104 protein-coding genes, 2 tRNA genes and 1 pseudogene (1 of these 107 running past the window's edge) are annotated in these 115,343 nt (G+C 34.0%); 74 read left to right on the top strand and 33 right to left on the bottom strand.

Annotation, left to right across the window (positions count from 1 at the left end):
• The 19 genes from ACFFVB_RS00535 to ACFFVB_RS00445 form a co-directional block, all read left to right on the top strand.
• Positions 1-327 carry the 3' portion of a bifunctional alpha/beta hydrolase/OsmC family protein gene (locus tag ACFFVB_RS00535; RefSeq protein ID WP_382380078.1) on the top strand. Its footprint begins 891 nt before the window's first position, so the window shows 327 of its 1,218 coding nt (coding positions 892-1,218); its start codon lies off the left edge, out of view; it ends in the stop codon at positions 325-327.
• 109 nt (positions 328-436) lie between these two features.
• The gene (locus ACFFVB_RS00530) at positions 437-1,393 is read left to right on the top strand and encodes an aldo/keto reductase (protein WP_382380076.1); all 957 of its coding nucleotides are present in this window, start codon (positions 437-439) and stop codon (positions 1,391-1,393) included.
• A 110-nt stretch (positions 1,394-1,503) separates the two neighbouring features.
• A complete protein-coding gene (locus ACFFVB_RS00525) occupies positions 1,504-1,872 on the top strand; it encodes a YtxH domain-containing protein (RefSeq protein WP_382380074.1) in 369 nt (122 codons plus the stop codon).
• Between the two features lie 23 nt (positions 1,873-1,895).
• On the top strand, positions 1,896-2,330 hold the full coding sequence (locus tag ACFFVB_RS00520; RefSeq protein WP_382380072.1) for a hemerythrin domain-containing protein: 435 nt from the start codon (positions 1,896-1,898) through the stop codon (positions 2,328-2,330).
• 249 nt (positions 2,331-2,579) lie between these two features.
• Positions 2,580-3,134 carry a porin family protein gene (locus ACFFVB_RS00515; protein WP_446685088.1) on the top strand — a complete coding sequence of 185 codons (555 nt, stop codon included), beginning with the start codon at positions 2,580-2,582 and terminating at the stop codon, positions 3,132-3,134.
• A 188-nt stretch (positions 3,135-3,322) separates the two neighbouring features.
• The gene (locus tag ACFFVB_RS00510) at positions 3,323-4,198 is read left to right on the top strand and encodes an acyl-CoA thioesterase (RefSeq protein WP_382380068.1); all 876 of its coding nucleotides are present in this window, start codon (positions 3,323-3,325) and stop codon (positions 4,196-4,198) included.
• Positions 4,199-4,201: 3 nt separating this feature from the next.
• Positions 4,202-4,891, top strand: coding sequence for a glycerophosphodiester phosphodiesterase (locus tag ACFFVB_RS00505; RefSeq protein ID WP_382380066.1), 690 nt, complete (start codon positions 4,202-4,204; stop codon positions 4,889-4,891).
• A complete protein-coding gene (locus tag ACFFVB_RS00500) occupies positions 4,888-6,105 on the top strand; it encodes a BaiN/RdsA family NAD(P)/FAD-dependent oxidoreductase (protein ID WP_382380064.1) in 1,218 nt (405 codons plus the stop codon). The genes ACFFVB_RS00505 and ACFFVB_RS00500 overlap by 4 nt, the downstream gene beginning before the upstream one ends.
• Positions 6,102-6,638, top strand: a complete 537-nt coding sequence (locus ACFFVB_RS00495) for a DUF1697 domain-containing protein (RefSeq protein ID WP_382380062.1) — start codon at positions 6,102-6,104, stop codon at positions 6,636-6,638. The genes ACFFVB_RS00500 and ACFFVB_RS00495 overlap by 4 nt, the downstream gene beginning before the upstream one ends.
• Before the next feature lie 4 nt (positions 6,639-6,642).
• Positions 6,643-7,728, top strand: coding sequence for a diphosphomevalonate decarboxylase (locus ACFFVB_RS00490; RefSeq protein ID WP_382380060.1), 1,086 nt, complete (start codon positions 6,643-6,645; stop codon positions 7,726-7,728).
• A 71-nt stretch (positions 7,729-7,799) separates the two neighbouring features.
• Complete coding sequence (locus tag ACFFVB_RS00485) at positions 7,800-8,153, top strand: four helix bundle protein (protein WP_382380058.1); 354 nt, start codon at positions 7,800-7,802, stop codon at positions 8,151-8,153.
• A 30-nt stretch (positions 8,154-8,183) separates the two neighbouring features.
• Positions 8,184-9,113, top strand: a complete 930-nt coding sequence (locus tag ACFFVB_RS00480; RefSeq protein ID WP_382380056.1) for a mevalonate kinase family protein — start codon at positions 8,184-8,186, stop codon at positions 9,111-9,113.
• Between the two features lie 46 nt (positions 9,114-9,159).
• The gene (locus ACFFVB_RS00475) at positions 9,160-10,065 is read left to right on the top strand and encodes a geranylgeranylglycerol-phosphate geranylgeranyltransferase (RefSeq protein ID WP_382380054.1); all 906 of its coding nucleotides are present in this window, start codon (positions 9,160-9,162) and stop codon (positions 10,063-10,065) included.
• 66 nt (positions 10,066-10,131) lie between these two features.
• Positions 10,132-10,989: a pseudouridine synthase gene (locus ACFFVB_RS00470; RefSeq protein ID WP_382380052.1), complete on the top strand. Its 858-nt coding sequence runs from the start codon at positions 10,132-10,134 to the stop codon at positions 10,987-10,989.
• A 343-nt stretch (positions 10,990-11,332) separates the two neighbouring features.
• On the top strand, positions 11,333-12,733 hold the full coding sequence (locus ACFFVB_RS00465; protein WP_382380050.1) for an arginine decarboxylase: 1,401 nt from the start codon (positions 11,333-11,335) through the stop codon (positions 12,731-12,733).
• On the top strand, positions 12,723-13,661 hold the full coding sequence (speB, locus tag ACFFVB_RS00460; protein ID WP_382380048.1) for an agmatinase: 939 nt from the start codon (positions 12,723-12,725) through the stop codon (positions 13,659-13,661). The genes ACFFVB_RS00465 and speB overlap by 11 nt, the downstream gene beginning before the upstream one ends.
• The gene (locus tag ACFFVB_RS00455; RefSeq protein WP_382380046.1) at positions 13,651-14,625 is read left to right on the top strand and encodes a deoxyhypusine synthase family protein; all 975 of its coding nucleotides are present in this window, start codon (positions 13,651-13,653) and stop codon (positions 14,623-14,625) included. The genes speB and ACFFVB_RS00455 overlap by 11 nt, the downstream gene beginning before the upstream one ends.
• Before the next feature lie 15 nt (positions 14,626-14,640).
• On the top strand, positions 14,641-14,961 hold the full coding sequence (locus ACFFVB_RS00450) for a hypothetical protein (RefSeq protein WP_382380044.1): 321 nt from the start codon (positions 14,641-14,643) through the stop codon (positions 14,959-14,961).
• A 24-nt stretch (positions 14,962-14,985) separates the two neighbouring features.
• Positions 14,986-15,213, top strand: coding sequence for a hypothetical protein (locus ACFFVB_RS00445; protein WP_382380042.1), 228 nt, complete (start codon positions 14,986-14,988; stop codon positions 15,211-15,213).
• 222 nt (positions 15,214-15,435) lie between these two features.
• Here the strand turns inward: ACFFVB_RS00445 and ACFFVB_RS00440 are convergent, their stop codons facing one another.
• Positions 15,436-16,788: an MptA/MptB family glycosyltransferase gene (locus tag ACFFVB_RS00440; protein ID WP_382380040.1), complete on the bottom strand. Its 1,353-nt coding sequence runs from the start codon at positions 16,786-16,788 to the stop codon at positions 15,436-15,438.
• Positions 16,789-16,963: 175 nt separating this feature from the next.
• Between ACFFVB_RS00440 and mce the strand changes: the two genes are divergently transcribed.
• From mce to scpA, 8 genes are all read left to right on the top strand, one after another.
• Positions 16,964-17,374, top strand: a complete 411-nt coding sequence (gene mce, locus ACFFVB_RS00435; RefSeq protein WP_382380038.1) for a methylmalonyl-CoA epimerase — start codon at positions 16,964-16,966, stop codon at positions 17,372-17,374.
• Positions 17,375-17,396: 22 nt separating this feature from the next.
• The gene (locus tag ACFFVB_RS00430; protein WP_382380036.1) at positions 17,397-18,956 is read left to right on the top strand and encodes an acyl-CoA carboxylase subunit beta; all 1,560 of its coding nucleotides are present in this window, start codon (positions 17,397-17,399) and stop codon (positions 18,954-18,956) included.
• 2 nt (positions 18,957-18,958) lie between these two features.
• A complete protein-coding gene (locus ACFFVB_RS00425; RefSeq protein ID WP_382380034.1) occupies positions 18,959-19,342 on the top strand; it encodes an OadG family protein in 384 nt (127 codons plus the stop codon).
• Positions 19,343-19,383: 41 nt separating this feature from the next.
• Entirely contained in the window at positions 19,384-19,815 is a 432-nt protein-coding gene (locus tag ACFFVB_RS00420; RefSeq protein ID WP_382380032.1) for a biotin/lipoyl-containing protein, read from the top strand.
• A 62-nt stretch (positions 19,816-19,877) separates the two neighbouring features.
• Entirely contained in the window at positions 19,878-21,194 is a 1,317-nt protein-coding gene (locus tag ACFFVB_RS00415; protein WP_382380030.1) for a sodium ion-translocating decarboxylase subunit beta, read from the top strand.
• Between the two features lie 48 nt (positions 21,195-21,242).
• Entirely contained in the window at positions 21,243-22,529 is a 1,287-nt protein-coding gene (locus ACFFVB_RS00410) for an acetyl-CoA hydrolase/transferase family protein (RefSeq protein ID WP_382380028.1), read from the top strand.
• 20 nt (positions 22,530-22,549) lie between these two features.
• Complete coding sequence (locus ACFFVB_RS00405) at positions 22,550-24,358, top strand: methylmalonyl-CoA mutase family protein (protein WP_382380026.1); 1,809 nt, start codon at positions 22,550-22,552, stop codon at positions 24,356-24,358.
• A gap of 78 nt (positions 24,359-24,436) precedes the next feature.
• Entirely contained in the window at positions 24,437-26,575 is a 2,139-nt protein-coding gene (gene scpA, locus ACFFVB_RS00400; RefSeq protein WP_382380024.1) for a methylmalonyl-CoA mutase, read from the top strand.
• A 102-nt stretch (positions 26,576-26,677) separates the two neighbouring features.
• Here scpA and ACFFVB_RS00395 read toward each other — a convergent pair whose 3' ends face one another.
• Entirely contained in the window at positions 26,678-28,792 is a 2,115-nt protein-coding gene (locus ACFFVB_RS00395) for a polysaccharide lyase family 8 super-sandwich domain-containing protein (protein ID WP_382380022.1), read from the bottom strand.
• The gene (locus ACFFVB_RS00390) at positions 28,770-29,090 is read right to left on the bottom strand and encodes a P-loop NTPase family protein (RefSeq protein WP_382380020.1); all 321 of its coding nucleotides are present in this window, start codon (positions 29,088-29,090) and stop codon (positions 28,770-28,772) included. Before ACFFVB_RS00390 ends, ACFFVB_RS00395 begins: the two co-directional genes overlap by 23 nt.
• Here ACFFVB_RS00390 and ACFFVB_RS00385 point away from each other — a divergent pair.
• A pseudogene (locus ACFFVB_RS00385) lies at positions 29,035-29,541 on the top strand (SDR family NAD(P)-dependent oxidoreductase); the annotation flags it as partial. The gene ACFFVB_RS00390 and the pseudogene ACFFVB_RS00385 sit on opposite strands and share 56 nt — an antisense overlap.
• Positions 29,542-29,787: 246 nt before the next feature.
• Here the strand turns inward: ACFFVB_RS00385 and ACFFVB_RS00380 are convergent.
• From ACFFVB_RS00380 to ACFFVB_RS00315, 14 genes are all read right to left on the bottom strand, one after another.
• Entirely contained in the window at positions 29,788-30,981 is a 1,194-nt protein-coding gene (locus tag ACFFVB_RS00380; protein ID WP_382380018.1) for a porin family protein, read from the bottom strand.
• A gap of 74 nt (positions 30,982-31,055) precedes the next feature.
• Complete coding sequence (gene meaB / locus ACFFVB_RS00375; RefSeq protein ID WP_382380016.1) at positions 31,056-32,060, bottom strand: methylmalonyl Co-A mutase-associated GTPase MeaB; 1,005 nt, start codon at positions 32,058-32,060, stop codon at positions 31,056-31,058.
• A gap of 214 nt (positions 32,061-32,274) precedes the next feature.
• Complete coding sequence (locus tag ACFFVB_RS00370) at positions 32,275-33,765, bottom strand: cellulose synthase family protein (RefSeq protein WP_382380014.1); 1,491 nt, start codon at positions 33,763-33,765, stop codon at positions 32,275-32,277.
• On the bottom strand, positions 33,762-34,454 hold the full coding sequence (locus ACFFVB_RS00365) for a glycosyltransferase family 2 protein (RefSeq protein WP_382380012.1): 693 nt from the start codon (positions 34,452-34,454) through the stop codon (positions 33,762-33,764). Before ACFFVB_RS00365 ends, ACFFVB_RS00370 begins: the two co-directional genes overlap by 4 nt.
• Positions 34,455-34,618: 164 nt before the next feature.
• Complete coding sequence (locus ACFFVB_RS00360; protein WP_382380010.1) at positions 34,619-36,157, bottom strand: carboxypeptidase-like regulatory domain-containing protein; 1,539 nt, start codon at positions 36,155-36,157, stop codon at positions 34,619-34,621.
• A 73-nt stretch (positions 36,158-36,230) separates the two neighbouring features.
• Entirely contained in the window at positions 36,231-36,935 is a 705-nt protein-coding gene (locus ACFFVB_RS00355; protein ID WP_382380008.1) for a TIGR04283 family arsenosugar biosynthesis glycosyltransferase, read from the bottom strand.
• A complete protein-coding gene (locus ACFFVB_RS00350) occupies positions 36,928-37,626 on the bottom strand; it encodes a DUF547 domain-containing protein (protein WP_382380006.1) in 699 nt (232 codons plus the stop codon). The genes ACFFVB_RS00355 and ACFFVB_RS00350 overlap by 8 nt, the downstream gene beginning before the upstream one ends.
• Complete coding sequence (locus tag ACFFVB_RS00345; RefSeq protein WP_382380004.1) at positions 37,619-38,509, bottom strand: sterol desaturase family protein; 891 nt, start codon at positions 38,507-38,509, stop codon at positions 37,619-37,621. Before ACFFVB_RS00345 ends, ACFFVB_RS00350 begins: the two co-directional genes overlap by 8 nt.
• A gap of 80 nt (positions 38,510-38,589) precedes the next feature.
• Positions 38,590-39,402: a purine-nucleoside phosphorylase gene (locus tag ACFFVB_RS00340; protein ID WP_382380002.1), complete on the bottom strand. Its 813-nt coding sequence runs from the start codon at positions 39,400-39,402 to the stop codon at positions 38,590-38,592.
• On the bottom strand, positions 39,399-40,073 hold the full coding sequence (locus ACFFVB_RS00335; protein ID WP_382380000.1) for a TIGR04282 family arsenosugar biosynthesis glycosyltransferase: 675 nt from the start codon (positions 40,071-40,073) through the stop codon (positions 39,399-39,401). Before ACFFVB_RS00335 ends, ACFFVB_RS00340 begins: the two co-directional genes overlap by 4 nt.
• A gap of 131 nt (positions 40,074-40,204) precedes the next feature.
• Entirely contained in the window at positions 40,205-41,050 is an 846-nt protein-coding gene (locus tag ACFFVB_RS00330) for a metallophosphoesterase family protein (RefSeq protein WP_382379998.1), read from the bottom strand.
• Positions 41,035-42,369 carry a sodium:solute symporter gene (locus ACFFVB_RS00325; protein WP_382379996.1) on the bottom strand — a complete coding sequence of 445 codons (1,335 nt, stop codon included), beginning with the start codon at positions 42,367-42,369 and terminating at the stop codon, positions 41,035-41,037. The genes ACFFVB_RS00330 and ACFFVB_RS00325 overlap by 16 nt, the downstream gene beginning before the upstream one ends.
• A 22-nt stretch (positions 42,370-42,391) precedes the next feature.
• On the bottom strand, positions 42,392-43,447 hold the full coding sequence (arsS, locus tag ACFFVB_RS00320; protein ID WP_382379994.1) for an arsenosugar biosynthesis radical SAM (seleno)protein ArsS: 1,056 nt from the start codon (positions 43,445-43,447) through the stop codon (positions 42,392-42,394).
• Positions 43,448-43,501: 54 nt separating this feature from the next.
• A complete protein-coding gene (locus tag ACFFVB_RS00315; RefSeq protein ID WP_382379992.1) occupies positions 43,502-43,837 on the bottom strand; it encodes an arsenosugar biosynthesis-associated peroxidase-like protein in 336 nt (111 codons plus the stop codon).
• Positions 43,838-43,961: 124 nt separating this feature from the next.
• On the opposite strand from ACFFVB_RS00315, the gene ACFFVB_RS00310 reads away from it, so the two are divergent.
• From ACFFVB_RS00310 to ACFFVB_RS00300, 3 genes are all read left to right on the top strand, one after another.
• On the top strand, positions 43,962-45,203 hold the full coding sequence (locus ACFFVB_RS00310; protein WP_382379990.1) for a cation:proton antiporter: 1,242 nt from the start codon (positions 43,962-43,964) through the stop codon (positions 45,201-45,203).
• A gap of 193 nt (positions 45,204-45,396) precedes the next feature.
• Positions 45,397-46,308 (top strand): mechanosensitive ion channel family protein, encoded by a 912-nt coding sequence (locus tag ACFFVB_RS00305; protein WP_382379988.1) that lies wholly within the window; start codon positions 45,397-45,399, stop codon positions 46,306-46,308.
• 4 nt (positions 46,309-46,312) lie between these two features.
• Entirely contained in the window at positions 46,313-46,954 is a 642-nt protein-coding gene (locus ACFFVB_RS00300) for a hypothetical protein (protein WP_382379986.1), read from the top strand.
• A 3-nt stretch (positions 46,955-46,957) separates the two neighbouring features.
• Here ACFFVB_RS00300 and ACFFVB_RS00295 read toward each other — a convergent pair whose 3' ends face one another.
• Together ACFFVB_RS00295 and ACFFVB_RS00290 are read right to left on the bottom strand one after the other, a co-directional pair.
• Positions 46,958-48,478, bottom strand: a complete 1,521-nt coding sequence (locus ACFFVB_RS00295; protein WP_382379984.1) for a GH3 family acyl-acid amido synthetase — start codon at positions 48,476-48,478, stop codon at positions 46,958-46,960.
• Positions 48,479-49,039: 561 nt separating this feature from the next.
• A tRNA-Phe gene (locus ACFFVB_RS00290) sits at positions 49,040-49,115 on the bottom strand.
• A gap of 99 nt (positions 49,116-49,214) precedes the next feature.
• Here ACFFVB_RS00290 and ACFFVB_RS00285 point away from each other — a divergent pair.
• The 7 genes from ACFFVB_RS00285 to ACFFVB_RS00255 all read left to right on the top strand — a co-directional run bounded on the left by ACFFVB_RS00285 (position 49,215) and on the right by ACFFVB_RS00255 (position 56,958).
• Positions 49,215-49,946 carry a type III pantothenate kinase gene (locus ACFFVB_RS00285; RefSeq protein WP_382379982.1) on the top strand — a complete coding sequence of 244 codons (732 nt, stop codon included), beginning with the start codon at positions 49,215-49,217 and terminating at the stop codon, positions 49,944-49,946.
• On the top strand, positions 49,943-51,259 hold the full coding sequence (gene bamG / locus ACFFVB_RS00280) for a BamG family beta-barrel-assembly machinery protein (protein ID WP_382379980.1): 1,317 nt from the start codon (positions 49,943-49,945) through the stop codon (positions 51,257-51,259). The genes ACFFVB_RS00285 and bamG overlap by 4 nt, the downstream gene beginning before the upstream one ends.
• 28 nt (positions 51,260-51,287) lie before the next feature.
• A complete protein-coding gene (locus ACFFVB_RS00275) occupies positions 51,288-52,664 on the top strand; it encodes a hypothetical protein (protein ID WP_382379978.1) in 1,377 nt (458 codons plus the stop codon).
• A 31-nt stretch (positions 52,665-52,695) separates the two neighbouring features.
• The gene (gene lptC, locus ACFFVB_RS00270; RefSeq protein WP_382379976.1) at positions 52,696-53,205 is read left to right on the top strand and encodes an LPS export ABC transporter periplasmic protein LptC; all 510 of its coding nucleotides are present in this window, start codon (positions 52,696-52,698) and stop codon (positions 53,203-53,205) included.
• Positions 53,206-53,239: 34 nt separating this feature from the next.
• Positions 53,240-53,428 carry a hypothetical protein gene (locus ACFFVB_RS00265; RefSeq protein ID WP_382379974.1) on the top strand — a complete coding sequence of 63 codons (189 nt, stop codon included), beginning with the start codon at positions 53,240-53,242 and terminating at the stop codon, positions 53,426-53,428.
• Positions 53,429-53,437: 9 nt separating this feature from the next.
• On the top strand, positions 53,438-54,727 hold the full coding sequence (locus ACFFVB_RS00260) for a hemolysin family protein (RefSeq protein WP_382379972.1): 1,290 nt from the start codon (positions 53,438-53,440) through the stop codon (positions 54,725-54,727).
• Between the two features lie 107 nt (positions 54,728-54,834).
• Complete coding sequence (locus tag ACFFVB_RS00255) at positions 54,835-56,958, top strand: peptidylprolyl isomerase (protein WP_382379970.1); 2,124 nt, start codon at positions 54,835-54,837, stop codon at positions 56,956-56,958.
• A gap of 58 nt (positions 56,959-57,016) precedes the next feature.
• Here the strand turns inward: ACFFVB_RS00255 and ACFFVB_RS00250 are convergent, their stop codons facing one another.
• The gene (locus ACFFVB_RS00250; RefSeq protein WP_382379968.1) at positions 57,017-57,922 is read right to left on the bottom strand and encodes a GYDIA family GHMP kinase; all 906 of its coding nucleotides are present in this window, start codon (positions 57,920-57,922) and stop codon (positions 57,017-57,019) included.
• The gene (locus ACFFVB_RS00245; RefSeq protein WP_382379966.1) at positions 57,922-59,238 is read right to left on the bottom strand and encodes a hydroxymethylglutaryl-CoA reductase, degradative; all 1,317 of its coding nucleotides are present in this window, start codon (positions 59,236-59,238) and stop codon (positions 57,922-57,924) included. The genes ACFFVB_RS00250 and ACFFVB_RS00245 overlap by 1 nt, the downstream gene beginning before the upstream one ends.
• A gap of 172 nt (positions 59,239-59,410) precedes the next feature.
• Between ACFFVB_RS00245 and ACFFVB_RS00240 the strand changes: the two genes are divergently transcribed.
• The 4 genes from ACFFVB_RS00240 (at position 59,411) to ACFFVB_RS00225 (ending at position 65,293) form a co-directional block, all read left to right on the top strand.
• Positions 59,411-61,597, top strand: coding sequence for a S9 family peptidase (locus ACFFVB_RS00240; protein ID WP_382379964.1), 2,187 nt, complete (start codon positions 59,411-59,413; stop codon positions 61,595-61,597).
• 40 nt (positions 61,598-61,637) lie between these two features.
• Positions 61,638-63,014, top strand: coding sequence for a peptide MFS transporter (locus ACFFVB_RS00235; RefSeq protein ID WP_382379962.1), 1,377 nt, complete (start codon positions 61,638-61,640; stop codon positions 63,012-63,014).
• A gap of 43 nt (positions 63,015-63,057) precedes the next feature.
• Positions 63,058-64,632, top strand: coding sequence for a peptide MFS transporter (locus ACFFVB_RS00230; protein WP_382379960.1), 1,575 nt, complete (start codon positions 63,058-63,060; stop codon positions 64,630-64,632).
• 145 nt (positions 64,633-64,777) lie between these two features.
• Entirely contained in the window at positions 64,778-65,293 is a 516-nt protein-coding gene (locus ACFFVB_RS00225) for a thioredoxin family protein (RefSeq protein ID WP_382379958.1), read from the top strand.
• Between the two features lie 9 nt (positions 65,294-65,302).
• Here ACFFVB_RS00225 and ACFFVB_RS00220 read toward each other — a convergent pair whose 3' ends face one another.
• The 5 genes from ACFFVB_RS00220 to surE all read right to left on the bottom strand — a co-directional run bounded on the left by ACFFVB_RS00220 (position 65,303) and on the right by surE (position 70,086).
• Complete coding sequence (locus ACFFVB_RS00220; protein ID WP_382379956.1) at positions 65,303-67,255, bottom strand: ComEC/Rec2 family competence protein; 1,953 nt, start codon at positions 67,253-67,255, stop codon at positions 65,303-65,305.
• 91 nt (positions 67,256-67,346) lie between these two features.
• Positions 67,347-67,913 (bottom strand): C40 family peptidase, encoded by a 567-nt coding sequence (locus ACFFVB_RS00215; protein ID WP_382379954.1) that lies wholly within the window; start codon positions 67,911-67,913, stop codon positions 67,347-67,349.
• Position 67,914: 1 nt separating this feature from the next.
• Positions 67,915-69,033, bottom strand: a complete 1,119-nt coding sequence (gene lpxB / locus ACFFVB_RS00210) for a lipid-A-disaccharide synthase (RefSeq protein ID WP_382379953.1) — start codon at positions 69,031-69,033, stop codon at positions 67,915-67,917.
• The gene (locus tag ACFFVB_RS00205) at positions 69,033-69,317 is read right to left on the bottom strand and encodes a hypothetical protein (protein ID WP_382379951.1); all 285 of its coding nucleotides are present in this window, start codon (positions 69,315-69,317) and stop codon (positions 69,033-69,035) included. The genes lpxB and ACFFVB_RS00205 overlap by 1 nt, the downstream gene beginning before the upstream one ends.
• Positions 69,310-70,086: a 5'/3'-nucleotidase SurE gene (gene surE / locus ACFFVB_RS00200; RefSeq protein ID WP_382379949.1), complete on the bottom strand. Its 777-nt coding sequence runs from the start codon at positions 70,084-70,086 to the stop codon at positions 69,310-69,312. Before surE ends, ACFFVB_RS00205 begins: the two co-directional genes overlap by 8 nt.
• 156 nt (positions 70,087-70,242) lie before the next feature.
• On the opposite strand from surE, the gene ACFFVB_RS00195 reads away from it, so the two are divergent.
• Positions 70,243-72,423, top strand: coding sequence for a carboxy terminal-processing peptidase (locus tag ACFFVB_RS00195; protein ID WP_382379947.1), 2,181 nt, complete (start codon positions 70,243-70,245; stop codon positions 72,421-72,423).
• Positions 72,424-72,426: 3 nt separating this feature from the next.
• The gene (locus ACFFVB_RS00190; protein ID WP_382379945.1) at positions 72,427-73,521 is read left to right on the top strand and encodes an ABC transporter permease; all 1,095 of its coding nucleotides are present in this window, start codon (positions 72,427-72,429) and stop codon (positions 73,519-73,521) included.
• Here ACFFVB_RS00190 and yihA read toward each other — a convergent pair.
• Together yihA and ACFFVB_RS00180 are read right to left on the bottom strand one after the other, a co-directional pair.
• On the bottom strand, positions 73,518-74,123 hold the full coding sequence (gene yihA, locus ACFFVB_RS00185) for a ribosome biogenesis GTP-binding protein YihA/YsxC (RefSeq protein WP_382379943.1): 606 nt from the start codon (positions 74,121-74,123) through the stop codon (positions 73,518-73,520). The two genes, ACFFVB_RS00190 and yihA, sit on opposite strands and share 4 nt — an antisense overlap.
• Positions 74,124-74,135: 12 nt before the next feature.
• On the bottom strand, positions 74,136-74,900 hold the full coding sequence (locus tag ACFFVB_RS00180) for an alpha/beta fold hydrolase (RefSeq protein WP_382379941.1): 765 nt from the start codon (positions 74,898-74,900) through the stop codon (positions 74,136-74,138).
• 295 nt (positions 74,901-75,195) lie between these two features.
• Between ACFFVB_RS00180 and mraZ the strand changes: the two genes are divergently transcribed.
• The 15 genes from mraZ (at position 75,196) to ACFFVB_RS00105 (ending at position 91,379) form a co-directional block, all read left to right on the top strand.
• Positions 75,196-75,666, top strand: coding sequence for a division/cell wall cluster transcriptional repressor MraZ (gene mraZ / locus ACFFVB_RS00175; RefSeq protein WP_382379939.1), 471 nt, complete (start codon positions 75,196-75,198; stop codon positions 75,664-75,666).
• Positions 75,653-76,549 carry a 16S rRNA (cytosine(1402)-N(4))-methyltransferase RsmH gene (gene rsmH / locus ACFFVB_RS00170; RefSeq protein WP_382379937.1) on the top strand — a complete coding sequence of 299 codons (897 nt, stop codon included), beginning with the start codon at positions 75,653-75,655 and terminating at the stop codon, positions 76,547-76,549. Before mraZ ends, rsmH begins: the two co-directional genes overlap by 14 nt.
• A complete protein-coding gene (locus tag ACFFVB_RS00165; RefSeq protein WP_382379935.1) occupies positions 76,546-76,863 on the top strand; it encodes an FtsL-like putative cell division protein in 318 nt (105 codons plus the stop codon). Before rsmH ends, ACFFVB_RS00165 begins: the two co-directional genes overlap by 4 nt.
• Before the next feature lie 63 nt (positions 76,864-76,926).
• Positions 76,927-78,879, top strand: a complete 1,953-nt coding sequence (locus ACFFVB_RS00160; RefSeq protein ID WP_382381164.1) for a PASTA domain-containing penicillin-binding protein — start codon at positions 76,927-76,929, stop codon at positions 78,877-78,879.
• A complete protein-coding gene (locus ACFFVB_RS00155) occupies positions 78,876-80,339 on the top strand; it encodes a UDP-N-acetylmuramoyl-L-alanyl-D-glutamate--2,6-diaminopimelate ligase (protein WP_382379933.1) in 1,464 nt (487 codons plus the stop codon). The genes ACFFVB_RS00160 and ACFFVB_RS00155 overlap by 4 nt, the downstream gene beginning before the upstream one ends.
• Position 80,340: 1 nt before the next feature.
• Positions 80,341-81,582, top strand: a complete 1,242-nt coding sequence (mraY, locus tag ACFFVB_RS00150) for a phospho-N-acetylmuramoyl-pentapeptide-transferase (RefSeq protein WP_382379931.1) — start codon at positions 80,341-80,343, stop codon at positions 81,580-81,582.
• A 1-nt stretch (position 81,583) separates the two neighbouring features.
• The gene (gene murD, locus ACFFVB_RS00145) at positions 81,584-82,915 is read left to right on the top strand and encodes a UDP-N-acetylmuramoyl-L-alanine--D-glutamate ligase (protein WP_382379929.1); all 1,332 of its coding nucleotides are present in this window, start codon (positions 81,584-81,586) and stop codon (positions 82,913-82,915) included.
• Entirely contained in the window at positions 82,915-84,114 is a 1,200-nt protein-coding gene (locus ACFFVB_RS00140) for an FtsW/RodA/SpoVE family cell cycle protein (RefSeq protein ID WP_382379927.1), read from the top strand. Before murD ends, ACFFVB_RS00140 begins: the two co-directional genes overlap by 1 nt.
• Positions 84,114-85,211, top strand: coding sequence for an undecaprenyldiphospho-muramoylpentapeptide beta-N-acetylglucosaminyltransferase (gene murG, locus ACFFVB_RS00135; RefSeq protein WP_382379925.1), 1,098 nt, complete (start codon positions 84,114-84,116; stop codon positions 85,209-85,211). The genes ACFFVB_RS00140 and murG overlap by 1 nt, the downstream gene beginning before the upstream one ends.
• Positions 85,212-86,564 carry a UDP-N-acetylmuramate--L-alanine ligase gene (gene murC / locus ACFFVB_RS00130; RefSeq protein WP_382379923.1) on the top strand — a complete coding sequence of 451 codons (1,353 nt, stop codon included), beginning with the start codon at positions 85,212-85,214 and terminating at the stop codon, positions 86,562-86,564.
• Positions 86,554-87,279 (top strand): cell division protein FtsQ/DivIB, encoded by a 726-nt coding sequence (locus tag ACFFVB_RS00125; RefSeq protein ID WP_382379921.1) that lies wholly within the window; start codon positions 86,554-86,556, stop codon positions 87,277-87,279. The genes murC and ACFFVB_RS00125 overlap by 11 nt, the downstream gene beginning before the upstream one ends.
• A 3-nt stretch (positions 87,280-87,282) precedes the next feature.
• The gene (ftsA, locus tag ACFFVB_RS00120) at positions 87,283-88,635 is read left to right on the top strand and encodes a cell division protein FtsA (protein WP_382379919.1); all 1,353 of its coding nucleotides are present in this window, start codon (positions 87,283-87,285) and stop codon (positions 88,633-88,635) included.
• 91 nt (positions 88,636-88,726) lie between these two features.
• Positions 88,727-90,715, top strand: a complete 1,989-nt coding sequence (ftsZ, locus tag ACFFVB_RS00115; RefSeq protein ID WP_382379917.1) for a cell division protein FtsZ — start codon at positions 88,727-88,729, stop codon at positions 90,713-90,715.
• 97 nt (positions 90,716-90,812) lie between these two features.
• A complete protein-coding gene (locus ACFFVB_RS00110) occupies positions 90,813-91,262 on the top strand; it encodes a GatB/YqeY domain-containing protein (RefSeq protein WP_382379915.1) in 450 nt (149 codons plus the stop codon).
• Positions 91,263-91,305: 43 nt separating this feature from the next.
• Positions 91,306-91,379: transfer RNA gene (locus ACFFVB_RS00105), tRNA-Arg, on the top strand.
• Between the two features lie 209 nt (positions 91,380-91,588).
• Here ACFFVB_RS00105 and ACFFVB_RS00100 read toward each other — a convergent pair.
• Complete coding sequence (locus ACFFVB_RS00100) at positions 91,589-92,761, bottom strand: WG repeat-containing protein (protein ID WP_382379913.1); 1,173 nt, start codon at positions 92,759-92,761, stop codon at positions 91,589-91,591.
• Between the two features lie 234 nt (positions 92,762-92,995).
• Here ACFFVB_RS00100 and ACFFVB_RS00095 point away from each other — a divergent pair, with 234 nt between their 5' ends.
• The 3 genes from ACFFVB_RS00095 to ACFFVB_RS00085 all read left to right on the top strand — a co-directional run bounded on the left by ACFFVB_RS00095 (position 92,996) and on the right by ACFFVB_RS00085 (position 98,355).
• Positions 92,996-93,700, top strand: coding sequence for a thioredoxin domain-containing protein (locus tag ACFFVB_RS00095; protein ID WP_382379911.1), 705 nt, complete (start codon positions 92,996-92,998; stop codon positions 93,698-93,700).
• Positions 93,701-93,957: 257 nt separating this feature from the next.
• Entirely contained in the window at positions 93,958-96,297 is a 2,340-nt protein-coding gene (locus ACFFVB_RS00090) for an alpha-L-rhamnosidase-related protein (protein WP_382379909.1), read from the top strand.
• 72 nt (positions 96,298-96,369) lie between these two features.
• Positions 96,370-98,355, top strand: coding sequence for a glycoside hydrolase family 97 protein (locus tag ACFFVB_RS00085; protein ID WP_382379907.1), 1,986 nt, complete (start codon positions 96,370-96,372; stop codon positions 98,353-98,355).
• 60 nt (positions 98,356-98,415) lie between these two features.
• On the opposite strand, the gene ACFFVB_RS00080 is transcribed toward ACFFVB_RS00085, so the two are convergent.
• From ACFFVB_RS00080 to ACFFVB_RS00065, 4 genes are all read right to left on the bottom strand, one after another.
• Positions 98,416-99,486 carry a nucleotidyltransferase family protein gene (locus ACFFVB_RS00080; RefSeq protein WP_382379905.1) on the bottom strand — a complete coding sequence of 357 codons (1,071 nt, stop codon included), beginning with the start codon at positions 99,484-99,486 and terminating at the stop codon, positions 98,416-98,418.
• A gap of 9 nt (positions 99,487-99,495) precedes the next feature.
• Entirely contained in the window at positions 99,496-100,626 is a 1,131-nt protein-coding gene (locus tag ACFFVB_RS00075; protein WP_382379903.1) for a phosphoenolpyruvate carboxykinase (ATP), read from the bottom strand.
• A gap of 7 nt (positions 100,627-100,633) precedes the next feature.
• Positions 100,634-100,876 (bottom strand): hypothetical protein, encoded by a 243-nt coding sequence (locus ACFFVB_RS00070; protein WP_382379901.1) that lies wholly within the window; start codon positions 100,874-100,876, stop codon positions 100,634-100,636.
• Positions 100,877-100,962: 86 nt separating this feature from the next.
• On the bottom strand, positions 100,963-102,705 hold the full coding sequence (locus ACFFVB_RS00065) for a DUF8693 domain-containing protein (protein WP_382379899.1): 1,743 nt from the start codon (positions 102,703-102,705) through the stop codon (positions 100,963-100,965).
• A gap of 561 nt (positions 102,706-103,266) precedes the next feature.
• On the opposite strand from ACFFVB_RS00065, the gene ACFFVB_RS00060 reads away from it, so the two are divergent.
• The 12 genes from ACFFVB_RS00060 to ACFFVB_RS00005 all read left to right on the top strand — a co-directional run.
• Positions 103,267-103,785: an ArsR family transcriptional regulator gene (locus ACFFVB_RS00060; protein ID WP_382379897.1), complete on the top strand. Its 519-nt coding sequence runs from the start codon at positions 103,267-103,269 to the stop codon at positions 103,783-103,785.
• Complete coding sequence (locus tag ACFFVB_RS00055; protein ID WP_382379895.1) at positions 103,785-104,255, top strand: UpxY family transcription antiterminator; 471 nt, start codon at positions 103,785-103,787, stop codon at positions 104,253-104,255. The genes ACFFVB_RS00060 and ACFFVB_RS00055 overlap by 1 nt, the downstream gene beginning before the upstream one ends.
• A gap of 128 nt (positions 104,256-104,383) precedes the next feature.
• On the top strand, positions 104,384-105,502 hold the full coding sequence (gmd, locus tag ACFFVB_RS00050; RefSeq protein ID WP_382379893.1) for a GDP-mannose 4,6-dehydratase: 1,119 nt from the start codon (positions 104,384-104,386) through the stop codon (positions 105,500-105,502).
• Between the two features lie 26 nt (positions 105,503-105,528).
• Entirely contained in the window at positions 105,529-106,485 is a 957-nt protein-coding gene (locus ACFFVB_RS00045) for a GDP-L-fucose synthase family protein (protein WP_382379891.1), read from the top strand.
• A gap of 7 nt (positions 106,486-106,492) precedes the next feature.
• Positions 106,493-107,884: a UDP-glucose 6-dehydrogenase gene (locus ACFFVB_RS00040; RefSeq protein WP_382379889.1), complete on the top strand. Its 1,392-nt coding sequence runs from the start codon at positions 106,493-106,495 to the stop codon at positions 107,882-107,884.
• Position 107,885: 1 nt separating this feature from the next.
• Positions 107,886-108,908, top strand: a complete 1,023-nt coding sequence (locus ACFFVB_RS00035) for an NAD-dependent epimerase/dehydratase family protein (RefSeq protein ID WP_382379887.1) — start codon at positions 107,886-107,888, stop codon at positions 108,906-108,908.
• 4 nt (positions 108,909-108,912) lie between these two features.
• Positions 108,913-109,776, top strand: coding sequence for an ABC transporter permease (locus ACFFVB_RS00030; RefSeq protein WP_382379885.1), 864 nt, complete (start codon positions 108,913-108,915; stop codon positions 109,774-109,776).
• Positions 109,777-109,796: 20 nt separating this feature from the next.
• The gene (locus ACFFVB_RS00025; RefSeq protein ID WP_382379883.1) at positions 109,797-111,065 is read left to right on the top strand and encodes an ABC transporter ATP-binding protein; all 1,269 of its coding nucleotides are present in this window, start codon (positions 109,797-109,799) and stop codon (positions 111,063-111,065) included.
• A complete protein-coding gene (locus ACFFVB_RS00020) occupies positions 111,062-112,150 on the top strand; it encodes a nitroreductase family protein (protein ID WP_382379881.1) in 1,089 nt (362 codons plus the stop codon). The genes ACFFVB_RS00025 and ACFFVB_RS00020 overlap by 4 nt, the downstream gene beginning before the upstream one ends.
• 61 nt (positions 112,151-112,211) lie before the next feature.
• Entirely contained in the window at positions 112,212-113,348 is a 1,137-nt protein-coding gene (locus ACFFVB_RS00015) for a polysaccharide pyruvyl transferase family protein (RefSeq protein ID WP_382379879.1), read from the top strand.
• Positions 113,349-113,381: 33 nt separating this feature from the next.
• Positions 113,382-114,593 carry a glycosyltransferase gene (locus ACFFVB_RS00010; protein ID WP_382379877.1) on the top strand — a complete coding sequence of 404 codons (1,212 nt, stop codon included), beginning with the start codon at positions 113,382-113,384 and terminating at the stop codon, positions 114,591-114,593.
• A 336-nt stretch (positions 114,594-114,929) separates the two neighbouring features.
• Positions 114,930-115,343 (top strand): ABC transporter ATP-binding protein (locus ACFFVB_RS00005; protein ID WP_382379875.1); only part of this gene is annotated, 414 nt, incomplete at its 3' end.

Raw genomic sequence — 115,343 nt, 5'->3', positions numbered from 1 at the left:
GGTGGAGATGATTTCGGACCATCGCCATACGAATATTTAAATGCGGCTTTAGCAGCTTGTACTGCGATGACATTGAAATTATATGCGCAACGTAAAAAATGGGACTTACAAGAAGTGTTTGTGTATATCACATATTCGAAAAAACATAGCGACGATCTTAATTTAGATTTAGAGAAGCCTGCACAAATAGATCACTTAAAGAAGACTTTAAAATTCGTTGGAAATCTAGACGATAAACAGAAAGCACGTTTAAAAGAAATAGCGTCTAAATGTCCGGTGCATAAAACACTAATTACAGATACAATTATCGAAACAGAAGTGCTATAAATCTGATTTGGATACTATAAACAACTTTTTTTAGACATTAAAATCTAATACAAGAACGCTTCTATATTCTAATTCTAGTTTAGTAATTTAGACAAAAATTATAATTGCTATGTCAAAACAAACCCAAATCGGATTAGGACTAGCGGCTATTGGTCGCCCGGAATACATCAACATTAAAAAAGAAGAAATATCGCAATCGGAAGCGGTGTTTAAAGCAAATGCGATGCATGTTTTAGACGATGCATATCGGTTTGGAGTTCGGTATTTCGATGTCGCTCCATCTTACGGAAAAGGCGAGCAGTTTTTAATTGATTGGCATAAGTTAAGACAGTATCCCGATGTGAATTTAAGTACCAAATGGGGCTATACGTACATGGCGAATTGGGAGTTGGGATACAGTGGTAAACATGAAATAAAAGAGCATTCACTTTCAAAACTGCAGGAACAATGGGAAGTGTCTCAAGTGCTTTTACCAGAGTTGAAAATATATCAAGTCCATTCAGCAACTTTAGACAGTGGTATTTTTACGAATACAGAGGCGCTTCAGGAATTATATGAAATTAAAAAGAAAACAGGTATGCAGATTGGCGTATCTACAAGTGGCGCAAATCAGGTAGAAATTATAGAAACGGCTTTAAAAGTTCAGGTAGAAGGCGAGTCGTTGTTTACTAGTTTTCAAGTCACTTATAATATATTCGAACAATCAACATTTAAAATATTAAATCAATTATTAGGCGATAATAAGACCGTCATTATTAAAGAAGCGTTGGCGAATGGCCGTGTGTTCGAGAATGGTGATTTTCCGAATTATTCGGATGCCTATACGTATTTTAATCTCCTTGCAAAACAATATAATGTAGGTATAGATGCTATTGCCATTCGGTTTATAATAGATAGTCTAGAGCCTCAAGTGGTGTTAAGCGGGGCATTAACAAGTATACAACTTCAAGACAATTTAAAAGCATTGTCATTTCGGTTAACCGAAGCAGAACGTCATCAACTTCAAATATTTGCAACAGAATCAGAATCGTATTGGGTAGAACGAAGTGCTTTGGCTTGGCGATAAACGTATTTCAATTTTAATCCCGTTAATTTTAAAACGAATAGAGTTAATTAGAGCTCTGCTATCAACCTAACTTTGTAGTATTAAGTTTAACCATTAAACAATTTAAAACTATGAACAATTCAGGAAATACAATTTTAGGTATTATAGCAGGAACCGCTTTAGGAGCAGCAATGGGAATATTATTTGCTCCTGAAAAAGGTAGTAAAACTCGTAAAATAATTTCTAAAGAAGCAGAACTTAGAAAAAATAAAATAGCAGAACAAGCTACAGAATTTGCAGATACAGTGGCTAAGAAAGTCAATGTTAAAAAAGGAACTTTAGAAGAACAAATCGAAAGTATTCTTGCAGATTCAAGTCATAAGTCTGATGAGGTAATCGATGCTTTAGAAAAGAAATTAGAAGTATTAAAAACGAAAAATAGGCATTTTAGAAAAGACGTTAAAACTAACGGATCTTCTAAAACGACTGCTACAGTTTAATTATAACTTTTAATTTTTTAGATATGACTATTTTTGAAGCGATACGACACGATCATGATATTCAGCGTGAATTACTCGATAAATTAGTACAGTCTTCGGGCGATACTAAAAATAGAGACGAGTTGTTTAAAGCGGTGCGAAAAGAACTGGAAGTACATGCAAATGCAGAGGAGCGCCACTTTTATAAACCTTTAATTTCTACAGATATGATGCAAGAGCATTCCAGACATGGTATTGCCGAACATCATGAAATCGATGAGTTAATCGAAGAACTTGAAGACACGGAATACGATTCGTCGGCTTGGCTTAAAATAGCTAAAAAATTAAAACATAAAGTAGAACATCATTTGGAGGACGAAGAGCATACGTTTTTTCAATTGGCAGGGAAAACCTTGTCGGAAAAACAGAAAACGGAGTTGGCTTCAGATTATGAAACATACATGAAAAAGAATAGGTGATTTCAGGTTGGTTAGTAACTTATTCTAACACCAAATCGGTATTGATTTACTCGATTTGGTGTTTTTTTGTGTTTAAAAAATAAATGGTTTACGACATTAGTAATGTATATAGTTATTCACTAAATGAAATTTAAAGATCTGTATGACTTGTTGTTAAAAACGGTTAAAAAGGTTAATTATAATACAAAATGATGATTCTGAAATAAGAAAAAGTATTCTTTTGTGTCAAATAATTAAACAATCAACATGATGAAAAAAATTTTACTATTCACTTTAATTTCAGTTTTAGGGTATACACATGTAAGTGCACAAGACATTCTGTTTGGAGCAAAAGCTGGACTTAATTTTGCTTCCGTATTTGGCGATAATACCGACGATTATGAGACCGTAACGGCATTTAACTATGGTGTTATGGCCGAAATTCCGATTTCAGATTCTTTTTCTTTTCAACCTGAAGTGTTGTATTCCGGTCAAGGGTATAGCTTTGGCGACAATACTGTAGCTTTAAATTATTTGAATGTGCCGTTACTGGCGAAATATTATGTTGTTAAAGGTTTTAGTTTAGAGGCAGGTCCGCAAGTAGGATTCTTGCTTAATACTAATGATGACGGTTTGGGGATAGAAGACGATTTTGATACCGTAGATTTTGGTATTAATTTAGGTCTAGGTTACAAACTGGATAACGGTCTTAATTTTAGCGCACGATACAATATTGGATTAACCGATATAGATGACATTGAAGGATTTAGTGGAACAAATAAAAATGGCGTTTTTCAAGTTTCAATTGGGTACTTCTTTTTCTAAAATACAATATATTTTTTGTCTTAAAACTCAAGTTAATCGCTTGAGTTTTTTTGTTTAAAGACCTTACGTATTATTAAATTTGAAGGCTAGAGTCGCATCAAAAGTTTTTCATTTCTCATAAAAACAGATTAAAGTGATACTTTCAAAAATCATTTTAATAATTTTGAATTTCATAAACCCTATTTTGTATGAAGTCAGCAAACGAGTTATTAGAGCTTTTGGATTTAAAAACGATAGACCCTTCTCATTTCGAGGGAATCAGTAAAACGATAGGGAGTCCACATGTTTTTGGAGGTCAAGTACTGGCTCAATCTGTTAATGCGGCTTATAAAACAATAACAAACGGACGCATTTTACATTCGCTTCATGCTTATTTTCTAGAAGCAGGAGATTTAAATGTACCGATAGTTTTTGAGGTAAATGAGGTTCGAGATGGCGGTAGTTTTTCTACGCGTCGTGTGTTAGCGAGCCAGAATGGGAAAGCAATTTTTATTTTAGCAGCCTCTTTTCATAAAGAAGAAGAAGGTCCCGATCATCAAATAGAGATGAATACGAGCCTAAAACAACCTGAAGCGTTGCTAAGCTGGACAGAAATGTTAGCTAGATATGGCAGTGTTTTACCAAAGATTACCAAGCATTTTTTAGAAATAGAGCGCCCTATAGAGTTTAAACCTGTGGAGGTAATCAATCCGTTAAAACAGGAAAATTTACCACCCTATTCTAATATTTGGTTCAAGCTTAAAACCCCACTTCAGAATGCCGATTTGGCAACGAAACAACAAATATTAACCTATATTTCCGATTATAATATATTAGCGGCTGCCTTATTACCGCATGCGAGTAAAGCTCATTTTGGAAACACCCAAATGGCAAGTTTAGACCATTCGATGTGGTTTTTTAGGGATTTCGATTACGACGACTGGATGTTGTATTCTATAGAAACTCCAAATGCAACGCGTGCACGTGGTTTTGCTAAAGGAAATATTTTTTCTAGAGACGGAAAACTTATTGCTTGTGTGGCCCAAGAAGGTTTAATGCGACCAATGGTTAAAAAATCTGAGTAGTAAATGAAATCCAATTGTTTAGTTATGGGACATCGCGGAGCCAAAGCCTATATCGCAGAGAACACATTGGAATCCATCCAAAAAGCATTAGATTTTAATGTCGATGGAATAGAGATCGATGTGCACTGTTGTGCGACTGGGGAATTGGTGGTGTTTCATGATTTTACTTTAGATCGGATGACTAATGGTGAAGGTGAATTAGCGAAACATTCACTTTTAGAATTAAAGACATTAAAAGTCGATGGTAAATATGCTATCCCAACTTTAGATGAGGTTTTAAATCTTATAGATGGAAAATGCATTTTAAATATTGAATTAAAAGGAAAATCTACAGCAGCAGCAACATGTAAAATCATTCAATATTATATTGAAAATAGCGGTTGGCAGTATTCCGATTTTTTGGTGTCTAGTTTTCAGCATCATGAATTAGAGGCTGTTTTTAAAATAGATAAAAAAGTACCAATAGGCGTGTTAACTAAGGCAAATGTAGTTGAAGCTATAGAGTTTGCAGAAACGGTAAAGGCAAAGGCTATTCATCCAGGTTCTGCAATTGTAACTCGCGACAATGTTAAGCTTGCTCAGAGTAAAGGATATGCAGTAAATGTGTGGACGGTTAACGATGAAGCGACTATTAATCGAATGAAAGATTATGGTGTAAATGCCATTATTTCTGATAATCCAGATCTTGTATGAAAGAGTATAATGTGATTGTCGTAGGAGGAGGAGCTGCAGGGTTCTTTGCCGCGATAAATATTGCAGAACAAAATCCGCAATTTAAAGTGGTCATTTTAGAACGTGGAAAAGATGTTCTAGGAAAGGTTAAAGTATCTGGTGGCGGGCGCTGTAATGTGACGCATGCCGAGTTTGTTCCGCAGGAATTAGTGAAGTATTATCCAAGAGGAGAAAAGGAATTACTAGGGCCATTTCATCAGTTTATGACGGGTGATACCATGGCTTGGTTTGAAGAACGTGGCGTAGAATTAAAAATTGAAGACGATGGGAGAATGTTCCCTGCTTCCGATTCTTCGCAAACAATAATCGATTGCTTTCTTTTTGAAGCTAAAAAACATAAGGTTGATTTTTTAACCAATCAGAGTGTAAAAACAATTTCAAAAATTGAAAATGCTTGGGAAATTGAAACCAACCATGATCATTTTAAAGCGGAACAACTGCTAGTAGCTACAGGAAGCAGTCCGAAAATCTGGAACCTTTTAGAAAGTTTAGGACATACCATTTCTCAGCCCGTACCGTCTTTATTTACCTTCAATATAAAAGATAATCGTCTAAAAGATATTCCTGGTGTCGTAGCTCAGAATGTTGAGGTTAAAGTTTTAGGGACAGATTTATATTCTGAAGGACCTTTGCTAGTGACGCATTGGGGTTTGAGTGCGCCAGCGATTTTAAAGTTATCGGCTTTTGGAGCATTAGAATTGGCAAAACGTGATTATAAATTTGATGTAGAAGTTAATTTTGTAAAGCAATCTACTGTAGCTGTTTTGGACCATTTAAAACAAGTAAAATTAGATTCGGCTAAGAAAACGGTGTTTAAATTTCCGCAATTCGATTTGCCAAAACGCTTATGGCAACAATTGGTTTTAGCTTCAGAAATGACCGAAGATAGCCGTTGGGGAGATATTAATAAAAATCAGTTGGAGGGTTTAGCAAATCAATTAACGCAAGCTGTTTTTAATGTTGATGGTAAAAGCACGTTTAAAGAAGAATTTGTAACTGCAGGAGGTGTTGATTTAAAGGAAATCAATTTTAAAACTTTTGAAAGTAAACTACATAAAAACCTGTATTTGGCAGGAGAAGTAATTAATATAGATGCTGTTACCGGCGGATTTAACTTTCAGAATGCCTGGACAGGAGCATATATTGTGGCTAAAGCAATTTCTAATAGGGCATGATAACATACATTGCGTTATTACGTGGAATAAATGTTTCGGGACAGAAAAAAGTACCGATGGCAGATTTGCGAACTCTAATGTGCGATTTAGGTTTCGAAAATGTGAAAACGTATATACAAAGTGGTAATGTGGTGTTTCAGACTTCAGAGGAAAATCTCTCAGAATTAGAAACCCAGATTTCAGAATCCATTTTTAAAATCTTTGGGTTTAAAGTGTCTATTTTGGTTAAAAGTCGGTCGCAATTTCAGGAGATATTTGATTCTAATCCGTTTTCAGAAGTACAAAAACCTACAAGTTATTTCACGCTTTTAAATGAAATTCCAAAACAAGACGGCGTTAAAGCGGTTTCTAAAGAAACGTATACAGATGAAAGGTTTGTAATTACAGATTCTTGTGTGTATTTCTATTCGGAACACGGCTACGGAAAGGCAAAATGCAATAACAATTTTTTCGAACGTAAATTAAAAGTTTCGGCGACCACAAGAAATTTTAAAACAATGCAGAAGTTGTTATCTTTGTGCTCAGATTTATAATGTCATGACCGAACAACAATTTATTCCTCAAGCCTATTCTAAGACAATAACAGACGGCGTAGTGTCTTGGGAGTCACCAAGTAATATTGCACTTATAAAATATTGGGGAAAAAAGAAGGATCAAATTCCTGAAAATCCATCGATTAGTTTTACCTTAAATGCTTGTAAAACAACCACAGTTTTATCGTATTCTAAAAAAGAAACGTCGTCAGATTTCGATTTTGAAGTCTATTTAGATGGTGAGCATAAACCTGATTTTCAGCCAAAAATTAAAACGTTTTTCGAACGTGTTGTTGTGTATTTACCATTTTTAAAGGATTATGCTTTTAAAATAGAAACCTCGAATACCTTTCCGCACAGTTCTGGAATTGCCTCGTCTGCTTCAGGAATGAGTGCGTTGGCATTATGTTTAATGAGTTTAGAGAAAGCGCTTGATCCAGAGATGAATTCAGTGTTTTTCAATCAGAAAGCATCATTTTTATCACGATTAGGTTCGGGGTCTGCATGTAGAAGTATTGAAGGCGATTTAATTGTTTGGGGCGAAAATGAAACGGTAGAAGGAAGTTCAGATGTATTTGGTGTGAAGTATCCGTATGCAGTTCATGAGAATTTCAAAAATTATCAGGACACGATTCTTTTAGTCGATAAAGGTGAAAAGCAAGTGAGTAGTACCGTTGGTCATAATTTAATGCACGGCCATCCGTTTGCAGAGCAACGTTTTGCGCAAGCTCATGAAAACTTAGCAAATCTGAAACCTATTTTAGAATCGGGAGATTTAGATGCGTTTATCGCACTTATAGAAAGTGAAGCCTTGACATTGCATGCGATGATGATGACGAGTATGCCGTATTTTATATTGATGAAACCAAATACGTTGGAAGTTATTAATAAGATTTGGGCATTCAGAAAAGAAACCGGGTTGCATATTGGATTTACTTTAGATGCCGGTGCAAATGTGCATGTATTATACCCTAAATCAGAAGCCGAAGTCATTCTAAAATTTATAAAAACAGAATTAGCGGTACATTGCCAAAATAGACAATTTATTTGTGATGAAATAGGTTTTGGAGCGAAACAACTTCCTAATTAGTAATGAATAAATAAAAATTAAGAGTTGATAATACGTAATTAAAAGTGTAAATTATGCTTTAATTACCTGTTATGAAACAAAATATTGTTAAGAATAAGAGTTTTGTTTTTGCTGTTGAAATTGTAAGTCTTTATAAAAATTTGACAACGAATAAGAAAGAATTTGTTATGTCGAAACAGCTTCTAAGGTCAGGGACTTCGATTGGAGCTAATATTAGAGAAGCTGAATTTGCGCAAAGTAAAGCTGATTTTATACATAAATTATCAATTGCATTAAAAGAGGCAAATGAAACAGATTACTGGCTAGACTTGTTGTTTGCTGCGAATTATCTGTCTAAAAATGAATTTGATAGCTATAAATTAAAATCTCAGGAAATGTTACGATTATTAATTAGTATTGTGAAATCATCTAAAAATAATTGTTAACTTTGCACTGTTAATTTTTAATTGAAATACGTGAAAGGACCTTTATTTTATTCTAAGATTTTACTTTTTGGCGAATATGGTATCATAAAAGATAGCAAGGGATTGTCTATTCCTTATAACTTTTATAATGGCGCATTAAAAATGTCAGATATTCCGTCTGAAATCACTTTAAAATCTAACGAAAGTTTAAAGCGTTACGCCACCTATTTGGGTACTATTAGTGCCGATTTAGTGGTGTTCGATTTAAAAACGCTAAACGAGGATATTGAGGCGGGCATGTATTTCGATTCATCTATTCCTCAAGGATACGGTGTTGGAAGTAGTGGGGCACTAGTGGCTGCGCTTTACGATAAGTATGCACAGGATAAAATTACTGTTCTTGAAAATCTAACGCGAGAAAAGCTTTTAAAATTGAAAACCATTTTCTCTGAAATGGAATCTTTCTTTCATGGAAAATCTTCAGGTTTAGATCCTTTAAATAGTTACTTGAGTATTCCGATTTTAATCAATTCTAAAGATAATATTGAAGCTGCAGGTATTCCTTCGCAAAAAAGTGATGGAAAAGGTGCTGTGTTTTTAATAGATAGTGGTATTGTTGGAGAAACTGCTCCGATGGTTCATATTTTTATGGAAAACATGAAGCAAGAAGGTTTTAGAAATATGATTAAAAACCAGTTTGTAAAACATACAGACGCTTGTGTAGACGATTTTTTAAAGGGAGATATGAAATCTTTGTTTAAAAATACAAAGCAATTATCGAAAGTAGTTTTAAATCATTTTAAACCAATGATTCCTCAGCAGTTTCACGATTTATGGAAAAAAGGTTTAGAGACTAACGATTATTACTTGAAGCTTTGTGGCTCTGGTGGTGGTGGTTATATTCTTGGTTTTGCCGAAGATTTTGAAAAAGCAAAACAAGCACTTCACGGTCATAAACTAGAAGTAGTATATAATTTCTAGTCGGCATTACAGTCGTTTTTAATTTCCATCTTTTTAATTTGTAGCTATGTTCTCTAGAAAACATAAACATATATTATTGAAATTTTTCAGTATGTTTTCTGTGGTCAGGGGATATAATGTGCTTATGGTTGTTGTCGCGCAGTATGTTACGGCAGTTTATATTTTGGCGCACGAAAAACCTGTTAGGGAAGTGGTTTTGGATCTTAATTTATTCATGCTGGTTTTAGCATCATCTGCAACGATAGCAGGTGGTTACATTATTAATAATTTCTACGATTCAGAAAAAGATTTAATCAATCGCCCTCATAAATCTATGTTAGATCGCTTAATTAGTCAAAATGTAAAACTCTCTTTTTATTTTGTTCTTAATTTGCTTGCTGTTATCATGGCCAGCTATGTGTCGTTTAAAGCGGTTATCTTTTTTGCATTATATATTTTCGCAATTTGGTTTTATTCCCATAAACTAAAAAAGTTACCATTTATTGGGAACTTAGCATCTGCGGTGTTAACCATCACTCCGTTTTTTGCTATTTTTATGTATTATCAGAATTTTGAGCATGTTATTTTTGTACATGCTATCTATCTGTTTTTAATAATCTCAATGCGAGAACTAATTAAAGATCTGGAGAATATTCCGGGAGATTTGGCTCAGGGTTATAAGACAATTCCTATTGTTTATGGAGATAAGTACTCTAAAATAATGCTAACAGTTTTAGTTTTGTTAACGTCTGTCCCTTCGTATTTTTTGCTAACGAAGTACGAAATTGGTCATATGTACTATTTCTTTTATTTTACAATGTTTTTATTAGCTATGGTTCTCGTATTATTATGGAATTCGAGCTCTAAAAAACACTATCTAATTCTACATAATATTTTAAAATTTATTATTTTTTCGGGTGTATTTAGCGTCCTTCTAATTGATACAGATTTGGTGTTAAACCGACTTTTTTAAAAGGATTTGTATAAAAATAAAAAATCGTAAATTTAGTATATCTTTGCACAAATTAAATATAGCACAATGAATAAGCAAAAAGGCAGCAATAATAAAGGAAAAGCTTCAGGACGTGGAACAGGTAATTCACGTAACACAAGCTATGCAAGAGGAAATGCGCCTATTAAAAAACAGGTTGTTACAGATAAGCCTAAGTCTGCACCTAAAAATTCGAATCCGGGGGAAATCCGTTTAAATAAATATATTGCCAATTCTGGTATTTGCTCACGTCGTGACGCCGATATGCATATCTCTACAGGTTTAGTATCTGTAAACGGAAAGGTGGTTGTCGAAATGGGGTATAAAGTAAAGCTAGAAGACGAAGTTCGTTTTGATGGTGCTCGTGTAAATCCAGAAAAGAAAGCATACGTATTGCTTAATAAGCCAAAAGGTTTTGCAACAACAACTAGTGAAGGTAAAGGACGTACAGTAATGGATTTAGTAGCTAATGCGACCTCTTCTAAAATAAAACCGATAGGACGTTTAGGAAGAAATTCTTTAGGTTTAATTTTATTTACTAACGATGAAGATATCGCAAGTAAGTTTACAAACTCTAAAAATGGAGTGCCTAGATTATTTCATATAGAACTTGATAAAAACCTAAAACACGAAGATTTTACTAAAATTAGAGAAGGTTTTAAGGTAGAAGGTAAACTTGTAGCAGTAGAAGAAATAAGTTTTATTGACAAAGGTTCTAAAAAGGAAATCGGATTAAAAGTTAAAAATACAGGAAGCACAATTATTAGAACGATCTTCGATTATTTAAAATATGATATCGTAAAGATTGATTGTGTTAGTATCGGACAACTTACTAAAAAAGATATTCCTCGCGGACACTGGAAGCACTTAACAGAACAAGAGATTGTGAATCTTAAAATGCTGTAAATCAGAATTTAAAAGTTTTTAAAAAAAATCGGAAAAAATCTTTTTTTTCCGATTTTTTATAGCACATTTGTACAAGCTATTAGCTGAACATAATGAAAATTGTTTGTGTGTTCGGGCTTTTGAAAATTAGGAAGTCATATTCAAAAGCCGCTTATAGGATAAGCAACCGAATTTTAGAGCTAACTTCCGCATACTCCATAATTAAAAGCCAACATGTCTTTGGCTTTATTCCTACAACCCAAAGTCAAATACAAATTTGATAGATAATTAATATCATTAATTTTTCTACACAGATTATACTGTGTATCTTAATATTTTATTTTAATTATTATATCAAATTACCATGAATACTAAATACATTGATTTAATAAATCAATCCTTTTATTTCCCTCAAGAAGAATTTAAATTAGAAGATAAAACACTTCAATTTCACGATATAGATTTAATGGAATTGGTTGAAGAATATGGTGCGCCTTTAAAATTCACCTATTTACCTCAAATTTCAAATAATATTTCTCGTGCTAAAGGATGGTTCGCAAGAGCTATTGAAAAGAACGAATATAAAGGGACATATAGCTATTGCTATTGCACAAAAAGTTCTCATTTTAAACATGTTTTACATGAAGCTTTAAAGAACGACATTCATATAGAAACTTCTTCGGCTTTCGATATTGATATTGTTGAAAATTTAAAGAGAGATGGGAAAATTACGGACGAAACGTATGTCATTAGTAACGGCTTTAAACGTGCGCAATATGTTACTAATATTGCACGATTAATTAATAACGGCCATAAAAATGCAATTCCGGTTATTGATAATTACGAAGAGATCGATTTATTATCTCAAGAAATTAAAGGTAAGTTTAATGTTGGGATTCGTATCGCTTCGGAAGAAGAACCAAAATTCGAATTTTATACTTCTCGATTAGGAATAGGGTATAAGAATATTGTGCCTTTCTATAACCGTCAGATTAAAGATAATCCGAAAGTTGAGCTTAAAATGCTTCACTTTTTTATAAATACAGGAATTCGTGATAACGCCTATTACTGGAACGAATTAGTTAAATGTTTAAAAGTGTACACATCTCTAAAAAAGATATGTCCATCTTTAGATAGTTTAAATATTGGTGGCGGATTTCCGATTAAAAATTCATTAGCTTTCGATTTTGATTACGAATATATGGTTGATGAAATCTTAAATCAAATCAAAATGGTTTGTGAAGAAGAGGAAGTCGATGTTCCTAATATTTTTACAGAATTTGGTAGCTTTACAGTAGGTGAAAGTGGTGGTGCTATATATGAGGTGTTATACCAAAAGCAACAAAACGATCGTGAAAAGTGGAACATGATCAATTCATCTTTCATTACGACATTGCCAGATACATGGGCGATTAATAAACGTTTTATTATGTTGCCAATTAACCGTTGGCACGAAAGTTATGAACGCGTGTTATTAGGAGGTTTAACCTGCGATAGCGACGATTATTACAACAGTGAGCAGCATATGAATGCGATTTACTTGCCAAAGTATAATAAGGATAAACCATTATATATCGGATTCTTTAATACAGGAGCATATCAAGAAACTATTGGTGGATTTGGAGGTTTACAACACTGTTTAATTCCGACACCAAAGCATATTTTAATAGATAAAGATGCGGATGGAAACATCACTAAAAAATTATTTGTAGAACAACAAAAAAGTGAAGACTTACTTAAAATATTAGGTTACAATGAGCAATAAAACATATGCTGGAATTCCTGAAGATTATGCAAAATTAGAAACGTCTAAAATTGTTTTAATTCCAGTGCCTTATGATGGGACAAGTACATGGCAGAAAGGAGCAGATAAAGGGCCAGAGGCTTTTTTGAATGCTTCAGAAAACATGGAAACTTACGATATTGAAACCCAAACCGAAGTATACCAACAAGGTGTGTTTTTGGCAGATCCTGTTCTAGAGAACAGTAGCCCAGAAGCTATGGTTGATGCGGTTCATAAAATCACTAAAAAATATATTAAAAAGAATAAGTTTGTTACGCTTTTTGGAGGAGAACATTCTATTTCTATAGGTTCAATTAGAGCTTTTAATGAGTGTTTTAATAATTTAACAGTGTTGCATATCGATGCGCATGCCGATTTACGTAAAACCTATCATGGTTCAGCTTGTAACCATGCGTGTGCCGTTTACGAAGCGAGTCAAACCACAAATTTAATTCAAGTTGGAATTCGTTCTATGGATATCATAGAGACAACCGTAATGGATAAGGATAAAACCTATTTCGCGCACGAGTTGGCAAATAACGAATTTTGGATGGATAGTGCTATAGATCAAATGACAGATAATGTATTTATCACATTCGATTTAGATGCTTTAGATCCATCAATTTTGCCAAGTACAGGAACTCCAGAGCCAGGCGGATTGTTTTGGTACGAAACCTTAGATTTTTTAAAGAAAGTCTTTGAAGAGAAAAATGTAGTAGGATTCGATATTGTAGAACTTTGTCCAAATGCGACAGAGAAATCTTCAGATTTCTTAGCAGCAAAGTTGTATTATAAGATGTTGAGTTATAAATTTATGGGTGAAAATATAGATGATGACTACGACAATACATTCGAAAGTAAAAAAGAAAAAAATAACACATCAAAATTTATAGACAGCGATGAGTACTAAAGGAGCTATTTCAAATTTTATAGAAAAATATTATTTACACTTTAACTCGGCGGCCCTAGTAGATGCCGCTAAAGGGTATGAAGATCAATTAAACAAAGGTGCTAAAATGTTAGTGTCCTTAGCAGGTGCAATGAGTACTGCCGAAATTGGTAAAATCTTTGCAGAAATGATTCGTCAAGATAAGGTGCAAATCATTTCTTGTACAGGAGCTAACTTAGAAGAAGATATCATGAATTTGGTAGCGCACTCACACTACAAGCGTGTGCCAAATTATCGTGATTTAACACCTCAGGACGAATGGGCTTTGTTAGAAAAAGGACTTAACCGTGTAACAGATACGTGTATTCCAGAAGAAGAAGCTTTTAGACGTTTACAAGAGCATATCTTTAAAATATGGCAAGAAGCAGAAGCTAAGGGAGAACGTTATTTACCACATGAGTATATGTATAAAATGTTATTGTCTGGTGTGTTAGAAGAGTACTACGAGATCGATTTAAAAGATTCTTGGATGTATGCAGCAGCAGAGAAAAACCTACCTATTATCTGCCCGGGATGGGAAGATAGTACAATGGGAAACATTTTTGCAAGTTATGTGCTTAAAGGCGAGTTAAAAGCAAGTACCATGAAATCGGGAATTGAGTATATGACATTCCTTGCAGAATGGTATACAGCCAATTCTGAAAACGGTATTGGTTTCTTCCAAATCGGAGGCGGAATTGCCGGAGATTTCCCTATTTGTGTTGTACCAATGTTATACCAAGATATGGAGCGTCCAGAGACACCATTCTGGAGTTATTTCTGTCAGATTTCAGATTCTACAACGAGTTATGGTTCGTATTCTGGAGCAGTACCAAATGAGAAAATAACATGGGGAAAATTAGATATTGATACCCCTAAATTTATTATTGAAAGTGATGCAACTATTGTTGCTCCGCTAATTTTCGCCTATTTATTAGATATGTAATCCCTTTTATAAAAAATGAAACGAGTAATTGTAGACTACCAAAAGCTAAATGAAGATATTCTAAATCTTCTAGTAGAAAAATTTCCTGATGGTTATGATGATGCAGATATAATATCCTTTAAAAACGCAAAAAATGAAACTGTCGAGGCTGTTGAAGTTAAAACAGAAGATACCATTTACTTGGTTAAAGTAGGTGTCCGTTTAGCTCAAGCCATGGAAAACTATATTGAAGAAGATATTGAAGACGATGAGGATGTAGATTTCGAGGAAGTGAAGATAGAAGATGCCGATGCAGAAGCTATTGAAGAAGAGGATGAAGACGATGATAATGATTAACAAAATATAATAAAACACATTAAAATGAAGGTTGCTGTTTTTCAGTCTTATATAGACGGATTGTACACATTTATGTTTGAAAACGGGGAGGATATGATTTTCGATGAGATTCACCCACGAGCTTTAAAACAATTCGATTTAAAGCATGACGAAAGTTATATCGATCAAACTTTTAAAATAACATTTGTTGAAGTCGCAGATGCAAACGACGATGTTATTTATAGAATAGATAGTTTAAAGCTCGTTCAGTAAACGAATTTTTAGACTACTAATATATTTTAAGGTGTGCTTTTTTATCAAAAGTAACGCTAAAGATTTCTTGTCTTAAAACCTAAGAAAATAACAGCCAAAAAGGGTTAAATAATTGAAAGATTATTTAACCCTTTTTTTTATTTAATCAGTACCCATATAATGACTTCGACTTCTGTCTAGAAAGAAATAGTATTCTAATTTAGTAGGATCCGTTTCTGTTCTTTATTCCTCAATCTGTTTTCTTCCAATCTGCTTTTTCAATATCACTTCATAGATAAAAGCGCCATAAACGAAAATGTATTCTAAACCAATAATCCACAGGTTTTCCTTATTATCGGCACTGGCATAGGCGAGATAACTAAGAATAAGGGTGGCACTCCAAACTAATGGATATTTATATCCCGAAAACACAGCTAAAATAACCAAAAGACTTATGTACCAAGGATGGACTGTCGTGGTTGTAAAATAATATACAGATAGTATTAAAAGCATATTAAATAAGAGGTTTTTCAGGTCTTTTAAAGGAGATCTGTATGTGGTAATCGCAATGTAGAGTATTACCAATAGTGCCATAATAGGGCCAAGTATTTTTATTTCGTTATTACCTGTAAAGGCATAGCCAATTCCTTTTACTATGTTAAAAATACTGGAATTAAATTCGAAATTTTTAAACCAAAGCCCAACGGTTCCAGCATAGTTTGTTATAAATTCTGAACTAATAAAAGGAAGGAATAGCGCGATGTTTATAAGTCCTACAATGGCACAAAACAAGAACCCTTTCTTTAGTTTTAAATATTTAAAAACTAGAGGAAGAAAAATAAGAGGGATAAGTTTTGTGGCAACCGATAAGGAAAAGGCAACCGCTGCCCATTGCCATTTTAGCTTTTGTAGCAAGTATAAACTCATCACTAAAAAGCAAATCATGACCCCTTCAAAATGTAAATTTCCAGTGAGTTCTATTATGATAAACGGATTTAAAATATACCAATAAATATAGGATACAGGGAGGTTTAAGTTTTTTAATAGTTTTCTTCCGAAGAAAAAGGTTCCAAAATCTGCGGCAATAATGAGTAAACGCATCACGATTACCGAACCTAAAATCGAATGATTTGAAAATACGGCAGCCAAATAATAGCAAAACTGACTTACAGGCGGGTAATTGGTAAAATGAGAAGCACTGAGTGGTCCCATTTTATTATATAAGATTTGGGCCTCAGGTACAGGGGAAATTCCTTGCGTTAAAAAGGAGTCTGGTGTATATAAATAAGGATTAAAACCTTCAAAAATCATTCGGCCGTCCCAAATAAAGCGATAAAAATCTTGGGATAAATTTGGTATGGCCATTAAGAAAACGAATCGGACTAATATGGAAAGAATAAATAACGGACTATTATTTTCGTTATTTAACTGCACAATTTTGACGCTCAGAAAGCACAATACGGCATAAAGACTAATTAATTTAAAATATTCTGTGCGCTCTAAATCATAACCAAAAGCAGCATATAAACAGATTAAACTAAGGAAAAGTGATATTCTAATTATTTGCGTTTTATTAACAGAATAATTTATAGTCATAATAAAAATGTAATCGATTTAATTTTCTGAATAACAGTTAAATGTGTAATTTATAACGTTTGAAATTACGGCCTTGATTTGCCTGTTTTACATGACAACTATCATGAATTATATTCAGTTTTAGACGTAATTTCGTAAGGTACCTTATTAATTAATCGTAATAAACAATAAAAAAATGAATATTTCACATATTGAGCATATCGGAATTGCAGTTGAGAGTTTAGAAGAGTCAATAAAATACTACGAAGGTGTATTGGGGTTAAAATGCTATTCGATTGAGGAGGTTGCCGACCAAAAAGTTAAAACTGCTTTTTTTATGGTAGGTCAAACTAAGATTGAACTGTTAGAAAGTACATCACCCGATGGTCCAATAGGAAAATTCATTGCTAAAAAAGGACAAGGTATGCATCACATAGCATTTGCTGTAAACGACTCTACAGAGGCTTTAAAACAGGCAGAAGAACGTGGTGTCACATTAATCGATAAAACGTCCAGAAAAGGCGCAGAGGGCTTGAATATAGGTTTTCTTCACCCAAAATCTACTCAAGGCGTACTTACAGAACTTTGTTCAAAAGAAAAATCATAATACACAAACAAAACCCGTACTAATGGCAAATCAAGAAAAAATTAACGAGCTCATTGAAAAAAGAGCGAAAGCAAAATTGGGTGGTGGTGAAAAGCGTATCGATTCCCAGCATGCTAAAGGAAAACTAACAGCTCGCGAGAGAATAGATATTTTATTGGATGATAATAGTTTTGAAGAATTCGACATGTTTGTTACACACAGAACAAAATCTTTCGGATTAGATAAACAAATTTATTTATCGGATGGTGTAGTTACAGGACACGGAACTATAGACGGGAGAATCGTATATGTATTCTCACAAGATTTTACTGTATTTGGTGGTTCGCTTTCTGAAACCTATGCCTTAAAGATTTGTAAAATTATGGATATGGCCATGAAAATTGGTGTACCTGTAATCGGACTTAATGATAGTGGAGGAGCACGTATACAAGAAGGTGTGAGATCGCTTGCTGGTTATGCCGAAATTTTCCAAAGAAATATAATGGCTTCAGGTGTTATTCCTCAAATTTCTTCAATTTTAGGACCATGTGCTGGTGGAGCGGTGTATTCTCCTGCGCTAACAGATTTTACAATCATGACAGACCAAACCAGTTATATGTTTGTAACCGGTCCAAAAGTCGTGAAGTCAGTCACAGGAGAAGATGTTACTACAGAACAATTAGGAGGTGCTAAAATCCATTCTACAAAATCTGGAGTGTCACATTTCTTAGCAGAAAACGACGAAGAAAACTTAATGCTAGTTAGAAAGTTACTTAGCTATTTACCTTCAAATAATTTAGAAGAGCCGCCTATAGTGCCGTGTACAGATCCTATAGATCGCTTAGACGATGCGTTAAATGATATTATTCCAGAAAATGCAAATCAGCCTTACGATATTGTAGATGTGATTTCAATTCTTACCGATGGCGGAGAGTTCACGGAGGTACACAGAGATTACGCTAGAAATATAGTTGTAGGTTTTGCTAGATTTAATGGACGTTCTGTTGGTATTGTTGCCAATCAACCTAAATTTTATGCCGGTGTATTAGATTGTGAAGCTTCAAGAAAAGCAGCACGTTTTGTGCGTTTCTGTGATGCTTTTAATATCCCAATTGTAACTTTAGTAGATGTTCCAGGATTCTTACCAGGAACAGGTCAAGAATATGCGGGTATTATTCTACATGGTGCAAAATTATTATTCGCTTATGGAGAAGCTACAGTGCCTAAAGTTACAATCACACTTCGTAAATCTTACGGTGGTGCACACGATGTAATGAGCTGTAAACAATTGCGAGGCGATTTAAACTACGCATGGCCAACTGCAGAAATTGCGGTTATGGGAGCAAAAGGAGCTGTCGAAGTTCTTGAAGGGTCTAATATTAGAAAAATTGAAGATGCCGACGAGAAACAACACTACATCGAAGAGAAAGAACATGAGTATAATACCAAGTTTGCCAATCCTTATGTAGCCGCTAAATACGGATTTATAGATGATGTAATCGAGCCAAGAAATACAAGATTTAGAATTGTAAGAGCATTAGAATTATTAGCGAATAAGAAAGAGGTGAACCCACCTAAGAAACATTCAAATATCCCACTATAATTATGACAAATTTATTGGCAGTAATAGAAGTTACACAGCAGGTAGAAGTCGACCAAATTGAAGAAGGTTATATTATTTTAGTCACAGGATTATTCATTGTATTTACGGGTTTAATTCTCCTTACATTAATCTTCAAGTATGCGTTGCCTTTAATGTTATACGTATATAAATTGATATCCAAGGGACCTGATAAAAAGATTTCAGAAATTTCAGCTGTGGCAAGCGAAGATTTTACTGGGGAAATTGCAGCAGCTATTTCGACTGCAATTCACCTTCATTTAAATGAACAGCATGATCACGAAAATGCTGTATTAACCATAAAACAAGCTCGAAAAATGTACTCGCCTTGGAGTTCCAAATTATACGGCGTTTATAATAAACGGTAGTTAAGGGTTAATTTTTTTGAACATTTAAAGTAACATATACAATGAAAAAATTCACATTCAATATAAATGATAATAGCTATAGTGTTAGAATTGTCTCGCAAGAAAAGAATACTATAGACTTAGAAGTTAACGGAACCTCTTACACTGTTGAGATGGAACAAGAACTAAAAACCGTTAAAACACCAACACTAGTGCGTACGGCATCAAAAGCCGCTTTAGAGCCTGTTAAAATGAAGACTCCAGCTGCCACGGCCGCAGGTAAAGTTACAATCACAGCACCAATTCCAGGCATTGTATTAAGCATACATGTAAAAGTTGGAGATACAGTTAAAGAAGGCGATTTATTACTTGTTCTTGAAGCTATGAAAATGGAAAACAATATTACTTCAGAAAAATCTGGAGTAGTAACAGCTGTTACAGTTGGCGTTGGACAACAAGTTTTACAAAGTGAAGTAATGATAGAATTAGAATAGGCATGTATCTATAATACGTTTCTAATTTCTGAAGGTATTAAGATGTCCAAAAACACAAGAAAATGAAAAAAGTAATATTAATATTTGGAGTGCTATCATTGCTAGTTTTTATCAGACCTGCCTTAGGGTTTAGTTTTAGCTCGGCGACCGATACGACTACAACTTCGGTAACGACTCAAGAAACCTCGGAAAGAAGTTTTGTTTCTGAAGCGCTGGGAGGAATCAAGCAATTTTATCAATACTCGGGTTTTGCTAATGCGGCTGGTGGAAATATAATCATGATAATTATTGGTATCGTGTTTATATATCTCGGCATTAAATTCGATTACGAACCCTTGCTTCTAATCCCAATTGGGGCGGGTGTTATTATAGGAAATATACCCTTTATGGCGGGGAATCAAACCGGTATTTACGAGACGGGTTCGGTATTAAATTACCTATACTTTGGGGTTGTAAAAGGTATATATCCGCCTTTAATCTTTTTAGGTATTGGAGCGATGACGGATTTCTCATCTCTTATTGCAAATCCGAAACTGATGCTTTTAGGTGGTGCTGCTCAAATTGGAGTATTTGCTACATTTCTAGGAGCACTTTACCTAGGTTTTAATTTGCCAGAAGCAGGTGCAATTGGGATTATTGGAGGAGCAGATGGACCAACAGCGATATTCTTATCGTCTAAATTAGCGAATGGGATTAATATACTTCCCGACGGTACAACGGTTAAAAACTTAATCGGACCAATAGCTATTGCGGCCTATTCTTATATGGCATTGGTGCCGGTAATTCAGCCGCCGATCATGAAATTGCTTACCTCTAAAAAAGAGCGTTTAATTAGAATGAAACCTCCAAGAGCCGTTTCTCAAAAGGAAAAAATGATTTTCCCTGTTGTGGCTTTATTGTTAACCACGTTTATTTCTCCAAGTGCATTACCATTATTAGGGATGTTATTCTTTGGTAACTTATTAAAAGAGTCTGGAAGAACAGAACGTTTAGCAGATACAGCGCGTACAAAATTAATAGACATTGTAACCATCCTTTTAGGGGTTACGGTTGGAGCATCTACGCAAGCAGATATCTTTATCACTAAAGATTCATTATTAATTTTCGGATTGGGAGCGATATCATTTGTTATCGCAACAATGGGAGGTTTATTATTTGCCAAATTCATGAACTTGTTCTTAAAAGGAGATAATAAAATTAACCCTTTAATTGGTGCTGCAGGTGTATCGGCTGTGCCAGATAGCGCACGTGTTGTACATGCCGAAGGTTTAAAAGCAGATCCTCATAATTACTTACTAATGCACGCTATGGCACCAAATGTCGCTGGTGTTATTGGTTCGGCGATTGCCGCAGGTATTATATTAAGTTTCTTTTCATAACGCTTTATAAAAACATGTAATCGTAATGTAATTTTAAAAATTAACGTCATGAGCATACCAAATAGAATGTCTGCAGCAGATGCAGTGAAATTAATTAAATCAGGAGATAGAGTCTTAATTCAAGGAGGGTCGGCGACGCCTCAAACGCTTATAAAAGCAATGGTAGCCAGAGCTCCAGAATTAAGAGGTGTAAATATTGTGCATTTACATACAGAAGGAGAATGTGGTTATGTCGCACCAGAATTAAGTGAGAGTTTTTCGACAAGTGCTTTCTTTATTGGAGGAAATATTAGAAAAATGATTGGAGTTACAGCCGATTATATTCCTGTGTTCTTAAGCGATATTCCAAGCCTTTTCCGTGAAGGGTATATGAAATTAGATGTCGTTTTAGTGAATGTGTCTCCTCCAGATAAACATGGATTTTGTTCATTGGGTGTCTCTGTAGATATTATTATTTCTGGTATTGAGAAGGCTAAAACTATAATTGCACAGATTAATCCTAAAATGCCAAGAACCTTTGGTGATGCTATTGTAAATATAAATGATTTTGCAGCTTGTGTTGAAGTTGATGAAGACCTTCACGAAATGGAATTTGTAGCACCTTCTGAAGAAGAAAAGGCCATTGGTAAAAATGTAGCAGGTATCATTGAAGATGGAGCTACACTTCAGATGGGAATTGGAGGAATTCCAAACGCGGTATTAACCTATTTAAATAATCATAAAAATTTAGGAATTCATACTGAGATGTTCTCCGAAGGAATCGTAGATTTAGTGGAAAAAGGTATTGTAAATGGTTCTCAGAAAAAAGTGAATCCTTATAAAATTGTATCTGGATTTGCAATGGGAACAAAACGTTTATACGATTTTATGGACGATAATCCAGAAATTGAAATGTTGGATATTGCCTATGTAAACGATACCTCCGTGATTCGTCAGAATCCGAAAGTAACCGCTATTAATTCAGCGATAGAAATCGATATTACTGGCCAAGTTTGTGCCGATTCAATCGGAATACGAATGTTGTCTGGTGTTGGCGGACAAATGGACTTTATGCGTGGAGCTGCTTTATCGGAAGGAGGGAAACCTATTATTGCAATAAATTCTAAAACCTTAAAAGGGGTTTCTAAAATTGTTCCAACATTAAGAGTGGGAGCAGGTGTTGTTACCACTAGAGCACATGCCAGATATGTAGTTACAGAATATGGAGTTGCCGAATTTTTCGGAAAAACCTTAAAGGAACGTGCAAATGCCTTAAGAGACATAGCGCATCCTGATTATAGAGAAGAATTAGATAAAGCTATTTTTGAAAGATTCGGAAGTAGTATCATGATTTAATCACACTAAATACGAATAGTATGACTACTAAAAATAATACACTTTTTTCCGATTTTAAACCTGTGACTAAAGACGCATGGTTGGAAAAAGTTAATATAGATTTAAAAGGTGGAGATTTTAACAGACGATTAGTTTGGAAGAACCTAAACGGTATTGATATTCAGCCTTTATATAATACTGAAGACGCTATAGATTATCTTAAAAACACGGGAGAAAATGCGCAAGCATTAGTAAACTATAGAAGTGTTGTGGTAACGACAGCAGAAAGCGGAAACGCTTTGGCTTTAAAAGCAGTTGTAGAAGGTATAAATGGTTTGGTTTTTCAAATCAAATCAAAGGTGTCTGCTTCAGCATTATTAAAAGGGCTTGATTTAAACACCATTACGGTCTCTTTTGTCTTATCTGAAAACACTTTAGAATTTACAACGGATTTCTTTTCATATGCTGAAAAGAATGTGACGCATAAAAGCAACTTAAAAGGTTATTTCGATCTTGGCGTTATTTTAAATTACGTCACTACAGGATCTTTAGGTGCTAATATATTTGAAACCTTAGCTAAAGTAACTGCTCTAGGAACAGGGTTTTCAAATTTTAAAACAGTGACCATTTCAGGAACTGTATTTTTAGATTCAGGAGCAAATCAAGTTCAAGAAGTTGCGTATACTTTAAATGCATTAGTTTACGTTATTGAAGAATTAGACACTCAAAACATTTCGGCAGAAACCGTTTTTAATAGCTTACACATTCAGTTGGCCATCGGCTCTGAGTACTTCGTTGAAATGAGTAAATACAGAGCGTTAAATAGTTTGGTACATAAAGTGGCCGATTCTTACGGCGTGTCTAGTTTTAAATTTGCGCTTACTGCCAAAACATCTATTTGGACAAAATCTGTGACCGATGCACATGCTAATATGCTACGTTCTACAACAGAAGCGATGTCAGCTATTTTAGGAAATGTGGATGGTATTTTAGTCGACGCTTATGATAAAGAATTTAAAGATCCTTCGGATTTTTCAAGTCGAATTTCTGGAAATATTACAACTATATTAAAAGAAGAATCTTACTTCGGAAAGGTAGCAAATCCTGTAGATGGTTCTTATTACGTTGAAGAAGTGAGTACGCAAGTCGCGACAAAAGCCCTAGAATTATTTAAAGCGATTGAAACGGATGGTGGATTCTTTAAAGCATTTGAAGCTGAAAAAATTCAACAACAAATTGCTGAAATTCGCCAAACAAAAATAAAATTAATTAGTCAAAGACGGTTACCAATGGTTGGGGTCAATAAATATCCAAACCTCATGGAAAAATTAGATCCTAAGGTGTTATTTACTGGTGGACAAGCGAATTCTAAAGTGCTAACACCAAGACGAGCGTCTTTAGAAATTGAAGCCTTGCGTAAAGTTTCTGAAGATATTGTAGTTGAAGCTGGTAAACGTCCAGTTGTAGAGCTTGCTAGTTTTGGAAACTTAACGATGCGTAAAGCAAGAGCCGCATTTGCATACGATTTTATCGGAGTTAGTGGTTTCGAAGTTTTACAAGAAAAAAGTTACGAGAGTGCAGAACAAGCTGCAGAGGCAAGTGCGAAATCAGCGTCGCATGTGGTTGTTATTTGTAGTTCAGATCCAGATTACGACGAGCATGCTCTAGCATATGTGAAAACATTTAGAGCGTTAAATAGTGAAAAGGTGCTTTTATTGGCGGGTCATCCTGTAGCGATTTTAGACGATCTAACTAAAGCAGGTTTAGACGACTGTATTCATATGAAATCGGATGTGATTCATACCATTTCTGGGATTCAGAATAAGATTCAGAAGCATATTAAAAAGTAGAGGTGTGACATTGTAAACACTTCTACGTTGAGGTTTTTACAATAGCATGTGACCATTGAATAACAAAAAAAGAAACACATGAAACCAGATTTTTCAAATATAACATTAGATACAGCTTCAAAGCAAGAAGCGGTACCTTCAGATAATACGACCATTTGGAATACTCCAGAAGGTATTCCTGTTAAAACACATTTTTCAAAAGAAGATCTTGCAGATGCAGAACATTTACAATTTACTTCTGGTTTACCTCCGTTTACAAGAGGGCCTTATAGTGCGATGTACGCCTTAAGACCTTGGACTATTCGTCAGTATGCAGGTTTTTCTACAGCAGAAGAATCTAATGCGTTTTACAGACGTAATCTTGCGGCAGGACAAAAAGGGTTGTCTGTTGCATTCGATTTAGCGACACACCGTGGGTATGATTCCGATCACCCAAGAGTAACAGGTGATGTTGGTAAAGCAGGTGTAGCAATAGATTCTATATTGGATATGGAAATTTTATTCGACCAAATTCCGTTAGATAAAATGTCTGTATCTATGACTATGAACGGCGCTGTACTGCCAATTATGGCGTTCTATATTGCCGCTGCGAAAAAACAAGGTGTGGCCTTAGACCAATTAAGTGGAACCATACAAAACGATATTTTAAAGGAATTTATGGTACGTAATACGTATATATATCCGCCATTGCCATCTATGAAAATTATTGGTGATATTTTCGAATATACCACTAATAACATGCCTAAGTTTAACTCTATTTCTATTAGTGGTTACCACATGCAGGAAGCAGGTGCAACTGCCGATATTGAGTTGGCATACACGTTAGCCGATGGGATGGAATACATAAGAACAGGTTTAGCATCAGGATTAAAAATTGATGAATTTGCTCCTAGACTTTCCTTTTTCTGGGCAGTTGGAATGAACCATTTTATGGAAATTGCTAAAATGCGTGCGGCACGGATGCTTTGGGCAAAAATTATAAAACAATTCAATCCTAAGAATCCAAAATCTATGGCTTTGCGTACGCATAGTCAGACATCAGGTTGGAGTTTAAGTGAGCAAGATCCTTATAATAACGTGGCAAGAACATGTATAGAAGCCATGGCTGCGACTTTAGGAGGAACGCAATCTTTGCATACCAATGCGTTGGATGAAGCGATTGCATTACCAACAGATTTTTCTGCTAGAATCGCGCGTAATACTCAGATTTATATTCAAGATGAAACCCAAATGACTAAGGCAGTCGATCCTTGGGCTGGGTCTTATTATGTGGAGTATTTGACTCAAGAAATTGCTAAAAAAGCGTGGACACTTATTGAAGAAGTTGAAGAACTTGGAGGTATGGCGAAAGCTATTGAAACAGGAGTGCCTAAAATGCGTATTGAAGAAGCTTCGGCAAGAAAACAAGCGCGTTTAGATTCTGGTCAGGATATTTTAGTGGGTGTGAATAAATTTAGAACCGACGAAAAATCGACTATGGAGATTCTTGAAGTTGATAATACAGCGGTTAGAGATTCTCAAATAGCACGTTTAAATAAACTTAAAGCAAATAGAAATCAAGCTGTAGTTGATAAAAATATACAAGCATTAACAGATTGTGCCGAAACGGGTAAAGGTAATTTATTAGAATTGGCTGTAGAGGCTGCAGAAAACTTTGCCACTTTAGGTGAAATTTCTGATGCTTTAGAGGTGCATTTTGGCCGACATAAAGCAGATACTAAATTAATTAGTGGCGTTTATAGTAAAGAAGTAAGCGATGATTCAACATTTGCAGCGGCTTTAAAATTAGCAGATCAGTTTGCTGAGATTGAAGGGCGTCGTCCGCGTGTTATGGTAGCTAAAATGGGACAAGATGGTCATGATAGAGGTGCGAAAGTTGTCGCGTCTAGTTTTGCCGATTTAGGATTCGATGTCGATATGGGACCATTATTTCAAACACCAGAAGAAGTTGCAAAACAAGCTATTGAAAACGATGTGCATTTTGTAGGCGCTTCAAGTTTGGCTGCAGGTCACAAAACACTAATTCCGCAATTAATAGAAGAACTTGCTAGATTAGGCAGACCAGATATTATGGTATTTGCTGGAGGTGTAATTCCGGAGCAAGATTATCAATTCTTATTAGATCATAAAGTAGCCGCTATTTTTGGTCCTGGTACTGTAATTTCAAAATCTGCGATAACCATATTAGAGAAATATTTAGAACACGAAGAAGCTTAGTGATAAGTATTGATTTGTTGAAAAACCCCGTTGCTGATGTGTGTCAGTAATGGGGTTTTGTGTTTTATTGATTGTGGTTAAGAGGATTGATAATGAGATACATTATTTCTCTTCTAAAATGACCGTCTGCGTTGTGCCTTTTTCATACATGCTTTCTGGAGTTAAAATATCGAATAGTGTAGTATCTCCATCTATTTTAGAATCCAATTGGTTATGAAGAACATATTTTCCGGAAATTTCAAAAGACAATTTATTTAATTGTTGAGTGGGATCTACTGCTTCAATTAACCATCCGTTTTTATGTTTGTTTAAACTTAATATACAAGGTGATTTTATTTTTAATATTTGATTAGAACCAATTTTAATTTCACAAGCTTCAAAAGCACTGACACTAATTGTTTGACCTTGGTTAAAACGTATTGCATGTACTTTGTTAGTATGAGCTATAATTTGTCCTAATTCTTCTTCGATTACCTTGTTAACTTCGTTTTCTGAGATGCCGACCACGCTTACATAAGCATATTTTTCATTTGTAGGTTGTATGCCATGATTCACTTCCAAATTAAAAACGGCTTTAGAAATAAGACTATCGGTATGCCATGTTAATATTTTTTTCCAGCTACCAGTTTGAACCTCCTGCTTAACATTAAATTGGTGTTTGTCTAAACTTATGTACGCAATACTATCGTGCCAAACGGATGTGATTTGTTCATCGTTTTTATTTACAATAACGTCTCCATGCTTTAGACTTTGATTCACGGTTGTAATCACATTAAAGGTTCTGTTTGTGGAGATTCCAGATCCTAATGAATAAATTTTATTGTCTATAAAAAAGTATGATTTGTTTGCCTGAAGGCTATCTCTTCGGTATTTAAATGCGGTAATACTAACCTTTTTTCCTTTTAACCCTCCGGTAAAATAGGAGTTGTTTTTATAACCATCCCATGTTAATACGGGAAGGTTTGCGGTATCTTGAACTGTAGTTGTTCCTGGTAATTTTTTCCAATTCCAAATGGGATAAATTTCTTGGTATTCGTTTCCTGTTCTGTAAATTAAATTAGTACCGTCGCCTAAGTAATAACCTTGCTGATTTTCTCCATTTCCAGCTTCTGCACCGATAACGCGTTGAGACGACATTCTAACTGCCGATAAAAAATTATCTGTACGGTATAAACTATAATCAGAATTACGAAAATGAACATACTCCTTAGGTGCATGTTTTGGGTTGTTGTGCGTATCGAAAATATTAAACTTTCTCTCTAAGCTTTGATACAGGTCACCCTTAGATTTCGGTCCGCGATATCTTTTGCCATCTACTAGTTCTGGGAAAATTTGCCGACCAGTTGCTAATATTTCGTAGTTGCCTTTGTACACTACTTTTTGCTGACCTTCGAACATGAGATTGCGCATTAAATCAACTTGTTGTGTTGAGAATGCAATATCTGTATCATTGAAAATAAACATCCATTTAATAATGTCTTCGGCAAAATGTAAACCATAGTTTCCAAATTGGGGCTGAGGGCCATGTTGATGAAAAGAATAATCGGGCTGAATCCCTTCTTCGTATGGCGCAGATGGAACCAAAACCGATTTAATAGTATTTGCAGCAGTGCGTATTAAGGTGTCATTTGCTCTTAATAATTCACGCATAAAAACATTTCCGCTAAGCCACGTTTTATTCTGCCCGGTCATGTATATTTTGGATTTATCCATGATTTTTAGCGACTTTGTCATCGTGGAATCTGGAATAATAGACTCGCAGATTATAAGAGTCGGGCCAATGTTTTGAGGAATACCAATTTCTGAATGCCACCAGTTATCACTATAGAAATTATTATAACTCCAAAAATTTAAGGCACCAACTATAGAAGCAGCCATTTTATCTGACTTATAATACTTACTGTTTACGTTTTCAAAAGCAACAGCTAAAGTTGTTAATCTTGTAAGGTGTTGTTTTGGTGTCCAATTACTTCTGCGGTGTAAATTGTAATCGATATCGGTAAAAGAGTAATCTGTAGACATACTATTAAGTAGTAATTCTACTTCGGTATCACTAACGTTTTCAAGTAAATAAAAGTCTTTTAAATTTTGTTTGAGTTTATCTAAGTCGGTGGCAAAAATAGATTGATTACACAAAAAGAGGATAACAATTACGATACAATGATAAGGTCTCATAGAAAAGGTTTCTTTTAAATCACCTGATTTCTTTAAAAGCATCCATAATATATTGGGCTGCTTTTACCGGTGATACTTGTGAAGATACAACATCATGTTCTAAAGAAGACAGTTTGCTTTTAATTTCCGGAGAACCGTAGAAAAGGTGTTTTAATTCTTCGTTGATGTTGTTGTACATCCACTTAATTTTTTGATGATTTCTGTTTTTGGTGAAGTAGCCATTTTGGTCTACAAGTTCTTTATATTTTAGAACCTGCTCCCAAACACTGTCAATTCCTGTGTTTTTAGTAGAAGATGCAGGTGGGGTAAAAGGTAAATCTAAATTTGAAGAAATGACCAATGAATTTTACAGATTTGTAATGGCTTTAAACCTTGATTCAGTATTTTTTGCATCAAGAGCTGCAATACCTTTCCTTAAAAAAGGAGAAAATTCGTCAATTATTAATTATACATCAAATGCTGCTTGGAATGCTGGTGGTCCAGGTGCTGGAGTTTATGCCACATCTAAAGGAGGAGTTCATGCAATTACAAGAGCATTAGCAAAAGATTTAGCTGAATATGGTATTAGAGTAAATGCGGTGTCTCCTGGTACTATTGATACTCCATTTCACGCACAAATTAAAGCAACAAAACCTGAGGTTTTTGCGTCTTGGGCAAATAGTATTTTATTAAAAAGAATAGGTAAACCAGAAGAAGTTGCTTCAGTTGTTTCTTTCTTAGCAAGTAAAGATGCTTCTTTTATAACTGCAGAAACTATTCAAATTGGTGGAGGGCAAGCCTTAGGTATATAGTTTAATAGTAGAGGTTTATAGAACAATATTACCAATATTTATTAGATTATAAAGGTGTTGCAATTTTTGGTCTTGGTACCGTAATTTTAAAATGAGAGATTTCTAAATTATAGAAATATTTAGTACATGTAGTGAATTAGTTTTATGTATTGATTTGCCGAAAAACCCCAATACTTGATATGCGTCAGTAATGGGGTTTTTTATGTGTTTAAAGATAATTTATCTAAGAGTTAAATGAAGTTTGATTTAAAATAGGGTATATCCTAATATTATAGATACTGTATTATAATTAGACTCCCAACTTCTGTAATTTGAAAGGACATCATTACCGGTAAGATACCTTAATTCTAGACTATATAGGTCATTATACTTATAGCCCATACCAAAACCATATCTCGATCCAGATTTAAAATCTAAAGAATTATACTCTGTATATTTTATTTCAGAATTAAAGCTAAAATCAAGGGCAAAAGAACCATTTATAAATAATTTAGATGTATCGTTTAAGAAGATATAGTGTCTTATTCCAATAGGTATTTCAATTGATTCGTAGTTTACAGAGATAAGGTCATCGTTTATGTTTGTCTTTTCGGCATTAAAATACTGATAAGTAGGCTCTATAGTTAATGCCCATTTGTTTTTATTAAAAGGCATAATAAATTCGGCTTCTAATCCAAATCTAAAACCTATTTCATTTTTAAAATCGAGGTTTCTACTACTAGCTCCTGAAGGATTATTAGTTGAAAAAGAAGATATATTTATACCTGGTCTGATACTTAAATTGAATAAAACTTTATTATCATTTTGTTCAAAATTTTGAAATTCAGTGCCATTACATTCGTTGTATTTTTTGAAAATATTTATTAAATCGGATTTTTTATAGTCAACCTTTTCAATATAATTACTTGAAATGGCATCACATTTTAAATCAACTAACAGTTGCTGTCTAAATCTATAATAAGTTCCAATAGTATTGTCTGATGTTTTATACCTCTTATAAATAAGTTGTTCAATAATAGTATTGTTGGTATTGTAAAAATAACGTTTTAAGTTCCCGTCTTCGTAACTATACAGGTTTGCTTTTCCCTCTATAATCACTTTTAAAAATAATTCTTCTTCGTTAAAGATAGGATTTCTCACATCAGATAAATCGCTTGTAATATCACTAGATCTATCAATATTTACAGTTTGTCTAATGTATTTAGATATATTGTCTATTCCGAATTCTTTTACGGTTCTGATAGTTACATTTTTTTCTTCTGAGTTTTCTGAAAGTTTATATTCAAATTGAGTAGGGTTGTTTTTCCAATCATAATTTTTAATTAAACACTCCGTTTTTTTGTTAGAGTTATCTATAAAATAACCTTTTTCGAATGAGATTTGTGAATAAGAATGAATGCTTAGAATTGTAATTAGAATGCAAAGTAATTGTTTTTTCATAGGTTTTGGTTAAGTTGATTAATAATGTTTAATAGCTATTAAATAATATGCAAGTATAGAGTTAGGGGCTATTTTTACATGCTTTTTTTAAAATCTTCCATAATATATTGTGCTGCTTTTACAGGAGATACTTGTGAAGATACAACATCATGCTCTAAAGAAGAAAGTTTGTTTTTAATTTCCGGAGAACCGTAGAAAAGGTGTTTTAATTCTTCATTGATGTTGTTATACATCCACTTAATTTTTTGATGATTTCTGTTTTTGGTGAAGTAGCCATTTTGGTCTACAAGTTCTTTATATTTTAGAACCTGCTCCCAAACAGCATCAATTCCGGTGTTTTTAGTAGAAGATGCTTTAGTGACTACCGGTGTCCAACCAGAATCCGGTTGAGGGAAAATATGTAAAGCGTTTTGATACTGCAAACGTGCCATTTCACTGTTCTTAATATTGTCGCCATCGGCTTTATTAATAACCACCATGTCGGCCATTTCCATAATTCCTTTTTTGATGCCTTGTAATTCGTCTCCAGCTCCGGATAACATTAAGAGTAAGAAGAAATCGGTCATACCATGAACAGCAGTTTCCGATTGTCCGACACCTACAGTTTCAACCAAAATAACGTCGTATCCTGACGCTTCGCAGAGTAGCATAGATTCTCCTGTTTTATTGGCAACGCCTCCAAGAGTTTCTCCCGTTGAAGACGGACGGATATAAGCATTTTCGTTGTTGCTTAATTCTTCCATTCGCGTTTTATCGCCAAGGATACTTCCTTTAGAGCGCTGACTACTTGGGTCTATGGATAAGATCGCAACTTTATGGTTTAAAGTGGTTAGGTATTTACCAAATGCTTCTATAAAAGTGCTTTTTCCAACACCAGGAACACCTGTAATTCCTATACGGATAGAATTTCCTGAGTGTGGTAGTATCGCTTGAATGATCTCTTTCGCGAGTATTTTATCACTTTCTAAATTACTTTCTACGATGGTAATGGCACGAGAAAGAATAACCCGGCTGCCTTGTAAAACTCCATCTATATATTCTTGAGCTGATAGTCTGTTTTTGCGTTTATATACCTTCATCTTATCCCTGTAATTTAATAACTAAACTGTATGTTATCGTAGTCTTACAAAGATACTTATAACCATAAAAAATCACGATAATTAGACCATTGTTTTTTATATGAATGGTGTAATTATCGTGATTTTTGCGTTAGTGATTGCAGTGGAAATCCTTTTGCTTTTTTGCAAAAGATTGAAAAGGAAAGCGCGACCCTTGGGGAACGCCCAAATACATTTAAGCCTTAGAAGTTACCGACTTTACAAAGACATAACCGAAACCTAAAAATAACATCAGGTGAAAAGGGAATAATCCGAAATCTCCACCTTGATCTCCTACCACAAATGCGCTGTACATTCCGAATGCAAAATACAGTGTAAGTATACCTTCGAAAATGACATTTATAGAGATGTTTTTCTTAATGTATTTATTGTCTTTCCAACCGTTTTTTAGATTGCCTATATTAAATTTTGGTGTACGAACAAATTCACTTCGTTTGCCAGCGTGTCCTTCCAGAACAGCAATAGAATTATGTAGTGAAAAGCCCATGGCTACTGTGAAGAATGTAAAAAACATTCCGATGTATTTAATGAAGTTTTTAACACCTCCACCGTAAATATTCTTGTACATAAACCAATAGCATATAAAGAAAATAACACTACTTACCACAAAGAAACTCATCACGTAGAAGTACGGCTTTAAATGCGCATATTCATTTTTTATATAGAGCATTGGAATACTTAAAACGGCTACTATAAAGACGTTTAAAAACATGGTACTGTTTAGTAAATGTAATACGCCGTGAAGCTTTGTTTTTCCGGAAATATTATCGGATTTTAAAACTTTCCAAACCATTTTTCTGAAGTTTTCGGCACCTCCTTTATTCCAACGAAATTGTTGAGATCGGGCAGCACTAATAACTACAGGAAGTTCTGCAGGTGTTTCAACATCTTCTAGGTATTTAAATTTCCAATTTTTAAGTTGAGCGCGGTAACTTAAATCTAGATCTTCGGTAAGCGTATCGCCTTCCCAATTTCCTGCATCGAGAATACATACTTTACGCCAAACACCAGCGGTACCATTAAAATTTATAAAATGACCTTTGCTATTTCTTCCCACTTGTTCTAAAGTAAAATGGGCATCTAAAGCAAATGCTTGAATTCTTGTAAGTAATGAATATTCGCGGTTTATATGTCCCCAACGGGTTTGAACGACACCAATATTACGGTCTTTAAAATAAGGTAACGTACGTAGTAGCCAATCTGATTCCGGTAAAAAGTCGGCATCGAAAATGGCGATGAATTCCCCTTTTGCAATTTCTAATCCTGCTTTTAAGGCTCCAGCTTTATAGCCGCTACGGTCTGTTCTCGTAATATGTGTAATATCTAGACCTGTTGCTTTTAATTTCTCGACATGCGCACGAGTTGTTTCTACGGTTTCGTCTGTAGAATCGTCTAATACTTGAATTTCCAATTTATGTTTCGGATAAGTCATTGTCGCGATATTCTCTAACAAACGATCCATAACGTACATTTCGTTGTAAACCGGCAATTGAATGGTAACCGTTGGAAGCTCATTTTCCTTAGAAATGTCTAAAGGAGGCAAATGTGTATCTTTCTTGTGTGCAGAAAGATAATTTAATAATAGGTTTAACTGTGCCAAAGCATACATGAAAATTAATGCTAAAGATGTTGAGTATATGGCAATTATAATAATTTCTAATATCATTTTTTTATACTATATTTAAAAATCCAATAGAGGATTTTTATGCCTGCAAATATAGCACCTTTTATTGTGCCTGAAACTTTTGATACGCCAATTCTGTTACGATATTTTACAGGGATTTCTCGATAGGATAAATTTTGCTTTAAAACTTTTAATTGCATCTCTACAGTCCAGCCATATGTTTTGTCTATCATATTGAGGTTTAGTAGTTTATTGTATTTAATGGCTCGAAATGGACCTAAATCTGTAAAAGTTGACTTGAAAAATAAGCGCATTAAAGAAGTTGCTAACCAGTTTCCAAACTCTTGTGGCACTGTCATAGATCCTGATTCACGTAAACGTTTTACGCGTGAACCGACCACAAAATCGATATTATCTTCCAGAATAGGAGCTATAAGTTCTGTTAGTTGTTCTGGATAATCGCTGTAATCGCCATCTAAAAAAACAATAATATCGGGTTTCACATCCTGTTTAGAAATATAATCCATCCCTTTTAAGCAGGCATAACCATAACCTTTATTGGTTTCTGTTAAAACTGTAGCTCCTGCTTCCTTTGCATTTTTTTCTGTATTATCGCTCGAGTTATTACTAACTACAATAATTTCATTAACAAGATCAGGAATGTCTTGAATTACATGTGCAATGGAATCGGCTTCGTTATACGCCGGAATAATAACTTTAATTATAGACATACTAGTGTTTCTGAGAATACAGGAAGCAAATATAATTAGTTATTTGGATTTGCTTTTGTGTTTTTAAAATCTTCTTATCGAATCAGGAATAAACAATAATTTAATTCTATTTCTGTTCAACATCACTTTTAGTCTATACAAAGTACATTTCCTTTCGTAAGGTTTTAATCTTCTTCAGGTTCCATACTTTTAAAATCTTTTATGGCTGTGTTGGGTTCGATAATATTATACCCTTTCCAGAATTCAGGATCGTATGCAGGCAGATAGATTGGTGTAACCTCTGCTTCTTCCTTAAATGAATTAAAAGTGCTTTCTGTTATGGTTTCATGTTCAAAGACAACTAACTCTCTTTTAGAATAATTGGTTGCTATAAAATTAATGTCTCCAGAAAGTTCGTTTTGTTTTCTTCGGCCTTTAACATGCTTGTTTTTTTCGATGATTTTAAAAGGTCTATCAATTCCCGCTTTATTTTCCGTCTCTATTTCTGCGTATTTTAGGCTGTAATTATCAGACTTGTTTTTAGCGTAAATAAAACTTCCTTTTCGTTTAAATACGTCTAATGAAATACCTAAAAGTTTGAAGGTTTTTAACGATTTTACATTTTTGAAATCTAATCTTATTATCGCAAAATCGTCTGTGTTTATGTATACAATACCTCTGTAATCTTCGCCACGTTTAGGTTTAAATGCAATTTTATAAACATATTGGTCGTTAAGAAAGGAGTAATCTAGCAGCTCAAAGTCGTAGCGGTTAGATTTATAAATGAAGTTTAAGCTAGATTCCTCGCTTGCAAAACTGCTTCTTTCCATGCTATTAATAACATGTTTTCTGTATTTTAGAAAGTTCTTTTTTCTGTCTTTTTCCTTTTTCTTTTCGGCTTCTAAATATGCTTCAGATTTTTTATTGGATTCATCTTGGAAGAATGAAGAATCTACATCTTCTTTTGTTCCAAATAAACCCGATTTAATTTTAAAATAGGAATCGCGCTTTACGTGTTTCTTTACGATAGCATTCAGCTTGTTTTCGTAAGCTTCAAATGTCATTTCGTTATTTTTATCGTAAAGTTCTGAAGCTTTAAGAATGTCTAATTTTATAACAGTATCTTCTTTTTTTTCTAATTTATTTTTGTAGAATTCTCCCAGTATTTCGGTGTATTGATAGGAATTTAGTGGGATGTCGCGTAAAATACTATCTGTTAATTCTTGATTAAATTCTGGAATTGTAGATGCTTTAATTTTAACGGCTTTTTTCAGAATTGTAGAGCCATAAGTTTCTCTGAAAAAGAGTTTGCTTTTTTCGAAAGTTCCACCGTAATTTTTTTCTAAATTATCTTCAACCTTCTCTATAATCTCGTCTACCGTATAATTTTTATTGAAGAGCATGACTTCATTTAACTCGATAGATTTTGGTTTTAGAAACACTACACTATCTTGGAATGCTTTTGCTGAAAATTGTTTCGATTCGTAACCCAAACAACTAAAAAATAATGAATCTTGTTCTGTGATCGTTGTATTAATATGAATCTGAAATTGCCCCACTTCATTACTAATTACTCCTGTAGAATTATTATAAGAAATAGTCGCATAAGAAATAGGTTCTTTATTTGTAGAATCTAAAACTTTTGCATGAATTTCGGTTTGGGCGAGTAGTGGTGAAGAAAAAAATATAAGACAAACAAAGATTAGAAGGTAGTTGTGTTTCATATGGATAGTTTTATGTGAAAGTAATTTAATACATGAAACGGTGAATACACTTTAGAACTTTATTAAGGTAACTTTATTGTTTTTTAACATTTATATACTTTAAATAGTAGTTATGTAGTGCTTTAGGAGATGCGCCTAAGCTATATTTTAAATGGATTACTAAAAAATGATATTGCAATGTCCAAATGCCCTTGCTTTGATATCGTCTTGCCGAGGTGGTTAGTTTTTCTTGAATCACGGTAAACTTCGTTACCTTATACAGGGAATTTATAAAATGATTGTCTTCATAGATTTTATAATCTGTGTTATAACCTCCAAGCGTATCGAAAAGTGATTTGTTAACAAATAAACTCTGATCGCCACCACGACTTATTTTCCAAGAAAATTGTGTAAGCCAACCTGCTAATCTTAGCCACCAATGCGACGAGTTAAATGCCATTTTAAAACACCCGGCTTCAGATTTATTACTTATTGTTTCTAATATATAAGTATCGAAATTTTTAGGCGGATAAGAATCGGCATGCAAAAAATATAGAATGGTTCCTTTTGTTAATTTTGCACCCGTATTCATTTGTGTTCCTCTTCCTTTCTCAGAGTTTACAAGTCGAACTTCCGGAAAAGAATTCACGATGTTTTGTGTGCCGTCCGTACTGCCTCCATCTACTACTATAATTTCACTTATGTGTTCTAACGATGAATTATGTAATAGATATGGAATTAATTTATCAATGTTTCCTACTTCATTTAAAACGGGGATTACAATAGAAATATTACTCATTTAATTCCCAATTATAATCTAAATAAGAGATGCGTTTAGAAGGGTTAACTTTAGTTTTAGCGTACGTATTAATAAATTCTATTAAAGTGCCGTTGGTTTCAAAATCTTCCGAAAACCATTTAAATATTTTAGATAATTTAATAGAATCAGGTGTTAGTTGGTTTTTGTTAGAATTAATAAACGTTACGGCTGCTACATCTAACTGCGTATCTAATTTAGCTACAGTATATGCCGTATTTAATAATTTCGGACAAGATTCTGAGGCGCAAACAATGGCGAAATGTATTCTAGGTTCGTTTAGTTTTCTTAAGATCTCGTGTTCTATTTGCCCTAAAGAATAGGTCTTGTTATTTATGGAAATAAATTCTTTATCCCACGGACCACTAATATCTTTTATGCTTTCAAGCGGATAGTTATCAATTATAAGTTTTATGGTAAACGCATTGTAGGCGTTAATCCAAAAGGCTAAAGTTTCATTTTTAGACCAACTAGAATTAGGTTTGCTTTTAGAAAGCAGGCCTAAGTAAATGTCTAAAGTCTCGGGGTGTTGTTTTATGTTTTTATAATTAACATGTCCGTTTAGGTCTACATTTTTATTTAAAAAAGTTGTCCAAACCGAATGGTCTGTTTGTTGCGCAAAAAGTGAAGTTGAACAACATATAAGTACTGTAATTATTATATTTTTAATCATCTTGTTTTTTTAAAGGATAAAGCTCCTGGTTAATAAAGTCTTTAGGGAAATGTTCGTCTCCATGAAAACCCAATTCAATATCTCTTCCGCTATGCGGAATGTAATCTGTTTTAAAAAGATAGTCCCAAATACTTAATGTTATACCGTAATTTGCGCCGTATTTTGAAGTCGGTGGTAAATCTTTCGCGTGATGCCAAATATGCATTTTAGGGTTGTTTAGAATGTATTTTAACGGACCGTAATTCCATCCTAAATTCGCATGATTTAAATGTCCGATGGCAATTGAAAAGAAATGTACAAAAGCCACATCTTGAGCATCGAATCCGCCAATTATGGCAATAGGGATATATAGGAGGGATTTATATACAACAGGTTCCATCCAATGATAGCGCAAGTGTGCTGCAAATCCCATCTCTTTTACAGAATGATGTACTTTATGAAAATTCCAAAGCATAGGGACATGGTGTAATAATCTGTGGGTATTCCATTGTACAAAATCACTTACAATAAAAAAGATGAATAATCCAACGGCTTTTGGTAGCTCGTTTATTTGAAGTAATTGAAAATTATTCAATGTAAGTCCAAAAACAGAGAGTAAATCGTTAAACAGTTCTGCCAAGGTATTGGACAAAGCAATGAGGACGATTAGATTTAAAAGAAAGAAATTGAAGAACATATAAAATGTATCTAACCAGAAATCTTTCCTAAAGATCGACTGATTTTTACGCCAAGGAAATGCGATTTCTAAGCCCCAAACAACAAGTGAAATTATAATAAGACCATAGAAATAATTATCCCAATGGTTTACCGAAATTAACTCGTGTTTTAAATACCGCCAATAGCCGGAGTAAGAGTTTTGAATAATGTCTATATATTTTTCCATAAAAAAATCTTGTTTTCTTGTATGTGTTTACTCAAGAAAACAAGATGATATAAAGTGTGTAACTTGCTTTTAAAGTAGCCTTATAACGTTTTTATTAGTTCCTTAAAGAGCGTAATCATTTTTGGTTCTGCTTTTTCTGCAACCGCAATAATTTCTTCAATATTAACAGGCTGTAAATTGTCAGGATCTCCTTTGTCTGTAATCACAGAAACAGCGGCAACTTTTAGTTTTAAATGATTAGCGACAATAATTTCTGGCACCGTACTCATTCCAACAGCATCTGCACCTAAAATTTGAAGCATGCGATATTCTGCTCGTGTTTCTAATTGTGGACCTAACATACTTGCGTAAACACCTTCGTGTAATGTAATGTCGTGCGCTTTTGCTATACTTTTAAATTTGGAATTTATTTCCTTATCGTAAGGAGCGCTCATATCTGTAAAACGTTCACCTAATTTAGACACGCCTTTAAAAGCTAGGGGAGAACCACCTAGTAAATTAATATGGTCGTCTATTAACATTAAATCACCTTTTGCATAATCTAAATTCACTGCTCCAGAAGCATTAGACACTAAAAGTGTATGTATCCCTAATTGGTTCATAATTCTAACCGGGTAAGTAATGTCTTGTAAGGTGTAACCTTCGTATAAATGAAAACGACCTTGCATAACAATTACTTTTTTTCCTTCTAGCTCTCCGTAGATTAATTTTCCTTTATGGAATTCTACAGTTGCTGTAGGGAAATACGGAATTTGATTATAGCTCACTTCGTGAATAATAGAAACGTCGTCTAATAACTTTCCTAATCCAGTACCTAGTATAATACCAATTTCAGGTTTATCGAAGCCTTTGCTTTGTAAGTATTCTGTGGTTTCGTTAATGTATTTTATCATGATTTAATCGTGAATTTATTTAATTTCGGGTAATCTTTTATATCCTCAAATGTATCGATATCGTTTAATTCTTCAAGTAAAGATACCGATTTGTTCTCTAAATTTTTAAGGGTGTCTTGAAGCACGGTTTCTGTTCCCCAAGCTTTACCTTCAAATATATTAGACTCTAAAGTTTTCATTCCTAACAGATAATAGCCACCATCTTTTGCTGGACCAATAACCACATCGTGATGTTCTAACTGATTAAAGGCATCGTCAATAACTTCGGTAGTAAGATCTAGAATGTCACTGCCTATTATAATGACTTTAAGATAGTAATTCTGAAATAAATCTGAAAATGCATGACTCATTCTTTCGCCTAAATTATGTCCTGATTGTAATTTTTTTCTGAAATGCTCAGTATTCCAAAGATCTTCGTTCTGAATGTTTTCAGAATAAAACACATAACGATCTGCTTTAACAGGTTCAGCTATTTTGGCCGTATGCTCTAATAAAATCTTATAAACTTCTAGCGCATTTTCGTCGCCGATAGTTTTAGCTAAACGTGTTTTGCATTTGCCTAATTCTGGATTTCTAGTGAAAACAATTAGTGCTTTTTTCGATGTTGGAAAGTGAAAATTGTAAGCAACTTCATTGTCGCCATCAGTATCTTTTAAACTTAAAATTCCCATAAATATGCGTTTTGTTGTTATATAATAAAAGAAGAATGGTTGATCTGTTTACCAAAAATACAATCTAGAGATTACATAGATTGTTATATTTTCATTTTTTTTAATCGCCTGTTAATTGCCTGTAATCTGACTTACGTTATTGGAGTGTCTTCAAAATTAATAACCAAGCCTTGTTGTTCGCATTCCGCATCTGGTAGAATTTCCATATTATCCCAAATGCCCGTTTTAAGGGTTTCGGCATACGATTTCGGTAATTTATTTGTAAGCATTAATGTGCTCGCTAACTCAAAATCATAATCCAGAGTACGAAATTCAATATTTAGGACATCATTTTTGTCATCTAAAATAACATACCATACATTAGGAGAACCATTGTTTGCAGGCATCCCAATAACACCTGGGTTTATCCAAGTTTTATTATTTTGGGTTTGCTGAAACGGTAATCCGCAGTGGCCTGCTATAATTACATCGCTTTCTGTAGCTTCGAAATTAGATTGCTTTTGAATCCAAGGTGTGGATTTAAAAATAAATTCTGAAACATTAAAATAGGAGCCATGTACTACACTTATGTTTTTATTTGCATAATGAAACTGAATAGTATCTGGTAAATGTGAAACAAACGCTACCGAATCTTTAGAAAGCTTACTTTGTGCATAGGTATACCAGTTTTGCGACAGTACATCGCAACGTGAACCTTCTTTAAAATCACAACCACAATTATCGGCACCTTCAGCTAATTTAATTTCTACGTTACCAACAATGCTTTTGGCTTGCCAAGTTTTAAAAAGCTGAATGGTTTCTTCGGGTTGGGCGCAATACCCGATAATATCGCCCGTGCAAATACAGTTTTTAGACGGAATTTTTTCATCTTCGGCAATCTTCTTCAAGGCTTCTAAGGCTTGTAGATTGCTGTAAATACCACCAAAAAGGAGTGTTTTTCCTGATAAATTTCCGAGGTTTTCTATTTTTTTAGCCATTTGGGAATAAAGTATAATGTGATACAAGATAAAATGCCCCAGACGTTAATCCATAGTAAATTGGCATATTTTCCTTCAGTAAATATTAACGATTTAGGGAAGTAATCTAGGATTAAAAACAATCCGAAACCGAGTCCGCAACCCACGCTTAAGTAAAAACTTAGTGGAGGTGTTTTTATATTCCAAAACAGAAAAACCGGCGTAAGACCAATAACCATAGTTCCGGAAATAGTTGTAGCCGATAAAATTTCAGCATCTAAAAATACAGGAATTGTTCCTAAAACGGCAATGACTGCCATAGCCAGCCGACCAAAACTTAAGCTTTTTCCGAGTTTTAAATCGATAGCGACTAGTTTTGAAAATGATGAAAATGTAGAGTCTAAAGTTGATGCTGCAGAGGTAATCATTATAAAGTTTATCACTAGTAAAATAACAACTCCAAAGGCTTTACCAACTTCAACAGCGGCTTGCCCTTTTAGGCCTTGTGTTTGTGCATAAACTCCAACAATGCTGAATAAAACAATACAAAGTGCACCTAGAACTGTGGCTAGTAAAAAGCTTTTTCGAGTTGTTTTAGGAGAACTGATAAATGCTCTGTCGGTTAAAACGGGATCGTGAAACGGATAACTAAACGACTGAATTAAGGCGGCAAAGAATAGATTAAGTCCGAATTGGAAATCCCAAGTTCCGGAGCTTACTACATCTTTAGTTGAGAAATCATCGACAGAGAAAATATTCCAAAGAATCACAATCAGTAACACCGAGAATAAAACCATTTGTATAACGTCGGTAAAAATAGAACTACTTAACCCGCCTTTAATCGCGTAGGCTAAGGTTAAAAAAGTAAAGAGTATAATGGCTGTATAATAAGGAAGTGTACCCGAATCTCCAAAATAACTCCCTATAACCATAGTGTTACTCCAGACTTCATTAAATAACCGAATGGCAATGAGAATGGAAAAAATAAGCATAGCACCTTTTCCAAATTTCGAACTTAAAAAGTGATGTATACTTGTAAATCCGCCAACGGTACGCATTTTATAAATAAGGAGGCCTGCCACGGCAAAAGAGGCATAATATCCGGCATAGGCAACACCACCAACAATACCAAATTCAAGACCTAGATTCGCGGCATTTGTAATGCTTTTTGCGAATATCCAAGAAATTATTAAACTCCCGGTAAGGACAAATGTATTGGGCGCTTTTTTGTTGTTAACCGCTTTAAAAAACTGATTACTTGTTTTTGCCCAAGGCGAAATGATAAAGAATATAATGCTCGTGATTATAATTATACTCCACTGCCAATTGATTAGTTCCATTTAAATATTTAGAAGTGTTTTATTAAATAACACTTCCTTGGCAACTGCTTCCTGCACCAGCGGTACATCCATAACAATGCTGAGAAATAACAATGTCTCTGTTTTCTAGAAGGTCTTCGTTATATTCCGAAATATGTTTCACTTTACTATTTACAGGTAGTTCTAACATCTGATTAAAATCGCAATCAAATAAATAACCATCCCAACTTATCGATAGTGTGTTTGTACACATAACATTTGTAACAGCTGTAGGATTGTAAGCCTCAACAAGGCTATACATATAATCCTCATAATTTTCAGAAGCAATCAAATAATCTAAAAATCGTGCTATTGGTAGGTTTGTTATCGCAAATAAATTGTGAAACTGAATATTAAAATCCTCTAATAAAGCTTTCTTGAAATCGCGTTGTAAAGCATCTTGATTTCCTGGTAAAAAGGCTCCCGACGGATTGTAAACCAAGTCTAAACGGAGTCCGCTACCAGGCATACCGTAACCAATGGCATTTAAGTCTTTTAACGCTTGAATGGATTTAGCAAAAACACCATCGCCACGTTGCTTATCTGTTTTTCCTTGTGTCCAATGTGGCATAGAACTAATGACATGCACATTGTGTTTTTTGAAAAACTCTGGTAAATCGTAATACTTTTTGTTTGCACGAATAATAGTAAGATTCGAGCGTACAATAAAATCTTTAATTCCAGCTTTAGCAGCTTCTTCCACAAACCATCGAAAATCAGGATTCATTTCAGGGGCGCCACCAGTTAAATCTAATGTATGTGCGCCTGTGTTTTTAATAACATCCAGACATTGCATCATCGTTTCGCGAGTCATAATTTCTTTACGATCTGGACCAGCATCAACATGGCAATGTGCACAAACTTGGTTACACATATATCCGACGTTAATTTGTAGAATTTCTAACTTTTTTGCTTTTAGTGGAAATTGTCCTGTTTCAGAAATTTTAGCTTTAAAGGTTGGTAATTCTCCGTTTTTGAAAATTCCATTCGATAAAAGTTCTAATTGGCGGTTACTATTTGCTAAATCACTTTCGCGTTTATGTAAAGACTTACTAATCATTAAAAAGTATTAATTGTTTTTGCTTTTATTTTAGACTGAACAATGTTAAGAAACTTACATTTCTAACTTATTCACTTTATTCATCATTTGAACACCGTGAACCAAAGAAGCACCACCACGAATAGCTGCCGAAACGTGTAAAGCTTCCATCATTTCTTCTTTTGTAATTCCTCGTTTTAATGCATCACCAGTATAAGCATCAATACAATACGGGCATTGTACGGTATGCGATACAGCTAAAGCAATTAGCGATTTTTCACGTTCGGTTAAGGCACCTTCTTCAAAAACTTTTCCGTAATAGTCGAAAAATTTTTCTCCTAATTCTTCATTCCAATCAGATATTTTACTGAATTTTTTTAGGTCGGCTGGATCGTAATATGTTTTTTGCATGGTATTTATGTCGGTTGTTTTGTTAATTATTTACAGCTAATTTACTGTTTTCTCAAATTGAATATACTAACATCTTGCTAATCTGCTTAATTATCATTTATTTTAATATCACTAAACACATTACATGGATTATTTTATAATTATAACGACGCTTGTCTCTCTTGCCGCCGCTTTTGGATATATAAATGTTAGATTTTTAAAATTACCAAATACTATTGGTTTAATGCTAATTACTTTGGTATTTACATTAGTCGTCCTAGCTATTGGTACCATTGATAAAACATTGTTATTGGCAGAACGCAATTTAATTACAGAAATCGATTTTAGGGCGGTATTGCTAGATGTTATGTTAAGTTTTATGCTTTTTGCAGGTGCTTTGCATACTAATTTCGAGCAATTAAAAATCCAGCGATGGCCCGTTTTAGTTTTTGCAACCGTAGGAACTTTGTTATCTACGTTTTTAATTGGAGGCTTAATGTATGGCGTGCTTTTACTTTTAGGAATGGATGTAGATTTTATCTATTGTCTGCTTTTTGGAGCTTTAATTTCGCCAACAGATCCTATTGCAGTGCTTGGTATTCTGAAAAAAGTTGGAGTTCCAAAAGATTTGGAAGCTAAAATTGTTGGGGAATCCTTATTTAATGATGGCGTAGGAGTTGTAGTGTTTTTAACCATTTTTCAAATCGCAAATGCTACAGGAGCTGGGGGTATTGAAGTTAATGAAGTCCTAGAATTGTTTGCTCGGGAAGTTATTGGTGGTATAATTCTAGGATTACTTTTAGGATATGGAACTTATAGATTGATGAAATCTATAGACGATTATGATGTTGAGGTTATTATTACTCTAGCAACCGTTATGCTAGGAACTGTAATAGCTCAAAAAATGCATTTATCCGCGCCTTTAGCTATGGTAACAGCTGGGTTGGTTGTAGGAAATGATACGGTAAGAGGATCTGCAATGTCGGAGATAACCGAGAACTATGTAGATAAGTTTTGGGAACTAGTCGACATCTTGTTAAACACGATATTGTTTGTGTTAATAGGTATGGAGATGCTTGTGTTAGAATTTCAATGGTCTTACATTTTTGCCGGATTATTAGCGATTCCAATTGCGTTAGTAAGCAGATATATCTCATTGCATGGTCCGATTGGCATGTTTGAAAAACGCTTAGAGTTTAGAACTAAAACTAATAAAATAATGACTTGGGGCGGATTGCGAGGCGGTATATCCATTGCATTGGCTTTAAGTTTAACTAGCGAGATGCACAGGGAATTATTTCTTGTAATTACGTATATGCTTGTCGTGTTTTCAATTTTAGTTCAAGGATTAACATTAAGTTCGCTTGTAAAACGATTGATTACATAGTGTTTTTCTCTCATTTGAATCGAATGCTATGAAATCAGAATAGTCGTCTTGAAAGTCTTTTTTTAAAGGTGTTAAGTGTCTGGTTTTTAATAGCTATTTTAATGCGGTTTATTTTAAAATTGAATGCGTTAATCGGTTTTAATTTATTTTACTACCTTATCAATCCTTAAAATATAAAAGGGACACACATAATATGAAAAACAAATTATTAGAAGCTTGGTCTAAGATGTTATCTAAGCTAGATCATTGGTTAGATAGTATTATTCTAGCACTTCCAAATTTTATTATCGCCATAATTGTATTTTCTTTCGTATTATTTCTCTCGAAGTGGATTAATAAATTGGTTCTAAAATTACTTGATAGAAGTACTATGCAGCGATCAATGAAAAATTTGATTTCGAAGTTAGTATCTGCTGTAGTTGTAATTATTGGGCTTTTTATTGTTCTTGGAATCTTAAATTTAGATAAAGCGCTAAATACTGTTTTAGCAGGTGCCGGAGTGTTAGGTTTAGCTGTTGGTTTGGCTTTGCAAGGTGCTTTAGCTAATTTCTATTCTGGTGTTGTACTCTCTTATATTCACTTTTTTAAATATGGAGACTGGATAGAAAGTAATGGCTATGAAGGCGAGATTACTAATATTGATTTGCGATCGGTGACTTTAAAGCAATCGGATAATAATCTGGTGTATATTCCTAATAAAATGGTAGTGGATAGTCCTATAAAAAACTATTCTACTACAGCGCAATCTCGTGTTATCTTAGGGTGTGGGGTACATTACGATTCCGACTTAAAGTTCGTAAGGGATCTAGTTGTAAAAACTATTGTAGAAACTTTTGATGCTGTAACAAGTTCTCAAGAAGTGATATTTATGTATAACGAGTTTGCAGATAGCTCTATTAATTTTGAAACTCGTTTTTGGATTAAATCGACATCTGCATTACAAGTTGCCAAAGCAAAATCTGAAGCGATGATAGCGATTAAGGCAGCGTTTGATGCGAATGATATTAATATTCCATTCCCAATACGAACATTGGACTTTCCTGAAGGATTTTTAGGAGCAAATACTCAAAAGGAGGCTCCAGTTCAAGGACCATCAAACGAATAGAAATGTGAAGACTTTACTTTTAAAATATTGTTTAATACTAAGTGTTATTCTTTTTCAATCTCAAGCTATGCCTACTGTATCTATTTCAAAAAATCATACTGTTCCTAAATCTATAGAAAAGGAAGCTAAAATGGCTTTGTCTTTTTATCCTGATTTAGAAAATGTCGAGATTGATATCCGATTTAAAAAGGAAATCAAAAAATCGACTATGCAGGCGCAACCTCAGTTTTCTAGTTTACTAAAAGGAAAAAAAGGGAGACGCTATATTATTTTTATTAGTAAAAAGATTAAAATTTCGAACTCCGAATTTTCGACAAAATTAATCCCTTCCAATGTAATTATTGGTTGGTTGGGGCATGAATTGGGACACATTTGCGACTATCAGAATCGTTCGACTTTTGGGCTAATAAGATTCGGATTTAAGTATCTGTTTTCAAGTAAATTTATAAGAGAAGCCGAACGTAATGCAGATTCGTTTGCGATTATACACGGTATGGAGGATTATATTATTGCAACAAAAAACTTCATTCTGGATAATGCCAATATTCCTGAGAGTTATAAAGACAGAATCAAGCGTTTCTACTTGTCTCCAGAAGAAATTATGTTGTTAATTGATGAGCGGGATAAAAAGCTTGAAACGAACTAATCGTTATTCATTAACAAAATCTTCCCAAGTTTTAAACTTGTCTTCATTCATAACGCGCTCCATTTTTACTTGACCACCTTTCTTTTTGTTTTTTGCATTCCACTCGGAAAATATTTCAGGCTTAATCAGTTTTACTTTTAAACCTTGAAGTGCTTTAGATCGCGCTACAGCATAATTTTTATTAGCCTCTTTTAAGAAATTATCTATGGCTTCTGCGATGGTATTCGTGTCTTTGTCTGTATTCTCTGTTCCTAAGTACCAACAATGGTAAAAGCCATCCTCAAATTCCTTTGCACAAATCGTAAATTCAGGAATCTTCATGTCGAATTGTTCTTCTAAATGAAGCATGGCATCATTCATTTTATTCACAGATAGCTGAGAACCTACAGTGTTAAGAAAGAATTTTGTGCGTCCTGTAATTTTTATTTCGGCACGTTCTATATCTGTAAACATAATAGTGTCGCCAATAATATAGCGCCAAGTTCCAGAAACAGTGCTTATAATTAATACGTAATCTTCATCAAGTTTTACATCTGCTAAAGTAATAGATGGGGCATTTTCTGTTAAAGAACCATCCTCTAAAATATATTCCGGTTTAAGGGGTACAAATTCAAAGTAAATCCCATTATCTGTAACCAATTGCATGGACGTCGTTTCGGGACGTGCTTGAAAGGCGATAAAACCTTCTGAAGCCAAATACGTATCGATAATAGTAATAGGGTGTCCCATAAGAGCATTAAAGCTCTTCTCGTATGGTTGAAAAGCCACACCTCCGGAGGTATACACTTGAAGGTTTGGCCAAATTTCGTGAATGTTGTTAAGATTATGGTAATCGATTACTTTTTTAAGCATCAGTTCTAACCACGACGGTATACCACTTAAAGCTCCAATATCCCAATTTCTGGCATTTTCTGCGATGCGTTCTACGCGCTCGTCCCAGTCCTCTATTTTAGATATGTCTTCCCCGGGTTTGTAATAACCACGGAACCAAAACGGAATATTACTCGCGCTAATACCGCTTATTTCACCTTCTAAATGATTTTCTCTTTCGATTAAATCGGTAGAACTTCCTAGCATCATAATTTCCTTTTCAAAGAAATCTGCAGGTAAATCGAATGAGTTTAAAGCAAATACTTGCTGTATGCCTGCATTTTTAATAGACTCGATCATATCTTTTGTTACGGGAATACGTTTACTAGTTTTTCCTGTAGTTCCAGAACTTAGAGCAAAATAATCGGGATTTCCAGGCCAAGTAATATCACCTTCATCTTGATGTAAACGGTACCACCATTCATCGTTTATTTTATTATAATCAAAATATGGGATGGTTTCAGAAAACTTAGATTCGAAATCTTCGTGTTCTAAAAGCGCTTCAAATTTATAGTGTTTACCAAATGCCGTGTCTTTAGCTGTTTCTAGAAGTGATTTTAAAACCTCTTTTTGATTTTCAACAGGATTAGATTCTGGAGTCAGTGTGTCTTTAATCTGAATTACACCTTTTATAATATTACCAATGATTGCCATAACGGTTTGCGATAGAGTTTGGTAGTAAAAATAGTAAAGGTTGCTGTGCTTTTTGTTCTCAATTAGAAATAAAATTGGCTTTAAAAAACGGAAATGAAGCAGAATCTAATTGAATCAAGCTCCCTTGTTGAGTTTTTGCATTTATGTAATTAATTGCCGAAGAAAAAAAAATTATATTTTAAGTTCTCGACTACGCTCGAACACCATAGAAAAACATGGGGTTTTCACAATTTTACAAGCCATTTAAAAGAGACATTAAAAAGTTGAATATTGAGGATTTAAAGGGTATTCTAGCATTAGTGAGAAAGAATTGTAAGATTCTGACGAAACTAGCAAACGAAGTTTGTCGAGAATCCCCAAAGATAATTTACAAGTAACTCCCGTAGCATAGCTTAAGAATGTTTATTAATAAATTCAATGTGATTCTATTTTAAAAAGATCAAGCTATTTATCAATTCACACACAATTTTTTAGAATGATTCATCTAGCTGTTGTGCATGTAAATTTAAGGAAAGTCTATAAAAACAAAAACCCCGAAAACATAATGTTTTCAGGGTTTTCTGGTGGTGCCTCCAGGAATCGAACCAGGGACACAAGGATTTTCAGTCCTTTGCTCTACCAACTGAGCTAAGGCACCAGTGCGTAATTGCGAGTGCAAATATACAACCTTTTTATTCTTCTCCAAATGTTTTTTATAAAAAAATGCTTTCGTAGATTCGTATTTCAAATATTTTCTATGAATTTAATAATAGATTGCGGGAATTCTTTTGTGAAACTAGCTGTTTTTGAAGCAAATAGAATTGTAGATAAAAAAATAGTAGAAGCTGAAAATTTTTTAGAAAAATTTCAAAATTTTATTGAAACCCACCCAGATATAGAGAAAGGCATACTGTCTTCGGTTGGAAATTTAACAGAATTGGATGTTTTAGCTATAAAAAGAGCGTGCGATGTATTGCTATTAGATCACGACACCCCAGTGCCATTTTTTAATCATTATGGTACACCTAAAACGTTAGGAATAGATCGCATTGCCTTGGTTAGTGCTGCGGTTAGTCAGTATAAAAATAAAAATGTTCTTGTTATAGACGCTGGTACTTGTATTACGTATGATTTTGTGTCAGAAGAATCTAAGTATTTTGGAGGCGGAATTTCTCCAGGATTACAATTAAGATATAAGTCTTTAAACAATTATACCGCAAAATTACCGTTGTTAATAGCGGAAGAGCCCCTAGATATTATAGGAAATTCTACAAATGCCGCGATCCATTCAGGCGTGGTGTTTGGAATTTTAAATGAAATCAATGGAAATATTTCAATTTACCAAGAAAAATATAGAGATTTAACAATTATTTTAACAGGAGGCGACACTAATTTCTTGTCAAAGCAATTAAAAAGTGGCATATTTGCGAACTCGAATTTTCTTTTAGAAGGATTGAACTCAATTTTACAATTTAATTCATACGAATGATTAAAAAACTTGTATTAGTTTTTATTGCTGCTTTTGCAGTTAATAGTTATGCTCAAAACAGTGGTACAGCTTCGCCATATTCATATTACGGTATTGGAAACCTTAAGTTTAAAGGGACTGTAGAAAATAGAAGTATGGGAGGACTTAGTATTTTTAGCGATAGTATACACGTTAATTTACGAAATCCCGCATCATATGCTTCAGAGAATTTAAAGATGTATGGTGGTGAAAGTCGACCAGTAAAATTTGCTATTGGGGGAAGTCATACAAGTTCTTCTATGGAAGAGAATGGTGTTTCTGACGATGCAAGTTCTTCAACTTTCGATTATATTGCCATATCTATGCCAGTAGGAAAATTTGGTTTTGGATTTGGACTTCTTCCATATTCATCTGTCGGTTATAAACTTCAAACCAATTACGATAACGGCGATTTACAAAACCGATTTACCGGAGAAGGTGGTTTAAATAAGGCGTTTCTTTCTGCAGGATATTTAGTGACTAAAAATTTAAGTATTGGTGTGGACGCACAATATGGTTTTGGTAATATTAAGAACAGTATTCTTCAGTATGTTTACGATACCGATGGTCAGCTAATAAGTTATCAAACGAGACAAAATAATAGATCTGATTTAAGTGGAGTGAGTTTTAATTTTGGAATGACATACAAAGCACTTGTTTTCGATGATTTTGAATGGGTGTCTTCTGCAACATATGCACCTAGTAGTACTTTTAAGTCTAAAAATTCTAGATCATTTTCTACAGTTGTAGTAAACTCTTCTGCCGATACCGAAAGTATTGTGAGTACGATAGATGGAGAGCAATCACTTATCGATGCTGGTCTATTAGAAACCGATGTTAATGTCGCTTCAAAATTCTCTATAGGAACGGGTATTGGTCAACCGAGACATTGGTTTGTTGGGGTCGAAACTACATTCGAGAACACTAGCGGTGCTACAAACGAACATATAGAAAGTAATAATGTTGAATATGAAGATGCCTTTGGTTTATCTGTTGGAGGATTTTATATTCCAAAGTATAATGCGTTTACAGGCTACTGGAACCGTGTGGTTTACCGTGCTGGTTTTAGGACTCAAAAATCAGGTTTAGTGATTAATGATGAGGAGATTAACGAGTTTGGCATATCTTTTGGTGCAGGTTTACCATTAGGAACTATTTTTTCTAACGCAAACATTGGTGTCGAATTTGGGAAAAGAGGGACTACTTCTAAGAACTTAATTCAAGAAAACTTTGTTAACTTTAGCATTAGTTTGTCGTTAAACGATAGATGGTTTGTAAAACGAAAATTTGATTAACTATTACGCAAAAATAAAAATTATGAAAATGAAAGTTACTTTAATAGTAGCATTGTTATGCTTGGGACTAACAAACGGTTTCGCTCAGAGTCAAGAAGAATGTACTACTAAATTGTCTATTTTTCACGAGTATGTGAAAGCAAAGAATTATGATGCCGCTTACACGCCTTGGATGGAAGTAAGGAAAGCGTGCCCTAAGTTCAATAAAGCAATACATATTGACGGTAACAAAATTTTAGATTACAAGATTGAGAATTCTACAGGGGCTGAGAAAAAAGCTTATATAGAAGATATCATGAAACTTTGGGATGAAGAATTAGCAAACTTTCCATCAAGATCATCTCAAGGAGAAGTTTTAACTGAAAAAGCTCAGTTAATGTATGATAATAAAGCAGATTTAGGTTTATCTGACCTTGAAGTTTACAATGCTTTCGATAAAGCATATACTACAGATAAGGAACACTTTAAAAATCCTAAAAGTTTGTATACATACTTTTCTCTAATGGTAGATTTGTATGATGCAAAACAAAAAACAGCTCAAGATTTATTTAATAAATACGATGATATTACCGAACGTGTAGACGAAGAGGTTAAAAATTTCTCTGAAGATTTAAATAAGATTATTGCTAAGGAAGAATCAGGTACGCCATTAACTAGTGCAGAGATAAAACGTAAAAGACCTTATGAAAGTTATTTAAAAGCATACGATCAGATCAGCGGTAGTATTAATGGTAAATTAGGTGAACGTGCAAACTGCGAGAACTTAATTCCTTTATACCAAAAAGATTTCGAAGCAAACAAAACAGATGCTGTTTGGTTACAGAGAGCAGCTGGTAAAATGTCTGAGAAAGATTGTACTAGTGACCCATTATATTTTAAAATAGTAAATGCATATCACGATTTAAATCCATCTGCAAACTCTGCATATTTCTTAGGATTATTAAAAGACAAAGAAAACAAATCTAGCGAAGCACTTAAGTATTACGAGCAAGCATTAAGCTTAGAAACGGATAACTACAAAAAAGCAAAATTATATAGTAAGATTGCAGATAAGTTAAAGAGAAGCGGAGTATATTCTAAAGCTAGAAGTTATTACCGTGAGTCTTTAAGCTTAAACCCTTCTAACGGTCGTCCTCACTTACAAATTGCAGCGATGTATGCAGCAAGTGCTAACGATTGTGGTACAACAACATTTAACAAACGTGCAGTATTCTGGTTAGCAGCAGACGAAGCATCGAAAGCAGGACGTGTAGATCCAACTTTAAAATCTCACGCATCGCAATCGGCTACAAGTTATAGAGCTAAAGCACCCCAAAAATCTGATATTTTCTCTGAAGGAAATGGAGGTCAAACCATTAAAATCGGGTGTTGGATTGGTTCTAGCGTAACAGTACCAAACATATAATATGTTTTCAAAACATCATAATATTTATTTCATGGTCATAGCTTTTGCTATGACCATGTTTTTTTCCTGTGCTGTAGATTTAAAACCAGAGGTCTCTTTTAATGTTCCTGTTGGTATTGCGGAAAATATCGATCTTAAATACACCGATTCGGGTAAGGTAAAGGCTAATTTAATTAGTCCGAAAATGCTAGATTATTCCAATCGAGAATTTCCTTATTCAGAATTTACAGAAGGTATTACATTGTATATATTCGATAAAGACAATAATAAAAGTACTGTTATATCAGATTATGCTATAGTATACGATAAAACAGGTCTAATCGATTTACAAGGGAATGTTGTGCTAGCGACGTACACCAATGACACTTTATTTGGTGATCAGTTGTATTACGATCAAAATAAACAATGGTTATCTACCAACCAACCGGTTACCTTTAGAACCGATGGCGATTTAATAAATGGAAACGGTTTCGATTCCGATGTTAATTTTAAAGAAGCAGAAGTGCTTGAAATTAATGGAATCATCACACTTGATGAATAATTTAGTTACCTTTGTTCCAAATTAAAATTTTACCATGAATAAATCATTTAAGATCTTTCAATACGCATATTTAATATTTGCCGTTGTGTTCTTATATCAAGTTGTAAACAAATACACCATAACAGGAGTTGTTGATTATGGAAGTTTATTACTTGCTGGTGCCGCTATTTTTATGTTTTTCTTTAGGCAGAGATTCAATAAAAAATTCGATAATAAAGACTAATTGTTTTAGATGAGTCCAGAAATCATCATTATCGTAGTATCGTTAATTCTATCTGCATTTTTTTCAGGTATGGAGATTGCCTATGTGTCGTCTAATAAAATCCATATCGAAATTGAAAAAAAGCAAGATGGATTTTTAGCTAAAATCTTAACAAAACTTACTGCTAAACCTTCGAAGTTTATTGCGACCATGCTTATTGGTAACAATATTGCCTTGGTTATCTATGGGTTATTTATGGGAGATTTGCTGGTAGATTGGTTTCAATCGATGTTACCATCAAGTTCGTCACTTGTTAATTATATGCTGAATGATTTAAGTTTGTTAACGCAAACTGTAATCTCTACACTTGTTATTTTAATAACAGCAGAATTCTTACCAAAAGTATTCTTTCAAATATATGCCAATACACTAATCAAGTTTTTTGCAGTTCCTGCTTATATCTTTTACGGATTCTTTTCTTGGATATCAGATTTTGTGCTTTGGGTGTCTAATTTTGTTTTGAGACGTTTCTTTAAAACGGAAGGGGACCAAGTACAACTTGCGTTTACTAAAGTAGAATTAGGAAATTATATTACGGAACAAATGAAGTCTGTTGAAGCGCATGACGAGGTCGATTCGGAAATACAAATATTTCAGAATGCTTTAGAATTTTCCGAAGTCAAAGCCCGAGAAGTCATGGTTCCGAGAACAGAAATTATCGCTGTCGAAATTAATGAATCCCCTCGAGTTTTAAATAGTCTATTTACAGAAACAGGATGTTCTAAAATTATAGTATATAAAGAAACAATCGACGATATTCTTGGATATGTGCATTCTTTCGAGCTTTTTAAAAAGCCAAAAACAATAAAATCGATACTACTACCTGTAGAATTGGTTCCAGAAACAATGTTAGTTAAGGATATACTAAGTATCCTAATTAAGAAACGTAAGAGTATTGCCGTAGTTTTAGATGAATATGGTGGAACATCTGGAATTATGACGGTTGAAGATATCGTAGAAGAATTGTTCGGGGAAATTGAAGACGAACATGATACGATTGATTTAATTGAAGAAAAAATAGACGATGAGAATTACACCTTTTCTGCACGATTCGAAATCGATTATTTAAACGAAAATTACAAATTAGATCTTCCTGAAAGTGAAAACTATGGTACTTTAGGTGGATTTATTGTAAATCATACTGAAGAAATTCCGAGTAAAAATGAAGTTGTCGTTATCGGCGATTTTCGCTTCAGTATTCTAGAAGTGTCTAATACTAAAATTGACTTAGTCGCGCTTACCATTGTAAAGGGCGAATAATTTTCCTAATTGGTAGAAATTAAATGAATTATTGATGTTTTCTCCTTTTATAATTAAAAGGAAAATGGTATTTTCGCGCCCAATATTTCATATAATTTAAATGACCAATGGCAGTTTTAAATAAAATTAGACAACGTTCACTTTTCTTAATCCTAATTATTGCATTAGCTTTATTCTCTTTTGTACTTTCTGGTTTATTCCAAAATGGGGATGCATTAGCAAATAAATCTCAAAGTGTTGTTGCGACAATTAACGGGAAAGAAATTTCTAGAGAAGACTTTTTACGTAAAGTAGAATTTGCACAAAGACAAATGGGACAGGGTGTGACTAACACACAAGCAATGAATACGGTTTGGAATCAAGAATTAAGACAAGCTGTAATGGAGTCTCAATACAACTCTTTAGGATTTACTGTAGAGCGTGACCAAATGAGAAACTTGTTAAAAACAAACTTAGCAGGTAGCCCAGAATTTCAAAACGAAGCTGGTTTATTTGACGAGAATAAACTTAATGAATACATTGCTACTTTAAAAGCAACGTCTGCAGAAGGTTACCAACAATGGATCGATTACGAACAATCTATCGCTGCAACTGGTATGCAACAGGACTATATTAATATGGTTAAGGCTGGTGTAACAGGAACTTTAGCAGAAGGTAAAGTAGAGCACGGTTTAGAAAACGATAAGGTTGATATTAAATATATTCAAATTCCTTTTAATACGATTTCAGATAGTACTGTAGCGGTTTCTAAATCAGAAATTTCTAGTTACATTAAGGATCATAAAAAAGAATTTCAAGTTGAAGCTTCTAGAGATATTAATTATGTAGAGTTTAGAGAAGTTGCTTCTTTAGAAGATGAAAAAGAGATTTCTACTTCATTAACTAACATGTTAAACAACTCTGTAGTTTATAACGATCTTACTAAAACTAACGATACGGTTTTAGGATTTGCTCAAGTAAAGGATGTTGAAACTTATGTGAATTCTAATTCAGATATTAAATACGACGACCGTTTTGTATTCAAATCGGCTTTACCAAAAAACTTAGCAGATAACTTATACAACGAAAGTGCGGGAAGTACTTTTGGACCTTATAAAGATAATGGGTTCTTTAAATTATCTAAATTAGTTGAAGAAAGATTCTTACCAGATTCAGCTAAAGCTAGACATATTTTAATTCCATTTTTAGGTTCTCGTGCTGCGACTGTAGAAACAACGCAAACACAAGTTGAAGCTAGAAAAACGGCAGATAGTGTAATGGCTGTTATAAAAGCGAATCGCTCTAAATTTGCAGATGTATTAGCTTTATCTGCAGATAAAGTAAGTAATGAAAATGACGGTGTTCTAGATTGGTTTACATACAATGCTATGGTACCAGAATTTAGAGATTACGCTTTCGGAAATAGTAAAGGAGATATTGGTGTTGTAAAAACAGACTTTGGTTTTCACATTATTGAAATATTAGATCAAACTGCTAAAGAGAAAGCTGTTAAAATCGCGACTATCGCAAGAGAAATCGAACCATCTGACGCAACAATAGATAAAGTGTTTAGAGATGCTTCTAAATTTGAAATCGCTGTAGCAGATAAAGATTTTCAAGCCGTATCTAAAGAAAATAACTATTCAGTTCGCCCTGTAAAAGGAATTGAAATTCTTCAAGAAAACATCCCTGGATTAAGTAATCAACGTCAAATTGTACGTTGGACCTTTAACGAAGAATCTAAAATAGGTGATGTTAAACGTTTCAATATCTCTGGTGGATATGCAATCGTTCAACTTACTAGTAAAAACGAAGCAGGTTTAATGTCTACAGACAATGCTTCTGCAATTGTAGTTCCTAAAATACGCAAACAGAAAAAAGCAGCTTTAATTATAGACCGTGTAAAAGCGACTACTTTAGATGCTTTAGCTTCAGAAGAAAATCAGACTGTTAAAACGGCATCTTCTATAAACATGAAAAACCCTACTATTTCTGGTGCGGGTAGAGAACCAATTATTGTTGGTGCTGCTTTCGGTTTAAATGAAGGAGAAACGTCTAAATTAGTAGTTGGAGAAAACGGAGTGTATATGGTTGAAGTTACTAAAGTTTCACCAGCGGCAGAGTTGGATAACTACCAAGCTTTTGCAACCCGTGTTGGACAACAAAAAGCAAATGCTGTAAACACTAAATTATATGAAGCTTTAAAAGATGCTTCAGATATTGAAGATAATAGAGCAGAGTCTGTGCAATAAGTCACAATAAGCATAAAACAAAAAAAATCCTCATCGATAGATGAGGATTTTTTTTGTTTTATAATATCATGTCTTGGTAAGAAAGAATGGTAAGATAGCCTTTCTGTTTAAAGTAATCGGTGGGATCTTCTACCGATGCTACCATGACAAAATCGCCACCCCAAGCACCTAGGCTTTTAATGCTTCCTTTAAAATCGGTGAACAAGTTCGCTTTCACGGGATCTAACTTCACAATGTCTGCAATTATAGCTTCGTGAGCGTTTATTAAGGTGTTAAATGCGTTTAAATCGATACATGTTAAAAGTGCTTCTGTAATTGCATTGGCAGCTTTAATCGCTTCGGATTTATCTGACCGATTAGATTTGTAATGTGTAATACCATCGCGACTATTCTGTTTTATATTTAGGTGTACAAAATAGATGTGTTCGGAAAAGCTGGGTTTAAAAGAAACGGCTTTTACAATAGGTTTAGTTTCATCTAATTTATAGGTAATCGGTGTATCGTTAGAAGCGCAAGCAATATCGTAACCACTACCACCAAAAGTAAGTCCAAGCAGTTTATAAGGATTTACCTCTGCCCAATTTGCAATGTTATTTATTAGAGTCGAAGATGTTCCTAAACCCCAATTTGTTGGGAAATCTAAGTATGTTTTTACACTTAGGCCTTTTTCGTGTTTAAGGAAATTAGGATTTAATTGTTTAGCCACATTTAATATCGACGCCAATCTTAAGGTAAGTTCGTTTTCTATGTCTGGGACAAGCGTTTGGTTGTTATAACTAAGATGCGTTTCTAACCAAATTTCATTTTCACTATTAAAACTCTGCCAATGTATGCCTGCATCTGCATGCGGCTCAACCGTTAATGATTGCCCAAATTTAGTTGGTAGTGCCAAAGCCTCAGCACCATTTAAAACTAAATATTCAGCGGTAATTAATAGTTTACCATGACTGTAAAACGTATCCATTATTGACGTAATTTTTCTATAGCTTCTACAACCGCACTATGTGAAACGGTATGTGTTTTAAAATGATTCACGATAACTGTTTTTTCTTCAGGATTAGCCTCCAGTTGATTTAATATATTCATTAAATGCATTTTCATGTGGCCTTCTTGAATTCCTGTAGTTGTTAATGAACGCAAAGCTCCAAAATTTTGTGCTAATCCAGCAACAGCGACAATTTGCATTAATTCTTTTGCTGTTGGCTTGCCTAACATCTCTAAAGAGAGTTTTACCAATGGATGTAGGTTAGTTAAACCACCTACAGTTCCTAAGGCCAATGGTATTTCCATCCAAAACGTAAATATATCGTCTTCTATTTTAGCGTGAGACAAACTGCTATACGATCCGTTTCTAGAGGCATATGCATGTACGCCAGCTTCCACAGCTCTAAAATCGTTTCCGGTAGCTAAGACAACGGCATCAATACCATTCATAATCCCTTTGTTGTGAGTTACGGCACGAAAAGGTTCTATTTCAGCAATGTTTACAGCCTGTATAAACTTCTTTGCAAAAACCTCTGCAGGTATTGCTTTGTTTTCGGTTAATTCTTCGACTTTACAACTTACTTCCGCGCGAACTAAACAATCCGGAACGTAGTTCGAGAGTATGCTCATTACAATTTCTATGTCGGCTTCTTCTGGAGTAAAATCTTTAAAGTTTAGAGCTTCAGATTTAAATGTTTTAGCAAATTGTTCCAAACACGAATTAATAAAATTCGCTCCCATAGCATCTGCAGTTTCAAAAGATACATGCAGCTGGAAATAATTAGGAATCTCTGCTGTTTTATCGCGCAACTCAATATCTAAAATACCGCCACCACGTTTTTCCATGTTTTTAGAAAGTGGTTTTACAGCTTGTAAAAGTTGTGGCTTTATCGTTTTAAAATAGGCTTGTAAATGCGAGTTATCACCCTTATATATAAAATGTACCTGTCCGATTTTAGTGGTAGAAATTACGGTAGTTTTAAATCCGCCGCGTTCTAACCAAAACTTTGCAGCCTTACTTGCTGCGGCAACTACCGAACTTTCTTCGATTGCCATTGGAATGGTGTATAGCTTGTCGTTAATTAAAAAATTAGGAGCTACACCTAGGGGTAAATAATAATTTGTAATGGTATTTTCGATAAACTCGTCGTGAAGTTGCTGTAGTTTATCGTTAGAATTCCAATATTGTTTTAAAATAGTTTTGCTATGTTCTTGCTTGTCGAAATACGCATTAACCAGCCAATCTATTTTTTCTGACTTAGATAGTTTTGAAAAACCTGAAATCGTTTTACTCATTCAATTTTTTATTTAATCTAGCAAATATAGTATTAATTCAAGCTAATTTATGGTTTTAAGCCCCTGTATTGCCTATTTAAACTATAAATAGAGGTGTTGTTTCCGTTAATTTTTACTAAATTCGGAGCCTTTGAAATTTCCCTAATTTTAACTAATATATAAATAATTATACGTGAAGTATTATTCTCCATTATTACTGTTGTTCGTTTTAACATCAGGTTTAGTTTCAGCACAACAAAAACAAATTAGTTTAGAAGATATTTGGAATGGCGGTTTTAGAACAGAGCGCATGCAGTCTTTACATTCGATGGCTAACGGTCAAGAATATTCTGTATTAAGTTTCGATAGACAATCTGGAACATCTTCTATCGATATTTACGACTATAAAACCTTAAGCAAAGAGAAGTCTTTATTGAATTCAGGACGTTTATCGGAGATTGCATATTTTACAGATTATACGTTTAGTAAGGACGAAAGTAAGGTGCTTTTAGCAACTGAAGTAGAATCTATTTTTAGACGCTCTACTTTAGGGAAATATTTTGTGTTCGATACTGCGACTAAAAAAGTTATCGCGATTTCTGATGAAAAAATTCAGGAACCGACCTTTTCTCCTGATGGTACAAAAGTGGCGTATGGTTTAAATAATAATTTATTTGTTAAGGATTTAAATACTGGTGAAACCACAAAATTTACATCGGATGGTGTGGATAATAAAATTATAAACGGAATCACAGACTGGGTTTACGAAGAAGAATTTGCTTTTGTTCGCGCTTTCGAATGGAATGCAGCAAGTAATAAAATTGCTTTTATCCGATTTGATGAATCTGATGTTCCTGAATTTTCTATGGACGTTTATGGAACGGAGTTATACCCTCAACAAAATGTGTTTAAATATCCTAAAGCAGGAGAAGCAAACTCTAAAGTCTCACTTCATGTTTTTAATTTAGAAACAGATAATACTTCAGAAGTAAAATTAAATAAGGCCTATTCAGATTTCTATATTCCTAGAATTAAATGGACAAACGAAACCGATGTTTTAAGTGCACAATATACTAACAGACATCAAAACGAATTGGATTTATGGATGATTGATGCTTCAGACATGTCTTCTAAATTAGTGCTTACAGATACGGATGCAGCCTATGTTGATATTACGGATAACTTAACCTTTTTAGAAGATAATAGCTTTGTTTGGACCAGCGAAAAAGATGGAAATAATCATATTTATCATTATAAAAAAGACGGTAAGCTAATCAGTCAGATTACAAAAGGAGATTGGGAAGTGACCAATTATTATGGTTTCGATAAAAAATCGAAACGTATCTTTTATCAGTCTGTAGAAAATGGATCTATAAATCGTGATGTGTATAGTATAGGTTTAAACGGAAAAAAGAAAATTCATTTATCGAATAAAGAAGGAACAAATGCCGCATCTTTTAGCGCAGATTTCACCTACTTTATCAATACTTACTCTAATGCAAGTACACCACCGTTGTATACTTTAAACGATTCGAAAACGGGTAAAGTCATTAAAGCCATTAAAGACAATAAAACTTTATCTGATAAATTATCGCATTACGATATCTCTCCAAAAGAATTTAGTACCATAAAAGTAAATGGAAACGATTTAAATATGTGGATGATTAAGCCATCAAACTTCGATGCATCTAAAACATATCCGTTATTAATGTTTCAATATTCAGGACCAGGATCTCAAAGTGTTTCAAATAGTTGGTTAGGAGCTAACGATTTATGGTACGAAATGTTAGCTGGGAAAGGATATATTATTGCTTGTGTAGACGGTCGTGGTACTGGTTATAAAGGCGCTGCATTTAAAAAATCGACACAAAAGGAATTGGGGAAATATGAGTTAGAAGATCAAATTCAATCTGCAAAACAATTAGGAGATTTATCATACATTGATAAAGAACGTATTGGAATTTGGGGTTGGAGCTTTGGTGGATTTATGAGTAGTAATGCTATTTTTAAAGGAAACGACGTGTTTAAAATGGCAATTGCCGTTGCTCCGGTTACAAGTTGGAGATTTTACGATTCTATTTATACAGAACGATACATGACAACACCACAGGAAAATGCTTCAGGCTACGACGAAAATTCACCGATTAATCATGTCGATAAACTAAAAGGAGATTTTCTGTTAGTTCATGGAACAGGAGACGATAATGTGCATGTTCAGAATTCAATGCAAATGATAGAAGCGTTAATTCAGGCGAACAAACAATTCGAATGGATGCTATACCCAGATAACGATCATGGTATTTATGGAGGCAACACGAGATTACATTTATATACTAAAATGACTAACTTTTTAGACAAAACTTTAGGAGATAAATTATAAAAAGAAAAACCCTTAATAACAATAACTAATAAAATTACACATGACAGAATCGATTGATGTTAAACAAAAGGAATTATTTGGTCACCCAATAGGATTGTATGTTCTATTTTTTACCGAAATGTGGGAGCGTTTTTCATACTATGGAATGCGTGCCATTTTGGTATTGTATTTAGTAGCAGAAACAAAAGGTGCTAATGCTGGTTTAGGTTGGACCAACGGAGAAGCATTATCATTATACGGGACCTACACCATGTTAGTGTATGTGGCTTCGATTCCTGGAGGATGGTTAGCTGATAAGTTTTTCGGTCAGAAGAAATCTGTTTTATACGGTGGAATTTTATTAGTTGCAGGACATGGTATTCTTGCAGTAGAAGAAATGTGGGCCTTTTATAGTGGTTTAGCATTAATTATTTTAGGTGTCGGTTTATTAAAACCAAATATTTCTACCATGGTAGGTGGATTATATGGAAAAGGAGATATACGAAGAGATAAAGGATTTACGATTTTTTATATCGGAATTAACGTTGGAGCAGCAATTTCAAGTATAGTTGTTGGATATGTTGGTGAAGTTTATGGTTGGCATTACGGATTTGGATTAGCAGGAATTGGAATGACTTTAGGTTTAATCCAATACATCGCAGGTCAGAAATATTTACATAATGTTGGCGATCATTTAGGAAGCTCAATGAGTGCTGCAGAAAAAGAAATGAGTGACAAACCTTTAACTAAAGTTGAAAAAGATAGAGTGGTAGTATTACTGGTTTCATTTTTACTAGTTATTGTATTCTGGGGAGCGTTTGAACAAGCTGGAGGTTTAATGAATATTTATGCTTCAGAAAAGACTAATAGAATGATAATGGGATGGGAGTTTCCTGCCTCATGGTTCCAATCTTTTAATGCTATTTTTATTATCTTATTAGGAACAACTGTTGCTGGTTTTTGGGCAAAACGTAAGTTGAAAGGTAAGATCTCTACATCACTTTTTAAGATGATTGTAGGTCTTATAATAATGGGAATGGGGTTCTTTTTTATGACCGCAGCAGCATCACAATTTAGTACTAACGGACCTGTTATCGATGGACAAGGTGGATCTGCAATGTACTGGTTGGTATTAGCGTATTTATTTCATACCGTTGGAGAACTTTCTTTATCTCCAGTAGCACTTTCTTATATTACAAAACTAGCGCCTGTAAAATATGCATCTTTAATGATGGGTGTCTTTTTTGCAATGACTGGTTTTGGGAATAAATTAGCAGGTCTTTTAGGTGAAGCTTCCGAAAGTTTAGGTGAATTTACCATCTTTACGGGTATTGCTATTTTTTGTGTAGCTTTTGGGTTAATTATGTTGCTTTTTAGAAAGAAATTAGAGGTGCTAACTCATGGTGCTGAAGATGACGAACATGAAATGGCACACTAAACGAGACGCTATTTAAACGAGATATATTTAAAAATACGTAATAATGAGTGCAACAAATTTTAGATTTGAAGGTTCCGATATGAATCGCAAACTTCTAATGGGACACCCTTCAGGGTTATTTGTATTATTCTTCACCGAAATGTGGGAACGTTTTTCATACTATGGAATGCGTGCGATTTTGGTGCTATTCTTAACCTCTGCGATTATCGATGGTGGTTGGGCATGGAGCAGAGAAGATGCTTTAGGACTTTATGGTACCTATACCATGTTGGTTTACTTTTCTCCAATTTTAGGAGGCCTCTTGGCCGATAAGTTTTTAGGATACAGGCGTTCAGTGGCAATTGGTGCGTTTATTATGACTTTAGGTCACGCGGCCATGGCATTCGATACACCATGGAGTTTGTATTTAGGAATTGCATTTTTAGTCGCTGGTAACGGTTTATTTAAACCGAATATTACATCTATTATTAACGGTGTTTATAAAAATGCACAGGATAAGAAAGATGGTGCTTTTACTATATTTTATATGGGTGTAAATGCAGGTGCCTTTTTAGGTATTTTGCTTTGTGGTTATATTGGTGAATCTATTGGATGGCATTTTGGTTTTGGTTTAGCTGGAATATTTATGTTTTTAGGAATGGTTCAGTTTTGGTTAGCTCAAACTATTTTCGGAAGAATTGGATTATCGCCAAAAGACACATTGAGTTTCGATGCAGATCATAAGGAATTGGGAGAAGATACTAATAAAGAAGAAGTGGTTCCTAGTCATGTTCAGAAAGACAGATATATTGTAGTGGGAATTCTTGCTTTCTTTACCATATTCTTCTGGGCAGCATTTGAGCAAGCAGGAGGATCTATGACTATTTTTGCATCAGATTATACCAACCGTGTTTTAGAAGGAGATTCGGCTACCATATTCAGAATAGCGAATACCTTATTGACGGTGGTGCCTTTATTAATTATCACGTATGTATTATTGCAATTATTTAAAATTACATTTTCTAAATATAAACTGTCAAACTTAGCATTAGGTTTAAGTTTTGCTATTATTTGGGGGATTGTAATTTATATGCTTAAGTCACAATTTAATCAAGAAAACACAGAAATTCCAGCATCTTGGTTCGGAATTTTAAACTCATTTTATATCATTGCTTTTGCGCCACTAGTCTCAAAAATATGGGAGAGTAAATACAATCCGCCAGCAACTGTTAAGTTCGGGATTGGTTTAATTTTACTCGGGTTAGGTTTTGGTGTATTAGCTTATGGTTCTGCAAGTATACCTCAAGGTGCACAAACGGCTTCTGTTAGTGTAGTTTGGTTAATATTAGCTTATTTACTTCATACTTTAGGAGAATTATCTTTATCGCCAGTAGGGTTGTCTTATGTTAGTAAGTTAGTGCCTGCAGCTAAAATAGGGATGATGTTTGGTCTTTGGTATATAGCTGTTGGTTTAGGAAATAAAGCAGCAGGTTATTCGGGTGGACTTATCGATAAAATTACAGCAGCTTACGATATGAGTACATTTTTCTTAATCTTTACAATTGTTCCAATTTGTGCGGGGTTATTAATAATGGCTTTAACACGTAAAGTGAACAAGTTAATGCATGGTGTGCACTAAAAATTAACATATTTATATAATAAAAGGCATCTTCTTTGTAAGATGCTTTTTATATTTTAGACCACTAATGGTGAGTACACTGTTTTTAAGAATGAAAATAAAAAATGTTAAGTTGATGAGAAAAGGTTTATGTCTAATGGTTCTTATGTTTTCAATAGGAATTATAAATGCACAGGAAATTAATTGGTTAAGTTTTAATGAAGCTTTAGAACTTCAGAAAACAGCACCTAAAAAGATTATGATGGATGCCTATACCAACTGGTGTGGTCCTTGTAAAATGTTAGATAAAAACACGTTTCAGAACGCCGATGTTGCCGAGTATGTAAACGCTAATTATTATGCTGTTAAATTTGATGCTGAAGGTCAAGAGTCTATAACCTACCAAGGGACTACATATGGCAATCCAAATTACGATGAAGCAAAAAAAAATAAGCGAAATGGTGTGCATGAATTTACTAGAGCATTGGGTGTCGATGCTTATCCAACAATAGTGTTTTTGGATGAAGAAGCGCAAGTTATCGCTCCCGTTAGAGGCTATCAGCAACCACAACAATTAGAAGTATACTTAAAGCTTTTTTACAGCGATAAATATAAAGAGTTACAAAGTCAAGAAAGTGCCAATGCCTATTTTGAAAGTTTTGTTCCTGAATTTGTTGAATAATAACAAATCTTATTTAAATATATAAGCTCCCTTTTTACCTGTTTGGTAGAAAGGGATTTTTTTGTTTTTACAGGTCATTTGCCAACGCGCGATATACGATTTGTAATTACTGCCATCAGCAATAATTTCCTTAGGCTTTAAAGAGTCGATTAAACGATTTAAATTTATTTTAGGTGAATTACTAAGCAAGACATAATACGGTTTAAAAGACTTCACCTTATAGATGCTTAAACTGTCTACTACCAACATTTTTTCGTTGTCAATGGAATAGACATCGGCTAAAGGTTTATTCCGAGCTGTCTGTATTTCTCTTGATATTACGTAATCTTTTAAAGGGTAAGCATGTAATGATAAAGTAGAATCTGTTTTCGTAAAAATATCAAGCTCATTATGCGTTCGGTGGGTTAATACACTTTCTCTGTTTTTATGAAACAGTATCCATTCAGTAGCATTCAAGGATATCCGATTATAAAGCAATGTAAATTGGAGAATTACACATGCCATTAAAGTTATTACTATCGATTTATATTTGGGTATGGAGATGGCGTAAATAGAGCATATAATCAAAAAATAAAGAGCAATAACGGAATTAAGTTTTATGGAAATAGCACTATATATAAATTGATCTTGATTAGCGATCCACTCAATAACCGTGTTCATAATACCAATAATATTATTAAAAAGTATAGCGATTACATCGGGCAGTATTTCAAAAGCAGCCATAATTAGTATTAAAATTCCGAAACCTAAAATGAAACCTAGAAAGGGTATAATTATTAAATTCGAAATGAAAAATAATCCCGGAAACTGATGGAAATAATAGATGCTTAATGGCAAAACCCCAACTTGAGCAGCGAGTGTTACTGTAAGCGTATTCCAAAGTAATTTAATGAGTTTATTTTTAGGAAACCATAATCTATTTAATTTAGGTTGAAGCGCTACGATGCTTAAAACGGCTAAATAGCTTAACTGAAATCCTACATCGAAAAGCAATAAAGGATTCCAGAGTAGAAGTAAAAATGCAGAAATAGCAACAGTATTGAATGTGTTATTAGGACGATTCCAATTTAAACTAATAGCTACAAGAGTGAACATTAAAGTTGCTCTACTTACCGAAGGTGATAAACCTGTTAATATAGCAAAGCACCACATTAAAACAATGACAAGAATGGTTTTTAGACCTCTGCCGTATTTTAAACGCTGGAGCGGCGATAATATATAATTTAGAATCAATAATAAAATACCGACATGCAGTCCCGATATCGCTAAAATATGTACAGCACCTGCTTTAGTGTAATTGTTATATAAAGTTTCTGAAATATCCTGTCTTTGCCCAAGTAATAACGCATTAATTACAGCGAGTTCATCTGCTCCAAAAGGATACGTTTTTAGCTTAGAATTTACGAATGTATTTATACGATGGGCTAACCCAGAAAGTGTAGATCGCTGATTAGGATGTTGAAATAGGCGATTTTGAGAGGTTGTAATTTGATGGTATATGTACTGCCGAGTTAAATAGGATTTATAATCAAATTGATTTGGGTTTAAGGGAGAGCGTATGTCTTTTAAACCATCTGAAGTGCTATAAACAGCATCAATGTTCAACGGATTTTGCAACGTATCTCTTTGTACATTTAGCAGAGCTGTACCAGTAACATTTTGATTGTTAATAGATAAAATCTGAATCTTGTATTTGTCATAGTACGTGTTCGATTTAAGAATATCGCTAATCTTAAAAGTAATGTGTTCTACAGCCGCTTTTACATGAGAATAATGTGTTGGCTGTAAGCTCTGATTATACAAATGTATACTTGAAATCCCGATAGATACCGTTAACAGAAACGTGATAATTCCAAATCCTATAGATGGTTTAAAATGGGATCTATTTCTCCAATACAACACAAAGAGAATGCAAAGTAAAATTGCACAGGATAGCGCACTCCATAGAAATGGAATAGGCATAAAAAAACCTAAACAGATTCCAACGATTAGGAATATTGTGAGTTTTACTATTATAAAGCGACTCAACTTCATAACAGTAAGATACTAATAATTAGAGTATTCGGCGTGCTTCTTTGAAAGAATGATACCAGTAGCGTTCTGCTAGTGAGGATGTTATCACGCCTTTGCTGCTTGTAGAATGTATAAATTCTATTTGTCCAATCCTAGATGTAACCACTAAACCGACATGGTTAATCGTTTTATTCCTGGAGTTGGTGTGAAAGAATAATAAATCACCTTCTTTTACATCTTCAAGATCTATTTTAATGCCTTCTTTAGCCATGTCTCTGGAAACGCGAGGAAGATCTATATTGTATGCTTTATAAGTTTCGAAAACTAAGCCCGAACAATCCATACCTTTTTTTGTAGTGCCACCATATTTATAGCGAACACCTTCAAATTGCTTGGCAAAATCGACTAATTCGATTCCTAATGATTTTAATTCGGCTTCGTTCTTTGGAGCTAAAATTACGTGATTATCATCACTTTTAGATTTAATATGTTCTGAGTTCTTTGACGTAATCGCAGTACTAGGCTGATTGTATGTTTTAGATTTTTTAGAAGATTTACAGCTACTTACACAAATAAGTAAGCAAAGTATAAATGATAATTTGTGCATGTTAGGTATTTGATTTTAATCCGTTGTAAATATGTTCGGCTGTTTTTTTACTGGCTCCTTTTCCGCCAAGCTCTTTTTCTAAATCGTAATAATTAATAAAAAACTTAGTACGCTCGTAATCATCAAGGATAATATTAAGTTCTTTTTTTAAATTCTTAGTGGTAAACTCATCCTGGATAAGTTCTTTAACTACGGGTTTATCCATAATTAAATTCACCAAAGAAATATATTTCAATTTAATAATTCGACGTCCAATTTGGTAAGACAACCAGCTTCCTTTATAGCAAACCACTTGTGGCACTTTAAATAAAGCAGTTTCTAGAGTTGCTGTTCCAGAGGTTACCAATGCGGCAAAAGATACGCTTAATAGGTCGTAGGTTTTATTCGCTATAAAATTAACGTTGCTACCTTTAATAAATTGTTGGTAATACTCATAATCTTGACTCGGAGCGCCAGCAATTACAAATTGGTAGTCCGGGTAATCGTCAATTAGACTAAGCATTACAGTAAGCATTTTGTTAATCTCTTGTTTTCTGCTTCCTGGTAAAATGGCAATTATAGGTTTGTCACTTAACCCGTGTTCTTTCCTAAATTTATATTCATCTACTTGAGTTCTATCTGCGATAGAATCAATTAAAGGATGTCCTACAAAAGTAACATCGTAACCATACTTGGCATAAAATGGTTTTACAAAAGGAAGAATAACATACATCGCATCTATATCATGCTTAATGTTTTTTACCCTATTTGCTCTAGATGCCCATACTTGCGGAGAGATATAATAATTTGTTCTGTAATTTTGTTGTTTAGCCCATTTGGCAATACGTAAATTAAATCCAGAATTATCTATAAATACGATAACGTCAGGATTATATTTTTTTATATCCTCCTTACAAAAAGATATCGCTTTTAAAATTTTTGATAAGTTGCTAATGACTTCTGCAAAGCCCATGAACGCACGTTCTTTATAATGGCTCACTAAAGTACCTCCAACATTTTGCATGAGATCTCCTCCCCAAAATCTAAAATCAGCGTTTTTGTCTACTTCTTGTAGCGCTTTCATTAGATTCGAGCCGTGTAAGTCTCCTGAGGCTTCTCCTGCAATAATGTAATATTTCATTATAAAAATTTAAAAGTAAATGTAAGTATAGCAATACAAGCTGTGGCTAAAATTACACCTCGAGCTCTATAATCTTGTCTCTTTTTTATAAAAATAAAGAAAGCAACTAAATTTAAAACAGCACCTAAGCTGGTTAATTTTCCTAAAAATCCTTCGGCAGCGGCGGCTTCTATTACTGTTAAAGCATCATCGCCTCTTCCTAATAATTTTGCTGCTAAAAATAATCCAAGAGCATTGGCAATAATACCGACTAAAAATCCAATAAAAACTTCTTTTTTAATCATTTAAATTCCAAGTGTTAATTTGTTGAATACTTCGGTAGGCTGTTAAGTCGAATTGTACTGGTACGACAGAAATATAATTGTTTTCTAATGCCCACTCGTCTGTATCTTCGCCTTGGTCTAAATTTACAAATTTACCTGTAAGCCAATAATAATCTTTTCCCATCGGACTTTGTCTTTTATCAAACTTCTCGACCCAATTTGCTCGGGCTTGTCTGCAAACACGAATACCTTTTATGTCTTTTTTGGGAACATTAGGAATGTTTACATTTAAAACGACACCTTGTGGTAAGCCATGTTTTAATGTGTTTTCTGTAATGGTTTTTATAAAGGATTCGGAATGTTCGAAATTTGCATTCCAGTTGTAATCTAAAAGCGAAAAACCAATTGCAGGAATGCCTTCAATACCCGCTTCTATAGCGGCACTCATAGTTCCTGAATAAATAACATTTATCGAAGAATTAGAGCCATGATTTATACCTGAAACGCAAAGATCTGGACGTCGTTTTAATATTTCACGAACGCCTAGTTTTACGCAGTCGGCAGGAGTTCCTGAACAACTATAATCTTTTTGAGAACCATTGTCTATTGTAATTTTCTCGACATATAAAGTAGAATCTACAGTTATAGCATGACCCATACCACTTTGTGGACTATCGGGAGCAACCACCACAACATCTCCAATGGTGTTCATTATTTTAATTAGGGTTCTTATTCCTGGTGCTGTAATACCGTCGTCGTTTACAACCAAAATAAGGGGCTTTTTTGACATCTTTTTTTGTTTTGAAATCGCTATGCTAAAATACATAAAATCTTGCTGAAACGGCCAATTTGTTTAGTTTAACAAAAAATTACGTTATATTGATTTTTATTGGCATAGTTTTTTCTCTACTTTAGTGAAAAATATACGATGCATTTTTATAGGCTTATGAAAAGGAATTACAAATACCTAGTAGTACTATTATTGTTGGCGTTCGCGTCTTGCAGTTTTACCACTAAAACATTTAGCAACCCAGATAAGGACAAATTATTAGTCCAAGTAATTACATATGTTCTCGAACGCGGACACTTCGATCCTAAAACTTTAGACGATAATTTTTCAGAAGAAGTTTACGATAAGTATTTAAAAGGAATAGATCCTTTAAAACGGTATTTCTATGCTTCGGATATGAAGGAATTTGAGAAATATAAAGATAATCTTGACGATCAATTAAAGGAGTATGATATTGCATTTTTTAATATGACTCACGAACGTTTACTTCAAAGAATGGAGGAGTCTAAAGCCTTGTATAAAGATGTTTTAAATACACCATTCGACTATTCTGTAGATGAAGATTTTGATGGAGATTATGACGAAAAACCTTATGCTACTTCTAAAAAAGACATGAAAAATCGTTGGAGAAGACAGCTTAAGTTTACGTCGATATCTAATTACGACGATTTGCAAACGGAAGAACGTTCTAAGAAGGATGAAGATCCAGCGTATACGCCGAAATCTGATGCAGAAATGGAGAAAGAATCTAGAGAATCTACTCTAAAATCTATCGATAACTATTACACCGATTATGTGGACGATTTAAAACGTAGCGATTGGTTTACTATGTATGTAAATGCAGTGGTAGAGTCTTTCGATCCGCATACATTTTATTTTGCTCCAGAAGATAAAGATAGATTCGATCAGCAAATGTCTGGAAAATTAGAAGGTATAGGAGCTAGACTTCAGAAGAAAATGGATAATGTTAAGATTATGGAACTAATTTCTGGAGGACCTGCTTGGAGAAGTGGAGATTTAGAAGTTGGAGATATTATACTTAAAGTACGTCAAGAAGACGAGAAGGAAGCCGTTAATATTGTAGGTATGCGTTTAGACGATGCTATCAAATTCATTAAAGGCCCAAAAGGTACGGAAGTGACTTTAACCATTAAAAAAGTTGATGGATCGACAAAAGATATATCTATAGTTAGAGATGTAGTAGAGTTGGAAGAAACCTATGCGAAATCCTCTCTAGTAACTAAAGACGATGTGAAATATGGAGTGATCAATCTTCCAAAATTTTATGTTGATTTCGAAGATTATAACAATAGAAATGCAGCGTCAGATATTAAACTGGAAATAGATAGATTAAAAGAAGCCGGAATGGAAGGTCTTGTTTTAGATCTAAGAAATAATGGTGGTGGATCTTTACAAACCGTAGTCGATATGGCAGGATTGTTTATTAAGGACGGGCCTGTTGTGCAAGTACGATCTACGGGAGAGCCTAAAGAGATTTTAAGAGATAAAGACGAGTCTATAGAGTGGGATGGACCACTAGTGATTTTGGTTAATGAATTATCTGCTTCTGCTTCAGAAATTCTAGCAGCAGCAATGCAAGATTATAAACGTGCTATTATTCTAGGTAGTAAACAAACGTACGGAAAAGGGACCGTTCAGAATGTATTAGATCTAAACCGTATGGTACGTAATAATAGTAATGGAGATCTTGGAGCTCTTAAATTAACCACTCAGAAATTTTACAGAATTAATGGTGGGTCTACACAATTAGAAGGTGTTAAGAGTGATGTAGTTGTTCCGGATCGTTATAGTTTTATCGATATCGGTGAAAAGGATCAGGATAATCCGTTGCCATGGGATAAAATTGCTCCGGCAGACTATACGCTATGGAATGGACAATTTGATTACGATTCTACAATTGCCAAGAGTAAAGAGCGTATGAGCAATAATGAGCAATTGAGTTTAATTGAAGAGAATGCGAAATGGATTAAAACGAAGATGGATGAAAATGAATTCAATTTAAACTACGTAAAATATAAAGCGAAGTTAGAGCTTAATGAAGAAGAGGCTAAACGTTTCGATAAAATTTCAGATTATAAATCTAATCTTACTTACACGTCATTACCTTACGAAGAAGCGCTGTTTGTGAAGGATTCTACGTTAAGATTAAAACGTGATCGTTGGCATGAAAACCTAACACAAGATGTGTATGTGGAAGAAGCGGTCAATGTGCTTGAAGATTTAAAAGGGTCTTATAAAGTGAAAACAGAACTGGCAGCTACTAAGCCTACTAATTCTGAATTGATAACAACGGAAGGGACATCTTCAAAAAATTAATTAATGAGTGGTAAAACACAGTCGTTAAAACAATTAGCGCTCCAAAAATTTAAACACAATTTTTGGGGCGTTTTTAGTTTCTATTATATCATCTTGGTTGGGTTTGTTTCTGTCTTTGCTTACGTTTTAGCGCCAGATTCTTCTCAACATGCGAATCAGATGCATTTGTCTATTCATTCGGAAAAACCGGGTTTTACGGTAGATATATTAACTATACCAAATCAAATAGAAAACACACAAAGTAGTATAGATAAACTATTTTTTGGAACTCTTAATACGGAAACAGAGATTCCTGTTTCAAAATTTGAGGTAAGAAAAGATGCGTTATTATATACCGAATATGCTTCGGATGGCTTGGTGGGAGAAGAAAAAGAAATGGATTTAAGTCTGTTTTCAAAAACTGAAATTTCAAAATTAGTATCATCTAAAACCTTTCATCTAGGAACCGATAAATATGGGCGTGATGTATTGAGTCGTGTTTTGGTAGGGGCTAGAATCTCATTTTTTATAGGCTTTGTAGCTGTGTTTATTTCCTTATTTATAGGTTTAGCTTTAGGTAGTATTGCTGGATATTACGGAGGGAAGGTCGACGCTATTATAATGTGGGTCATTAACGTGACTTGGTCTATTCCAACATTATTACTCGTTATTGCAATTACTTTAGCCTTGGGAAAAGGATTTTGGCAAGTGTTTATTGCAGTAGGCTTAACGATGTGGGTGGAAGTGGCACGTGTGGTGCGCGGACAAATAATTAGTGCTAAGGAAATGCAATATGTTACAGCCGCAAGAGCTTTGGGGTATAACGATTACCGTATTATTACCAAGCACATATTACCAAATATAATGGCGCCAGTAATTGTAATTTGTGCAGCTAACTTTGCATCTGCAATTTTAATAGAAAGCGGATTGAGTTTCTTGGGTATAGGGGCGCAACCACCAATGGCAAGTTGGGGTGCAATGATTAAAGATCACTACAACTATATTATTTTAGGGAAACCGTATTTAGCGGTAATCCCTGGATTATGTATAATGAGTTTGGTTATGGCATTTATGTTAATAGGTAATGCCTTAAGAGATGCCTTAGATGTGAAAAGTTAATCTATTTTTAGATTCGTATTGGTGTCGTCTATATATTTTAGCAATTCGTCTTTTCCAATTTCCTTAGAAGAGGATGTCACGAAATAATTTGGCATATCTTCCCAACTTTCAAGTAAAACATCACGATAATCATTCACATGATTTTCGATAGCCATCGGTTTTAGCTTGTCGGCTTTAGTGAAAATTATAGAAAAAGGAATATTGTGCTCGCCTAACCACGTCATAAATTCTAAATCTACAGGTTGTGGTTTATGGCGAATATCTACCAATACAAAAGCAGATATTAATTGTTCTCTTTTGCTGAAATATTCGGTTATAAATTTCTGAAATGTTTTTTTAGCACTTTTAGAAACACGTGCATAACCATATCCAGGTAAATCGACTAAAAACCACATTTTATTAATTAAAAAATGATTTATAAGTTGTGTTTTTCCCGGCCTTCCAGAAGTTTTGGCAAGGCTTTTACGGTTAGTAAGCATGTTAATAAGCGACGATTTCCCTACGTTACTACGTCCGATAAACGCATATTCAGGTACTCTGTCTTTCGGACATTTAGAAACGTCCGAATTACTTACGACAAACTCAGCCGATTTAATTTGCATAATTGTATACTGTTAAAATTTTCTGGCAGTTAACCAAGAATCTAATATTCTATTAAATTCGTCAGGATGCTCCATCATAGCAGCGTGTCCACATTTATCAATCCAAAATAATTCAGAATCAGGTAGAAGTTCATCAAATTCAATGGCAACTTCAGGAGGCGTTACAATATCGTTTTTACCCCAGATAATACACGTAGGTACTTTCATATTAGGTAAATCTTTACTCATATTGTGTCTAATCGCGCTCTTTGCAATGGCTAAAGTTTTAATTAACTTGTTTCTGTCGTTCACTGTTTCGTAAACTTCATCTACAATTTCTTTAGTTGCAACAGCAGGATCATAAAAGACATCTTGTGCCTTTTTACGGATCACTTCGTAGTCACTTCTTTTAGTGTAACCACTACCCATAGCGCTTTCATATAGCCCAGAACTTCCGGTAATAATAAGTGCTTTTACTTTATTTGGATATAGTTTAGTATGGAATAGTCCAATGTGTCCACCAAGAGAATTTCCTAGTAGAATAACATCTGTAAGTCCTTTATATTCAATGAAGTCATGCAGGTAATTTGCAAAACTTTTTACATTGGTTTTTAATAAACTCATGCTGTAAATTGGGAGCTCAGGTATGATTACTTTGTAGCCTTTATTACTAAAATAATTAGAGACAGCGTCGAAGTTGCTCAATCCTCCCATTAACCCATGAAGTACGATTATAGGTTGCCCTTCTCCCACTTCCATGTAGCTAAAATTCTTTTCTTTTTTTAAGCGATGCGTCATTAATTAATCATTATCGTCAACAAACAAATATAGGTATTTCATTCGTATAATGAAGTATATTCTGAGTATCCGCGCGAAATAGTTTTTTCAAAACAGATATTAACAACCTTTAACAAACAAAAAATGACACCCTAATCAATTTTAACTCAATCTGTAAGCTGTTTTTAATAACAGCATTAGGGTTGGGGTAGGTCAGGTGTTCATAAATTTATCAACAAAGTGGTATATTGTGGTAAAAAGTGGTATATTTTTCAATATATTTGACAAATATAGAATGTAATCCCCAAAAATTGTTTTGAACTCATTAATAGGTACATACGAATGTAAAGTGGATGCGAAAGGTCGATTAATGTTGCCCGTTTCGTTGAAGAAGCAGTTGAGTGCCGTATTGCAAGATGGGTTTGTGTTAAAACGTTCTGTTTTTAATCCGTGTTTGGAATTATATCCCATGGAAGAGTGGAATGTGTTGATGCAGAAGATAAATAAGCTGAATAGATTCAAAAAGAAGAACATCGATTTTATTAGAAAGTTTACTGCAGGTGTGAAAATGGTTGAAGTAGATGCTACTGGTCGTTTGTTGATTCCGAAAGATTTAGCGGTTTTTGGAGGGATTTCAAAAGAAATAGTTCTGGCTTCGGCTGTAAATATTGTTGAAATCTGGGATAAAGATAAATATGAACAGAGCATAAGTGGCTCGGCTGATGATTTTGCAGAATTAGCTGAAGAAGTTATGGGACAAGATGATGAAGATTATGGAATATCATAACCCTGTATTATTAAAAGAAACGGTAGACGGTCTTAATATAAAAGAAGACGGAATATATGTAGATGTTACTTTTGGTGGTGGCGGACATAGTAAAGAAATTTTAAGACGCCTAGGGCCAAATGGTAAATTATTTGCTTTTGATCAGGATCCTGATGCTTTGGAAAATGCCATTGATGATGATCGTTTTCAATTAATACATGAGAATTTTAGATATGTAAAACGCTTTTTGCGTTTTTACGGCGTAAAGCAAGTGGATGGAATTCTGGCAGATTTTGGTGTGTCTTCGCATCAATTTGATGTTGCCGAACGTGGGTTTTCTACACGTTTTGAAGCGGAGTTGGATATGCGAATGGATCAGGCTAGTAAATTATCTGCTTTTAATGTTATTAATGAATATGAAGAAGAGCAACTTAAGCAAGTGTTGTTGCAATATGGTGAGTTGCGTGCAGCTCCTGCAATGGCAAAATTAATTGTAGAGTCTAGAGAAGTTGAAGTGATTAAAACAAGTAATCAGTTAAAAGCTGTATTGAAAAAGTTCTTATCTCCAAAGTTTGAAAATAAAATTTTAGCACAAATATATCAAGCAATTCGAATTGAGGTTAATCAAGAAATTGAGGTCTTAAAAGAATTTTTAATGCAGACGCCTGAAGTTTTAGCGCCGAATGGAAGATTGAGTTTGATTAGTTATCATTCCTTAGAAGATCGATTGGTAAAGCGTTTTTTTAGAAATGGATTGTTTCAAGGAGAGCCAGAACGTGATGTTTTTGGTGCTTTCGAAGTTCCTCTAAAAAAAGTAGGTGGATTAGTAGTGCCGTCGGCTGGAGAAATAAAAATAAATAATAGAGCTAGAAGTGCAAAACTTAGGATTGCAGAGAAGGTATGAGAGCAGGAATCTATAGTGTGTTAAAAGGAAAATTTCTAGTTAGCGACGATTCGTTTAAAAATTGGCGAGTCATCGTATTTGTATCGTTTTTAGCCTTTTTCATGATTGCAAGCTCGCATAGGGCAGATAAGAAAGTTCATGATATTGCAAGGTTGAGTGACGAAGTAAAGGAATTACGGTCTGCTTTCGTAGATGGTCGTTCTCGATTAATGCGGGTTAGGATGGAATCTTCTATAGTTAAAAAAATGGCAGCGAAGGGTTTGGTGCCTTCCGAAATTCCACCAAGAAAAATAAGAGTTACAATTAAAAATTAAAGTTTAAGCTTGGCAACAAACGAAAAGAACATATTAAACCGATTATATATTGTGGCAGGATGTATGTTCATCTTTGCCATAGCTGTGGTATTTAAATTATGTACTATTCAATTTGTAGATGGTGATAAGTATCGTAGTCTAGCAGAAAAGCGGACTATAAAATCGGTAACTATTCCTGCAAATCGTGGAAACGTTTACGATTCTGAAGGGAGTCTTTTAGCGACGTCTGTGCCTAAATACGATATTCGTTTCGATGCTGTTACACCAACCTCTAAAACTTTTGAAAAATATTTAAAACCGCTATGCGATTCACTTCATGTGTTTGGCGGAAAGCCTTCTAGTTATTATCAGAAAGCTTTACGGAAGGCTCGTGTTAATAAAAATAGGTATCATTTAATTGCTCGTAATATTGGGTATTCGGACTATATCCGTTTACGCAATTTTCCGCTTTTACAACTTGGTGCTTTTAAAGGTGGGTTAATTGTCGAACAGATGACCAAGCGTGAACACCCGATGGGCGGTATCGCAGAACGTACTATTGGTTACGATCGTACCGATGATCAAGGGAATGTAACACGTCCGGGAATTGATGGTGCTTTTGGAGTGAAATATTTAAGAGGAACCGATGGTAAACGTTTAAAACAAAATATAGGAAAGGGGCAGTGGAAACCTATTGCAGATTATAATCAAGTAGAACCTAAAGATGGTTACGATGTTTATACAACCATTAATGTGAATATTCAGGATATTGCGCATCATGCATTATTGAAGCAGTTAGAGTATTACGACGCCGAGCATGGAACAGTAATCGTAATGGAAGTAGAAACGGGAGAGATTAGAGCTATTTCTAATTTAGGAAAAATGTCTAACGGTGGGTATTATGAAAAGTTGAATTATGCGGTTGGTGAATCTCACGAGCCAGGGTCTACCTTTAAGTTAATGTCTTTAGTGGCTGCGCTAGAAGATAAAGTAGTAGATACAGCTACCGTGATAGATACTAAAAAAGGGGTGAAGCGTTTTTACGGACGACCTATTTACGATTCGCATCATGGTGGATTTGGAAAAATTTCTGTGGCGCGAGCTATGGAAGTGTCTTCTAACATTGCTTTCGCTACTATGATTGATGATAACTATTCGCAGAATCCAGAAAAATTTATAAACAGATTAAAATCTTGGCATTTAGATCAGCCTTTAGGAATTCCAATAAAAGGAGAAGGAAAGCCAATGATTCCTGAGCCAGGACATAGTAAATGGAGTCGAAATGCATTGCCGTCTATGTCTTATGGGTATAACTTAAGTTTAACTCCGTTACAAACATTAACGTTTTACAATGCTATTGCGAACGATGGTGTTATGGTTAAGCCGCGCTTTATTTATAGTGTAAAGGAATTGAATACCCCAATAGAAACATTTCGTAAAGAAGTTATAAACGAAAAAATCTGTTCGGAAGAAACTGTAAAAGAAGTGCAAGCTATTCTTGAAAATGTGGTAAAACACGGAACAGGAAAATCTTTGTATAATCCGTATTTCTCTATGGCGGGAAAAACAGGTACTGCGCAAACGGAGTATTGGATGGCAGACTGGAAGGATAACAAACGTTATGTGTCGTCGTTTGCGGGATATTTTCCGGCGGTAAATCCCAAGTATTCATGTATTGTGGTTATTCATAAACCAAGTGTTAAAAAGGGGTTTTATGGCGCAGATGTTTCTGGACCAGTATTTAAAAGTATCGCTCAAAAAATATTTACAGACACGCCTATTATCGATGAGGTGAATTCGCTTCAAGTAGCAGATGCGCCTGTTGATAAGGAGTTTGAAAGGTTTTACGAAACCGCTCAGAAATACAAAACGCTTATGCCTAAAGTGGTTGGGTTGCCAGTTATGGATGCAATTGCATTATTGGAAAATCTAGGACTTGAAGTAGAAATGGATGGTTTGGGAAATGTGAAATCACAATCCATTCCTGTAGGAGAAAAAATTAAAAAGAATCAAAAAGTAGTTTTAAAAATATCGTGAATTTATTAAAAGACATATTATATAAGGTTGCTATAGATACCGTTATTGGTGCTACCAATGTGCATGTAAACAATATTGCATTCGATTCTCGTAAAATAGAATTGAATGATCTGTTTGTTGCTATTTCAGGAACTGTGGCAGATGGTCATGGATTTATTGAAACAGCAGTAAATAATGGTGCTTTAGTGGTGGTTTGCGAGCATATGCCGGAGCAGCGTGTGAATGGAGTGACTTATATTCAGGTTGCCGATTCTAAAGTTGCTTTAGCGATAATGGCTTCTAATTTCTATACTAACCCATCAGAGAATTTAAAGCTTGTTGGAGTTACAGGAACTAACGGAAAAACGACTATCGCAACGCTTTTATATCAGTTGTTTAAGAATGCTGGATATAAAGTAGGGTTGCTTTCAACAGTAAAAATATTAGTAGACGATACAGAGTACAAGGCGACACATACAACACCAGATTCATTAGCGATCAATTCATATTTAAGTATGATGAATGCTGAAGGTGTGGAGTATTGTTTTATGGAAGTGAGTTCGCATGGTATTCATCAAAAACGTACCGAAGGTTTGCATTTTGTTGGAGGTGTATTTACTAATTTATCGCACGATCATTTAGACTATCATAGCACGTTTGCAGAGTATCGCGATGTGAAAAAATCGTTTTTCGACAATTTGCCTAAAACAGCCTTTGCTTTGGTAAATGTAGACGATAAGAATGGCGAAATCATGCTTCAGAATACAAAAGCACAGAGGCAAACTTATGGTTTGAAGAATTACGCAGACTATAGAGCACAGATTTTAGAAAATCAGTTTACAGGGTTGTTACTTAAAATTAACGACAATGAAGTGTGGTCGCGATTAATAGGTGAATTTAATGCATCGAACTTATTAGCAATTTATGGTGTTGCCGAATTATTAGGGCTAGAGAAAGATGAAACCTTAAGATTAATCAGCGGATTAGAAAGTGTAAGTGGAAGATTTCAGTATTTAATTTCAGATTCGAAAATTACTGCTATTGTTGACTATGCGCATACACCAGACGCTTTAAAAAATGTATTGGAAACCATAAATAGTATCAGAACTAAAAATGAAGATTTAATAACTGTTGTGGGATGTGGAGGAAATCGTGATAAAACAAAACGACCAAAGATGGGACATATCGCTTCGGCTTTAAGTACAAAAGTGGTGTTTACAAGCGATAATCCAAGAAATGAAGTTGCCGAAGTTATTATTGAGGAAATTGAAAAAGGTGTCGAGCCACTTCATTTTAAAAAAACAATGTCTATTACAGATAGACGACAAGCAATAAAAACAGCTTGCCAATTGGCAAAGCCTAACGATATCATATTAATTGCAGGTAAAGGTCACGAGACGTACCAAGAAATTAAAGGAGAACGTTTCGATTTTAATGATTTCGAAATTGTAAAACACTATTTAAAACAGCTAGAAAAATAACATGTTATACTATTTTTTCGAGTATTTAGAAAAACATTATCAATTGCCAGGAGCATCATTGTTTGGGTTCTTAACCTTTCGTGCGGCTATGGCTATTTTAATGTCTTTAATTATATCTACAGTTTTCGGAAAACGAATTATTAACTTCTTACAGCGTCAGCAAGTAGGAGAAACAATTCGTGATTTAGGATTGGAAGGTCAGACGGAGAAAGCGGGAACACCAACTATGGGTGGAATTATTATAATTCTAGCGACGTTAATTCCGGTAATCTTATTCGCGAAATTAGATAACGTCTATATTTTGTTGCTAATAGTGACCACGTTATGGATGGGAGCTATTGGGTTTTTAGATGATTACATCAAGAAATTTAAAAACGATAAAGAAGGTTTAAAAGGAAAATTTAAAGTGCTTGGACAAGTTGGTTTAGGGCTAATTGTTGGGATTACGCTGTATTTTAATCCGAATGTTACGATTAAAGAAAAATTACCAGTACACCAACAGCAAGAAATTTTAGCTGAAACCCCAAATGCATTGCCAGGAAGGTTTTTTGCTGCAGAAGAACAATCGACTAAAACAACCATTCCTTTTGTTAAAGGAAATGAGTTTGATTACGCCGATTTAATTACTTGGATCGATCCAAGTTTAGGGAAATACGCATGGTTAATTTTTATTCCAATCGTAATATTTATAATTACAGCGGTTTCAAATGGTGCTAATCTAACCGATGGTATCGATGGTTTGGCGGCAGGAACTTCAGCTATAATTGTGTTTACTTTAGGGATATTCGCTTGGGTTTCGGGAAATATTATTTTCTCAGATTATCTCAATATCATGTATATCCCACGTGTGGAAGAAATAACTATTTATATCGCTGCATTTGTAGGAGCTTTAGTTGGGTTTTTATGGTATAACACGTTTCCTGCACAGGTTTTTATGGGAGATACGGGAAGTTTAACTATAGGAGGGATTATCGCTGTTATTGCAATTGCAGTAAGGAAAGAGTGGTTAATTCCTGTATTATGTGGCGTCTTCGTAGCGGAGAATTTATCTGTGGTTTTACAGGTGAGTTACTTTAAGTATACACGAAAAAAATATGGTGAGGGTCGACGCATTTTTAAGATGTCGCCTTTGCATCATCACTATCAGAAATCAGGATATCATGAAAGTAAAATTGTAACCCGATTCTGGATTATAGGTATACTGTTAGCGATTATAACTATTGTAACCTTGAAAATTAGATAAGATGAAAAGGTTGGTGATTCTTGGTGGCGGAGAAAGTGGTGTAGGAACAGCGCTTTTAGGAAAAGCAAAAGGATTTGAAGTGTTTGTTTCCGATAAAGGAAAGATAAAAGACAAATACAAAGATGTTCTAGTAAAAAATGAGATTGAGTGGGAAGAAGCTCAGCATACGGAGTCAAAAATTCTGAATGCCGATGTGGTAATGAAAAGTCCAGGAATTCCTGATAAAGCACCATTAGTGAAACAGTTGGTTGAAAACGGGGTTTCGGTAATTTCTGAAATTGAATTTGCAGCTCAATTTACAACTGCAACTATTGTCGGGATTACGGGAAGTAACGGAAAAACAACGACAGCAAGTTTGGCTTATCATATTCTTAATCAAGAAATAAATGTAGGCTTAGCGGGAAATATTGGAGACAGTTTTGCAAAGCAGGTTTTAGAAGACGATTTTAAAAACTATGTACTGGAGATAAGCAGCTTTCAGTTAGATGGTGTGGTCGATTTTAATCCAGATATCGCGGTAATTACAAACATAACACCAGATCATTTAGATCGGTATAATTACAATTTTGAAGAGTACATCGCTTCAAAATTTAGAATTGCAATGAATCAAACAAAAGATGATTATTTGATTTATGATGCAGACGATGATGTATTAGTCGATTGGTTGGAAAAACATCCTGTTCAATCAAAATTATTGCCTTTCTCGCTCGTGAAAAAAATAGAGAATGGCGCGTATTTAGATAAAGAAAATATTAAAATAACAATAGATAACAATCAGATAATTATGCCTACAAAAGACCTAGCATTAGAAGGTAAACATAATATAAAAAACGCGATGGCTGCATCTACGGTGGCGCACTTATTAAAAATAAGAAAGCAGACTATTCGTGAAAGTTTAGAAAATTTTCAAGGTGTAGAACACCGCTTAGAACACGTATTGAAAATCAATAAGGTTCAATATATAAACGATTCAAAAGCGACTAACGTAAATGCAACGTATTACGCTTTGGAAAGTATGTCTGCTCCAACGGTTTGGATTGTAGGTGGTGTAGATAAAGGTAATGGTTACCAGGAATTATATCCATTTGTAAATACAAAAGTAAAAGCAATTATTTGCTTGGGTGTAGATAACGAGAAGTTGTTGGAAAACTTCAGCAATATGGTAGATGTTATTGTGGAAACACAATTTATGAGTGAAGCTGTGAAAATAGCTTACAAAATAGCAGAAGCGGGCGATAATGTGTTGTTGTCTCCAGCATGTGCTAGTTTTGATTTGTTCGAAAATTACGAAGAAAGAGGAAGACAATTTAAAGATGCAGTAAGGAATTTATAATGCAAGAATTTTTAAGTAAATTAAAGGGAGATCGTTCCATTTGGGCTATAGCTGCATTGTTGGCTTTATTCTCATTTTTACCGGTGTATAGTGCGGCAAGTAACTTGGCGTATATGCGTGGTAGCGGTAGTACTTTTACTGTTTTCTTAAAACATTTTATGCATTTAGGTGTCGGGTTTGTGCTGATGTATTTTGCTCATCTTATGCCGTATCGCTATTTAAGAGGGCTTTCTATGGTTGGTATTTTGGTAGCATTGGTGTTGTTAGGTTTTACCATGTTACAAGGAAATACTATAGATGGAGCGAACGCGAGTAGATGGATTCAGATCCCTTTTGTAGGGGTGTCGTTTCAAACATCAACCTTAGCATCTTTGGTGCTTATGGTTTATGTGGCGAGGTATATGGCGAAAATGGCAGATAAGCCAATTACGTTTAAAGAATCAATTTTACCACTTTGGATGCCTGTTTTTCTCGTGTTAATATTAATACTGCCTGCGAATTTTTCCACGGCAGCTTTGATCTTTTTAACTGTAATAATTTTAGTTTTTTTAGGAGGGTATCCGATAAAATATTTAGCATTAATCATTGGGATGGGCGTGCTAATATTGGCAATATTCGTGTTGGCAGCGAAAGCCTTTCCGGATGCGATGCCAAACCGTGTAGATACTTGGATGAGTCGTATCGAGAATTTCTCTAATGGAGAAGATACAGAAGAAGATTATCAGATTGAAAAAGCCAAGATTGCTATTGCATCTGGCGGAATAAAAGGTGTTGGTCCAGGGAAAAGTGTTCAGAAAAACTTTTTACCACAGTCATCATCAGATTTTATTTATGCTATAGTTGTTGAAGAATATGGTTTAATTGGAGCAATTATTTTAATGGGAGTCTATCTTTGGCTGTTATTTAGAATACTAATCGTTTCGCATAAAGCAAAAACAGTTTTCGGAACTCTAGTGGTTCTTGGAGTTGGATTGCCAATTGTAATACAAGCGTTGTTAAATATGGCAGTTGCAGTAGAATTATTTCCTGTTACTGGGCAAACACTTCCATTAATTAGTAGTGGGGGGACATCGATTTGGATGACATGTTTAGCTGTTGGAATTATTTTAAGTGTGAGTGCAGATAGTGAAATTCCAGTAAAAGAAGAAGTGGATATAGATGAAGAAAATCCGTTAGAAATTTTATCCGAAGCAATATAATGAGTAAAAAGTATCATATCATATTATCAGGAGGAGGAACCGGCGGACATATTTATCCGGCGATAGCGATTGCCAACGAATTAAAGCAGCGTTTTCCAGATGCTCAGTTTCTTTTTGTGGGTGCGAAAGATAGAATGGAAATGGAGAAAGTGCCACAAGCTGGTTTCGATATTAAAGGATTATGGATTTCAGGAATTCAGCGTGAGTTGACTTTAAAAAATTTAATGTTTCCGTTTAAGTTGATTAGTAGCTTATTTGGAGCACGAAAAATTATAAAAAAATTTAAGCCCGATGTGGTTATTGGTACTGGTGGATTTGCTAGCGGACCATTATTGCAAATGGCTTCAGGTAAGGGGATTCCAAGTTTAATTCAGGAGCAGAATTCTTTTCCAGGAATAACGAATAAATTACTGTCAAAAAAAGTTCAAAAAATCTGTGTGGCTTACGATGGTTTGGAGCGTTTTTTTCCAGAACATAAAATTATAAAAACAGGAAATCCTGTACGTCAGGATTTATTAGATATACAATCTAAAACTGAAGAGGCTAAAGCTTTTTTTAAATTAGTTCCAGAAAAAAAGACGTTGTTAATTTTAGGAGGAAGTTTAGGTTCTAGACGTATAAATGAGTTAATAGAAAAGGAAATCGACTATTTGCAAACCCGCAATGTTCAGATTATATGGCAGTGTGGTAAATTGTATTACGATAAATATAAAATCAATAGTCATACTAAAAACGTTCAAGTTCATGCATATTTGAATAATATGGATTTTGCATACGCGGCAGCGGATGTTATAATTTCTAGAGCAGGAGCGAGTTCTGTTTCAGAATTATGTATTGTAGGGAAACCCGTTATTTTTATTCCGTCGCCAAACGTGGCAGAAGATCATCAGACTAAAAATGCGATGGCGGTGGTAAAGGAAGATGCTGCGATTTTAATTCAGGAACAAGATTTAGATGTCGATTTTGAAAACAAGTTTTCTCAATTAATAGAGTCAAAAGAAAAACAACACGCTTTAGGCGAGAATATAAAGAAGTTAGCATTGGTAAATGCAACAAAGGATATTGCAGACGAAGTAGAAAAATTATTAAATAACTAAATGAATTTAGAGACTATAGATAACGTTTATTTTATTGGTATTGGCGGTATAGGTATGAGTGCTTTGGCACGTTACTTTAAAGCTAATAACAAGCGTGTTGCTGGGTACGATAAAACGCCTAGTGATGTAACACGAGCATTAGAAGCGTTGGGTATAGATGTTCATTTCGATGATTCTATTGCAAATATTCCGAATGCATTTTTAAATTACGATACTACGTTGGTGGTTTATACGCCGGCCATTCCTAAAGATAATATGGAGTTGGTGCATTATAAAAACAGTAGGGGTTTCAGTTTGTTAAAACGTTCTGAGGTTTTAGGATTAGTAACTAAAAATACGTTTTGTTTGGCTGTTGCAGGAACGCATGGTAAAACAACAACATCAAGTATATTGGCTCATTTATTATACGAATGTAATGTGCCGTTAACGGGATTCTTAGGAGGGATAAGTGAAAATTATAATTCAAATTATATTTCAAAAGGGACTGAGGTTTCGGTAGTAGAGGCAGACGAATTTGATCGTTCATTCTTAACATTATCACCAGATATTGCTTGTATTACATCTATGGATGCCGATCATTTAGATATTTATGGTGAAGCTGAAGCCTTACAAGAATCTTTTTTAGATTTTTCGAAACGAATAAAGGACGGTGGTACGTTATTTGTTAAGAGTGGCTTGCCTATTGAGGGGATAACATATGGTATAGAAGATGATTCTGATTATACGGCATTAAATATTAAAATTGAGAATGGTGGTTATGTGTTTGATGTTAAGACACCTAGTGCTGTAATTAATGATGTTAAATTTAATTTGCCGGGTAGACATAATTTGTCGAATGCTTTAATCGCTTTAGCGATGGCTCTTGAATATGGTTGTCAGTCTCCAGAACTGGTTAAGGCATTAGCATCATACGCAGGAGTTAAGAGGCGTTTTACCTATCAGATTAAGACAGACGATTTGGTGTTTATAGACGATTATGCACATCATCCGGAGGAAATTAAAGCCGCGCATCAGGCTGTTCGAGAAATGTATCCAGGCAAGAAAGTCTTGGCGGTATTTCAGCCTCATTTATTTAGTAGGACACGAGATTTTATAGACGATTTTGCAAAAAGTTTAGCTCAGTTCGACGAGGTCTTGTTAATGGATATTTATCCTGCAAGAGAATTGCCAATAGAAGGCGTGACTTCAGCATGGTTATTTGAAAAAATTGAAAATGAAAATAAGGCATTGGTTTCAAAATCAGATCTTATTTCAAAAATAAAGGCGAGCGATGCAGATGTTATTATTACACTAGGAGCTGGCGATATTGGAGCAGAAGTTAAACACATTAAAACCGCATTATATGGCAATTAAGATACATTGGGGTTATGTGAAACTTGTGGTGTTAACGGCAATGGTTTTGTTTCTGTTTGCGTTTGCATCACAACGAAATGGAGATCGAAAAATATCGGAACCCCAAATTCATTTTTTAGGCGATAATAATTTATATATCACCCAAGAAAATGTTAGTAACTTGTTAATACAAAAAGAGAAAGGGCTTTCAGAAATGACCAAAGAAACTTTAGATTTGAATAGCCTAGAGTTTGCCCTGAATTCGAACCCATTAATTAAGTCTGCCCAAGTTTATTTAGATGTAAATGGCTTATTAATAGCAGATGTCGAGCAAAAGTCGCCTATAGCACGAGTTCAAGATCAGACCTCGTATTATGTAGATGATAAGGGCGAATTTATGCCATTGTCGTCCAACCATACCGCTAGAGTGCCATTTGTTGTGGGACATATTGAAAAAAATAATTTGAATAATGTTTTTAAAATTGCTCAGAAAGTTTATAATGATGCATTCTTAAAGAAACATGTGGTGGAAATTCATCAAAATGAAGATCAGAAAATTTCTTTAAAACTGAGACAACAAAGTTTCTCTGTGTATTTAGGAGATTTAAATCAATTAGATAAAAAAGTTAGTAATCTAAAAGTGTTTTACAAGAAGGCTTTAAAAGAGAATACACTTCATGATTATAATAAAGTTAATTTGCAATTCGACAATCAAGTGGTGTGCACCAAAAACTAAACTATGGAACATAATATAGCAGTTGGATTAGATATTGGAACCACAAAAATTGTGGCCATGATTGGGCGTAAAAATGATTACGGAAAATTAGAGATTTTAGGAATAGGACGCTCCAAAAGTTTGGGTGTGCATCGTGGTGTGGTAAGTAATATTACTCAAACCATTCAGTCTATTCAGCAAGCTGTGCAAGAAGCGGAAGCTTCAGCAGGTACTAAAATTGAAGGCGTAACTGTTGGTATTGCCGGACAACATATTCGTAGTTTACAACATAGTGATTATATTACAAGGCCGAATTCGGAAACCGTAATTGATGAAACCGATATTGATCAGTTAATCAATCAGGTGCATAAATTAGTGATGCTTCCAGGTGAGGAAATTATTCATGTTTTACCTCAGGAATATAAAATTGATGGTCAGCCAGAAATAAAAGAACCAATAGGGATGCATGGTGGTCGACTAGAGGCTAATTTCCATGTTGTTGTTGGTCAAGTATCATCAATTAGAAATATTGGTCGTTGTATTAAAAGTTCAGATTTAGAGTTGGAGCGTTTAACATTAGAACCATTAGCATCGGCGAACGCTGTTTTAAGTCAGGAAGAAAAAGAAGCAGGTGTAGCTCTTATCGATATCGGAGGAGGTACAACAGATTTAGCCGTTTTTAAAGATGGTATCATTCGTCATACAGCAGTAATCCCTTTCGGAGGAAATGTGATTACTGAAGATATAAAAGAAGGATGTTCTATTATTGAAAAACAAGCAGAATTACTGAAAATTAAATTTGGTTCTGCATGGCCTGGAGAAAATAAAGACAACGAAATTGTGTCTATCCCTGGGTTAAGAGGTAGAGATCCAAAAGAAATTACATTGAAGAATTTATCTAAAATTATTCATGCACGTGTAGTTGAAATCGTTGAACAAGTATTTTTAGAAATAAAAAATTACGGTCACGAAGAGCAGAAAAAGAAATTAATTGCTGGAATTGTGTTAACTGGAGGAGGTGCACAATTAAAGCATTTAAAACAATTAGTAGAATATATTACAGGAATGGATACCAGAATTGGTTATCCGAACGAGCATTTAGCAGGAGACAGTAATGAAGATATTACGAGTCCGTTATATGCGACTAGTGTCGGTTTAGTTTTAGATGGATTAAAATATCAAGAACGTAAACAACGAGAAATTAGAGTCGAAGAAATCGAGGAAGAAGAAATTAAAAATCCAGCAGCGGTTTCGGAAGCTATTCTAGAAGAAAAGGAAGAGTTGAAAGAAACACCTCCCGAAGAAGTAAAGGAGCGCAGAAATTTTTTGGACAGATTTACAGACAGGATCAAGGATTTTTTGGACAACGCAGAATAAAAAAAATGATATGTAAAGTCTTATTACAGATTTTACAATACATAAAGTATAAAAATAAAAGTAAAGATTAAAAACCAGTAAAAAAGAATTTATGAGCAGCAACAAAGAATTCGCAAGTATCTCATTTGACTTACCTAAGAACCAATCAAATGTAATTAAGGTTATTGGTGTTGGTGGTGGTGGTAGTAATGCCATTAATCACATGTTCCAACAAGGAATTAAAGGCGTAGATTTTGTAATCTGTAATACAGATGCACAAGCGCTTCAAAACAGTGGAGTTCCAAATAAAATTCAGTTAGGATTAGACTTAACAGAAGGATTAGGAGCTGGTGCAAACCCTGAAATAGGAGCCCAATCTGCAATAGAAAGTCATGACGACTTAAAACGTATGTTGGATACCAACACAAAAATGATTTTCATTACTGCCGGTATGGGTGGTGGTACAGGTACTGGTGCTGCTCCAATCATTGCTAAAATGGCTAAAGACTTAGATGTCTTAACTGTTGGTATTGTTACTATGCCTTTCCAGTTTGAAGGCAAAATGCGTAATGAACAAGCCCAAAAAGGAATCGAAAAATTACGTAATGTAGTCGATTCTTTAATTGTAATTAATAACAACAAACTTCGAGAAGTTTACGGAAATCTTGGTTTTAAAGCAGGATTCTCTAAAGCAGATGAAGTGTTAGCCACAGCTGCTCGTGGTATAGCAGAAGTTATTACACATCATTACACACAAAACATCGATTTACGTGATGCCAAAACGGTGTTAAGTAATAGTGGTTCTGCAATTATGGGATCTTCAATTTCGTCTGGTCAAAACCGTGCGAAAGATGCTATTATGAAAGCTCTAGATTCTCCTTTACTTAATGATAATAAAATTCAGGGTGCCAAAAACGTGTTGTTGCTAATTGTTTCTGGGGCTCAAGAAATTACGATTGATGAGATTGGAGAAATTAACGATCACATTCAAAACGAAGCGGGTCATGGTGCTAACATTATTATGGGTGTTGGTGAAGACGAATCTTTAGACGAGTCTATCGCGGTTACTATTATTGCAACTGGTTTTAATTTAGATCAGCAGGATGAAATTTCTAATACAGAAGCTAAAAAAGTAGTACACTCTTTAACCGATGAACAAAAATCAGATAAAGAAGAAGCTGTTTCAAATATAGAAACTAAGCCAGTATCTATAGCGAAGATTGCGCCTAAAGTTGAAAAAGCACCAGAAGTAATTAAGCATACCTTAGATATTAATGATTTAGAAGATTTTGATGCGCCTGCTAAAAAGGAGACGCCAAAACCCACTAATACTGTAGATATTGTACCAACTACCGAGGCAATAAAAGATATTGAAGTGACTTTCGATAATTTATCAGATTTCGACGTAGATGTAAATGATTTTGTATTTACAGAAGTAAAACGCGGAACTGTAATTACTGAAACTCCGGAGGACGAGGAGAAGCAAATTACGTTAACTTTCGATATGCCGTTACAACAGGAGACTACTCGCGAAGAAGCTCCGAAAGAAGTTATTAAGCATGCGTTAGAAGAGGTTAAGGATATTAAGAATACACCTGTTAACGAATATGTGGAGTTGATTAATGTAACGGAATCTACTAAAAAAGGTGAAGTACGTTATGTGCTTGATGATTATGAAGAGCAAGAGCAAGACATAAAAGTTGTTGCTAAGCAGGAGAAAAAGCCAGTACATGATGAGGCTTTAAGTAATTTTGATCAAGAGGTTAGTTTTATCAAGAAAGACGAACCTGTAGCGCCTGTTAAAGCAGCGCCACAAGCCCCAGCCGAACCTATAGATCCAATGAATACGCCAATTTCTGAAATGCTAAAAGAAAGAGCAGAAGAGCGTCGTAGAAAAATGAAGGATTTTAACTATAAATTCAATACGTCTAAAATTGATGAAATAGAAAAAATCCCAGCTTACAAACGCCAAGGTGTTAACTTATATGAAACACAACATTCGTCGGAAAACAATATGTCGGGTACAAGTTTAAGTGTAGACGATAATAACGATATACAACTACGAAGTAATAATTCGTTTTTACATGATAATGTAGATTAAATTTAACACAGATTATAGTTGAATTTAAGCTAGTAAAACCCAAGAACTCTACGATGTTTTTGGGTTTTTCTTTTTATCTTCGCAGTAAATAAATATTATGGGTTTACAACAAGATATCATGACCGCAATGAAAGTTGCCATGAAAGCAAAAGACCAAACAGCTTTGGCAGCTTTAAGAGCAGTAAAATCTGAGTTGTTATTAGCGCAAACAGAAACAGGTTCTAAAGAGGAGATTAGCGAAGAACAAGAAATTAAAATCTTATCTAAATTAGTAAAGCAACGTAAGGATAGTGCTGCTATTTATACAGAACAGAACCGTTTAGATTTAGCAGAACCAGAATTAGCTCAAGCTGAAGTAATAAGTCAGTTTTTACCAGAGCAATTAGATGAAGCAGCCATAGAGAAAATAGTTGTAGAAACTATTGCTAAAGTAGGAGCAGAAGGCATGAAAGATATGGGGAAAGTGATGGGGATTGTTAACCAACAATTAGCGGGAAAAGCAGACGGTAAAACCATCTCGACTTTAGTAAAAAAGAACTTAGTTTAATTTTTACTATAAAATATAAAATTCCTACGTTCGTAGGAATAATGGCTGCGTAGTTCAACTGGATAGAATATCAGATTTCGGCTCTGAGGGTTGGGGGTTCGAATCCCTTCGCGGTCACTGTTTTAAAACCATAATAAGTTGATTATCAATTTATTATGGTTTTTTTATTTTGTAATTATATTGATTTGGTACAGTTATTGGTACAATTATGATTTGAGTTAGATTCTTTTTAATTGATTTATGATTATGTTGGTGTCTAGAAAATAGTTCTATTTCCAGAAGTAAGAGTATATTAATCTAGTGCCGTGAAAGGAAAATCATAATTATTAAAATTGACTTTTTTTGGCTTGCACCATAACAAGTTCTCCTTTTGGATTAATATAGCCTGAAAGAAGTTTATTGTTGCCATCGTTAAAATATACTCGAGCCAAACCTGAGTTGAATTTGCCAATAGTATAGAATTTTGTTTCTGTTATTTCACCAGTATCAAGATTTAAAATTGATTTATTTCCAGATTTTCCAGATTGTAATACCATAATTCTTTTGCTCTCCATAAAACTATGATTGTAGTAATCAGATTGATTCGGATAGGGTGAAAAATCTGCCAAGTCATACAGTATTTTTCCTGTATTATCAATTATTCTGTATCCGTTATTGATTACTCCATCAATATATTTCATTGTATAAATTTTTACCAAAGCCTTATTGTCTTCAAAATTATAAGCTGAAATGTATTCAACATTAATGTTGACATTATTAGTCTCGTCTATATATCCAAATTTATTGTCAGTACTTTTTACTACAGCTAAACCATTATAAAATGGTCCAGGAGGATTTGTGTACATAAAATCGATTACTGTTTTTCCTCTATCATCAATAAATCCCCATTTAATTTTCCCATCCCTTTCAATAGATGCTCTAATTAATCCGTTATCGTCAGGCTTTACTACTTCATTGTAAATATATTCTGTTTCGTCTTTTGTGTCTAAGAAGACTAATTTATAATGTTTAGGGCTTTTTTGATTAGAAACAGCTAAAATATTATCAGAAATAGGGTAAAAAGTGAATTCACTATCACCTTGGAATTTAAATATTGGTTCTCCTTTTTTATTTAATATTTCGGATTCTAATTTTTCACCATTTTTTAATGCCCATGAATCTCTGGAGTCTAATTTTACAAATAAGTTGTTTTTGATTAAAATTTTATTATTTTTCGGTTGTACTATGATATCACCTGTAACACTTTTTATTCCTTCATTCTTATAGTCTTCTGAAATTGCATAAAGACCATTTTTTTGCATCCCAGTGTCTTTTTTTAACTTAGTATCCCCTATATCTATGTTTTGACCAAGAGAATCTATAAAACTAATTTTAGTACCGTTCTTAACTATGGCGTAACCATTTTTAAACTCCCCTAATTCATCATAATATAATTTGGTTTGTGCTATACTAGAAAATGAAATCAACAAGAGTGTAATTAGTAGGAATCTATTTTTCATATTTTCTTAAAAATTTTGGTTTTAAATATAAGAAATTGATTTATAGTAAATTATCTTTTTTTGTCATTTAATTCTTTGATTAATTAATTTCAATAAAAAGAGTGCAGTAAGGGTAACAATAACACCTTTTTTATAAAACTGTAATCAAAAGTGACTAAGATTACTTAGACTTTTAAAAAATATTCGTTTCTTGTCTTTTTGATATTAATTAAATAAACTTTACTAAACGATTCTATGAAAACTCAGCTTAAATATATTTTAATTTTAACGATTATATTGTCTGCTAATTTGGTTGTATCTCAAGATAGCAATACCACGTTTACTGTAAGTCAGTTTGCAAACGTTATGAGTGAGCAACCAGAACTTGTGGTTATTGATGTAAGAACACCAGAGGAATTTGCTGGCGGACATATAGAAGGCGCTATTAACTATAATTGGAAATCTGAGAATTTCGGAAGTCAGATTGCGAATTTAGATAAGTCAAAAGAAGTTCTAGTATATTGTTTAAGTGGTGCAAGAAGTGGCAAAGCCGCTGCTGCAATGCGTTTGGAAGGTTTTACAAAGATTTACGAAATGCAAGGTGGACTAATGAAATGGAGAAGCGGAAATTGGCCAGAAATAGTGTCTAAAGTTGCTGATCCGGGAATGAGCTTAGAAGATTTTCAGGCGTTATTGAATTCGGATAAATTAATATTAGTCGATTTCTATGCAGATTGGTGTGCGCCTTGTAAAAAAATGGAACCGTATTTAAATGAAATTTCCAATGATATGGAATCTACAGTCGAAGTTGTTCGTATCGATGCAGACAAGAATAGAGCGCTCTGTAAAGCATTAGGTGTAGATGCGCTGCCTGTTCTGCACGTGTATAAAAATAAAGAGCAAATTTGGAATCACACAGGATTTATAGATAAGGAAGGTGTGGTTCAACAATTACAATAGTTTTAAACTCCATTTTATGCTTTCAAAAATTAAATAACAACATTCTTTTAATTCTTAGCTAGCTGGTTGTTGTATCTGTAATATTTTGGCTTTTTTATTGAAATAAAATGCTAAGAAGCATAGAATTAATCTCTATTTTAGTGGTTTGGAAAACAAATTGTACTTGTGTGTATTCTAATTTCATGTTCGTGGATATATGGATGTAAAATCGAGTGAATTCGTACAAATGCTTTACCAAGTACAGAAAGACACATAGGATGAGTTCAAGTAGTTTTAGAATTATATTTTTTTTATTAGTCGTATTATCTCCATGTTCTAAAATCTTAGCGCAAGAAACATGGAAAGCAAGTTGGATTACAGAACCTTCACCGACCACTCAAGATACTTCAAATGTGTGGTACAGCTTAAGAAAAGAGTTTTCTCTTGACGCTTTACCTACAGAAGCCTTGGCTAAAATTGCAGTAGACAGTAAATATTGGCTGTGGGTTAATGGAGAAATGGTTGTTTTTGAAGGCGGTTTAAAGCGCGGTCCAAATCCAACAGACACCTACTACGACGAGAAAGATATTGCCAAGTTTCTTAAGAAAGGGAAAAATACAATTTCAGTTTTAGCATGGTATTTTGGTAAGGATGGTTTTTCACATAAAAGCAGTGGACAATTTGGTTTTCTCTTTGAATGTATTACGCCTTCAATGCGGATTTTAAGTGATGAAACTTGGAAAATTAAACGAAATATAGCATATGAAACCTGTCCAGAACCTTATCCTAATTTTCGATTATCAGAATCTAGTATTCGATACGATGCCCGGAACGATATAGGCGATTGGTATCAGAATAATTATAGTACAAAAAAATGGAAAAATGCAAGCATTTTAGGACCTGTGCCAATGGGACCATGGAACAATCTTGTACTTCGTCCTATTCCGTTTTGGAAAGATTTCGGATTAAAGCCATATTCTAATACTCCTGCTTTTCCTTTTACGACAGTGAAAGATACCGTGATTAGTATGGACTTGCCTGCCAATCTACAAATTACGCCATATCTTAAAGTTGAAACTTCTGAAGGACATATTATTGAGATGAAAACAGATCATTTTAAAGGTGGTGGCGATTATAATATGTATGCACAGTATATCACCAAAAAAGGTATGCAGGATTACGAAAGTTATGGTTGGATTAACGGACATAAAGTATTGTATTCTATTCCAAAAGGTGTAAAAGTTTTAGATTTAAAATATCGTGAAACCGGATATAATACCGAATTTTCAGGAAGCTTCAACAGTTCAGTTGAATTTCTAAATAAGATTTGGGAAAAATCATTACGAACGTTATATGTTACCATGCGAGATACGTACATGGATTGTCCAGACAGAGAACGTGCACAATGGTGGGGAGACGAAGTTAATGAAGGAGGTGAGGCTTTTTATGCTCTGGACACCAATAGTCATGCCTTATTAAAGAAAGGAATGTATGAGCTTATTGGCTGGCAACGACAAGACTCTACCTTGTTTTCACCCATTCCTGCAGGAAACTGGGATAAAGAATTGCCTTCACAAATGCTTACGAGTATTGGTTATTATGGATTCTGGAATTACTACTTACATACCGAGGATAAACAAACCATGTCCGATCTTTATGATGGCGTTCAAAAGTATTTAAAAATATGGCAAATTAACGAAGATGGTACGGTAGTGCTTCGTCGTGGTGGATGGATTTGGGGAGATTGGGGTAGAGATAAAGATATGAAGCTTATTTTTAATGGCGTGTATTATTTAGCTTTAAAAGGTGTTCTCAATATGGCTGTTTTGTTAGACAAGCATGACGATGCAGAAGAGCTTAAACAAAAAATGAAGAATTTAAAAGCGGGCTATAATAACAACTTTTGGACAGGAACAGCGTATCGTCATCCGGATTATAAGGGAAAAACAGATGATCGTAGTCAGGCGTTAGCAGTGGTGTCCGGTTTAGCTGATGCAGATAAATACGAAGCGCTTTTTGAAGTCTTTAAAACAGAAGAACATGCTAGTCCATACATGGAAAAATATGTTTTAGAAGCGTTATTTCAAATGGGACAAGCCGATTATGCTATTAAGCGTATGAAAAAACGCTTTGGCCCTATGGTGAATCATCCAGATTACTCAACGCTGTTTGAGGGTTGGGGAATTGGTAAAGACGGTTTTGGAGGTGGAACCACAAATCATGCATGGAGTGGAGGTGCGCTAACTATCTTATCACAATATTTATGTGGTATAGAACCTATTACTCCGGGGTATTCAAAGTTTCAGATTATTCCAAACCCAGGATCTGTGGAACAAGCTTCTGCAACCGTGCAGTCGGTTAAGGGAACTATTAAAAGTGAATTTAAAAATAGTCGTGATAAATTTGAACTTTCTGTTGTTGTGCCAAAAGATACCGAAGCAATCGTTGGGATTCCTAATGACGATTATACACGTATTACTTTAAATGGCAAAACAATATGGGAAGATGGGAAATCTATTCCAAATAAAAACATAATTAAATTTAAGGGGGACGTCAATAATCATATTGAATTTGAAGTTGGGGCAAATCAGTGGCGATTTGAAGCTCTTAAAAAGTGATTTTAATTAAAATTTAATACCCTCTAATCGTAGTTACTTCGTGTAATTATGTCGTAAAATTGAATAAAATAAATGGAAAATAATTCTAAAATGTCGTTAAATAGAATAGTGCTTTTACTTTTTGTGTTTCTAATTGGTCAGCAAACATATTCCCAAAATTTTGAAATTACTTCACCCGATAAAAACATACAGCTTAAGGTCTCTGTTGCCAATGATATATCTTGGTCTGCCTCGCTAAAAGGACATGTAATTATTAAGGAAGCAAAAATAGGAATGGATTTTTCTTCAGGGGAAAATTTTGGTGTTAAACCGCAAGTGAAAAACCATATTATAAAAACGGTTTCTGCAATGATTTATCCAGGTGTTCCACATAAAGATGCCGAAATTAAAGATGAATATACTCAGATAGTATTCACTTTTAAAGGTAAATATCAACTCCATATTCGTGCGTATAACGATGGTGTTGCTTATCAGTTTCTGGATGAAGGTAATCGTGATAGAACTGTAAATTCAGAGCAAATAAAAGTTTCTTTTCCGGAAGGAGCAAAATCTTTCTTTCCACAAGAAACAACTATGTATTCACATAACGAACGTGCGTATTTAAATAAAGAAGTCTCTGGGATATCCTCTAGTGAGTTTTGTAGTTTACCTGTTGTTTTTACAACAGACAATGCGAAGGTATTATTTACGGAAACAGCGCTTCACGACTATCCGGGAATGTTTGTAAGAGGTAATGGAAATGAGACTGTCGACGCTATTTTTCCTAAATACGTTTTAGAGGCTGTCGATGCTAAAAGTCAGGGAGATCGTGATCAGACCATTACCAAAAAAGCCGATTATATTGCTAAGGTGTCTGGAAAAAGAGCGTATCCTTGGAGGGTTTTTATAATAAGTGATGACGATCGTACTTTTGTAGAAAGTAATTTAACGTATCAATTAGCAAGGCCGCAAGCTATTGAAAATACCGAGTGGATTAAGCCTGGTAAAGTGGCTTGGGATTGGTATAATGCCAATAATATTTACGGCGTAGATTTTAAGTCGGGATTAAACACAGCGACCTATAAATATTACATTGATTTTGCCTCGTCTAACAATATAGAGTATGTGATACTTGATGAAGGGTGGACTAAGTCTACTACCGAAATTCTTGATTTTAATCCTGATATAGACGTTCCTGAATTAATTCGTTATGCAAAAGAAAAAAGCGTAGACATTATTCTTTGGGCTTTATGGAAGCCTCTAGATGCTAATCTTGAAGAGATTCTAGAAACCTATAAAAGTTGGGGTGTAAAAGGGGTTAAAATAGATTTTATACAGCGTAACGATCAGTATGTTGTAAATTCTTACGAGCGTATTGCGAAAGAATGTGCAAGACTAGAGCTGTTAGTCGATTTTCATGGTTCGTTTAAACCTTCGGGTTTACGACGGGTTTATCCAAATGTTATTAATTATGAAGGCGTAAAGGGTAGTGAGAATAATAAATGGAGTAAGGATATTACGCCAGAACATAATGTAACAATCCCTTTTATTCGTATGGCGGCAGGTCCGATGGATTACACGCCTGGAGCTATGAGCAATGCTCAGAGACAAAATTTTGCTATTAAAGGAAAGCGTCCAATGAGTATGGGGACACGCGCGCATCAAGTTGCGATGTATGTTGTTTACGAAGCGCCTTTACAAATGCTTTGCGATTCTCCATCGCGATATTATAAAGAACAGGAAACTGTAGATTTTATTACCCAAATCCCTACAACATGGGACGAAACAAGAGTACTTCATGGTGCAATTGGAGATTATATTGCTGTGGCGAGAAGAAAAGGTGATACTTGGTATATCGGGGCTATGACAGATTGGTCGTCAAGACAATTAGAAATGGATCTTTCGTTTCTTAAAGCTGGGGATTTTAAAATGAAAGTCTTTAAAGATGGTGTAAATGCAAACCGATTTGCAGAAGATTATAGTATAGAATCGTTAGCTGTAAATCAGAACTCTAAAATCATGGCAGAAATGTCTAGTGGAGGTGGTTGGTCTGCTATAATCTCAATGAATAAGGATTAATTGAAGCGGTTTCTTATTAAGTAAGAATCTATATTACAAGTTACACGAGATCGTCAAATTTTAAAGTTTAGATTTTATAAATGCTTTAATGCGTTGTCGATCGTTTAATATATCTTTTCTATAATTTTTATTGACTAGAAAAAACCAAGTGCGATGTATTAATAGTTTTGAAAGGTTTAAATATGAGAGCGTCTTATAATGCCAAAATCCGAATGGTTTATATGTATTCTTTAATTGATATATTTTAGCGTTGTATTCTAATCTTAACGATGTTGGAGGCTTCGGGATTTCGTTAAAGTAAAGTTGACCTAAATTGAAATTATTTTCAATATGCCTATTTTTAAATACTTGCTTTTTGTCCTCCGGTTTTAAAAGGGGTAATAAGACTAAAGTGTCGTAAAAATTTTTTAGTCCGATATAATTATAAAACGATCCATAATCATTGATTTGAAAATTCAATACATTATGAAGTAGTAAATGATTTGCAGAAGGAATTGGAATTCCTGAAGTCTCTGCAAACTGTTTGTCTTTTAAAACATGAATTGGGTGTAATATTTCCTGATCTTTATCTAAAAGTTTAAAGTGAATTTCTACAGCTCCTATGTAATCTTTTGAAGCTAATCGTAAGAGATGTTTATCTTCAAAATATTTAGGATTTATAGTCGGTTCTTTAGCGTAAGTATATCCATTACTTATCAATAAATCAAATGCCGGTTGGCACTGTTCTTTTGGAATTAAAATATCTATATCACCAAGCATACGCTCTCCACTATCTGCGTAGTAATTAGAAGCAATCATTGCGGCACCTTTTAGATATACATGTTCAATGTTTTTCTCATTAAGCCATGAGTTTATGAGTTTTACTTCATTGAGTAAAGCCTCATTTCGTTTTCTGTTTAAGTCGAAAATATATGCAAGGTAATTTTGTAGGTCTTGAGGTAAATACTTTAGTAAATCTTTAGATTTTAGTCTGGAGTATAATGTTGGAATTATTAATTGCCTGCTACCTTCACTTATTATATTTTCCCAGTTAAAAACAGAATTTAATATATCTTGTTTTAAAGAAAGATCGTCGGTTTTAAAACCTAAAATACGGGAAATTTGTGTTAATGTGACTTCAAGAGGGCTCATAGCGCTTACTTATTCGTTCTTAAAGATAGTCGAAAAAACATCAATCGCGTCTTGATTATTACTATAGGTAAGTTTGTAAAAGGTAATTGTGCTAATCCAATTAAGGAAGGCTTTTGCATTTTCTGCTTTAGGGGAAATCCATGAATCAGGTATTAAAACTTCAAGAGCTGTTTTTGCATCTATGGTCTCTAAAACCACTTCTGCATCTGCTTTGTGGTTAACTAAAACAATAGATTTGCATGGCACATGATTTTTTGTAGGTGTTGGCGGTGCAATATATTTTATGCCGCCCTTGTAAGCTCTTAAAAAGCTTTGAGGGAGATTATCAAAATCAGGAATAAAGGTTTTAATTGTAGAAAATGCTCCTGGTTTTATAGATATGCCTCCTGGGAAATAATAGGTGTTTAAATCGGCTCTTAAAATAGGAGTAGTATCGTCGGCGATCAATTGGTAGCCATTATGAGATAAGATAGTTGTTAATGTGCTTTTTCCACTTCCAGATGTGCCAATTAGCATTACAGATTCTGAGTCTGTTGCAACGGTAGAGGCATGAAATAGTCCAATCCAATCATGTTCTTCTTTGTTGTATAAAGAAGAAATAAGTTCCATATTAAATTTTCCTTGTAACTGATGAAAATGCTGAGCTTCGCAAGCTTTTATAAACTGATTGTTTTTAAAAAAAATAAGTTGATTGTCTTCTTCATAAATATCAAACCATAAATCTGGTTTAGATGTCGTGGTAGTTTCTAAGTGACAAATTTGAGGATGAATGTAACTAAATAGCTCTTCGGATTGCACATGAACTTGGAAGTTTAATTTTCCAGACGCATAAGACTTAGATATAACTCTTTTATCTAGATTTAAATTATAATTACGTTTTAGTTCCTCTGGCTCGTGTGTATTTCTGTCAATAAGAAATTGGCTAACATCCGTGTATAAATCACAGGCGTCTTCGTGCGATAACTTTAATTCGTTTTTGTAGGCACTTAGGCAAAGAGTTTTAGTATCTAACTCTAGATACGTATTAATACAATAGAACAATCCATTATTAAGTATAGCATACTGGTTCGATGGTTCGAACCAAAGTATATTATAATCAATAATGGATTGTGTGTATTTAGGTTTTAGATTAGTATTCAATAATTTATTAAAAATTATTTTTTACTTGACTCTTATTTATAAACTCTGATGACTGCACTTGCGAATCTGCTGGGGCATTCTCCTGAGGGTCTGCGCTAGTTCCTGGAGGTCTTACAGGTACACTTGTATCTGCAGCACGTAAAGGGGATAAAACAGCGAATGTACCAACAGCTGTAAATGCTGCATATTTTCCCATCTTTTTTAATGCTTCTTTACGAGTAATTTCTGTATTTCTATTTTCCTCTTCCATAAATTGTTTTTTTAATACGCAAAAATTTCGGTTAATATGCAGAAATTTCGGTGTAAAGGTAAATTAAGTTTTTGATATGCAAAAGATTATTTTAAAATAACTCGCTTTGCAATATTCTTACCAGCAGGGGTTTTAACTTTTACTATATAAATACCGCTACCGTAATTAGAAGAATTTATTTGATGTTCGTTAACAGTGTTGCTTATCGTTGTGCTGTTAATTAGTCTTCCTTGCATATCGAACACTGAAAGTTTTGTGTTCTTTTCAAGTAATCCTTTTATATTTATAGAATTGCTACCCGAAATAAATTGTAAGGTTTCTAAAATGCTACTATCGTCTATAGATAATCGTGCTTCGTTAGTCACGTGTACAACAAAACGTCCCAATCCTGTTAATTGTTCTTCTGTAGTGAATGTATAGGCTTTATCTTTTAAAGCTGTCCAAGTGTTCGTTTTTGTATCTTCTAGGTAAACTATGGCGTTACTGTCTAAGATGTTTTCTTTAATGTCAATTGTAATCTGTTGCCCTTTTGGAGCTTGAATACCTAGAGGAATTGCTGTACCCGCGTTTTCTAATGCTGTGGTAGGAATTGCTTGTATTCCTAGTTTGTAATTAGAATCTGTTTCTGATTCTGCCAATTGCGTGTACATTGTAAAGCCAGAAGCATTAGAACCAAAAATTGTGGTATCGAATCTTTCGTCTAAACCTAAAGAGGCTTCATCTGTAAAATATATGTGGGTATAGTGTTTTTCCTCAGTACCTGTAGATAAATTTAGAGAAATGTAAGGTACAGCTTCTTCTTCCTCTTCTTCAATGTCTCCTCTTCCAGTGATAAAATCATCTCCACCGGTATCACCAGCTACGGATCTCATTCCTTGATTAAAATATATAGTTGTGTCTTCTAAAACAGCAAAATAAAATCCTTGTCCAGGAGGAATTTTAAAATCACTTAACTCGTTGTATACAGTCCAATAGGTTCCATTGTCTGCATAAGCCCCACTTTTCCCTGGTTGTAATTTATCAAAATTATTACGCACTATAGTCCGTACTCTAATGTAACAGGCGAAAGGGTTTCCTATTAAATTCCATTGTGATGCATATGTAGTGGGCGTGTGTGTTACAGGTAAATTAAAATCCTCTGTGATGTTGGTTCCTGTAAAAGATAAAATATTGTTTGTGCTACTTGTGGCAGCAAAGTATCCTACACCCGATGTGAAAACTTTACCAGAATTAATAGCGGTATCCCACTCTACATATGTTCCTGTTGATTTATCCCACTCGCCAATTCGTTTAACAGTAGTGCCGTAAGGACTATATATGTTAGGATTTGATGATGCTAAATCTCCAAAAGTTTCGCCTTGCACAGGCGAAGAGATAAATTGGCTAACTGGTCCAGGTTTTACATATAAATCATAAGTAAGCTGGCCTGTAGATGTACCTTCAACGTATATCGCGCCATATTGGGTTGAATTAGATGTAATGGTTAGATTACCGTTTATAACTAAATTTCCTATAGTTGTATCGAAAACTCCTTCTGATATTTCCTCATGTTCTAAGTATACCCAAGTCCCTGGTAATATAGTTGCACTACCATCTTCTAAGATGGTTAAATCGTAACATCTTGTTTTTTCAGGAAAAACGACATGTCCTTTTTCAATAATAATATTTCTATTTCTACTGGTTCCCGCGGTGTTGCCGGGAACTCTTCCGTCCTTCCAACCGTCGTAACCACCCGAAGAAACTGGGTCTTCATTATAAATAAGGTCTTGACTATACCCTAATGTAGAAAAGGTTAGACTAAGTAATATTAAATAGTAAATTTTTTTCATAGTATCTATTTTAAGTAAGTAGGTTCCAGCCTATTGAAGCCTAGATTTTACTACAAATATAGATACTGTGTGTAACTATGATTGAAATTTTATTTTTATTAGCTGAAATGGTAATTAATATCGATAAAATGTAAATTTTAACTTTATTAAACACTTATTTGTAAGTTTTAGACTACAATCATGTTTTGTTTTTAATAAGTCTGATTTCAGTGTTATTTTTTGCGAATATCGTAATATAAGGTGTGATTTGTTAGTGTTTTATGTTAATATTGCTTTATTGCAGATTAACATGTAGAAAGCACTTCAGAAATTGCGGTATAATTTATTTATAAGTACGGAATAAGAATTCATAAAGAGTCTTTTAATACTTGTAGGTGTTGAGGTTTAGTTGAGAATTATTTGTTTTTTAATAAGCTTTGGAGTGATTTAAGTAATAATCCCAGGGAATATTGAGGCTTTGTTAATTCTTTGTTATTTAACTGTTTTAATAAAAAAAGTTTTTGTAATTAATTTTGCTATTTCGTAAAAAGGAGTAATTTTGTTACTCGTTTTAAAAACTATATGTTAGAATCCCTAATTACCTCAAAAACAAGAATCCGTATTTTAGTTAAGCTATTTCTTAGTGCTAATAATAGTGGGTATTTAAGAGGTTTAGCCTTGGAGTTTAACGAGTCTACAAATTCAATTCGAAAAGAACTTAATCAATTGTCTTCAGCCGGTTATCTTGGCAAAGAGAAAGAGCAAAATAAAATTACCTACAGAGCGAATACAAAACATCCTTTATTTAATCCATTGCAAAATATGGTTAGAAAATATGTGGGTTTAGACGCTATTGTTGAAACAGTACTTGCGCGTATGGGGCATGTGTCTCGTGTTATTGTTATAGGTGATTATGCCGAAGGAATGGATACAGGTCTTATAGATGTTGTTGTAGAGGGGGAGAATTTGAATACAATATATATTAATCAAATGGCAGGGAAGATAGAATCAGAGATAAAGAGAAAGGTTAATTTTTCTTTTACCGATTCTTATCAGCAAAAAAATGGGCTTGTTATATATGATGAATTGATTGAGAAGTAATGAAGTCAAGGTGGTACGTTATATATACAAAGTCTAGAAATGAGAAAAAGGTTGAAGAGAAACTAAATCGTTTAGGGATAGAGGCTTATTGTCCTGTGAAAACTGAGATTCGAGTTTGGAGCGATAGAAAGAAGAAAGTATTTGTACCTTTGTTGCCGTCCATGGTTTTAGTGAGGCTTTTGGATTCTGAACGCAATAGCGTGTTTGAAGTGCCTGGAGTAGTGCGGTATATGTTTTGGAATGGAGAGCCTGTAGTGGTTAGAGAGGATGAAGTTGCCGTGTTAAAGGAGGTAGAGCAAAGCAAGGATATGACGTTGGAGAGTGTAGAGGTTTTAAAGCCTGGAGCGCATGTTGAAATGTCTGAATTTGGATTCGATGCTCAATATGGAGAGGTTAGACATGTGTCTGGTAGTCAATGTTGGGTGGTGTTGAAAAAATTAGGTTTTGTAGTGAAACTACAATTACAGTAGAAGTGAATTATTACAATAAATAATTATATTGGAGCACCCATAAATGGGACGCACCACGGCGAAGCCGTAAGTAGTACGGAATAAATTTTAAAAATAACATAACATATTTTGTTAATATTATCAGTCTTATGAAACAAAAAGTAGCTTTAATTACAGGTGTAACTGGCCAAGATGGTGCTTATTTAAGTGAGTTTTTATTAAAAAAAGGATATGAAGTTCATGGTTTAAAACGTAGATCTTCACTTTTTAATACAGATCGTATCGATCATTTGTATCAAGATCCTCATATCGATGGTCGTAATTTCTTTTTGCATTACGGTGATATGACTGATAGTACAAATCTTATCCGCTTAATAAAAGAAATTCAACCTGATGAAATTTATAATTTAGCAGCAATGAGTCACGTACATGTGTCTTTCGAAATTCCAGAATATACAGGGAATGCAGATGGATTAGGGACATTACGTATTTTAGACGCTGTTCGTTTATTAGGATTAGAAAAGAAAACAAGAATTTATCAGGCTTCTACTTCAGAATTGTATGGTAAAGTACAGGAGGTTCCTCAATCAGAAACTACTCCATTTTATCCGCGTAGCCCATATGCTGTTGCCAAAATGTATGCATATTGGATTACTGTAAACTATCGTGAAGCTTACGGCATGTATGCTTGTAATGGTATCTTATTTAATCATGAATCTCCAATTCGAGGAGAAACATTTGTAACGCGTAAAATTACAAGAGCGGTTTCAAGAATTGCTTTAGGACTTCAAGATAAATTTTTCTTAGGAAATTTAGATGCACAACGTGACTGGGGACATGCTAAAGATTATGTTCGTATGATGTGGATGATCCTTCAGGCAGAAGAAGCTGAAGATTGGGTAATCGCAACGGGAAAAACAACTCCGGTTAGAGATTTTGTAAAGATGGCTTTCTCTGAATTAGGAATTACTTTAGAATTTAAAGGTGAAGGTGTTGAGGAAAAAGCATATATCGCATCTTGCGACAATGCAGATTTTCAACTAGAAATAGGAAAAGAAGTTTTAGCAGTAGATCCTAAATATTTTAGACCAACAGAAGTTGAATTACTTATAGGAGATGCTTCTAAAGCAAACAACAAATTAGGTTGGATTCCTGAATTTGATTTAAATGATCTTGTTAAAGATATGATGCAGAGTGATTTAAAGCTGATGCAAAAAGATCAATTTCTTAAGGAAGGTGGTTATGATACTTTAAACTATTTTGAATAATTTAAAATAGATCAATCTAGAGTATCATGAATAAAAATTCAAAAATTTATATAGCTGGTCATCGTGGTATGGTAGGTTCTGCCGTTTGGCGTTCCTTAGAAGCGGATGGGTATACCAATCTTATTGGACGAACAAGTTCTGAATTAGATTTGCGAAACCAAGATGCTGTAAATCAGTTCATCATTTCAGAACAACCAGATGTGGTCATTGATGCAGCAGCACGAGTAGGTGGGATTCTTGCTAATAGTGAGTATCCATATCAGTTTTTAATGGAAAATCTACAGATTCAAAATAATCTAATAGATGCGTCTCATAAACAAGGTGTAGAGAAATTTATCTTTTTAGGAAGTTCTTGTATTTACCCTAAATTAGCGCCTCAACCTTTAAAAGAAGAACACTTACTTACCGATACCTTAGAGCCAACAAATGAATGGTATGCCATAGCTAAGATTACAGGTGTTAAAGCTTGTGAGGCTATTAGAAAGCAGTACGGTAAAGATTATGTAAGCTTAATGCCTACTAATTTATATGGTTCGTTCGATAATTTCGATTTAAAAACATCACACGTTTTACCAGCAATGTTACGAAAGTTTCATGAGGCTAAAGAAAACGGGAATGCTCCAGTTACTTTATGGGGTAGCGGGACTCCAATGCGTGAATTTTTATATGTAGACGATATGGCGGAAGCTGTAGTATTTGCTGTGAATAATACGTTACCTGAACATTTGTATAATGTGGGTACAGGAACAGATGTGACGATAAAAGAATTGGCAGAAACGATTCAGAAAGTTATTGGTCATGAAGGGGATATTATTTGGGATTCTGAAAAACCAGATGGTACACCAAGAAAATTAATGGATGTTTCAAAATTGAAACTTGCAGGTTGGAATTACAAAACAGAATTATTACAAGGAATTGAAAAAACATATGCTTGGTTTCTAGATCATCAAGCTTCATTGAAACAAGTTAAATTGTCTAAATAAAATCAGAATGAAAATTAAGAACATTTGCTGTATAGGCGCGGGTTATGTTGGAGGCCCTACAATGGCGGTAATCGCACAAAAGAATCCAGGAATTAAAGTTACTGTAGTAGATTTAAATGTAGAGCGTATTGCTGCATGGAATGATACTAATTTAGATAATTTACCAATTTATGAGCCTGGTTTAGATAAAGTTGTGGGTGAAGCTCGTGGAAGAAACTTATTTTTTTCTACAGAAGTAGATAAAGCTATTGATGAAGCCGAAATGGTATTTATTTCTGTAAACACACCAACAAAAACTTACGGTGTCGGAAAAGGAATGGCAGCCGACTTAAAATATATCGAATTATGTGCACGTCAAATTGCGCGTGTATCTACAAGTAATAAAATTATTGTTGAAAAATCTACGTTACCAGTACGTACAGCACAAGCTATTAAGAGTATTTTAGACAATACAGGTAATGGTGCTAAATTTCAAATTTTATCAAATCCTGAGTTTTTAGCTGAAGGAACTGCTGTTGAAGATTTAATGGCTCCAGATCGTGTACTTATTGGTGGTGAACAAACCCCAGAAGGATTAGAAGCGATAGATGCTCTTGTAAACGTTTATGGGACATGGGTAGCTAAAGAAAACATTATTACGACTAACTTATGGTCGTCAGAATTATCTAAATTAACTGCGAATGCATTTTTAGCGCAGCGAGTATCTTCTATAAATTCGTTGTCAGAACTATGTGAAGTTACGGGAGCAGATGTGAATGAGGTAGGAAGAGCAATAGGGAAAGATAGTCGTATAGGACCTAAGTTTTTAAAAGCCTCTGTTGGATTTGGAGGTTCTTGTTTTCAAAAGGATATTTTGAACTTAGTTTATATCTCAAAATCTTATGGTTTAGATGCTGTTGCCGATTACTGGGAACAAGTTATCATTATGAACGATCACCAAAAGCATCGTTTCGCTAAAAACATCGTTAAGACTTTATATAACACTGTTTCAGGTAAAAAAATCGCATTTTTAGGTTGGGCGTTCAAAAAAGATACTAACGATACAAGAGAATCTGCTGCCATTTATGTTGCAGATATATTATTAGATGAGCAAGCAAGTATTGTGGCCTACGATCCTAAAGTAACGGCTCAACAAATGTATGGCGATCTAGATTACTTACAAACTAGAGATACTGCTTCAAATAAAAAAGGACTTACAGTTGTAAACGATCCTTATGAAGCTTTAGAAGATGCTCACGCTATTGCTGTGTTAACAGAATGGGATGAGTTTAAAACATACGACTGGCAAAAAATTTATGATAATATGCAAAAACCTGCATTTGTATTTGATGGCCGTAGCGTATTAGATAAAGTTGCCTTAGAGAAAATAGGCTTCCAAGTTTATGTAATCGGACAATAATATGGAAACTAAAACTATTCTTGTTACTGGAGCAGCTGGATTTATAGGCTTTTATGTGTCTAAACAACTTTTAGAACTTGGGCATAACGTAATTGGTATTGATAATATAAATGATTATTACGATATTGACTTAAAGTATGCACGATTAGCAGAACTAGGAATTCAAAGAGAGCAAGCAGAGAAAGAATTGAACATGAGCTCTAGTGTTAACGTTGGAGATCGTATGCAATTCATTAAAATGAATTTAGAAGACAGAGAAGCTCTTCCAAATTTGTTTAAAACTCATGCAATAGACTTAGTGTGTAATTTAGCCGCTCAAGCAGGTGTGCGTTATTCATTAGAAAATCCAAATGCTTATGCCGATAGTAATTTGATTGGTTTTTTAAATGTATTAGAATGTTGTCGTCATAGCGGGATATCTAAATTGGTTTATGCGAGTAGTTCTAGTGTTTATGGTAATAGCGATGCGGTTCCTTTTCAAGAAACTGCTAATGTAGATCATCCAATTAGTTTGTATGCTGCAACAAAGAAGGCTAACGAACTTATGGCCCATACGTATAGTCATTTATACGGTTTTGAAACCATAGGCTTACGTTTCTTTACGGTTTACGGACCATGGGGTAGACCAGATATGGCCATGTGCTTATTTACAGATGCTATTATTAACGATAAACCCATCAAGGTGTTTAATAACGGAGATTTATCTCGAGACTTTACATATATAGAAGATATTGTTTCAGGTGTTATTGCTACACTTTTAGAACCTTCGGACTCCAGTCAATTATACAAACTGTACAATATTGGTAATAGCCAACCTGTAAAATTGCTAGACTATATAGAAGCTATAGAAAAAGCACTAGACAAACCAGCAATTAAAGATATGTTACCTATGCAAGCAGGAGATGTAAAACAAACGTATGCCGATGTGACTAAGATTAAAACACAATATCAATATCAACCCAAAACCGATGTTATACAAGGGGTATCGAACTTTATAACATGGTATAAAAATTATTATAACTAACATTATGCAAGACTCATTACAAGAAGATGATTGGACTATAGAAATATATCCTAAATCTAAATTATTCGATCTTAATTTAAAAGAAGTGTGGAAATATAAGGATTTATTATCCTTATTTGTACGTCGCGATTTTGTTGCCGTATATAAACAAACCATATTTGGGCCACTTTGGTTCTTTATACAACCTATTTTAACCACTATTATGTTTATGGTAGTGTTTGGAGGTATAGCAAAAATGAGTACCGATGGTATGCCGCAAGCTGTATTTTACTTATCAGGAATTGTAATGTGGAATTATTTTGCCACTGTATTAGGTAGTGCTTCCAATACTTTTAATTCTAATAAAGGTGTTTTCGGAAAAGTGTATTTTCCGCGTTTAATATCTCCAATTAGTGTTGTTTTTTCTAAGATGTTAACTTTTGCTGTTCAATTTACTTTATTTATTGGGGTATATTTATATTACCTACTTCTTACTGATGCAAATATTCAACCCAATATTTTAATTCTATTGACTCCTGTTTTAATATTAATAACAGCAGGTTTAGCCCTAGGTTTAGGTTTAACAATAACCTCTTTAACCACAAAATATCGCGATTTTACTTTTTTACTGGGTTTTATAATACAATTAGGGATGTATGCTACCCCAATAATTTACCCTGCAAATACCATTACCGATGAAAAAATAAAAATGGCTATTATGGCTAACCCTATGAGTGGTATTATAGAAACATTTAGATATGCTTTTTTAGGTGTAGGTAATTTTTCTTGGGGAGCTTTAGCCTATAGTGTTATTGTTATGGTTGTTTTAATGGTAGTAGGAACGCTTACATTTAATAAAGTTGAAAAAAGCTTTATGGATACTGTTTAATTATTTAAAACAAGAATAAAATGAAACCCGCAATAAAAGTAGAAAATTTAAGTAAACAGTACCGTTTAGGTACAGTAGGTACAGGTAGCTTTGCTCACGATATGAACCGTTGGTGGCATACCGCTAGAGGGAAAGAGGACCCGTACTTAAAAATAGGAGAAGCAAACGACAGATCAAAAAAAGGAGATTCTGACTATGTTTGGGCTTTACAAGATATAAATTTTGATGTTCAACAAGGAGACGTGCTAGGTATTATAGGTAAAAATGGTGCGGGTAAATCTACGTTACTAAAATTATTGAGTCGTGTAACAGCGCCAACCACAGGGAGTATAAAAGCGAGAGGACGTATCGCATCATTATTAGAGGTAGGAACAGGATTCCATCCGGAATTAACAGGTCGTGAGAATGTGTTTTTGAATGGAGCCATTATGGGAATGACCAAACAAGAAATTAGCTTAAAATTTGATGAGATTGTAGATTTTGCAGGATGTGAACGTTATATAGATACACCTGTTAAACGATATTCTTCAGGGATGTATGTAAGACTTGCTTTCGCGGTTGCGGCACATCTAGAACCAGAAATCTTAATTGTAGATGAGGTTTTGGCAGTAGGTGATGCCGAATTTCAAAAAAAAGCCATTGGTAAAATGAAAAGTGTTTCTACAGAAGGAGGTAGAACAGTGTTGTTTGTAAGTCATAATATGGCCTCTGTTAAAAATCTTTGTACCAGCGGAATATTATTACAAAATGGAACAGTTACTAAAACAGGAAATATAGATTCTGTTATAGACACCTATAGTAAAGTGAATGTATCTAAATTTGATGCTGAATATGTTTGTAAAAATTTAAAATTAGAATCTCAACCTATACAAGTTACAAGCGCTCATATTACTTCTATAGGCCTAAAGAATAATAATATTTTTGCAGGAGACCCTTTTAAAATTCATGTAAAATTTAAATCTAGAGGGATAGTAAAAAATTGTAGGCTGTTTATAGGTATATATAACCAAAATGATCAGAAATTATTACATCTCGGTAATATATATGGTGGTATTGATACATTTACATCTAACAAAGAAGGAGAAATAATTTGTAGTATACCACGGTGTAATTTAAAAGAGGGAACATATATTATCAATTTATCATTTCATGTTGATGGAACCTCTGTAGATAGAGTTAAGGATGCATTAACTCTAAATGTCGAGAATAGTGATTTTTATGGAGTAGGGAAGTTACCTGACAATAAAGAAAACTTATTTTTTATAGATCAAAATTGGCAAATTTTATGAAACAAAAAATAGATCAGTTAATTTTAAAAATTACTCTGTCCTTAATTTATAGGTTACGAACTCGATTTGATAATAAAAAAAAACATTATATTTCTTGGGCAATTTCGTCACCAATTAAAAGTACAATATATTATTCATTATTTGATAATAGCTTTGATAATGAACATTACAGAATCTTAAATGGTAAATTCAATTTTTCATCAAATAAGTTATCTTCAGGAGTTTATGCTAGAACTAGAAGGAATATTCATAGAATTGAAAAAGGAATATCTGCAAGTCTCCTAGTTAAAAGAGAAATGTTTGCTAAAGATTATATAGAAGAGACTGTATTTGGTGTTGAAGAACTTTTAAATACAAAATATGTAAATACACCATTTCATAAATGGAGTGTGGACGTTTTAAATAACTATTTTCAACTGGTGAAGCTTGATGAGGATTTGCAGTATCTAAGTGAAAAATGGAAAATAATGTTTAATAAGTTCAATATTAAGGATTTGGAAAATGTTAATTTACATATACCGTATAACTATTCGAAATTACCAATATCAAATATCGGGTTCTCTGAATTAGATTCTTTATTTAAAAGACGCCATTCAGTTCGTTGGTATAATGATAAAAAAGTAAATGTTAAATTAATAAAACAAGCAGTAGAATCTTCACTATCTTCTCCAAGTGCATGCAATAGACAACCTTTCGAGGTGCTTTACATTACTGGACAAAGATTAAATAATATGAAAGCCTTAAAGCTAGGCTTTGAAATGTTTTCTGATAATATTAAATCTTTTATTTTTATTGTTGGAGACTTAAGTTCTTATACCGAAGAACAGGACAAACACTTAATATACATAGATGGAGGTTTATTTGCAATGTCACTCATGCTCTCTTTAGAGTCATTAGGTATCTCATCTTGTCCAATAAATTATCCTGATACAGTAGGCTTGGATGATAAAGTTCAGAAAATTTTAGATTTAGAAAATTACCAGAAAGGTGTGATGTTGCTATCGGTTGGCTATGCAAATGAAGATAGTCCAATTCCGTTTTCAGCAAAAAAAGAATTAAATGAAATTTTTAGAGAAATAAATTAATAATTTGGAAGACAAATTATTGTAATGGTATTGAATTTTTTTTATAATAAAAATAATATAGATGTATATACAAGTAGATAACGCAGGTTTTATTAATAAAGGAGCTCAACTGATGTTAAGAGCTACAATAGATAAGCTGTATAAAGAAGATAAAAAAAAATATAAAGTTGTTGCAGGGAGAAATTGCTTATTTACAGATCAATCTCAAATACGTAAAGCAGGTCTTTATCAAATACCGAATTTTAAAAGATTTAAAATTACAATTGATGACTTTATATCTGAATATTTTTTACAAAAATATGGATTAGTCAAAGAAACTGACATCAAAGTTATTTTAGATGCCGGAGGATTTCAATTCGGAGATCAATGGATAAGCTTCTATTCTGAAAAATATTTAACTGAAATAAAAGAATATTATTCAAAAAAGAAAAAAAATGGAGTTAAAATTATTTTCCTACCACAAGCATTTGGACCATTTAATGATGAGTTGTCTAAAGAAGTAATGAAGACTGTTTTTGAATATGGAGATGTTTTTTATGCAAGAGATAAAACATCATATAAATACATTACAGAATTATTTCCAAATAGTGATAAAATTAAATTAGCTCCAGATTTTACATGTTTATTTGAAGCAGATATTCCTTCAAAATTATTTAAGAAAGTTAAGGGTGGAATTTGTATTATACCAAATTCTAAAATGCTAACGCATACAGATGATAAAGTAGGTGATAAATATTTATCATATTTGTCAGACCTAATTGTTCATTTCAAGAATATAAATGAAAAAATAATATTATTAAATCATGAAGGAAATGACGATTGGGAACTTATCAAACAATTAGAAAAGAATTTAGATGGGTATAATAATTACTTAGTTTTAAATAATCTTGATGCAATAGAAGTAAAAGGAGTAATTGGAAATTCTAAATTATTAATCTCATCCAGATTTCATGGAGTTGTTAGTGGGTTGAACCAAAGTATTCCAACATTTTGTACAAGTTGGAGTCATAAATATGAAGAATTGATGAAGGACTATGGTTTTGAAAATAATATTCTTGCTATGGATGATTTCATTTTTGAAATAAAAAAAATTACAAATTTTTTGGATGCAGATTTAAATTCTTCATCTTCCAATGTTGAAAATATTAAAGAGCAAACGGAGGATATGTGGAAAGAAGTTATTAGTTTTTTTAACTAATAATCTTCAATTTTAATCTTAAATTTCTTTTAAATGTCTTACAGAAGTATCGTAATTGTAATAGCAACTTATAATAGACCAGAATCATTAAATCGGCTCTTAAAAAGTATTGAAAATGCTAATTACCCAAAGTCGTATAAAATTGATCTAATTGTTAGCTGTGATTACTCGGGTGTTTTTGATTGCGAGAATGTTGCAAATGATTTTAGTTGGAAATTTGGTGAAAAGAAAGTTATAGCTCATAAAAATAATTTAGGATTAAGGAAGCATATATTATATTGTGGAGATTTGGTTAAAGATTACGATGGAATAATAATGTTAGAAGATGATTTATGGGTTGCTCCTAATTTTTTTAAATTTATTATAGAAGCTGATCAGTTTTATAAGGGGGATGAACGTATAGGCCAGATATCTTTATATACAAATCAAATTGATGAATATAGCAATTCAAGGTTTGTTCCATTAGATCAAGCTGCGGATGTGTTTTTTATGCAAGTACCAAGTTCATGGGGGCAATATTGGACCAAAGAACAATGGCTAGCATTTAAAGACTGCTATGAGAGAGGAGATTTAAAAATTGACAAAAATAGCTTGCTTCCGGAAGATGTATTACACATTTGGCCTGAATCTTCCTGGAAAAAATACTTTTATAATTATTTAGTAAAAAAGGATTTATTTGTGGTTTATCCTAATAAGGCTCTTAGTACAAACTTTGGAGAGGCGGGTACACATTATTTTCAGAAGCACTTGCATAATCAAGCTGTCCTAGATAATTCTAATGGCAAATACAAATTTGTAACTTTAGAAGCTTCAAACTCTGTTTACGACTATAATTTAGAGTATCATAAAGATAATAGTAATTATGTATTAAGTCAGTCTTTACAAGGATATGATGTAGAATTTGATTTAAATGGAACTAAAAACTTAAACAAAATTAATTCGGAATATTTAATTTCATCTAAAACGTGTTTAAAACCAATTAAACAATTTGGATATGATTTAATTCCTAAAGAATTAAATATAACATACAACTTAGAAGGCGATTTTTATACGTTAGCCAAAACATCTGATTTCAGTTCAGAAATACCTAAGGATAAAATTATGAAAAGAAATATACAATTTGTTCCACAAGCAATTACTACAGAAATAGGATCTTTATTAAAGTCGCGATATGAAAATTCAAATTCGTTTAAGTTAGGAAATAAAATTATATCATTTTTTCGGTTTTTTTCTTTTAAAAAATAACATTTGATTTATGAAAAAAAGTATTTTTTTTCAATAATTATACCAACCTATAATTGTGTCGTTTTAGTAGGACATGCACTTTATTCTGTTTTCTACCCCAATAATATATCCTGCTAATACTATTACGGACGAAAAAATAAAGCTGGCTATTATGGCAAATCCCATGAATGTTATTATAGAAACATTTAGATATGCTTTTTTGGGTGTTGGTAATTTTTCATGGAAAGCTTTAGGATATAGTGTTATTGATATTTTATTAGCTGTATGAACGCTTACATTTAGTAAAGTTGAAAAAAGCTTTATGGATACTGTTTAATTATTTTAAACAAGACTAAAATGAAACCCGCAATAAAAGTAGAAAATTTAAATAAACAGTACCGTTTAGGTACAGTTGGTACAGGTAGCTTTGCTCACGATATGAACCGTTGGTGGCATACCGCTAGAGGGAAAGAAGATCCGTACTTGAAAATAGGAGATTCTAATGACCGTACAAGTAAGGGATCGTCTGACTATGTTTGGGCATTACAAGATATTAATTTTGAAGTAGAACAGGGAGAGGTTTTAGGTATTATAGGTAAAAATGGTGCTGGTAAATCTACGTTACTAAAATTATTGAGTCGTGTAACAGCGCCAACCACAGGAAGCATAAAAGCGAGAGGACGTATCGCATCATTATTAGAGGTAGGAACAGGATTCCATCCGGAATTAACAGGTCGTGAGAATGTGTTTTTGAATGGAGCCATTATGGGA

Source organism: Formosa undariae, assembly GCF_042427615.1.
In the GTDB taxonomy this organism is placed as follows: Bacteria; Bacteroidota; Bacteroidia; order Flavobacteriales; family Flavobacteriaceae; genus Formosa; species Formosa undariae.
The sequence above is the reverse complement of the archived record's forward strand: the minus strand, read 5'-3'. Positions and strand labels throughout refer to the sequence as shown.

What these genes read in the sequence shown, in the direction of transcription:
- ACFFVB_RS00350 (WP_382380006.1), bottom strand. Translation starts at nt 37,626, where the DNA reads ATGATTAAAAATATAATAATTACAGTACTTATATGTTGTTCAACTTCA.
- ACFFVB_RS00510 (WP_382380068.1), top strand. Translation starts at nt 3,323, where the DNA reads ATGAAGTCAGCAAACGAGTTATTAGAGCTTTTGGATTTAAAAACGATA.
- ACFFVB_RS00325 (WP_382379996.1), bottom strand. Translation starts at nt 42,369, where the DNA reads ATGGAACTAATCAATTGGCAGTGGAGTATAATTATAATCACGAGCATT.
- ACFFVB_RS00215 (WP_382379954.1), bottom strand. Translation starts at nt 67,913, where the DNA reads ATGCACAAATTATCATTTATACTTTGCTTACTTATTTGTGTAAGTAGC.
- arsS (WP_382379994.1), bottom strand. Translation starts at nt 43,447, where the DNA reads ATGATTAGTAAGTCTTTACATAAACGCGAAAGTGATTTAGCAAATAGT.
- ACFFVB_RS00225 (WP_382379958.1), top strand. Translation starts at nt 64,778, where the DNA reads ATGTTTTCAATAGGAATTATAAATGCACAGGAAATTAATTGGTTAAGT.
- ACFFVB_RS00080 (WP_382379905.1), bottom strand. Translation starts at nt 99,486, where the DNA reads ATGAGCCCTCTTGAAGTCACATTAACACAAATTTCCCGTATTTTAGGT.
- ACFFVB_RS00475 (WP_382380054.1), top strand. Translation starts at nt 9,160, where the DNA reads ATGTTCTCTAGAAAACATAAACATATATTATTGAAATTTTTCAGTATG.
- surE (WP_382379949.1), bottom strand. Translation starts at nt 70,086, where the DNA reads ATGTCAAAAAAGCCCCTTATTTTGGTTGTAAACGACGACGGTATTACA.
- yihA (WP_382379943.1), bottom strand. Translation starts at nt 74,123, where the DNA reads ATGCAAATTAAATCGGCTGAGTTTGTCGTAAGTAATTCGGACGTTTCT.
- ACFFVB_RS00525 (WP_382380074.1), top strand. Translation starts at nt 1,504, where the DNA reads ATGAACAATTCAGGAAATACAATTTTAGGTATTATAGCAGGAACCGCT.
- scpA (WP_382380024.1), top strand. Translation starts at nt 24,437, where the DNA reads ATGAAACCAGATTTTTCAAATATAACATTAGATACAGCTTCAAAGCAA.
- ACFFVB_RS00415 (WP_382380030.1), top strand. Translation starts at nt 19,878, where the DNA reads ATGAAAAAAGTAATATTAATATTTGGAGTGCTATCATTGCTAGTTTTT.
- ACFFVB_RS00060 (WP_382379897.1), top strand. Translation starts at nt 103,267, where the DNA reads ATGTTAGAATCCCTAATTACCTCAAAAACAAGAATCCGTATTTTAGTT.
- ACFFVB_RS00195 (WP_382379947.1), top strand. Translation starts at nt 70,243, where the DNA reads ATGAAAAGGAATTACAAATACCTAGTAGTACTATTATTGTTGGCGTTC.
- ACFFVB_RS00345 (WP_382380004.1), bottom strand. Translation starts at nt 38,509, where the DNA reads ATGGAAAAATATATAGACATTATTCAAAACTCTTACTCCGGCTATTGG.
- ACFFVB_RS00095 (WP_382379911.1), top strand. Translation starts at nt 92,996, where the DNA reads ATGAAAACTCAGCTTAAATATATTTTAATTTTAACGATTATATTGTCT.
- ACFFVB_RS00190 (WP_382379945.1), top strand. Translation starts at nt 72,427, where the DNA reads ATGAGTGGTAAAACACAGTCGTTAAAACAATTAGCGCTCCAAAAATTT.
- ACFFVB_RS00140 (WP_382379927.1), top strand. Translation starts at nt 82,915, where the DNA reads ATGCAAGAATTTTTAAGTAAATTAAAGGGAGATCGTTCCATTTGGGCT.
- ACFFVB_RS00420 (WP_382380032.1), top strand. Translation starts at nt 19,384, where the DNA reads ATGAAAAAATTCACATTCAATATAAATGATAATAGCTATAGTGTTAGA.
- ACFFVB_RS00370 (WP_382380014.1), bottom strand. Translation starts at nt 33,765, where the DNA reads ATGATATTAGAAATTATTATAATTGCCATATACTCAACATCTTTAGCA.
- ACFFVB_RS00260 (WP_382379972.1), top strand. Translation starts at nt 53,438, where the DNA reads ATGAGTCCAGAAATCATCATTATCGTAGTATCGTTAATTCTATCTGCA.
- ACFFVB_RS00470 (WP_382380052.1), top strand. Translation starts at nt 10,132, where the DNA reads ATGAATAAGCAAAAAGGCAGCAATAATAAAGGAAAAGCTTCAGGACGT.
- ACFFVB_RS00220 (WP_382379956.1), bottom strand. Translation starts at nt 67,255, where the DNA reads ATGCCTATTCCATTTCTATGGAGTGCGCTATCCTGTGCAATTTTACTT.
- ACFFVB_RS00500 (WP_382380064.1), top strand. Translation starts at nt 4,888, where the DNA reads ATGAAAGAGTATAATGTGATTGTCGTAGGAGGAGGAGCTGCAGGGTTC.
- ACFFVB_RS00490 (WP_382380060.1), top strand. Translation starts at nt 6,643, where the DNA reads ATGACCGAACAACAATTTATTCCTCAAGCCTATTCTAAGACAATAACA.
- ACFFVB_RS00085 (WP_382379907.1), top strand. Translation starts at nt 96,370, where the DNA reads ATGGAAAATAATTCTAAAATGTCGTTAAATAGAATAGTGCTTTTACTT.
- ACFFVB_RS00265 (WP_382379974.1), top strand. Translation starts at nt 53,240, where the DNA reads ATGAATAAATCATTTAAGATCTTTCAATACGCATATTTAATATTTGCC.
- ACFFVB_RS00250 (WP_382379968.1), bottom strand. Translation starts at nt 57,922, where the DNA reads ATGGATACGTTTTACAGTCATGGTAAACTATTAATTACCGCTGAATAT.
- ACFFVB_RS00110 (WP_382379915.1), top strand. Translation starts at nt 90,813, where the DNA reads ATGGGTTTACAACAAGATATCATGACCGCAATGAAAGTTGCCATGAAA.
- speB (WP_382380048.1), top strand. Translation starts at nt 12,723, where the DNA reads ATGAGCAATAAAACATATGCTGGAATTCCTGAAGATTATGCAAAATTA.
- ACFFVB_RS00065 (WP_382379899.1), bottom strand. Translation starts at nt 102,705, where the DNA reads ATGAAAAAAATTTACTATTTAATATTACTTAGTCTAACCTTTTCTACA.
- ACFFVB_RS00310 (WP_382379990.1), top strand. Translation starts at nt 43,962, where the DNA reads ATGGATTATTTTATAATTATAACGACGCTTGTCTCTCTTGCCGCCGCT.
- ACFFVB_RS00255 (WP_382379970.1), top strand. Translation starts at nt 54,835, where the DNA reads ATGGCAGTTTTAAATAAAATTAGACAACGTTCACTTTTCTTAATCCTA.
- ACFFVB_RS00235 (WP_382379962.1), top strand. Translation starts at nt 61,638, where the DNA reads ATGACAGAATCGATTGATGTTAAACAAAAGGAATTATTTGGTCACCCA.
- gmd (WP_382379893.1), top strand. Translation starts at nt 104,384, where the DNA reads ATGAAACAAAAAGTAGCTTTAATTACAGGTGTAACTGGCCAAGATGGT.
- ACFFVB_RS00425 (WP_382380034.1), top strand. Translation starts at nt 18,959, where the DNA reads ATGACAAATTTATTGGCAGTAATAGAAGTTACACAGCAGGTAGAAGTC.
- mraY (WP_382379931.1), top strand. Translation starts at nt 80,341, where the DNA reads ATGTTATACTATTTTTTCGAGTATTTAGAAAAACATTATCAATTGCCA.
- ACFFVB_RS00100 (WP_382379913.1), bottom strand. Translation starts at nt 92,761, where the DNA reads ATGAAAAATAGATTCCTACTAATTACACTCTTGTTGATTTCATTTTCT.
- ACFFVB_RS00330 (WP_382379998.1), bottom strand. Translation starts at nt 41,050, where the DNA reads ATGGCTAAAAAAATAGAAAACCTCGGAAATTTATCAGGAAAAACACTC.
- ACFFVB_RS00405 (WP_382380026.1), top strand. Translation starts at nt 22,550, where the DNA reads ATGACTACTAAAAATAATACACTTTTTTCCGATTTTAAACCTGTGACT.
- ACFFVB_RS00055 (WP_382379895.1), top strand. Translation starts at nt 103,785, where the DNA reads ATGAAGTCAAGGTGGTACGTTATATATACAAAGTCTAGAAATGAGAAA.
- ACFFVB_RS00275 (WP_382379978.1), top strand. Translation starts at nt 51,288, where the DNA reads ATGAAAGTTACTTTAATAGTAGCATTGTTATGCTTGGGACTAACAAAC.
- murD (WP_382379929.1), top strand. Translation starts at nt 81,584, where the DNA reads ATGAAAAGGTTGGTGATTCTTGGTGGCGGAGAAAGTGGTGTAGGAACA.
- ACFFVB_RS00465 (WP_382380050.1), top strand. Translation starts at nt 11,333, where the DNA reads ATGAATACTAAATACATTGATTTAATAAATCAATCCTTTTATTTCCCT.
- ACFFVB_RS00380 (WP_382380018.1), bottom strand. Translation starts at nt 30,981, where the DNA reads ATGAAAAAACAATTACTTTGCATTCTAATTACAATTCTAAGCATTCAT.
- lptC (WP_382379976.1), top strand. Translation starts at nt 52,696, where the DNA reads ATGGTCATAGCTTTTGCTATGACCATGTTTTTTTCCTGTGCTGTAGAT.
- mce (WP_382380038.1), top strand. Translation starts at nt 16,964, where the DNA reads ATGAATATTTCACATATTGAGCATATCGGAATTGCAGTTGAGAGTTTA.
- ACFFVB_RS00180 (WP_382379941.1), bottom strand. Translation starts at nt 74,900, where the DNA reads ATGACGCATCGCTTAAAAAAAGAAAAGAATTTTAGCTACATGGAAGTG.
- ACFFVB_RS00530 (WP_382380076.1), top strand. Translation starts at nt 437, where the DNA reads ATGTCAAAACAAACCCAAATCGGATTAGGACTAGCGGCTATTGGTCGC.
- ACFFVB_RS00355 (WP_382380008.1), bottom strand. Translation starts at nt 36,935, where the DNA reads ATGAGTAATATTTCTATTGTAATCCCCGTTTTAAATGAAGTAGGAAAC.
- meaB (WP_382380016.1), bottom strand. Translation starts at nt 32,060, where the DNA reads ATGAAGGTATATAAACGCAAAAACAGACTATCAGCTCAAGAATATATA.
- ACFFVB_RS00245 (WP_382379966.1), bottom strand. Translation starts at nt 59,238, where the DNA reads ATGAGTAAAACGATTTCAGGTTTTTCAAAACTATCTAAGTCAGAAAAA.
- murC (WP_382379923.1), top strand. Translation starts at nt 85,212, where the DNA reads ATGAATTTAGAGACTATAGATAACGTTTATTTTATTGGTATTGGCGGT.
- ACFFVB_RS00360 (WP_382380010.1), bottom strand. Translation starts at nt 36,157, where the DNA reads ATGAAACACAACTACCTTCTAATCTTTGTTTGTCTTATATTTTTTTCT.
- ACFFVB_RS00520 (WP_382380072.1), top strand. Translation starts at nt 1,896, where the DNA reads ATGACTATTTTTGAAGCGATACGACACGATCATGATATTCAGCGTGAA.
- ACFFVB_RS00040 (WP_382379889.1), top strand. Translation starts at nt 106,493, where the DNA reads ATGAAAATTAAGAACATTTGCTGTATAGGCGCGGGTTATGTTGGAGGC.
- ACFFVB_RS00205 (WP_382379951.1), bottom strand. Translation starts at nt 69,317, where the DNA reads ATGATTAAAAAAGAAGTTTTTATTGGATTTTTAGTCGGTATTATTGCC.
- ACFFVB_RS00020 (WP_382379881.1), top strand. Translation starts at nt 111,062, where the DNA reads ATGAAACAAAAAATAGATCAGTTAATTTTAAAAATTACTCTGTCCTTA.
- ACFFVB_RS00015 (WP_382379879.1), top strand. Translation starts at nt 112,212, where the DNA reads ATGTATATACAAGTAGATAACGCAGGTTTTATTAATAAAGGAGCTCAA.
- ACFFVB_RS00165 (WP_382379935.1), top strand. Translation starts at nt 76,546, where the DNA reads ATGAGAGCAGGAATCTATAGTGTGTTAAAAGGAAAATTTCTAGTTAGC.
- ACFFVB_RS00230 (WP_382379960.1), top strand. Translation starts at nt 63,058, where the DNA reads ATGAGTGCAACAAATTTTAGATTTGAAGGTTCCGATATGAATCGCAAA.
- ACFFVB_RS00340 (WP_382380002.1), bottom strand. Translation starts at nt 39,402, where the DNA reads ATGATAAAATACATTAACGAAACCACAGAATACTTACAAAGCAAAGGC.
- ACFFVB_RS00030 (WP_382379885.1), top strand. Translation starts at nt 108,913, where the DNA reads ATGCAAGACTCATTACAAGAAGATGATTGGACTATAGAAATATATCCT.
- ACFFVB_RS00160 (WP_382381164.1), top strand. Translation starts at nt 76,927, where the DNA reads ATGTTCATCTTTGCCATAGCTGTGGTATTTAAATTATGTACTATTCAA.
- ACFFVB_RS00305 (WP_382379988.1), top strand. Translation starts at nt 45,397, where the DNA reads ATGAAAAACAAATTATTAGAAGCTTGGTCTAAGATGTTATCTAAGCTA.
- ACFFVB_RS00505 (WP_382380066.1), top strand. Translation starts at nt 4,202, where the DNA reads ATGAAATCCAATTGTTTAGTTATGGGACATCGCGGAGCCAAAGCCTAT.
- ACFFVB_RS00365 (WP_382380012.1), bottom strand. Translation starts at nt 34,454, where the DNA reads ATGTCTATAATTAAAGTTATTATTCCGGCGTATAACGAAGCCGATTCC.
- murG (WP_382379925.1), top strand. Translation starts at nt 84,114, where the DNA reads ATGAGTAAAAAGTATCATATCATATTATCAGGAGGAGGAACCGGCGGA.
- ACFFVB_RS00070 (WP_382379901.1), bottom strand. Translation starts at nt 100,876, where the DNA reads ATGGAAGAGGAAAATAGAAATACAGAAATTACTCGTAAAGAAGCATTA.
- ACFFVB_RS00285 (WP_382379982.1), top strand. Translation starts at nt 49,215, where the DNA reads ATGAATTTAATAATAGATTGCGGGAATTCTTTTGTGAAACTAGCTGTT.
- ACFFVB_RS00495 (WP_382380062.1), top strand. Translation starts at nt 6,102, where the DNA reads ATGATAACATACATTGCGTTATTACGTGGAATAAATGTTTCGGGACAG.
- ACFFVB_RS00035 (WP_382379887.1), top strand. Translation starts at nt 107,886, where the DNA reads ATGGAAACTAAAACTATTCTTGTTACTGGAGCAGCTGGATTTATAGGC.
- ACFFVB_RS00315 (WP_382379992.1), bottom strand. Translation starts at nt 43,837, where the DNA reads ATGCAAAAAACATATTACGATCCAGCCGACCTAAAAAAATTCAGTAAA.
- ACFFVB_RS00010 (WP_382379877.1), top strand. Translation starts at nt 113,382, where the DNA reads ATGTCTTACAGAAGTATCGTAATTGTAATAGCAACTTATAATAGACCA.
- ACFFVB_RS00430 (WP_382380036.1), top strand. Translation starts at nt 17,397, where the DNA reads ATGGCAAATCAAGAAAAAATTAACGAGCTCATTGAAAAAAGAGCGAAA.
- ACFFVB_RS00515 (WP_446685088.1), top strand. Translation starts at nt 2,580, where the DNA reads ATGAAAAAAATTTTACTATTCACTTTAATTTCAGTTTTAGGGTATACA.
- ACFFVB_RS00440 (WP_382380040.1), bottom strand. Translation starts at nt 16,788, where the DNA reads ATGACTATAAATTATTCTGTTAATAAAACGCAAATAATTAGAATATCA.
- bamG (WP_382379980.1), top strand. Translation starts at nt 49,943, where the DNA reads ATGATTAAAAAACTTGTATTAGTTTTTATTGCTGCTTTTGCAGTTAAT.
- ACFFVB_RS00395 (WP_382380022.1), bottom strand. Translation starts at nt 28,792, where the DNA reads ATGCTTTTAAAGAAATCAGGTGATTTAAAAGAAACCTTTTCTATGAGA.
- lpxB (WP_382379953.1), bottom strand. Translation starts at nt 69,033, where the DNA reads ATGAAATATTACATTATTGCAGGAGAAGCCTCAGGAGACTTACACGGC.
- ACFFVB_RS00445 (WP_382380042.1), top strand. Translation starts at nt 14,986, where the DNA reads ATGAAGGTTGCTGTTTTTCAGTCTTATATAGACGGATTGTACACATTT.
- ftsZ (WP_382379917.1), top strand. Translation starts at nt 88,727, where the DNA reads ATGAGCAGCAACAAAGAATTCGCAAGTATCTCATTTGACTTACCTAAG.
- ACFFVB_RS00025 (WP_382379883.1), top strand. Translation starts at nt 109,797, where the DNA reads ATGAAACCCGCAATAAAAGTAGAAAATTTAAGTAAACAGTACCGTTTA.
- ACFFVB_RS00335 (WP_382380000.1), bottom strand. Translation starts at nt 40,073, where the DNA reads ATGGGAATTTTAAGTTTAAAAGATACTGATGGCGACAATGAAGTTGCT.
- ftsA (WP_382379919.1), top strand. Translation starts at nt 87,283, where the DNA reads ATGGAACATAATATAGCAGTTGGATTAGATATTGGAACCACAAAAATT.
- ACFFVB_RS00410 (WP_382380028.1), top strand. Translation starts at nt 21,243, where the DNA reads ATGAGCATACCAAATAGAATGTCTGCAGCAGATGCAGTGAAATTAATT.
- ACFFVB_RS00045 (WP_382379891.1), top strand. Translation starts at nt 105,529, where the DNA reads ATGAATAAAAATTCAAAAATTTATATAGCTGGTCATCGTGGTATGGTA.
- rsmH (WP_382379937.1), top strand. Translation starts at nt 75,653, where the DNA reads ATGGAATATCATAACCCTGTATTATTAAAAGAAACGGTAGACGGTCTT.
- ACFFVB_RS00450 (WP_382380044.1), top strand. Translation starts at nt 14,641, where the DNA reads ATGAAACGAGTAATTGTAGACTACCAAAAGCTAAATGAAGATATTCTA.
- ACFFVB_RS00125 (WP_382379921.1), top strand. Translation starts at nt 86,554, where the DNA reads ATGGCAATTAAGATACATTGGGGTTATGTGAAACTTGTGGTGTTAACG.
- ACFFVB_RS00455 (WP_382380046.1), top strand. Translation starts at nt 13,651, where the DNA reads ATGAGTACTAAAGGAGCTATTTCAAATTTTATAGAAAAATATTATTTA.
- ACFFVB_RS00485 (WP_382380058.1), top strand. Translation starts at nt 7,800, where the DNA reads ATGAAACAAAATATTGTTAAGAATAAGAGTTTTGTTTTTGCTGTTGAA.
- ACFFVB_RS00295 (WP_382379984.1), bottom strand. Translation starts at nt 48,478, where the DNA reads ATGGCAATCATTGGTAATATTATAAAAGGTGTAATTCAGATTAAAGAC.
- ACFFVB_RS00090 (WP_382379909.1), top strand. Translation starts at nt 93,958, where the DNA reads ATGAGTTCAAGTAGTTTTAGAATTATATTTTTTTTATTAGTCGTATTA.